Genomic DNA, 115,343 nt, shown 5'->3' with positions numbered 1-115,343 from the left:
TCGTGACCAGAAACAAGGATACATTTGCCTTTCACAGGCTTCACGTTGACAGTGGTTGGCTCTGGGTGACCGAACGTTGCTGTTTCACCATGATCCAGCATTTCCATCACTTTGTAGTTCATAAGACCGATGCGCATTGAGCAGTCTAGCAATTCACCTAGATCTTCAGGGTCAGTACCAAGCCAAGCCATGATTTCGTGGTATTCGGCGAAGATGTCATTGTTGGTTTGCTCAAGTACGCGTGCGTGTTCCATGTACGCTGCAGCACCTTTTAGACCGTATAAGCAAAGCAGACGTAGACCGATAACGTCTTCGTGTACTTGGTCTTTACCACGGTTTACCGCCACTTGTGGAGCAAATGCTAGGATTTCTTCTGCACTGTTTGGCAGCTCGAAGTTCGCAACGTTAGGTACGTTCAATACGACTTCGTCAGCAAGTGTTGCGGCAGACATGACTTGGTCTTTTAGCAGTGTTTTGTATGTCGCTGCTTGAGAAGTTAGCTCAAGGATACGCTCAGGATCGAAGTTTACGTTAGTCAACGTAGAGAAGAATGCTCTTGGAGCCCATTGGTTGATTTCATCATTGATGATGTTGAATTCAAGCGCGCGTGCTGCCCAAAAAGAAACCCCTTGCAGAGTGTAAACCAACACGTCTTGTAGATCGGATACCTCTGAAGTTTTGCCACACATACCTTGTGCGAAAGAACAGCCTTTTACAGCTGGGGTTTGGATTGTCTGTTCACATTGAATACAGAACATATTGGGTTCTCCAGTGATTGTAGTAATAGTCGTTTTGTTTTTCCTTATAGAGCAGAATGCGTGCCAATTTTTATCCTATTGATTTTAAATGATTTTTCCACTTTTCAAGTACATGGTTGATGTGATTGTGACAACGCGAATGATGTGCAAATGACAACGAAAATACAGATGTGATGAGAAAAGCAACGCGCGAGAAACGCTTTAACGGGTGATAGTGGAAGTGCTTGTTAAACAGGAGAAAAGTTAGTGTGGTTTTGTGTAGGCAAGAGACTCCCGATTGCGCTCTTTCGTTGCTTTCGGGAGTGACGCAAAACGGCAACTGAAAACTTGGCAAGTTTAAAGAGTCAGAAGAAAGCAGAGATTAGAGCGGTTTAGTTATTTTGAATGAGGAAGAGGGAATGAAATGCGAGAAACCAGATGGGGCAGTTAGCCAATGTACATTGGTGTTGGGTGTCATTCCGGACGAGTCTAAGCGAGCCATCCGGAATCCCTCTGTTCAAGAGGTAACTTTTTCCTTCTAGAGAAAAGAGCGAAGTAGGGGCTTCTATTTGCTAATGCCGAGCTTTTTACCCATGCGATACAAGTTGCCTCGATCCATTTGTAAAAACTCCGCTGCTTTTGCCCAAATACCGCCAGTTTGGTTTAAAGCGTGTTTAATCAAGTCACGTTGGTAGCTCTCAACTAACTCACGCATTGGTTGACTCTCTTTTGGCAAGTAATGCGATGTGTTTTTTACATCATCCAGTGCCAATGAAGTATCAAAGTGATTGAGCATGATGGTGCTCGCGCCCTGTTGAATGGCATGTAACGCTGCACGCGTTAAAGTGTGCTCAAGCTCTCGAACGTTACCATACCAAGGCAGAGATTCTAGTTGAGTCAGCACCTTAGGGTGAACGTGAAGGTTTGGTGCATTAAATTGCTGACGTACTTTTTCCAACAAATATCCAGCAAGAACCGGAATGTCGCCATCACGTGCACGCAGTGGTGGTACTTTGATTGGGAATACGTTTAAACGATGGAACAGATCCGCACGGAATGTGCCATCTTCCACTTCTTTTTCTAACTGTCGGTTGGTGGCGGCGATGATGCGCACGTTAACCATCAAATGCTGATCGCTACCTACACGTTGCAACTCACCTTGTTGGATAACTCGCAGCAGTTTTGCTTGTAAAATCAATGGCAATTCACCGACTTCATCTAAGAAAATTGTACCGCCATCAGCCAGTTCGAACTTACCTGCACGATGACTATTGGCTCCGGTAAAAGCGCCCTTTACGTGGCCAAACAGTTCGCTCTCCGCCAGACCTTCGGGTAGGGCGGCGCAGTTTACGTAAATCATTGGTTTATCATTACGATGAGATTGAGCATGGACAGAGTGAGCAACAAGCTCTTTACCCGTCCCCGTTTCTCCCGTTACCAATACTGCGTAATCCGACTGAGCAACGGTCGCAATGTTGTTTCGTAATTGATTGATTTGTGGGCTTAAGCCAACCATGTCACCGTGTTGTGAGCGTGCCTGTTGGATCAGGGTTTGCGTGACGCTCTTTTGCTTCTGGTTCTGTGCTTTAAGGGCTTTTAATTGCGCAATGTTACGCAGTGTTGCCGCCGTTAGTGCTGCGAATGTTTCGATTGCGACCGGGTCGATATGGTCAAACGCGCCAACTGCAAGTGCATCCATGGTTAATGCGCCGACAAGCTGCCCCTCAACGTACAAGCTAAAGCCCATGCAGTCATGGACGTCAATGCATTGATCTTCGGTTAACAGTGTTCCATCAAATGGATCGGGCAGGGCGCAGTCGGCATCAAAGCGAACAGGCTCGCGACTATGAATGATGGCATCCAAACGCGGGTGAGCTTTAGGAAAGTAACGGCGACCGAGTACTGAGCTCGACAAACCTTTTACTGCGACTGGCGTTAGGAAGCCATCTTCATCAAAGATAAACAGACAGCTCGCATCGCAAGGGAAGACTTGTGCCACTCCGTCAATCAGGTTTTGGTATTGCTGCTCATGAGAGCGATTTGAGCTCAGATTGAGTGCGATATTGAGAAGTACATGGTCGACAGTAGGAGTCATAACAAGCCCAGAGTTATCTTGAATGGGCTCATGCTAGCAACTTGATGTCATTTGAACATCGAAAGGTGTGAGAGATTGATGTTCCATTGACGACGATCAAGTGACACAACAGAACTGTGATACAAACAAGTGCAACTGATTGAGCTTAAGATCTAGGAATGAGGGATTCAGCCTCCGCAGACAATATTATTCGAAATTGAATTTTTTCCGTTGACCTTAAGTTAACTTGAGCTTTTATCCTCCACCTGTAATTCACGTCAGGAGGACAGGTTATGCATAATAACTACATTAAAGAATTGGCCGTAAAGAGCTACCAAGAGGATCTACAAAAAGAGTATTACCGTGCTAAGCAGCGAACGTGGCATTTTCCGAGTTTTGTCTCTGGAATTGTGGTGACGCTGGTGGTGAGTGGGATGTTTTACTGAGGTGGGAATGAAAAGAGATTCCCGACTGCGGTTTTTCGTCGCAATCAGGAATCTCTCTTGAAGTTTTGTTTACGGCTTCAGTGTATGAAACCCAGAGTAAATACGCGTAAATGTAGTAAACCAACACGCTGCACCAAAGATGTACGCAATGATGGCAAAATGTTGTGGGAACAAACAGAACAGCACGAAGCAACCTATGGTCTCTGTGCCTTCTGTCAGGCCGCTCATGTAGTACAGAGATTTGTGCTTGTAGACAGGGTTATCGATACCGCGTTTACCTGCCATGATCGCAAATGCTAAGAAGCTGCTTCCTGTACCAATAAACGAGAAGATCAAGAACGCGCCCGCGACAGCGTTTTGTTCTGGGTTTGCTAGTACAAAGCCAAATGGAATCAGAGAATAGAACAAGAAGTCTAAGCTTATATCAAGGAAGCCACCCGCATCGGTGATGCCTTGAATCCTCGCTAAAGCACCATCCAATCCATCACAGATTCGATTCAGTAGAATAAACGCTAATGCAAGCGTGTATTGCTCTGCCATCAATGCAGGTAAGGCAAAGCAACCAAGGGCGAAGCCAAACAAGGTGGTTTGGTTAGCTGTCACGCCACATTTATCAATAAGTTTTGCGCTCTGTGCCAATGGCCACTTAATGATTTTGATACTCAGGCTATCAAGCATGGCTTGTCTCCCAAGGCCAGTTCAGGCAGCGACTGCCCTCAGGAATATCATCCTCATCGTGAGTTACCATTAAAGCAGGAATGTTGGCTTGTTGAAGCTGCTCCACAACCCAATTGCGAAATTGCACGCGCAGATCTTTATCGAGCTTGCTGTATGGCTCATCGAGTAGGGCAACTTTCGGTTTTGCCAACAACATGCGAGTGAGAGCAATACGTGCGCGCTGGCCGCCTGAGATTTGATCAGGGAAAGACTCTGCAAGTTTAGTTAGCGAGATGTGCTTTAAAGCCAGCATTGCACGTTCTTTGCGTTCTGCGCCTTTGATTGAATCGGGTAGTGCAAAGGCGAGATTCTCCCACACGGTGAGGTGCGGGAAGAGCAAATCGTCTTGGAACAGAATACCCACCTGACGTTTGTGTGCAGGTAAAGCATCCAGCTTTTCGTTATCGAGCGTGATTGAGCCTGAATAGTCGAACTCGGAAGACAGGTGACCAGCAATCGCATCCAACAAGGTGGATTTTCCGCAGCCGCTTGGGCCCATCAGGGTAACAATTTCACCTTTCTTTACGGTCATGTTGAACGCAGAGAAAAGTGTGTCGCCATTGGTTTTACGGATGGCGAGGTTTTCGAGACAAAGACTCATTCGGTAGTAAACCTTTAATAGACAACCGGCGATACTTGACGTGTAAACGACTAAGTAGAATCGCAAAAGAGAAGAACATTAACGGCAAGAGCGCTTGCCAAATTGCGTAAATCGCGGTGACACGACGGTCGAAGCCACTTGAGAGGGCTACCGCTTCTGTTGTTATTGTGCTGATGCGACCTGCACCCAGCACGAGTGTTGGTAGGTATTGCGCCAAGCTCACACTAATTCCCACTGCCCAAGCAAAGGCAATGGCTGGCAGAAGAATCGGCAACTTCACTTTCAACCAAGCTTGCATTGGTGATTTACCAAGGCTAAGAGCGACACGAGTCAAACCGTTGTCGAAGCTGCGCCAAGGCCCATCCAATGAAAGGTAAACGAATGGGAAAGCGAAGAAGACATGTGCCCAGCACACCCAGAAGAAATACGCATTGCTGTCGAGATACAGAGTGGCGACTTGCATACCAAACAGCACAGAAAGCTGTGGGATCAACATAGGTACAGCGATGATGTACCCCGGCACCTGCCAGCGGTAGCGTAGGCGGTACTCATGAGCAATCAGCGCCAATACAAGTGCAATAGATGCACTGATAACTGCGATCAACATGCTTTGCTCTAGCGTGCCAAGAATGCTTTGCCACTCGTATTCCCAAAAACGTAAGCTATAGCGGCTGGGTAATAAGTCAGGGAAACGCCAACGCTGAGCAAAGCTCCATACCACCATCAAAGGCACCATTAGCAGTGCGAGTAGGGCAATCATAGAGAACAAGGTTTTACCCGGTAAGCGGAAGCCGCCACGGCCGGAGTATTGCCAGCGTTTGAAGCCTTTGGTAACGCTCCATTCGACGAGTCGTGCAAAACCAATCAAGAGGCTCGCAATGGCAAACAGCACCACCGCTCCCGCCGCTGCTCTTGGTAGGAGCGATAAATCAGGATCGTTAAACCACTGCCATACCAACACTGCAAACGTAGGAGGGTTGGTTGGACCGATAATTAGCGCCACATCCACAACGGATAAGCTGTAAGCCAGAACAGCCAACATTGGGAAACGTAGTTTCGCTAACCATTGTGGGAAAACACATTTCCACCACGCTTGCGCGGAACTGTAACCCATCGAATGACTGACTTTTTCAATCTTCTCAACTTTTAGTTGCTGAAGAATAGGAATGCTCATCAACAATAAAAACGGCACTTCTTTAATGGCAAGCATGACGATCAAACCCAGTGCGTGTGGGTCTTTGATCAACAACGCCAGATCATTCACCGTTTGCGCATTTGGATCGTAACCAAACAATTGATTGAGCACACGAACGCCCATGCCTGTTGGTGCGAATAGAAAAGCGAAGCCAATAGCAAACGCGACATGCGGCATTGCAAGAAGAGGGGACAGACTCATTTCAATCTTGCGCCAGAACTTGCTACCCCATGAGGCTTGAAGAATCGCGAAAGTGATCAAACAAGCAAGGTAGCTGCTGAAAATGGCGGAATAGAAAGTCAGTCCAATCGACGTCCACACACCTTCCCAGTCAAACACAGCATAAAAGCCATCCAGTGAAAAGTGGTGCAAACCAATAGGGGGTACATAGCCGAGCGCAGACACCACCACCCCGAGTAGCCCCGGGATGGTCGGTAATATACAAACTGCGATAATAACTAGATACAGCGCTCTTAACATGGGTGTTTATTAATTTCCGTAGCGTTTCAGCCATTCTTTTTCTAACGCTGCTTGCCAGCTTGGATGTGGCTCCGCGATAGATTTGAACTGTTGAGTATTCTTAGCCGTTCCGGTTAGGTACTGGCTGCTTAGCACTGAAGGATCACCCCAGATGTTGATGTCACCTTTGCGAGATTGTGCCTCAGGGCCTAATAAAAAGTTTATAGCAACTTGTGCGCCTGCACTGGCATTTGCGTTCCAAGGAATCGCTAAGAAGTGGATGTTCGATAATGCGCCAGCGTCCATCGCGTATGCTTTGGTGCTTTCTGCTAGGTTGCCGCTTGATTGTGCTGAGAAAACCGCGTTCGGGTTGAACGTGACAGCTAGGTCAATCTGACCATCATCTAGCAGTTGTACGGTTTCTGCTGTTCCTCCTGGGAACTGTTTACCGCCGCGCCATGCAACAGTGTGGAATTCATCTAAGTAAGCCCATAGAGGCTGCGTAACGGTTTTGAATGCTTCATCAGTCACTGGTTTTTGCAGTGCAGGATCTTTGTTACTTAACTCAATGAGTAGAGATTTAATGAAGCTAGTGCCATGGAACTCTGGTGGGCGAGGGTAAGTAAGGCGGTTAGGAAACGCTTTTGCGTAACTTAGCATTTCTGCGTACGAGCTTGGCGGGTTGTTGAGCGTCTTTTCATCGTAGATAAAAACAAGTTGACCGACACCCCATGGCGCTTCAAGGCCATCAGTCGGTTCTGAAAAATCAACATCTACCGGTAGTGTTTTGTCGACATATTGCCAACTTGGTAGACCGTCAACAAAAGGACCAAACAGCAGTTGGTTGTCTTTCATTGATTTAAAATTTTCACCATTAATCCAAACCATATCTACGCTGCCACCGCTGTTCTTCCCTGCGGCTTTTTCTGCGATAAGGCGAGTGGTGGTTTCAGAAATGTCGGTGACTTTTACGTGGTTAAGCGTCACGTTGTAGCGAGATTTAAGCTCTTTGCCTGCCCATTGGATATAGCGGTTGATCTCTTGGCTACCACCCCAAGCATGGAAATAAACAGTCTGACCGTCGGCTTGTTGTTCGATTTTTTGCCATTCTTCGGAGTGAGAAGTGGCATAAGAGGAGGTGGCAAAAGTGGTGGCTAAAATGCCAATGGTGCTAAGTAGCTTTTTCATACGTAATCCGTGTTTCTTTATCTTTGTTTTCATTTTGGAGCTTTGTTCGCCTATGTGATGAAAAACGTCTATTTTCAATACTCAACATAGGGGTATAAACAGGCTGAACGCTCCGTTCCCTCTACATGGATAGTAATCTATCTCGCTTTATTATCAACGCGAATTTGATAATAGTTTCATAGAATTATTCGCCTTGTGAGGTCATACCAATTCACGTCAGTTTTTGGTATTAAAAGTCGCCAAAAGAGGCACAAACTGTGAGCAAATTAGTAAGAATGAAAAGAGTGCAACTCCCGATAAGTCGCACTCTTTTGGCGTCAATAATGGATAGACCGGATTACTTCGCTAATTCTTCCATGTTGATGCCTTTTTTCTTAGCGATGTATTTTGGAATCAGAGACATGCCAAACAGGATAAGACCCGCAACCGCAAACTTCACTAGTAGCATCGCAGACACACCGTTTGTCGCAATATCACCCGCCATGTAAGCGAAGATGAATGCACCTGGTGCCATTGTTAGTAGAGAAACCAGAGCGTAAGTGCCAAGGTTTAGGCTGGTTAGACCGTAAGCGTAGTTCTGTAGGCTGAATGGGAATACAGGTACTAGACGCGTTAGGATCAAGAAGCTTGTGCCGTTTGCTGCTACGCCATCGTCGATTTTCTTGAAGATTGGGTTATCGCCAAACTTCTTCATGATGGTGTTACGAAGCAGGAAGCGCGCTACGATGAATGCCGCCACCGCGCCAAGCGTTGCAGAGAACAGTGCTAAGATACCGCCTTTGATTGGGCCAAATACGATACCCGCTACGATGGTGAACGCACTGCCTGGTAGTAGGAAAACACACGCAAACACGAATGCAGCTACGAATACTGCGTAACCCCAAACGCCAAAACTTGCGATCCAATCTTGTAGGCTCTTGATGTCTGTGATGATTTCAAGGATGCCAGTTTGTTTTGCTGCAAATAAAGCGAGAGCAATAACAGCAACAATAAGAGCAATTTTTACGAATTTCATAAGTTCAACTTCACTTAAACCTAATAATTAAAAAGATGTAGCTACAAAAACGTAGCTACAGAGACACAGTTACACAGACATACACTTGATTAGGCCCGCTTTAGATTTGTAGCGGTTGAACCAAGCTTTCACAGGGCTAGCGAGTACGTTTACTGGCGGCTCATCACCTTGCATGATCACTGGGCCGAACATCAGATCCAGAATGTGCCAAGATTTCGTACCTACACCCATCATGGATGCGCGACAAGCTGAGCAGTAAACCACAACGTAGTCTGTCTCAAACTCTTCTACGCGGCGTTTGATTACGCGTGTTGCGACGTCTGGGTTTGCTGGCACTACCATGCCGCCGAAACCACAACAGCGTGTGTTTTCACGTGTGTGTTCTGGTTCTGAGGTTTTGTAGCCAAGCTCGTTCAAGATCCAGCGGATACCGTCTTGCAGTTCTTTTTCGTAGCGAGTAGAACAAGAGTCGTGAATGGTAAATACCACGTCACTGTTTTTCGCTTTACCGCGTAGCGCTTCTGGCAGACCGATTTCTGGAAGCAGTTTCCACAATGAAACCGGTTTTTGTGTGCCACCAGATTTCTTGATCATGCCGTAGCAGCTTTGGCACGCCACAATGACTTCTTGTGCGTCTAGCTTATCGAAGTCCGCTTGAAGCTGGCCGTAACGCTCTTTGAACTTCTCAGTCTGACCGATAGCAGCAGTTGGTTTACCACAACACTTCTGCACTGCGCCCATGTCTGGGTACACTTCTTTTAAGTAGCTCGCAATTGCTGCTACGCCTTCAGGTGAGTAGGATGGCAAGCTGCATCCTGGCATAAATACTTTATTACTCATTTTGTCGATACCGCTCGTTTTGCCATAGTGAAGATTTTTGAGAAGCCCAGCTTCTGGTGCATGTTGATTGCTTTGTGTCCCGGCATTGGTGATTCACCATTGTTTGCCTTAACAAAGTCCGCACGTGCGCCTAAGAACATTTCCTTCATTGGGAAGTCTTTCGGACATACGATGGTGCACTGGTCACAGGCGTTACATGAGTAAGCCATCAGTGGGTCCATTGACTTGTTGTTCACAAAGTCAGAGAAGATGGTCTTTGGACAGTCACTGAAGTCGTTCATCATGATGCACTCGGTCATACATAGCTTGCAGCTACATTGCAGACAGCGAGAGGCTTCTTGTTTGATTTGTTCTTCAGTAAAGCCTAAATCCACTTGTGCAAAATCTTGCTTACGCTCTTCCGCGTTACGCAATTCACCGTGTAGGCGAGGGGTATCTACCGTACCTTTTGGTAGTGGCACGTCTAGACGAGATGAGTAGCTGTATTCTTGCTCGAAGTCGCGACCTTCAGTCAGTGGGCGAGTCGTTAGGAAACGCTCAACACTCATTGCGGCTTTGCGACCTAATGCCATCGCTTCAATCACGATGTTACCGCCACACGCGTCACCGGCTACGAAGACGTCTTCTAGGCTAGAAGCTAGCGTTTGTTTATCGACAACGTAACGGCCGCCGCGAGTTTGTTCTAGCGCGCCGCCAGTGATGTCAGCCACTACTTGACCCGTAGCGAAAACAACCGTATCCACAGAGATAGTTTTGCTTTCTTCGCTGTACTGAGGTGCAAAGTTGCCTTGCTCGTCAAAGATAGACACTACTTTCTTGATAGTGATGCCGGTTACTTTGCCGTTATCGTGTTCGATAGCAACTGGGCCCCAACCTGCATTGAACTCGACACCTTCTTCTAGCGATTCGTCGATTTCAATTTGGCTTGCAGGTAGGTTCTCTAGGCTCTCAAGCGAACATTGGTAAACGTCGCTTGCACCGATACGCCATGAAGAACGCGCACAGTCCATTGCCACGTCACCACCGCCGATAACCATCACGCGTTTGCCTGCTCGTGGGAACTGGCGAGTTTCAGAAATCTCTTTCAAGTATTCAACCGCAGAGAACACGCCATCGTTATCGTGACCTGGTAGCGGAATGATAGAGCCTACGTGTGCACCGTGAGCCAGAATCACAGCATCGTGTTCGCTACGTAGAGTGTCGAAGCTGATGTCTTTACCAATTTCAACACCGAAACGAGTCGTCACGCCTAGCATTGCTAAGTAGCTGTATTCGAAGTCGATAACGTCGCGTGGTAGACGGTATTCAGGGATACCTACACGCATCATGCCGCCGTATACGTCTAGCTTTTCGTAAATCGTTACTTCGTGGCCTTGACGACGAAGCTCAATAGCCGCTTGCGCGCCAGCAGGGCCTGCACCCACAATCGCAATGTGCTTGTTGGTTAGGGGCGCAATGTTAAGGTCCCAGTGATCTTGGTTATCCAGTTTTTCTGCGACGAAGCGTTTGATGCCAGCAACGCTGATTGGCTGACCGAATTCAGTGTTACGACGACAAGAAGCCTCACAAGGGTGTGCACAGATGCGGCCAAGCGTTTGAGGTAGGAATAGTTTGCTGCGGATCAGATCCAAAGCACCTTGGAAATCACCTTCGCCTGCCATGCGAACGTATTGTTTTACGTCTGTGTGCATTGGACATGCGGTTTGGCATGCCGGATCGGCATCACCCATACAGCCATCGACAATCATTTGCGCGGTGTCGTATAGCTTTTGGCTAAAAATTACATTGTTCATTAAGTGCGGTTTCCGTGTTGATTAGCTCTTGCCGTTGATAACGTTCACTTCAGGATTCTTCTGCTCGTAGTGAGCATGGCTGTACTCGATCCATGAGCCGTCGTAGTTGTAGACGCCTTCTGCACCTAATACTTCAGTAAGAATCATGGTGGTGTGGGCAGAGCGAACACCAGATTGGCAGTAAGCGATCACTTTCTTGCCTTTGATGATGTCGCCGTAAAGGGCTTGCAGTTCTTCTGCTGATTTCAGCGTTGTGTCTTCGTTCAACGCTTTGGTCCAGTTAATGTGAACACTGCTTGGGATAGTGCCCGGACCGTATGCGCCAGACACCGCTACTTCACCGCTAAATTCGTCGTTGCCGCGCGTATCTAGGATCACCCAATCAGGGTTGTTTTGTGCTGCGATAACCATGTCTAGCGTTGCTAGTGTGTTGTTGTTTTGTTTCGTGTTCGGAGCTTTGTATTCAACCGCTGCAACGCTTTGGTTTGCAGAACCTGTTGGGAAACCTGCGCCCATCCAAGCGTTTAAGCCACCGTCTAGGTAACGAACGTCTTGGTGACCAAGGTTATGGATTTGCCAGTAAAGACGTGCAGCATCGTGGTGAGAGCCTGCCGCGTAAACGACGATTGTGCTGTCTGTTGTTGCGCCAAAGCTACCTAAGATGGTCTCCATCTCTTCTGTGCTGTTGCTCATACCGCCGAAATCGTAAACGCCTTCTGCCGCAGAGTAATCGTTACGCCACATAGTGTAAGAACCAGAGATAGGGCTGTCTGGCTTGATAGGGTTTAGCGCGCCGATCACAACCACGTCTTTGTCACTGTCCATCAGTGATTTCAGTTGTTGTGCAGAGATGAAGTGCTCTGGGTGAGCGTATTCAGTGAACTTTTGCTCTTGTGCTGCGGCATCCACTGTCACTGCTTCAGCTGAGAACATCGTATTGTAAGCTGAGTAGCCAACAGCTGCGACAGCCGCCAACACACCCAACGCAATCGTCGATTTTTTCATGAGTTGCTTCCATATTTTAATTTAAAGTTTTCCTGACGAGTCATTTCGCTCGGCAGTTAGAATTTTTTTCAGCTAGGAAGAAGAAGCATGAACTTTGTAATTTTTCATAAGTGTTCATGGTGTATTAACACTCTTAAAGAGTGCATTCGCATCTAGCCCTTTGTTGGTAGGCATTTTGAGGAAATCGATACTTAGGGGGTATTGTGGTTTCCCACAATAATGAATCCGAATTGATCTAAAGCAACAAACTGATAGGGGGATGTGATGGTAAAATGTGCTACAAACAAATTTTCATATTATTTATTAAGTGATTAATAACCATTCTCATAAATTCGTCCGGTTGATACTCCTTGTTTCCCTTTTCTTCTCTTCTTTTAGTTTTTCGGACGAGCAAAAAACACAAAGAATGATTTATGACGTCGGTGTATTAGCACTGCGCGGGCACGCACATGCGCGAGAAGCATGGCAACCGACTTTGGATTGGTTAGAGGCTCAAAATCCCGGTTATAAATTCAACTTACATACTTACGACTTTGACCAACTTGAAGACGCGTTTTTGCACGGTTGGCTCGATTTCATCCTGACCAGTCCGGGGCAGGCGACCAAGCTTGCTCGCGAGTACCCAATCAACTGGTTAGCAACGCAGAAAACTGCCTACAGTAACTTGCCAAACAAATCGATCGCATCTGTTGTGGTGGTGCGTGAAGCTTCACCGTACAAAACGCTACGTGACATCAATAAAGCGAACGTTGCGGCAGTATCAGAAAAAGCGTTTGGTGGATTCTTAGCCCTGCGTTACGAGCTCGATAAATTGGGTTACTTCAACTCTTCTTTTTTCGAAAAGATCCATTTTACTGGCCCGCCGACTGATCAACTGATTTTGGACGTGATCAAGAATGATCTCGATGTTGCCATCGTGCCAGCTTGTACTCTGGAGAACATGGCGAAAGAGGGGCGTATTCAGCTGCATAACCTGCGCGTTCTAAATGAAAAGCGTCCCGCCGATTCTGTTTGTGCGGTGAGTACACCCTTGTATCCAAACTGGACGATGGCAATGACAGAGCGAGCACCTGCGGATGTGGGACAAATGGTAGCGCAAACCTTGTTCGCAATGCCTGAAGAGCACCCTGCAGCGATTGCTGCGAATAATGTGGGATGGATGTTGCCAGCGCCGAGCATCAATGTTGATAAAGTCTACAAGCACTTAGACATGCACCCATTACAAAAATCTTGGGGGCAAAAAGCACAAGAGTGGCTGCATAAGAACCAAGCGATTGCGATGGCCTCTTTGCTGACTCTGTTGCTATTAACTGGTTATCACTTCTGGTTGGAGTGGAAATTCAAACGCAGCCGAGAAGAACTACAAGCAACGATGAACGACTTGCGTCGTAAGAGCTCGATGCTTGAGCATGCCCAGCGAATTACCATTGTTGGTGAGCTAGGGAGTAGCCTTGCGCATGAAATCAATCAACCGCTTGCAGCCATCAAGAATTACAGTCAGGGCGCGAAAGTGCGAATGGAGCGGGGCGCGACAGCAGAAGAAATGTCGCCAATCCTAGATAAAATTCAGCAGCAAGTTACGTCCGCGAGCGATATCATCCAGCGCCTTCGTAGCTTGATAAACAAAACGCCAATTGAAAAGAGCTGGGTAGATTTACCTTTCTTAATCGAAGAAGCGATGAAGCTGGTGGATTACGAATTCCAACGCCATCGTATCCAACTTGGTGTGCTGTACTCCGGTGAACCGCAAAAAGTGTTTGCCGACGTTACCGGTTTGCAGCAAGTCATTCTTAATGTTCTGAACAATGCCAAAGATGCCTGTTTGAGCCATTCACCGAAACGAAAAGATGTGTACGTGGACCTGCACGTCAGTTTTTGTGATGAGATGGTCATCATTGATGTGACCGATAACGGCATTGGTATTGAAGAAGAGAGCACGCCACTTGACCAAGCCTTCTACACCACCAAAGAGAATGGGTTGGGTTTAGGTTTGGCGATTTGTCGTGATGTGCTTGATGCTCACCAAGGCAGCATTCAATTTAGGTCAATTGAGCCAACGGGGTGTCAGGTGAACATTGTATTACCGTATCAGGAGGCTTGTCATGAGTCGTAACCTTTGTCCGCTCTATATCGTTGATGATGAGGAGCCAGTATTGGAGTCCATGGCGTTTATGTTGGAAAGCTATGGTTATGAGGTTGAGACTTTCTCTAGCGGGATGGCGTTTCTCGATAGTGCCGATTTATCATCTCCCGGTTGTGTTTTGCTTGATAGCCGCATGCCAGAGATGCGAGGCCAAGATGTTCACCACTTCATGAACGAGAAGTTCAGTCCAATCAGTGTGATTTACCTAACAGGGCACGGCGACATCCCGATGGCGGTGGATGCACTCAAAGATGGTGCGTTAGATTTCTTCCAAAAGCCCGTTGATGGCAACGCTCTGGTTGTCGCCGTAGACGACGCGATGGCACAGTCGATCAAAAACTGTGAAAAGCTCGGAGCAAAACAAGTTCTACAGAATCTGACTAAGCGCGAAAGGGAAGTGCTTGGCTTAGTGGTGAAAGGAATGAAAAACCAAGAGATGGCGGATTTGTTATGTGTCTCTCTGCGGACGATTGAAGTACACCGTTCCAACGTGATGAAGAAACTCGAAGCGGAAAGCCTTGCTGTACTGATTCGTAAAGTTGGACATTTAATCTAACAAAGCCGTATTTGGTGAACAAAGCGCATAATTGTGGCTAATTGAACCTATCTAGGTCGAAGTAAATACGGTAACTCAATGATAATTAGGGAAAGGTTTGCTCATTTACTATCTGGAAGATAACATCAGTAACCAGAATAAACCTTACTCTTAATTAGAATCCAACTATGTTTGTCGATACCGTTAAAAGCGCTTTCTCTTCATTGAGTGAAAATAAACAGGCTATTGCGAAAGCAACGGCGTTACCCATTCTCCTTTCTTTGATGCTGGATCTTGTACTGAACTCAGCGCAAGGGGATGTCGCTCCTATTCTTGTTCAGATCTTGATGGCTCTTTTATCTGCAATCGTTGCAATCAACGTTCACAGCATCATTTTGAAAGGTCCTCAGTCTGTGCCGCAGTGGGGACGTTTCACGTTTGGAAAAATCGAAATGTGGTTTATCGGCCACTACTTGGCCATGACCGTGGCGGTGGTCGCAGTGGCTGCGATTTTCGCGATGATTAATCTTATCCTTGCAGCTATCGTGCTATTAGCGTTAAGCGTTGTGTGTTGTCGATTAGTCTTGGTTTTTCCTGCCATCGCGATTGGTAAAGGTGTTTCTTTTCCTTACGCGTGGAATCTTACTAAAGGCCATACCTGGTACATGATGAGCGTTGTGGTTATTGTGCCGCTTCTGTTTGGTTTGGCTATGTCTCCACTTGCGTTTTTACAGCTTCCTTTCCTGATGAGTCTTTTAAGCTTCTTCGTCACGATTGTTGGTATTGCCATTCTTTCCAAAGCTTATGAGCAATTAAGTGGCTTTGATGGAGAGGGTTACTCTCAGCAGTCATTCTAAAAACGGTTTTTGCGATAATCCCTTATCCTGTAAGGCATAGAGATGATAAGAACGCTTCCTTTGTGAGGCGTTTTTTTGTGGTTTTCTGTAGGATTATTGACTTCGTTTTGTAAGAATTGATTACAATTTACATTTTTATAGTGATATAAAGCACACTTCTTTTGAGGGGAGCACTCGCTGTTTGTCCTCATTTTTCGGCTCATCAACAGGAAAAGGAAGGTGCTTTTTGCTCATTAGTCCGCCTTAGAACGATCTCTCAGATGCGTTTGCATCACTCCCTTCACCGTGCGCAATGCACCAACTAAGGCAATACGTTTATGAGAGATTTATGTTTAAATTTACAAAAGATACTTGGTTCAACAATATTAAAGGAGATTGTTTATCAGGAGTTGTTGTAGCGCTGGCACTTATACCAGAAGCTATCGCATTCTCTATTATCGCGGGATTAGACCCTAAAGTTGGTCTATACGCCTCGTTTTCAATATGTGTCGTTATTGCGTTCACAGGCTCAAGGTCCGGAATGATTTCCGCGGCGACAGGAGCGATGGCGCTATTAATGACCACCTTAGTCAAAGATCATGGTTTGCAGTATCTGTTAGCGGCTTCTTTCTTCGCTGGCGTACTTCAATTATTGATTGGGTATTTGAGACTAGGGGACCTAATGCGTTTTGTATCCAAGTCGATTATGACGGGATTCGTTAACGCTTTGGCTATCTTGATCTTTATGGCTCAACTGCCTGAACTGACGAATGTTTCTTGGCCAGTTTATGCATTGACTGCATTAGGATTAGCCATTATTTATCTGTTTCCATACTTACCTAAAATCGGAAAAATGCTGCCTTCTCCATTGGTGTGCATTATCTCGGTAACGGTGATTGCGTTGATGTTTGATATCGATATCCGAACGGTTGGAGATATGGGGGATTTACCCGATTCGCTCCCTGTGTTCATGATTCCCGATATTCCCCTTAACTTTGAAACGCTCCAAATTATTTTCCCGTATTCGTTAGCACTCGCCATTGTTGGTGTGCTGGAGTCTCTTATGACGGCATCGATCGTTGATGAGCTCACTGATACGGAAAGCGAAAAGAATGATGAGTGTAAAGGGCAGGGCATTGCGAATATGGTGGCGTCACTGTTTGGTGGCATGGCCGGATGCGCGATGATTGGTCAATCGATGATCAACATTCAATCTGGTGGTAGAACACGTTTGTCTACGCTTTGTGCAGGTGTGTTTTTACTGATTATGGTGGTGTTCTTAGGAGATTACCTTAAGCAAATTCCAATGGCTGCTTTGGTTGCTGTGATGATCATGGTTTCTATCAGTACGTTTTCTTGGCGCTCTCTTGCTGAGATGCGTAAGCACAGTTTACCAACTAACGTGATCATGGTGTCCACCGTCATTGCTGTTGTTGCGACTCATAACCTCGCAATTGGCGTGTTAGTCGGCGTTTTGCTTGCATGTGTGTTTTACGTGAATCAAAGCCGCACCTTAATGAAGGTGTCGGATGAAGTCATCATTGATAATGACCATACGGTTCACAAAGTACACGGCCAGATCTTTTTCGCTTCTGCTTACAGCTTTACTGATATGTTTGATTTCGAGAATGCGACTAAGTACATCACGATAGATTTATCCGATGCGCACTTCTGGGATATTACGGCGATATCTGCATTAGATAAAGCGATCATCAAGTTCCGAAAAGGTGGCTCTATTGTCGCTGTGAGAGGAATGAATGAAGCAACGCTGGATATGATTGATCGCCATGCGATTTATGATGATCCGGAAAAGCTTGCTAAACAAGGTATGGGACACTAGAAACAAAAAAGCAGCCAAAAGGCTGCTTTTTTAGGAACTTATGTATTTAGAGGCGATTGGTTTGCACACTAAGGTTTTAAAACCGCTCTAAAACTCAAGTTATGCTTAGTTTACCCACTCACGCAGTGTGAACGTTAGTTCGTGATCTGCGTTTTTAAGTACTAGACCTTGGTCAGTCAGAGTAACGTCGCTCCAATCAGAAAGCGTTTCAGACATTACTTTTTCAATCTTCATTTGATCGCCTACACACATCATCATGGTCATGCCCATTTTTTCAATGCGTAGTTGGTTGTCTTTCAGTTCAGCTTGACCGAAGAAGTTGTTACAACCTGCGTTGCCATTCGCCGTTAGGTTTTCACCGATTTCTAGACGAGGGGCTTTTTGTTGTTCTTCCAATGCGATGTTTTTGCCATCGATTTGAACCAGCTCCCAGTTATGGTGCTGTAGATCCTGAGCCGTAATTTCTTTCACATTATCACCGTTGCTAGCGCATGCAGTCATTAGAACTGGAAGAGAGATTGCTGCTACTAACGTTTTTAGGCTAAGCTTCATTTTATTGACTCCGTTTTTAGAAAACGTGGTAAGTATAGGTAATAAAACACTGTTTTTGTCAGCATACGGTTATGGTTTCGTATGTTTTTAAACACAGCGTATTTTATAACAGAGATCCCATTCCCGGTATTGAAATTCACAGAAAACTTCGAAATTTCTTACAGTTATTCGACTATAAGCGAATCGGGTCTTGATGAGATAACTAAAGAACGGGTTGAGCATGGAGCAACTGGAGTTTTTTACCGTCCCAAGTCCTTGTGTCGGAGTGTGTACCTCAGACGAAAAGGGCTATTGCAAAGGATGTATGCGTAAAAGAGAAGAGCGGTTTAATTGGCTGAGCTTTACCCCAGCGCAGCAGTTGCACGTGATTAAGTTGTGTCGTCAGCGTTATAGAAGAAAAGTACTGGCAGGGAAGGGGAAAGCAGAACTGCCTAAAGATGATTTGTCACCGCAACAAGATTTGTTCTGATGGTTGGATTTGGTTTTCGCTATCTAATCTGTCTCAGCTATATATCTACTTAGCTACCCATTGATTGTCCAGTTCAACAACTATTCCCGGCCCAGTCTGAGAGGCTCATCCATAAGAGCCGGGAAGTTCCTATCCATTTTCTCGCCCAAAAGAGTGAGCGTTTGGCGTTATTTTAAAGACCATTGGTCGCTTACCCAGCCTCCTGCTTGTTCGTCGAAGTGACTCCCGGCAAAGCGGTGGTTTTGTTCAACCTCTAGTTTACTCGCGGGCATTTCATCCATCAGTCGATGGATATAGTTTGCCATTGGATCAGTACATGATTCGCGCTCTCTACGAGTAACCACTTCTTTAATTAATTGCAGTCTATAGCTGTTGCTGGCTCGTTTCATTTTTGACCTCCAGAACTCGATGGCAGCAGTTTGAACACATTGGCGTTCATATCGCTGCTCATTGGCGTGAGCGTAGAAGCCCATCGCCTTCGTTTGAAGTCAGAGAGACAAATTGTTTGAGAGCAGTGTTTGTAACGCCATTCACGTCTTTCTCAGAATCATTGGCTGCATGAATCGAGAATGACTCCAAAAACTCAGTTAATGAATCTGCATATTTGAAAGACCTTATCAAACATAGAAGCCGCACACAGGGGCGTCAATAACACAAATGAACATTTTTTGAACGATTTGTGAAGGTGGCGTTTTATCAGAGATTTAGCGCCAATAAAAAAACCGGAGCCACTTGGGCTCCGGTTGGTCTTAGAGTCAGTCTGACACGCCTTTGTTTCGATTGTTATGCAACCGAATGGCTGTCAACGTCTAAGTGTAGACAATGTCTAGATAGATTAGCTACCAGAAGCAGGACAACCTTTCACTGGCTGACCGTTGCTGAAGTACTGGATGTTGCCTAGGTTTTTCTTGAAATCATCTGCTGAAATCTGAGGGTTCTTAGCAAAGAACTCACGTAGCACATAAGCATCTGTTAGCTGAGTAGATTCAACATCAATGATCGGGTAGTCATCGCCGCCCGCTGCGCTGAAGCTGATTACAGAGAAGGTGTACGTCGCTGCTGGATCGAAAGCTTTATTGTTGATTTCAGTAATCGTTACGTCACTTTCGTCACAGTTAACAGATAGTTTGATGTTATCCAGTTGAGCGTAAGCACCAGAACCCGCTGACTTAGTTGCAACTACGTCTAGGTACTCTTTCACTTCTGCACCCGTCATGGTCGCTTTAGTTACGAAGTTACCAAAAGGTTGTACCGTTAGTACGTCGCGGTAAGTGATGTCGCCAGTTTGGATTGAATCACGCACACCACCTGAGTTCATTACACCGAAGTCAGCGTTAACTAGCTCATAAGTACGGTACGCTTCACCCAGTAGGTGACCAAGGTTAGTTTGCTCAGAACGAACAACACTACGGTCACCTTCAAGTTTACCGTCAGTTGCTGAGATCACTTCATCTAGCAGGTCTTGACCTTGTTGTTGGTAAGGTAGAAGGATCGATTTCACTGTCGCATCGTGCTTGATGTATTCACCGATAACTTCATCGTTATCATCAAGAAGGTTCACAGGGATCAGAGCGTAGTTCGCTAGGTGAAGTTTGCCATCGTAGTATTCGAAGTCAGCACGACCTACGTATTTACCCCACTCATGCGCTTGCATGATGTAAGTACCGTTTTGTTGATCTGGCGTACAGTCATCACCTGGTTTGAAGTCAGCGTAGTTATTGGTACCTGGCTCCATACATACAGGGTTTTGAGAGTGGCCACCGATGATTGCGTCTAGCTCACCTTCTTCAAGAGAACGTGCAAGTAGAACATCACCAGGTGCTTCGCTGCCGTGTTGACCATCTTGGTAGTGGCCCATGTGAGTTGTAGCGAATACTAGGTCAACTTTTTCGTTTGCTTCGATTTCTGCAAGTACTTTTTGGATTTCAACTTGTGGATCTTCGAAGTAGATATCAGCAACGTTGTCTGGGTTTACCAGTTTCGCCGTGTCTTTTGTTGTAAGACCGATTACCGCTACTTTAAGGCCGTTAATCGTGAATACTTTGTAAGGGGCGAAGTAACGCTCGTCAGTTACTTTACCGTCTGCATCTTTCTTGTAGATGTTCGCTGCTAGCATAGGGAAGTCTGCTAGCTCAGCTTGCATGTCTAGAACATCTAGAGAGTTATCGAATTCGTGGTTACCCACTGCCATTGCATCGTAACCAATCAGGTTCATACCTACGAAGTCTGGTACTGCATCTTGCATATCTGACTCTGGTACACCTGTGTTGATGTCACCACCAGATAGAAGAATACTCTCACCGCCGTTTGCGGCAACTTCTGCACGAATAGACTCGATAAGCGTTTTACGAGCAGCCATGCCGTACTCGCCATCACTGTTGTGCCAGAAACGACCGTGGTTATCGTTAGTGTGTAGAACCGTGAACTTAGTACATGAGTCTGCTGTGTCACAGGTCACTGGAGAGTTGTCGCTGTCTGAGCCACATCCTGCTAGCGCAGCGCCGACCGAAAGTACCAAAAGGGATTTGGAAAACTTCATAAGGGATCCTTTCTTTGTGATTTTGTTATTGTTACGGCGTGCAATATACGGAAATAGTGTGAAACTTTAGTGATCTACTTCTTATTTATAGTTTTGTTGAATAAGGGAAATTACGGCACTGCAAAGCATGTCGATAAATAAACAGAAATCGTATTTAGTAAAGGTTTAATCCATTATTGAATTAAAAGTGTGAGCGGTTTAATTGAATGCATTTTGTTTATGTGAATCAATACGCGTTTTGGTGAGATATAAAGCAAACTTTGGTGATTATTTTGCCAAATTCATGTCTTCTTAATGCCAAAGAAACAAATAGTTATACTTTTCTGTACGCTGTGTTGAGAGGAAGGGATGCTCAAAAAAACAACCGCGCTTGCCGCAGAAATCGATTGCTCATGGCAGAAACTGTTCAACGTGAACGGTAATTTGTACAACGGCTATTCTTATGACCCACATTATTGGCAAAAGTTCTCCGATCTTTGTGCTGTATTTTTATACCAATCTGACGCCTGTACGTATATATCCTGTCCTCCAAGTTTATGGGAACGAATTAAACATTTTCAGACCAATGAGCTGGAGAGAAAATTAAATAACAAGCAATTGTTCTGTGAATACGACGATGTCGACTACTATTTATTTAATGACGATAACGTCAACAAAGACGACGAAGTGATTTCTCTTTCTATTGAGTCTGATCGTGAGTTGCTCGAATCCTTTTTAAGTCGTGAGAGTGAAGAAGATATTTTAAAGGCGGATTTTGACCTCGATAGCCATTTTTTCTATGGCATCTTCGACAACAAAGAACTGGTCGCTGTGCTTGCTTCATACTGTTATCAAGGAAAAGAACCATTCGAGTCTTTGTCCATATTAGTTTCCCCAAATTCGAGAGGGAAAGGTTATGGGAAACGGCTGCTTGGCCACTTAATTAATGAAGTGAAGACTAGGCAGCGCACAATTAGGTATCGAGTAAATATTGAAAATACGATCTCAATAAAGCTGTGCCAATCATTAGGTTTTGAAGCGTACAGCCGTCAGAGGGTGTTTACTCAGGAATAACGAGAAAGGCAAGCAATGGGATATACAGTTAGAAATGCAGTGAGAGACGAAGCGAGTTATATCGCCAAGATACACGTTGATTCCTGGCAAGTTGCTTATAGAGGGTTGATGCCGCAAAGCTACATTGACCAGTTCACCAGAGAGCGTCGAGAACGCATGTGGACGCGAGTGATGACGGAACAACTGGCAAACCTCATCGTTGTCGAAAAACAAAAAGAGATTGTCGGTTTTCTGAGTTATGAACTACCTAATCATTCAAGTGAAGACAAGACGGCGATTGTAACCTGTTGCTATGTATCCCCTTTATATTACGGGCAGGGGGCTGGCAGTGCATTGATTGATGAGTTAGAAACAAGATTGCTCTCAACGCCTGTGATGCAGATTAGCCTTAAGGCGTTAGATACCAATAAACAGGGGCTGAATTTCTATAAGAAGTGCGGTTTTGTACGCTCTGGAGAGGAAGAGGCCGAGGTTATTGATGATATGACGCTAAATGACATCACATTGGTGAAGTATATAGCGCGAACCTAGTGCTTAAGCTCACATTTGTCTGAACTGAAATGCCCAATGCAAAGCTTGGTTGAATAGAGAGTCGTTTATCAGACTCTAAGTGTAGGGGAGATTTACGTTTACCCTAAATAGTAAAACCCCGGAGGTGGTAAGTCTCCGGGGTTTTGAAATTTTTTAGATATCTCGGTTGGTAAGTCCGATAATCTTTATGCAAAAGGTTTGGATTTTATCCGTTAATTCCTTGGTAGGGAATTAGATACGGATGAAGTCCATGTGCTCAACTTTTGGCTTGTAAGCGTGACGTTGAACGTCTTGTGGCTTAACTTTAACTTCAGCGCCGTCGATCACTAGAACGATACCTTCGTAGAACTCAGGCTTGTCCATTTGGTTAACGATGTCGTCGTGGTTAAGAACGATAGCAACTGCTGCTGCTTCACCGCCGTATACAACTGCAGGGAATTTGCCAGCGTGACGTAGGCGGCGGCTCGCACCTTTACCTAGTTCAGTACGTACTACTGCTTCGAATTTCATAGTATTTACTCTCAAATTAGTAAAAAATAAAACTTTACAAACACAATGCGACCTTGTGTTCGTAGTAAAGCTTGAAACAGGAACTGTTCAAGCGAGCGCGGATACTATCATCCTGCTCTACATTCAGCAACCAAAATTGTACCTAAATCACCAAAAAGCCAGTAATTCTTCGTCAAGAAGAGTGTCTGTTTTGTGGTGTCGGCAAAACTTTGTCCGCATTGCGCTGATTTTAACCTATTTGGCTTTTTGTCAGCACTTTTTTATTTGCCTAGGGCTCAATCCTCTTCCCAAGTTAATTCATTCATTAACGACATCTGTTATTCACAAAATGAACGCAAAATGAATGTTGACCTCAGTAACCGTTAAGTCAGTCGGTTCTATTCTCCATCGTACATAAACGGACAACCTCAATGGAGCACATTATGAATCCTATCAGTATCGTGATAATTACCCTCAACGAAGAAAAACGTATTGGTCGACTACTTGAAGACTTAACCAAACAAACTCACCAGAACTTTGAAGTGATCGTGGTGGACTCGAACAGCGAAGATTCGACACGTGAAGTTGCACAAGCTTACGAAAGCTCATTACCAGAACTTACCGTTCATCAAATGGAGACTCGTGGTGTCAGCTTAGGACGCAACACGGGGGCAGAGTTGGCGAAATACGAACGCATTCTTTTCTTGGATGCAGACGTACGTTTGCCAAGCGATTTTCTAAGTCGTGCAATGAGCAAGTTAGAGGACGCTAAGTTAGAAGTTGCTGGTGTTTATATGGGCGCTAAAGACTTACCAATGGCGCACAAGCTAGGCTATGGCATGTTTAATGCGGGTTTGTTTATTACTCAGTACACATTCCCAACAGCGGTAGGTGCTTGCATTTTCTCTACCAAGCGTGTGCACAAAGAGATCAACGGCTTTGATGAGTCTATTACGCTTTGCGAAGATTGTGATTACGTGAAACGCGCTTCAAAAACATGGCGATTCCGCTTTTTACCAATGACGTTCGAATTCGATCCGCGTCGTTTGGAGCAAGATGGTTTCTTTAAAATGGGCATGACCTATTTCAAAGCCAATGTGCGCCGATTCTTCTTTGGGGAAATGCGCAACAACGAAATGGAGTACAAATTCGGTCACTATAAAGATCAACACTCATAATCGTCGGAGGCTGTATGCTGGAAGCGATCAGTCTGTTCTTCGGGGCATTTCTGGATGCGACGATTGGACCTAATCTCTTTGTCCCGGGCGAGCCGTTTCTGCTCGCTGCGGGCTATCAATTACACCAAGGCATCATCTGGGGCGTAATCGCCGTCCTCATTGGTGGTTGGCTTGGTGATCAACTCAGTTACTTTATTGGTAAACGTTCGGGCTCTAAAGCTCAGAGAAAGCTGATTCGTTGGCAAGCTAAGACGAAGCGCCCAATTGCTCGTTGTCGCTTGCTGATGAAAAAGCGTGGTAACGTCATTTTGATCTTTGCTCGTCTACTCGGCCCAGTCGCTTGGGTCGTGCCATTTATGGCGGGTTCAGTGAACGTCAGTTGGAAGCGCTTTACTGTCTGTTCATCAATAGGTTTGATACTCGGTGTTGGGCAATTTGTCGTTGCTGGATACTTGCTTGCTGCAGGTTTACAAACTTGGTTGCCACTGGATTCCCTAAAGTTAATCTTAATCGAACATAAACTTCTTATCGCTTCGGTATTGGTGGCTGTGACATTTACCGTTGTTGCGTGGAAAAAGAATTGGTCACGCAAGTGGCCCAAATCACTGACGGCATTAGTGCTGTGTTTGGTTGCTGCGAATTACGGGCATTTTTTCTATCTTGCTGACGATAATGTTCAGCAAGTCGAGTCCACTGAGATTCAACCAATCGCGTTTAACGATCTTGGTTTTAAAGTGTATCCAGGACGTTCAAATGTATTTGACGCTCAGGCCGTGAATTTGGTCTACGTCGGTGAGTCACCGAGAACCTTAATGCAAGAACTCGGTTGGCTAGAAAATCAAACATTCTCAAGAAACGACATTGAGTTGTCTGATTATGTGAGTTTGTTGAAGCAAAAGCTGCCACCTGTGTCGGATTTGTTTTGGAATGGCAAACCACAAGCGATGGCATTTCAAGAACCCGGAAGCTTACTTAAACGCTCTCATATACGCTGGTGGCAAGCAGGGCACGAGGCAAGCTCAAATCAGTCGGTTTGGGTCGGGGCGATAAGCTATGATGATGGACTCAAATTAGCGCACTATTCCGGTATTGTGACCGTGCTGCATCGGATTGATCCAAACGTAGACAGTGAAAGAGACCGTCTGGCGAATCAAATCGAAATGAGTCATCTAGCCTTAGTAGGGGAATTGCATTCGTTGGCGCAACCTGTCGCAATGGACAATAAACATGACTATTACTCAGATGGGAATGTATTGTTGATCAGCGAGCCTTCACTTGCTTTAAATGTGCTTAATCAGAGCTCAGATACAAAAATGGCACCTAACGATGAAGCATCGATAAGTGCCATTTCAGAGTTATCGCCGGATGTGATTTAAGCTCGACTCTTTTGCAAAATAAGGGTGGCTTTTAAACCGCCCATTTTACTTTCTGAGAGTTCAAGTTGGCCTCGGTAACTGTGTGCCATTTCATTCACGATGTTCAAACCCAAACCAGAACCCGGAGTGGTTTCATCCAGTCGGTAGCCACGCTTAATCACTTGGCATAGTTGTTCAGCAGGAATCCCAGGACCATCGTCTTCAATAACGATATGAATGTTGTCTTTGTCCAAGGTTGAATGAACACGAATGATGCTGTTTGCCCACTTGTAGCCGTTTTCTAGCAAGTTGCCCACCATCTCATCAAGGTCAGTCTTCTCTACTGCCACATTCAGTTCAGAATCGAGCTCGTTAATCAATGTGACATCACGATGTGCATAGACTTTATCAAATGCCATTGAAATGGCATCAACACGCTCAGAAGGGTTTGATTTCACCGAAAGGATGTTCATTGAACCAGCCATTCGAGCACGACCTAAGTGATAGTCGATGTGCTGTTGAATCTGCGTGATTGGCGCGTTCAAGCGATCTTGCTCTTCGGGCTTTAAGGTTTGCACTTCGTTTTTCAAAACCGAAAGCGGTGTTTTCAGCGCGTGAGACAAATTCCCAGCATGGTTACGAGCACGCTCAAGCAGTTCTTGATAATGGAAGAGCAGGGCGTTGAGGTCTGAGATTAACGGCGAAATTTCTTTCGGGTACTCTTCTTCCAAGCCTTTTTTATTGCCGGATTTTAGTTCGGCCAATTCTCTTTGTAACTTGGTCAGCGGGCTTAATGACCACGCGATTTGCAGCAAGATAACGGCGAGTACGCCAGCAAACAGCAATCCCAAGATAATCCAAAGTTGCCCAGTTAAAGATTGAATCGTGCCTTCAATTGGGTCTTCGTCGATACCAATGATGACATCAATAGGGCCATCATAATCAGGAAGGTAAAGGGTCTTTTTCAACGTGATGAGCTTTTCATCGCGCGCGCCAAAAGCATCTTTATCCAATCCTTTGTATTCGATTTTTTTGTCCCACAGAGAGCGAGATCGTTCTAAGCTCGTCTCGGTAGAAGCGCTCCAGTATAAGCCACTGTATGGGCGGCTAAATCTTGGGTCTGAAAGTTGGGTAGGGAGGGTGAGTTTGCCTTTGCTGTCGACTTCAAGTTGGGCGGCGATTTCGTCCATATAAACGTTAAGCTGTGAACGCGTATCGTCCACCATGTAGCTATAAACTTGAGTAGGGATTGTTACGCCAGCAGCAAGGATCATTGCGGTCAGCCAAACGACCGCAGCTAAAACTAAGCGACTCTTGATACTGAGCCGCTTAAGTACATGTATGGAAGGCCTTGCTTTATTCGGCATTCAGTTGATACCCCAAGCCACGAACGGTCTTGATGATTTTCGGTGCGATTTTCTTACGAATACGACCAATGAACACTTCAATGGTGTTTGAGTCGCGGTCGAAATCTTGCTTATAGATGTGCTCGACCAACTCAGTACGGGAAATGACTTTTTCCGGGTTGTGCATGAAGTACGCCACCACTTTGTACTCTAGCGCGGTTAAGCTGACAGCTTGGCCTTGCCATAGAACTTTTGATGAGCGCGTATCTAAGCTTAAATCACCAATCTGCATGACAGGTGATGCGTTACCTGAAGCACGACGCAGTTGAGCGCGGAGACGTGCAGTAAGTTCCACCATTTCAAATGGCTTAGTTAGATAGTCGTCGGCACCTGCATTCAAACCTTCAACACGTTGAGATAGAGTGTCACGCGCACTCAAAATCACCACGGGTGTATTAATGTTTTCGTCTCGAATGCCTTTTAGAACCGTCAAACCATCGAGTTTTGGTAAACCAAGGTCGAGTACGATCGCATCCCATTCTTCAGAAGTAGCGCGATACAAAGCATCGATGCCATCTTGAGAAAGCTCTGGCACCCAGCCATTGTTTTCTAACGTTTCTAAAATCTGTTCGCCTAGGCGAGGCTCATCTTCGACAACAAGTATTTTCATATTCTTTCTTCTTATTATGCTTAGTGACTATTTATGATTGATCAGGTTATGAATGATCAGGTTATTAGTGCACAGTGCTTGCGATTGATTACTGTGGCTTGAGTGCTTTATTAAAGTTACGGCCTTTGATTTCGAGCATTTCCAGCGTTGCTGCGTCGTATTCCACTTTGATTACGCTGTCATTGAACAGGATTTTCAGCTCGTATACCCACTCATCATCGTCTTCTTCAAGTTCTACTTTAATAATACGCCCATACAGATCATTCTCCACTGCTTCATACATATCAGAGAAAGGGCGAATATAGCCTTTCTGAACGGCGCGGTAGACTTCATCCTGATCTTCATCGAACTCGATTCGTGTTCCTGGTTTTTCGACGTCACGAACAATGGCATGACCGTCTTTGTCATCATGATGATCATGGTGAGACGCAAAGCTTGGTGCAGACAATAAAAGCGGTACTAAACCTAGCAGCGCAGGCAGCTTGCGTGGTGTGAAGGATGTAGACATAGCAAAGCCTTTTTCGGAGAGTTAGCAAAATTATATCGGCTCGTACATGAATGGAAAGTGAATACGAAATCGAGTTCAAATTTTTCTACCTTCGTTACGATAAAAAAATAATTTCTGTAATTTAAATGGCTTATAAAGAGATTTAACAGTAATTAGGCACTGGTCGGATTTGCATTTCGCAATATGCCTATAAACAAAAACCTAACAAATGTATATTTTTCGCGCTATACGCTGCTGATATAAATATTACATATAATTGGTCTGGACAAATGATAGGGCATTTTAATTGGATAGCTCGGTGCAGTTCCTAGTGTATGCATGGAGTTCTTAGGGTAGAGAATGCTTCTGTTTAAACTGTCGAAAAATCCTCTGGTCATTTCGTTACTGGTCTATGTTGCCGTCGTTTCTGCGATGAGCTTTTGGGCCATCAATCGCAGTGAAAAAGAGTTCGCTTCCATCGCCAATTATTTGGAGCTCTACAAAAGCACGGCGGTCCTAACTGGATTGAGAATTCAGTCTGACCTAAAACACGATTCTCCAGTCTCCCTTACATTAGAGCATATAAACCAATCGCAACGAGTTAAATCGCTAAACGATGACGAGCTCAATCACAGCGAAAGGATTGCGTTCACCGTATTAGAAGACCTTTATCAGTACAACCGCGAGCTTGCGGAAAGACCCAACGTTCACATTTACTATCGCTCTTACACGGGGCAAAAGCTTATCTTCTCGAAAGCGGGCGACAACCTTGCTATTGAGCCTTCAATGTTCGATCCCGCTTTATGCAGTCAAACTCGCGATTGCACATTGAATATGCACGACTCTGATTTAGCCGACCGAGTTGTCTTTTCTGAAAACTTTAATAACACCGAGACGGGAGAAACGACCTTCAGCATCTCAAGCCCTGTTTATAGTGACGGGAGCATCGTTGGTGATGTTGTCGTTGAGGTTCACGTTAACTATGAGTTTTTGGAAGGGCAGAGCTTATCGACGGAGAAAGTGAACGGGCATTATTACGTCACTATCGGGCATGCAAATTACCCGTTTTATGATCTCGCTGGAGGGCTAATATTGCCGCTTGATAACGTCAGCGTGGTGATCTATCAATTGCCTGTCGTGAAGGTGATCATCGATAACCTTTGGGTGTTGCTAGTGACTTGGGTTTTGGTTCGAACTTATCACCGCCTTTACTCTTCCAATATAAAGCACAGGGATCACTTAGCGCATGCGATTAAAAGTGCCAGTCGGGATGAGCTGACCGAGTTGTACAATCGCAAGGTATTTGAAGATCAGGACTTTGAAGACGCACTTAAAGATGGACACTATTCGGTGATTCTTATCGATGGTAAAAAGTTTAAGCAAATCAATGATACCTATGGACATAAAGCGGGTGACCTAGCGCTTATTCATATCGCAAGAATGATGAAGTCGACCTTTAGGCAGAGTGATTGGTTGATTCGCCTTGGTGGTGATGAGTTTGTGGTTGTTATGCCACATTGCCCGCTGGAGTCTGCAGAGGAGCTTGCTGCCAATTTGCGAGATAGCATCGCTGCACGACCTTTAGTGCGTTATGGCATAGAGGTTGGTGTGACGACGGGGGTGGCTAAAGGAACGAGTGACGAGTCTCTGCTTGATGTGATTGAACTGGCTGATCAAGACATGTATCAGTACAAGGACATTTGAGTCTAAGTCTTAAAGTGAAACAGCGCCGAAGTGGGCGCTGTTTATCATTTTATAGCTGGACGATACTTGAATTTTTACTGCTTGAGTTCGTCTTCGAAGATCTTATCACGAAGCTTCCAGAAACGACCTGATTTACGAGCAATCACAAATTGAGGCAAACGGAAACGATGTTGGTTTGCCACCACTTTCGTTGGTGATGCTTCTTCAAATGGGCGATGTTTGTCGGCAAGGTGAGGGCGCACAAACTGGTCTTTGAAGGTTTGCTTCTGTTTTTTGGTATTCAGTGACCAGAACTCATGCACCAATGCGTTCCCTTCACCTTGATAGGTTTCACCAGAGTATGTCACTTTTAGTTGTGACTTACCGTCACTGGACTTAAACACCGACAAATCCATTTCTGTACATTCGAAGATCAGTGCATCTTTCAGGTTTAATGCTTCTTTGAGTTTTTTGTCTGGATCGACAAGGGTGGCATCGCATTCATGACAAATACGCGCCGCAATGTCGTTATCAGCGCCACATTCCCCGCAGTATTTCGCTCTAAAGCGATAACCACAGTGTTCACGCTCTCCGGTTTCATCATCTTCAAAATATCCTTGGCAGCGACGACCAAAGTGCTCAAGCAAAAAGCCGTTGCTGTCTAACTTTCCCCAGAAGTTGTTATTAAAGCCGCAAGCAGGACAAGGAATGGTGATAATTTCGCTGGTGGAATCGGGCTTAGGGTCGCCCACTTCAGGTTGATATAAGTCATAGCTGTTGCCAGCGTAATCCAGAACTAAACATTCAGATTTGCCTTCCGACAGACGCAAACCACGACCAACAATTTGTTGATACAAACTGACCGACTCGGTTGGGCGCAGAATCGCGATTAAATCCACATGTGGCGCGTCGAAGCCTGTGGTTAAAACGGACACGTTAACCAAGTACTTTATCTCACGATTCTTGAACGACTGAATAATGGCATCGCGCTCAGGTGTTGGCGTGTCACCAATCACTATCGCGGTTTCACCTTTAGGCAGTAATCCATGGATTTCTTGAGCATGGCGAACCGTGGCGGCAAATACCATCACACCTTTACGTTCGTTAGCGTATTGAATGATTTGTTCAACGATTTGCGGCGTCGCACGTTTGGCTTTGTCGATCACCATGTCCATTTCCGCTTCTTTGTATCGACCTGTGTTAGCCGGTTTTAGCTGCGAGAAGTCATAAGACAAGACGGGCGCATCCATCATACGTGCTGGTGTTAAGAAGTTTTCATCCAGCAAGTAACGGATAGGGAGCTCGAAGATACAGTCACGGAAAAAGCGTGATTCTTCAGTGCGAACCTGCCCACGGGTGTGATACTGGTAAATCCAACCCATACTTAAGCGATATGGTGTTGCGGTTAAGCCCAAAACTTTAATGCCCGGGTTAAGCTCTCTCAGGTGAGTAATGACTTTTTGATAGCTACTGGTTTTTTCATCGGGTACACGGTGGCATTCATCAATAACGAGCAAAGAAAACTGGTTCTTGAAGGAGTCCAGATTACGCACCACAGATTGCACCGACGCAAACACCACTTGTTGGTCGGTTTCTTTTCGCCCAAGCCCCGCTGAAAATATTGAGCCTTTCAGTCCATAGCCTTCGTACTTGGCGTGATTCTGTTCCACCAATTCTTTTACGTGAGCAAGTACCAATACTCGACCTTTGGCAAGCCTTGCTAACTCTGCAATGACCAAGCTTTTCCCCGCACCTGTAGGCAGCACAATGACCGCTGGTGTGGAGTGTTTACGAAAATAGTGAATCACCGCTTTTACTGAGTCGGCTTGGTATGGTCGAAGGGTGTACATGAAAATCTGTGAAATTGCTCAACTATTCGAATTAGGATCGCTATAATACCCGACCTTAAACATTAGAGGTATTCATGCGTTTAGATAAATATTTGTGTGATGCACTGGGCGCGACTCGCAAGCAGGCAACGAAGATCATCAAAAGTGGTGAAGTAACGGTTGATGGTGAAGTACAAAAGAGTGGCGCTTTCAAAGTGCCAGAAGGTGGTGTAGTTGAGTGGGAAGGACGCGAAGTCGGTGCTCCGGGCCCTCGTTACATCATGCTGTACAAACCTGCGGACTTTGTGTGTTCACATGAAGATGGGCACAACCCAACTGCATTCGTGTTGCTTGATGAGCCAAAGGTAGAGAACCTTCACTTTGCTGGTCGTCTGGATGTGGACACAACCGGTCTTGTGTTGATCACAGACGACGGTCAGTGGTCGCACCGTATTACGTCACCAAAACACAAATGTGAAAAGACGTACCGTGTATGGCTAGTGGATGCGATTCAACCTGATTATGTTGAGAAGTTTGCTGAAGGTATTGAGCTACGTAACGAACGTGAAGCGACACTGCCAGCACACCTAGAAATCGTCAACGAAGCAGAAAACGAAGTACTTCTGACGATTGTGGAAGGGAAATATCACCAAGTGAAACGCATGTTTGCTGCACTCGGTAATAAAGTAGAGCACTTACATCGTGAGCGTATTGGTTCTATCGTGCTTGATGAAGCATTGGAGCCGGGTGATTACCGATTCTTAACCGAAGAAGAAGTCGAATCAGTTTGGAAGTAATCCATTCTATTCGGAAATAATTGCTGTTCTGGGAAATTGTTTAATTCCCGATAGGAACTAGTGTTTTGGTAGGAAATCGCTCAAAATGAGGGTTCCTACCAAATATGTCTTAGTGTCTGAACAAGACGCACATTCGCCGCTCGTAAACGCAGGCAGAACTGTATTTAATCTGAGAAAAGTCTTTTCTCTTGTTGGTCCTTACTGACGATAAGTACAGACGGTGTTAACGTCACCGCCTCTTCGTTTTAGCTCGGTTATTTTGTCGTTCTGCATACTGATCATGCAGGTTATAGCGTCGAGTTAGTCAAGACCGTCTTGGTATACTTTCGTCTTTTATGATCTTCTCATTAGTAAGGAAACTATGCTCTGTCTCCGTAACTATTACGAATTCAGGGTAGGAGAAGCGTCAATCATCTATCTCAATCAATGTGGAATGTTGATGGGAGGACACAACAAGAGGTAAAGCAATGACAGAAAAAGCCCAAAGTGCTCCCCAGTCACAAATCAGTTTTTTATTGTTCCTTATACTCGGTGCTATTGGTGCGTTGACGCCACTTGCTATCGATATGTATCTGCCGGCGATGCCAACCATCGCAAAAGATCTTGGCGTAACCCCAGGCGCGGTACAAATTACGTTAACGGCTTATACGGCAGGTTTTGCAATAGGTCAGTTAATTCACGGTCCTTTAGCAGACAGCTACGGTCGCCGACCAGTACTCATTTTAGGTGTGCTCTTTTTTGGTTTGGCAGCGGTAGTCAGTGCAACCACTAACGGTATCGATGCGCTAACTTATGTGCGCACTGCACAAGGTTTTGCTGGCGCAGCCGCAGCTGTGATTATCCAAGCGGTTGTGCGTGATATGTTTGACCGTGAAGATTTCGCGCGTGCAATGTCATTCGTCACTTTGGTGATCACGATTGCGCCTTTAGTTGCGCCGATGATTGGTGGTCACCTTGCTATCTGGTTCGGTTGGCGCTCGATCTTCTGGGTGCTTGCTATTTTTGCTGTTGTGGTGATTTTGCTGGTTCTATGGATGATCCCAGAAACGCTGAAACCAGAAAATCGTCAGCCGCTAAGATTCAGAACGACGATTCGCAACTATGCGCGTCTGTGTTCTAACCCTGAGGCATTAGGTTTAATGCTTTCTGGTGCGTTTTCGTTCTCGGGTATGTTTGCATTCCTGACAGCGGGTTCGTTTGTTTATATTGATTTATATGGTGTTCGACCTGACCAATTCGGTTACCTATTTGGTTTGAACATCATTGCGATGATCATCATGACCAGCCTTAACGGTCGTTTGGTGAAGAAAGTTGGTTCACACGCCATGCTTCGCTTTGGTTTAACGATTCAGTTGATTGCAGGTATTGGTCTGTTTGTTGGCTGGATGCTTGATCTCGGTTTATGGGGAATCGTGCCATTCGTTGTGTTGTTTATCGGTACTTTGTCTACGATTGGTAGTAACTCGATGGCGTTGCTGCTTAGCGGCTACCCAACAATGGCGGGTACAGCATCTTCGCTTGCGGGTACACTGCGCTTCGGTACGGGCTCATTGATTGGTGCACTCGTTGCTGCAATGCCGGGTGGCGTGTCGTGGCCGATGATCATCGTTATGTTTGCTTGTTCAGTGCTGTCTGCACTGTTTTATTGGACTTTAGGAAGAAAGGCGTAATGTCTAATTACACCAAAGAAATTCAAAACTTAGTTAACGCTGCTCTGGCGGATTTAGACCAGGAGCATCGCTCAGGTAAATTGGCGAATGCGCCAGTAGCTAATAACCATTACTTAGTTCGTTGGGTAACCAAGGCGCTGAAATCACAACGTTTTGGTCGCACTGTGGGTGATGACTTAACGCGTTGGCAAAAAGCTGGTCGCTCAAAAGGTAATGATGCGGGTTTGCTATTCATCTTCAAACGCATCTCTGGCTTTTACGCGCAGTTTTTCCCAGAAGGTGAAGAGCCTAAAGTGATCAAAGATTCTGACATTGAAGCGTTTCTTGATGCGATGGAGCAAGCGGGTTGGGAAGTGTCTACGTCTGAGCAACTGGTTGGCTGTGGCAAAGTGCAAATCTTCACGGAAGGTCAGAATTCTCTGGCGCTGTGTGCCGACCAGTGCGAAAGCTGTTTTGATGGTGAGCTACTCGTTAAACCAATGAGTTGGTTTGTTCGTGGCAACCACGCTGAGTTTGTCGAAAAAGCATCACAAGCGGGTTATATGGTTCATAAAGTGACCGACTACAAATCCATGGTGAAATACCACGGTGAATACCTGATCTTCCCTGCGAACGAAGGCAATCAACTGGCAGAGATCCCGCTGTCATTTAAAGCAGACTAGACCGTATTTAGCATTTCAATAAGTAACCGAGCTTCACCTTGAGGTGAATTAAGAACGTTACTTATCGGAGATTGCGGTGCTTTAAAGCGTACATACTGTGGTGTGTGCGCTTTTTTGTTTTTGAGGACCTGACATTCACTTCTATCAAGCGATTAAACAAACTTATGGCTGTGATCGTAGAAGTTCATGATCCGCTTCAGTGCCCAATCTCGATATCGGTCGGATTCAATTAAAATGTCATGCCTTGCATGAGGAATGCTTAAAAGCCTTGAACTGGCACAATGCTCATTGAATAAATCTTGGGCAGGCAGGGACACAACGTTATCAGCCTCTGGTTGCACGATTAAAATCGGCGTTTTAATGTCTTTGGCTTGAGCTAAACAATTTTTACCCGCAGCAACGGCTTCGCTAATCCACTTAGGGCTAACACCACCGAGTCTCAAGTTGGGGTGGTTGCTCAACAAATCACTGTAGGCTTTAAAGCGATTAGGGCTACTTGTATGGTCATTACCTTCAAAGGTTTTGGTCACAAATGCCGTTTGGGTAGGGGCGAAATTCGGTGTTTTCTGAAGTTGACTGATGAGTTTAATGGTGGCCGTTTGAATGCCGCCAACCACTTTGGGTAATTTGATACCAAACATTGGGCTTGTTAGGGCGCACGCTTTAACGTTGTGATCATAACTCGCGAGGTATTGAGTTGCGACAGCACCTCCCATCGAGTGGGCGAGCATCATAACTTCGTCTTTATGTTGGCTCTCTACAACCTCTTCAAGAAACTGAGCTAAGTCTTCAACATAATGCTCAAATTGGTCCACGTGCCCAAGTTCGCTGTGTTCTGCCAAGCGTTGCGACTCTCCCTGACCTCGATGATCAAAGGAATAGATATTGAAGTATTGGCTGAGTTCGTAAATGACTTCTTTGTACTTCCAAAACGATTCATTTCGCCCCTGAACAATGACTAACGTTCTTGTATGATTTTGAGGGTTCACGTTAATCCAAGCGATATCATTATTCATCGCGCCTTTGAAGTAACCGCTCTTTCTGCTTTGCCATACATCATCTATTTGTTGGTGATAATTATGGTTATGGTGACTCAACTCCGAGGTAATGGGGTGATAGCGTTTATAGGGTTTGTGAGGAATATTAAGTTTTCTTCCTATGCTGGTCACAAACAAGCGGCCCAGTTGAGCTCCGTGCAAATAATCCGCATCGAGTTGTTTTTTCGTACTCTCCACAACCGAAGATTGTAAGTTCCGTGCCGGAGAGATTTCGTAAATGTTGACATCATCAGGAGGAGAGGCAAGAAAGCGTCGAGTTTGTCGATAAGTTTCTTCGTGTTTGAGCAAAATAGCCGACAGTTCACTCATCGTTTTGGATGGCGCGCGTTTTAGCACGGCTTCTATTAAAGGATGATGTTCGTCAAAGTCGATGGGCATTGTTCGGATCACGACGATGTGTTTGTAACCTCGACGATAAGCTTCTTCAACCGGGATTGGAGCAGAAACACCGCCGTCTAACCAACGTGCGCCATTAAACACAACGGGCTTTTTGTGCAGAGCGGGAATAGCACAAGATGCTCTAAGTACATCCTTCCAATTATCAACGGTGACATCAAAACATTCTGTCGTTAGGTTTCGTGCGTGTGTCGCGACGGCTACGACTTGCTTTGTTTTGAGTAAATCAGAACCTTTTTCCCAATTTAACGGGATGCTTATCTCGGCATTGTCTACTAAAAAATCTAAGTCAAATCCTTCCCCATTGAGCAAGTATTTCGTGAGCTTAAAGAACTCAGGGCGTCGTGTTGTTTCTGTGATGATTTTGTAGGCATGCCCTTGATGCCCACAGATGTACGAGGCGAGGTTGAGAGAGCCAGCAGAAGTACCAATCAGCAAGTCAAAAGGATTGAAATCAGCATGTAGGAAGGCATCTAACACGCCTGCAGTAAAAATGCCTCGCTGACCGCCTCCCTCTGTCACCAACGCGATCTTATCGACGTGTTGCTGACGAAGCATAAAGTTATCGTGGTGTTTACTGCTAATGATGTATCTATTGCCCATTGTGATTCCAAAATCTGCTTAACGTTATAGTCACTAAGTTCAGAACAAAGCCGGTCTAAATAAGGTATGAGCCAAGAATAATATGGGGATTGCACTGAAATAAATTCAATTAAATTTACCGGGTGTTAATCAATATAGAACCTTTTCAATAGCACTCTCAAACCGTCTTTATCTGCTTTGTTTGAAAGTGCTATGAGCGGCTAAGTGCAATGGGGCGTTATTCGTGCTCTAGATGTTCTGCTTCTTTGGCGATCGCTTTTACCATACCTTTGAAGATGAATAGGTGTGCTGGCATCATCGCAAACCAATAAAGCAAACCGGGGAAGCCTTGCGGATGCCACCATGCGGTGATATCGAATTCGCGCTCTTCGCCATCGTCTTTTATTGTTATTTCTAAACGACCAAGTCCCGGACCTTTCATACCGAAAAACAGTGAAAGGAACTGGTTCTCCTCGCAGCGAATAACCTTCCATGAATCAATGAAATCACCCACCTTGAGCTCTGGCCCCGGTGGCGAAACTCGAATGGGTTTTCCTCCACCAAAGAAGATATCGAGCCACTCTCGGGTGCGCCAAAGGATGTTGGCAAAGTAATAGCCTTTTTCAGGGCTCCCGATCTTTTGTGCGACCTTCCAAAGTGATTCTGCCGAGGCTTTTGTCTTAATGCTGGCTCCTGCCTGTTTTGGATAATACCCGTAGCCCGGTTGCCAACGTTTGAGTGCTGCTGGTTCAAACCCCCATACGTTACTGCGCACAAAAGTTCCTTCCGTAGCGATGGTGTCCGCTACGGATTGCTCATAGCTGATTAGCTCTTGTGGAAATCGTTCGTGAATGGCTTTGGTATCAGCAATGTAATCGTGCTCCAAACCAGCAAGCAACGCTTTACCAATACTTGCAGGAACTGACGTCACAATGGCTAACCAATACGACGCCATTTTGGGTGTTAGCAGTGGGGTTGACCAAAGTCGGTAAGGTTTTTTTGTGATTTTACAAATGACTTCAAATTGCTCGCGATAACTTAATGTGTCCGGCCCACCAACTTCATAGATTTCACTTTCTGTTGGTTTGGTTTCTGTCAGTTTAAGCAAGTAGTGATTGAGGTTGGGTAGGGCGATTGGGTTAGCTTTGGAATCGACCCACTTAGGCGCAATCAGAATTGGCAGGTTGTAGACGAAGTCACGCATGATCTCGAATGCCGCAGACCCCGGCCCAATAATCACGCCTGCGCGAAGTTCGGTAACAGGAACGCCAGCTTGACGAATGATCTTCCCCGTCGCTTTGCGTGCTGCTAAGTGTTGAGAGTTGCCTGTTTGGGGCTGAATCGCACTCAAGTAAATAACGTGTTCTACGCGACTTTTCTCAAGTGCGTTTTTGAAGTTCTCTGCGAGGTTTAATTCGTACTCAACAAAGTCGTGACCTTGCGCCATACCGTGAACAAGGAAGAACACCAAATCAAAATCATTCACGACTTCGAGCGTCGCTTCTGCATCTGCGAGGTCTAAATAAGTGAGAGTGAGATTAGGGTGTGGTTGAGTTCGAGATTCTAAATAGTCTATATGACGCGCTGCTGCTGTGACAATGTAACCTTTGTCAAGCAGCTGTGGAAGAAGCTGTGAGCCAATGTATCCGGAAGCCCCAAGTACCAACACCTTTTTCATTCTGAGTCCTTTTTATTGCTGGTGGATTAGTCACCACTGGGTATAATCATGAGACACTTTTCTCGTTCTATCAATAAGTTGTCGTCGGAGCGTGCATGACTTTTTTCTCACAACTGGTTACTCATGCCGATAAGTCGTTTTTACGTCGACTATTTGCCATCGCATTACCCATCACTTTACAGAGCATGATGTTCTCCAGCCGAAGCTTGGTGGATGTACTGATGCTCGGTCAATTGGGCGAGGCGGAAATTGCTGCGGTCGGCGTTGCAGCAAGAGCGACATTCGTTACGACCATCATGCTCCTTGGCGTAACAACCGGCGGCGCGTTGTTAACAGCGCAGTACTGGGGAGCGGGAAACAAAGTAGGTGTAAGGCAAAGTACATCGCTGACGTGGATGATTTCCATGGTATTCGCTGCCCTTACGGTAGTGTTATTCGTTTTGTTCCCAGAACCCATCATGCGCTTGACGACAGATTCGGAAGAGGTGATTCGTCTTGGTGCTGATTATCTCGTTATTTCATCGGTTAGCATGTTTGCTGTTGCTTGTGTCGCAAGTATGGCGGTGGGTCTGCGCGCTATGCATCAACCGGGGCTAAGTACGTTTTTTAGCGGTATCGGCATTCTGTCCAACATCTTCCTTAACTGGGTGCTTATTTTTGGGCAATTTGGCTTTCCTGCTATGGGTATTAAAGGGGCTGCGATTGCCACCGTCATTAGTGGTGCTATTGAAGTAACCTGTTTATTCAGTTACCTGTGGTTTAAAAAGCACATTATTGCTTTTGGTTTGGATGACATTCGTGCCAGCTTAGTGTTGGATAAAATCACCCGTTTCTTAAAACTTTCCCTTCCGACAACATTTAACTTCCTAGCATGGGCGGGCGGCTTGTTTGCTTATCACGCGATTATGGGACAAGCAGGCGTGCAGGGCTTAGCGGCATTGTCAGTAATGACGCCAGTAGAGTCGATTGCTCTTGCTATGATGATCGGTTCATCTAACGCTGCTGCGGTATTGGTGGGTAATCAATTGGGCGCAAAGAACTTTGGTCCGGTTTACTACCAAGCGTGGGCAACCGTAATTCTCAATGTGTTGATTGCCGTCGTTGTCGCGATTTTACTTCTGCTCTCAAACCAACTTATTCTCGATGCCTTTAGTGCTCTGACGCCAGAAACGCGCCACCTAGCTGAACAGTTTATGGTGATTCTTGCTGTCGGGGTGGTACTTCGTTCTGTTCCTATGATGGCTATTGTCGGTGTGCTTCGCGCAGGTGGGGATGTGAAGTTCTGTTTGTACCAAGATCTGATCGCGCAATGGGTAATAAGTATTCCATTAGCTGCCTTTGGTGCTATCTATTTAGGCTTTGAGCCGCAATGGGTTTATTTGCTGTTTTTGACCGAAGAAGTGGTGAAGTGGGGGACATGCCTACACCGCATGGCGAGCAAGAAATGGATGAAAAATTTGATCGATGCTTAGGAAGGGTCGCGAGACAAGTTGCATTTGTACTCTGATAGTGTGATCAACTATTCAAAATACTTCCTACCAACAGGATTTTAGTGTAGATTCTGATTCCAATTTTTAAACACCATTTGAGCGGCATAATCAATGTTAAAACTGTCAGACCTATGTAAAGGCTATGTAGACGGGGGAGAGTTTCATCCCGTACTACAAGGGGCAGAATTAACATTACAACAAGGTGAACAAGTCGCATTAATGGGTGAAAGTGGATCGGGGAAAAGTACGCTCCTTAACCTTATCGCAGGTCTTGATACTGCCGATTCGGGCGAGATCCAATACCCAAGCTTTGCAATGCATAGCGCACCTGAACACCTTAGAACACTCTACCGCCGCAACAACATTGGTAATATCTTCCAGCAGTTCAACCTACTTCCCACCTTGAATATCGCTGACAACATCCGTTTCTGCCGCCAATTAAAAGGCTTACCAGAAGACAAAGGCTTGTGGCGTCAAATTCTTTCTGCTCTCGATCTTATGCCGCTTTTAGGTCGTTACCCTGAAGAAGTGTCTGGTGGTCAGCAACAACGTGCAGCTATTGCTCGAGCTTTGTATATGGAGCCGAAAATCCTGCTTGCCGATGAGCCGACAGGTAGCTTGGATGAGCGCAATGCTGAAGCGGTAATGCGCCTGCTAACCAGCCTTGCGCGTCAATTAGAGTGTACGCTGCTGTTGGTTACGCACAGTGAGAAAGTCGCAGAGCACATGGAAGGTAGAATTCGTCTTCAAGGAGGACAGCTGCATGTTATGGCCCGTAGTTAAGGCACTACTCGGTCATTACCGTCGCTATCCACTTCAAATTATTCTTGTTTGGCTTGGTTTAACCTTAGGTGTATCACTCCTTGTTGGTGTGACATCGATTAACCAACACGCTAAACAGAGCTACGAAACCGGTGAGAAACTCTTTTCAAACCCTTTGCCTTACCGTATTCGTACCAAGCATTCAGCTAATAAAATCCCGCAGGGCTTTTACATTCAACTTCGACGTGCTGGTTTTAATCAGTGCGCGCCATTCGATGTTCTTCATCTCGATACCAAAGCCGACTTGAGCCTTATGTTGGTTGGGGTAGATCCTGTTGCGTTACTGCCTTTGCAGCAAGGAAAGTCGCTAAAAGACCTTCCTATGCTGACTTTGATGACGCCGCCTTACCCAATTTTAGTGAGCCAAGACTTAGCGTCTCACATGTCATGGAATGATGGCGATTTTATCACTCTCAATGATGGCAGCAGATTAGGGCCGTTGAAAGTCGACAGCGACAACTTACTTTCAGGCACGCGCTTAGTGACGGACATTTCGCTTCTTCGAATGTTAAAGCGCAGCTCTGGCTTGTCCGCGATTGCTTGTGGCGAAATGCCAGAAGAGAAGGTAGTAGCGCTGAAAAATATGCTGCCAAATGGCATGACGCTGGTACGTAATAGCCGCTCAGAATTGGAATCTTTGACGAAAGCATTCCACATGAACCTGACAGCAATGGGCATGCTATCGTTCCTAGTTGGCTTGTTCATCTTCTACCAAGCGATGTCTTTGTCTTTCATTCAACGTCAACGTTTGGTGGGGATTCTTCGTCAAACTGGTGTGAATGGTATGCAGTTGGCACAAGCTTTGATGTTGGAGCTGACCATACTTGTTCTTGTCGCTTGGGCATGTGGTAACTTCTTCGGTTTGATTCTCGCAAACGAGCTTATTCCTGCCGTTTCATCAAGCTTGAGTGATTTATACGATGCCAACGTAGGACTGACGATTGGTTGGTCTTGGGAGTCCAGTCTATACAGTTTGGCTATGTCGGCCTTAGGTGCCTTGATTTCCTGTCTGTGGCCGTTGATCCGCTTATTAAAATCACAACCTATTCGCTTATCTTCTCGCTTGTCCCTCATGCGTTTTGCTGGGCGTGAGTTCTCTTGGCAAGCTTTCGCAGCTTGTGGGTTCTGTGTGGCTGCCGTTGCGGTTTATCAGGCACCAAAAACGCAAGAGTCAGGTTTTGCGATTATCGCACTAATGTTGATCAGCGTGGCGTTGTTTATGCCGTTCTTGATGTGGCACATGTTCCAAAGCTTCTCTTATTCATTACGATGGGTTCGTGTGCGTTGGTTCTTTGCTGACGCGGCGGCAAGTATGAGTTACCGAGGCGTAGCGACCATGGCGTTTATGCTTGCACTGGCTGCAAACATTGGTGTTGAAACCATGGTGGGTAGCTTCCGAGATACAACAGACAAATGGTTGAGCCAACGCTTAGCGGCCGATCTCTATATTTATCCAACCAACAATTCTGCTGCACGTATGAGTTCTTGGTTAAAAGAGCAGCCAGAGGTTGATTCGGTTTGGTGGCGTTGGGAAAAAGACGTCCCGACTGAACGTGGTGCCTTGCAGGTTGTGAGTACAGGCTCTTCCGAGGGCGAGTTGGACTCTCTAACCGTGAAACTTGGTGTGCCTAACTATTGGTATCATTTACATCACTCTAAGAGTTTGATGGTAAGTGAATCCATGGCTTTGAAGCTCGACATTCGCCCTGGTGATTACATAGACCTGCAACCTCCGTTAGGGGGAGGGTGGCAAGTCGTTGGTGTCTACTACGACTATGGTAACCCATACAATCAAGTCATGATGTCGCATCGAAATTGGCTGTATGCGTTCGCAGGCTCTGGCAACGTTGGGCTTGGCGTCTTGCTCGAAGACAACGTGAATGGCGAAGGCCTAAAGCGTCGACTAGAAAACGTATTCCGTCTGTCGCAAGATCGAGTGTTTGACAATAACAATATCTATAACCAAGCCATGCGCGTGTTTGACCATACCTTTGCAATCGCGGGTACGTTGGGCAACATTACGTTGATTATTGCTGTGTTTGGTTTGTTCTTTGCGACGCTAGCGGGTGAGCTTTCTCGTCAACGACATTTCTCTTTGTTACGGTGTATGGGCGTTTCAGGTAAAGAACTCGTCTTATTAGGTGGTTTACAGTTGTTCGCCTTCGGTATGATTTCTGCGATTATCGCGGTTCCACTGGGCTTAGCGTTGGCGCACTTGATTGTCGATATCATCATTAAGCAGTCCTTCGGCTGGTCGTTAGAGCTTCAAACCATTCCTTGGGAATACGTTCAGACGATTGCTTGGGCGATGTTGGCTATCATGATCGCAGGGGCACTGCCTGTGATAAGAATGATCAAGAGTACGCCGATGAAATCGTTAAGGGATGCGCTGTAATGAAAAAGATGACTCCAAAAAAGACGTTTTCTATTTCTGCGCTGGTGTTTATTGTGTTCATCGCATTAGCGGGTGTGACTTTGTATGTTACGCATTGGGCAGAAGCGACGGCAACAGAACAAAGTGAAATCAGCGATGTTCTAAAACGCGAGAGCAAAACCATCTTTGAGCCGGTGCTACCCGATCAACATGTTTCACTGCCGCAGGATTTTCGTTTCCACCCTGACTATCAACATGAATGGTGGAACTACTTTGCCAAAGTTCAAGACAAGAACGGCAAAGTATATAACGTTCAATGGAGCTACTTCCGAGTTGCTACGGACGAACGCGATACTCGTGGTTGGCAGAACCCACAATTGTTTATCTCCCATATCGTTGTGAGCTCTGGCTCTCATGTGTGGAAAGAGCAGAGAGTTGCACGAGGCGGCATTGGACAGGCTGGTATGACGAATCGACCGTTCCGCTTGTGGATTGATAACTGGAACTGGCGAGCACTAGGCTCTACTCCATTTCCGGGTAACCTAGACGTATCGACCGACACGTTTGCGCTTGATTTGAACACCACAACCAATGGCCCATTTGTAGTAAATGGTGATCAGGGCTTCCAAGTTAAACACGCACTTCAATCTATTGCTTCTTTCAGCTTCAGTGCGCCGTTCCTTAATGTAAAAGGTACACTGACCTTAAATGGTCGTGAAATCCCAGTCTCTGGCTCTGGATGGACGCAGAAAGAGTGGGGAAGCGGTCTCATTGGGGAAGGGCAGCAAGGTTGGGATTGGTTTGTATTTAATCTTGATGATGGCCGCGCATTGACAGTAAGCCGCTATCGACACAATGGGCAGGTGCCTCACCTATTTGGCACACTATCAACACGTTCTGGCAAGGTGATTAACCTTACTGAAAAAGATTTAACCATGACGCCACTACAGGTGACCAACTTGTCTAATGGACGACGTTTACCGCTGCAGTGGATCATTAATGTCCCCGAGCAGAAGATTAATTTGACGACGAGGATCATAAAATCGGACATGTGGCTGCCCTTTGTGATTCCATATTGGGAAGGCCCGATACTCGCATCGGGGTCCAATGAAGCCTGGGGATTTATGCAACTCACCGGTTACTAGGATACGAAAAAAGCCATCCAGAAGGGTGGCTTTTTTGTTAATGAAACACGCAGTTTTCGACGCAAAACCGCACGTTAATCACGAAAATTCATCAGATATTATACTAACTTAATAGTAGTCTATGTTAATAGATTGAGCTTATAAGGAGATAGGCAGGTCTTGTAAATAATTATGTTCTTGTTGAAAAATACGATGTTTCGTAAATGAAACATCGGAAAAATCGAAGTTTAAACTCTAAACAAGCGATTATTCTAAAATTTTCAGCAGCTATACACTCTCATCATTCTTTGTTAATCGTTTATTAAGATAATAAATATAAGGGCGAAATCATGAACGATGTCATTCGTGACTTTTTCAAAATGGAATCCGCTGGTGGTATTCTTCTTGTAATTGCTGCGGCAATTGCGATGACCATTGCTAACACCCCACTTGGCGAAACTTATCAAGCTATGCTGCATACTTATGTATTTGGTATGTCAGTTTCTCACTGGATTAACGATGGCCTGATGGCTGTGTTCTTCCTACTAATCGGTCTTGAAGTAAAGCGTGAGCTACTTGAAGGCGCACTAAAATCGAAAGAAACCGCAATCTTCCCTGCTATTGCAGCGGTAGGCGGTATGTTGGCTCCGGCACTTGTTTATGTTGCATTCAACGCCGGTGACCCAGAGGCGATTTCTGGTTGGGCAATCCCAGCTGCAACAGACATTGCTTTTGCTCTAGGTATCATGGCGCTTCTTGGTAAGCGTGTGCCAATTAGCCTGAAGGTTTTCCTACTGGCATTGGCTATTATCGATGACCTTGGTGTTGTTGTTATCATCGCGCTTTTCTACACAGGCGATCTATCGACAATGGCATTAGTGGTTGGCTTTATCATGACGGGCGTGCTCTTTATGCTGAACGCGAAAAACGTCACCAAGTTAACGCCGTATATGATAGTTGGTGCGATCCTTTGGTTTGCCGTACTGAAATCTGGTGTACACGCAACACTAGCAGGTGTAGTAATCGGTTTTGCTATCCCACTTAAAGGTAAGAAGGGCGAGCACTCTCCACTGAAACACATGGAGCACGCACTGCACCCATACGTAGCATTCGGTATCTTGCCTCTGTTTGCCTTCGCAAACGCTGGTATCTCACTAGAAGGCGTATCGATGTCCGGTCTGACTTCTATGCTACCTCTAGGTATTGCGCTGGGTCTGTTGGTTGGTAAGCCACTTGGTATCTTCACATTCAGCTGGGCTGCGGTGAAAATGGGTATTGCTAAGTTGCCAGAGGGCGTGAACTTTATGCACATCTTCGCTGTATCGGTCCTGTGTGGTATCGGCTTCACGATGTCGATCTTCATCTCATCACTGGCATTCGGTAACGTAAGTCCTGAGTTCGATACTTATGCTCGACTAGGTATCTTGATGGGCTCAACAACAGCAGCAGTGCTAGGTTATGCGCTATTGCACTTCTCTCTACCTAAGAAAGCGGCAGAAGAAGTAGCGGTAGAAAAAGCGTAAGAAAAGACGATTACACTTTAAAAGCCTCCCAAATCGGGAGGCTTTTTTGTATCCAGAAGAAAGTCATTTGACAAAACCTCAAACGACAGACGAAAAAAAGCCCAGACGAAAAAGTGTCTGGGCGGATACAAACATAGGAGTTAATAAGAAAAAGCAGCAATGTAGCAACTAGATAGAAACAAGTTTGACGGCCAGTAAAACTTTAAATGCCCTAGTTGTTACAGTAATTCAGACCGGAACAATTCCAAACAGTTCCATTTTTTTTAGAAGTTTTTTTCATAAAACAAGAACCGCTTTAAATTCATCTCGTTAACTGCACACTTTCTTAGTCTGGTCAGACCAATGAGTGAAAATGTGATGTTAATCATTTGTTAATCTCAAGTTTCGGGAGTATATTTTCAAACAGTTGTTTAATACGAGTGATTGAAATGGCCCCGAGAAGTACAACAAAAGAAAAAATACTCGATGTAGCAGAAGGACTATTTGCAGAATACGGCTTCAATGACACATCACTGAGAACCATTACTGGCAAGGCGAACGTGAACCTAGCTTCGGTCAACTACCACTTTGGCGACAAGAAAACGCTTGTAAGGGCAGTACTAGACAGATACTTAGAGGCGCTAATGCCGAGCATCAAAACGTCTTTGATCGAGTTAAACACACGCGACGATTACAACATGGATGAAGTGTTTGAATCGCTACGTTTACCTTTGCGTGCACTGAATGACGTGAGACCGAACGGCACAGCATTGTTTATGTTGCTGATTGGTCGAGGATACACCGATGTACAAGGCCATTTACGCTGGTTTATCAGTACAAGATATGAAGAAGTGTTGAACCTGTTTATGTTCTCCATCATGAAGGCAAACCCTGAAATGAGCGAAGAACAACTTTTCTGGAGATTGCATTTCACACTTGGCACTTGTGTTTTCACTATGGCATCGAGCCAAGCGTTAACCGAGATTGCAGAAAGTAAATTTGAAAAAGAGGTGGACGTGAAGTCCGTCGTTGACCTACTGATTCCTTACTTATCGGCCGGTATGTCCGCTAAGTAAAAAACATTAAATCAATAAAAAAGATAAGTGAAAGCCGCGAGCGGTGACGTGAACAAAAGGATCTGAACTATGAGCTCTCTACGAAGAAAATGGATTAGTGACCCAGCATTCAAAATGTTTAAGAAAGTATTGCCTCCATTGTCGAGCACTGAAAAAGAAGCAATGGAAGCGGGTAGCGTTTGGTGGGATGCAGAGTTGTTCTCTGGCAAGCCTAACTTTACAACGTTACATCATTATCCGAAGCCTGCATTGTCTTCTGAAGAGCAAGCTTTCATGGATAATGAACTTGAAACACTGCTTGAAATGCTTAATGACCAACAAATTGTGAAAGATGATCGAGATCTTCCGCCAGAGGTTTGGGATTTCTTACGCAAAGAGCGTTTCTTTTCACTGATCATTTCAAAAGAGTATGGTGGACGTGAGTTCTCTGCTCTGGCTAACTCAACCATCGTATCTCGCATTGCAACGCGAAGCATCAGTGCGGCTGTGTCTGTGATGGTACCCAACTCTCTTGGCCCAGGTGAGCTGCTTTCTCACTACGGTACTCAAGAACAGAAAGATTACTGGCTGCCACGTCTAGCGGATGGTACTGATATCCCTTGTTTCGCATTGACTGGCCCTGAAGCTGGCTCAGATGCGGGCGGCATTCCTGACCAAGGCGTGGTGTGTTACGGCATGCACGAGGGTGAAGAAGTCCTTGGTATCCGTGTTAGTTGGAACAAGCGTTACATCACTCTAGCTCCCGTAGCAACCGTACTTGGCTTGGCGTTCAAGCTTCAAGACCCTGATGGTCTGCTTGGCGACAAGAAAGATGTGGGTATCACCTGTGCATTGATTCCTGCCGATCATGAAGGCGTGGAGATTGGTGAGCGTCACGACCCGCTAGGTTCTGCGTTTATGAACGGTCCTACTCGCGGTAACGACGTGTTCATTCCTATGGAATGGCTGATTGGTGGTTCAGAATACGCAGGTAAAGGCTGGCGTATGCTGGTTGAGTGTCTATCGGCCGGTCGCGGTATTTCCCTTCCTGCATTAGGTACCGCGATTGGTCACCTTACTACGCGCACTACAGGCGCTTATGCATACGTTCGTAAGCAGTTTGGTATGTCGATTGGTAAGTTTGAAGGTGTGGCAGAAGCAATGGGCCGTATTGGCGGTTTAACTTACCTGCTTGAGGCAACACGTACGCTGACGACGACTTCTCTGGATATGAAAGAGAAACCGGGTATCGTGACCGCAATTGCCAAATACCACATGACAGAAATGGCTCGTACTATCCTGAACGATTCTTTCGATATTCACGCGGGTCGAGCGATTCAAGATGGCCCTATGAACTACCTAGCGAAACACTATCTAGGTATTCCAGTCGCGATTACGGTTGAAGGGGCAAACATCCTAACTCGTAACCTAATGATCTTCGGTCAAGGTGCGACACGTTGTCATCCATACGTGTTGAAAGAGATGGAAGCTGCTGCGAACCCAGATTCGAAAGAAGGCGCAAAAGAGTTTGATGATCTACTGTTCAAACACATCAAACACGCAATGGGTAATACCTTTGGCGCGTTGGGTGCGGCACTGACCGGTTCTCGCTTCGTGAAAGCGCACATGAGTGGCCCTACACAGCAATACTACAAAGACATCACTCGCCTAAGTCGCGCACTGGCAGTGAGTGCAGACTTTGCAATGCTAACGTTGGGCGGTGACCTGAAACGTAAAGAGATGATCTCTGCACGTCTTGGTGATGGTTTGAGCTATCTATACATGGCGTCAGCGGCGCTTAAGAAATACGAAGATGAAGGCCGCCAACAAGGTGATTTGAACTTTGTACACTATGCCGTTCAGCATTGTTTGTACAACGCTTCGAAGTCGCTAAATGAAGCGTACTCAAACTTCCCTGTGAAATACGTGGGTGGCGTTCTAAAAGGCTTGTTGTTCCCATTAGGTAATCACTTCAAAGCACCAAGTGACGAGCTGTGTGTGAGCCTAGCAGAAGCAATGATGACGCCAGGAGCACAACGTGACCGCATGACGAGCTTGTGTTACATAGGTAAAGCAGAGGACGACAGTGTTGGTCTGATGGAGCGAGCGTTCTTAGCGATGTACGATGTGAAACCTCTAGAGCGTAAACTGATGAAAGCGGCGAAAGATGGCAAAGTAGCTCGTAAAGGCCTACTGCATGACCGTCTACAGCAAGCGTTTGAAGCAGAGGTACTGACAGAGCAAGAAATCGATCAAATCATGGCGGCAGATAAGTTGCGCTACAAAGCGATTCAAGTCGACCACTTTAGCCACGATTTCTCAGAAGTTCGTACCAATGTGACAACCAAGAAATCGCATTTGAACTCAGCAGCATGAAGCGCGTGAGTACAAAATGAGAGAAGCACCTCAATTGAGGTGCTTTTTTATGTTTAAGGCTTTTACTTTTCGGCTGAGTGCTCCAACCACTTGCATTTTCGCAGCATTTTTACAGAAATTAGGTGCGAAGTAGGGCTGAACCTTTTATCCTAGCAACGTTTTTTAAAGGAAGTTGAATATGATCATCAAACCTAGAATTCGTGGATTTATCTGTACTACTACGCACCCAGTGGGTTGTGAAGCTAACGTAAAAGAACAAATTGCTTACACTAAAGCACAAGGCCCAATTAAAAACGCACCAAAACGCGTTCTTGTTGTGGGTGCATCAAGTGGCTACGGCCTATCTTCTCGTATCGCTGCGGCATTTGGTGGCGGCGCTTCAACTATCGGTGTTTTCTTCGAAAAAGAAGGCACAGAGAAGAAGCCAGGTACAGCAGGTTTTTACAACTCTGTTGCATTTGAAAAGCTAGCTCGTGAAGAGGGTCTATACGCGAAAAGCCTAAACGGTGACGCGTTCTCAAATGAAGCAAAACAGAAAACAATCGATCTGATCAAAGAAGACCTTGGTCAGGTAGATATGGTGGTTTACTCACTGGCTTCTCCAGTTCGTAAAATGCCAGAAACGGGCGAACTGATCCGTTCAGCACTTAAGCCTATCGGTGAAACTTACACGTCGACGGCGGTTGATACCAACAAAGACGTCATCATCGAAGCAAGCGTAGAGCCTGCAACTGAGCAAGAAATCCAAGACACAGTAACCGTAATGGGCGGTGAAGACTGGGAACTATGGATTAACGCACTATCAGAAGCTGGCGTTCTAGCAGATGGTTGTAAAACAGTGGCATACAGCTACATCGGTACTGAGCTAACTTGGCCGATCTACTGGGATGGTGCTCTAGGTAAAGCGAAAATGGACCTAGACCGCGCAGCTGCAGCACTTAACGAGAAACTGTCTACAACTGGTGGTAGCGCAAACGTAGCGGTACTTAAGTCTGTTGTGACTCAAGCAAGTTCTGCAATTCCTGTAATGCCTCTATACATCGCTATGGTATTCAAGAAAATGCGTGAAGAAGGCGTACACGAAGGTTGTATGGAGCAGATCTTCCGTATGTTCAGCCAACGTCTATACAAAGAAGACGGCAGCGCAGCAGAAGTAGATGAAGTGAACCGTCTACGTCTGGATGACTGGGAACTACGTGAAGATATCCAACAACACTGCCGTGACCTATGGCCACAAATCACTTCTGAAAACCTAAAAGAACTGACTGACTACGTTGAGTACAAAGAAGAGTTCTTGAAGCTATTTGGCTTCGGTGTTGACGGTGTGGATTACGAAGCAGACGTGAACCCAGCAGTAGAAACAGATTTTACTCAAATCTAATCGTTTCTAACGGAATTAAAAAAGGCGCTCAATGAGCGCCTTTTTTGTGTCTTGAATCTCTGTGTTAAATAAGGAGCGCTGCATAAGCTGTTCTGCAACGCCCGCTTAAAGTGATTAACTCAGAATAATCAGAATAGTACCAGCTAGGGTCATCAAGATATTGGCAATCGCGTACGTACCTGCGTAGCCAAGTGCTGGAATCGTCGACTTCGCGTATTCGTTCACTACGTCCATTGCTGGTGCACATGTACGAGCACCGATGATGGCACCAAAGAGTAGGGCACGGTTCATCTTAAGCACGTAAGCGCCAACTAGGTACGCAAGAACGACAGGCACAACGCTGACGATAAACGCCAAACCGATGATCTGCGGGCCCACTTGAGTTAAGTGTTCGAACATCTTGCCACCAGCGCTTAAGCCGATGCCGACCATAAAGAACATCAAACCTAAGTCTTTGACCATGTTCAATGCCCCTTGCGGTACATAACCGAAAGTAGGGTGGTTCGCTCGTAGGAAGCCCAACGTGATGCCTGAAAGCAATAGGCCAACGGCGTTGCCTAAGCTGAATGACACCTGACCAAACGTCATGGTCACCAAACCAAACATAATGCCTAGAATAAAGAAGCTACAGAACGCAAGTAAGTCTGCCATTTGGCTGTGGATCGAGATGAAACCGATTTTTTCAGCAAGACCATGAACACGGCTTTTCTCACCACTTACTTGGAGCACGTCACCTTTGGCCAAAACGATGTCTAAATCCATAGGCATCTCAATTTGAGCACGCACTACGCGGTTCAAGAAACAGCCGAATTCAGATAGGTTCAAATCAGACAAGCGCTTACCTGCAATCGCATCACTTTTAACCACGATCTCTTCTTCGACAATTCGAAGGTCAAGTAGGTTGCGATCGAATACTTCTTTACCGTTCCGGAAACTTGGGTCGAGACGTGCGTGGCTGTCTGGGAAGCCTACTAGTGCGATTTCGTCACCTTCTTGCAGGATTGCGTCACCGTCTGGATGGGCCAAAATCCCGTTACGACGAATACGTTCGATGTAACAACCTGTCTGGCGGTAAATACCCAATTCTCGAAGGTTCTTACCATCTGTCCAATCAATAAGCTCAGGACCAACGCGGTATGCACGGATGATCGGCAAGTAAACCTTACGTTGACTAGAGTTGCCTAGACCACGTTCTTGTGCAATTTGCTGAGCTGAATCCGATAGGTTCTGCTTTTGCAGTTTTGGCAGCAGTTTGGCGAACATAATCATACTGATCAAACCCACCAGATAAGCCATCGCATAACCCACCGATAGATTTTCTAATACCAAAGAAAAATCCATGTTACGTGGAATGGTTGCAAGGCCAGAGTTCAGCGCATCTTGTGCACCAACCAGAACAGGCGTCGCGGTAAGGGCACCTGCCATCATACCGGCAGACAAACCAAAATCGAGTCCCATATAATGGCTGCAGAAATAGGTAAGACCTACCGCAGAAACGAGTACGGTCATACTTAAAATAAAGTAATGCTTACCGTCTCGGAAAAATATGCCGAAGAAGTTTGGGCCGGCTTCGATACCCACACAATAGATAAACAGCATAAAGCCGATGGTCAGTGCTTCTGCATTAAAAGAAAAGCCAAGATGGCCCATTACGAGAGACGTAATGAGAACGCCAATGGAATTACCTAACTGCAGCTTTCCAAAGCGAATTTTACCAATGGCAAGACCAATTGCTAATACGACGAAGATTAGAAGAATGGGGTTTTGTTCAAGAAGGTGTACGACGTCTATGTTCACAGCGTGGCTCGGTAAGGTGTGTGCCAAATAAAAATTAAGAATTTCGAATTGTAACTAAATATAGCAAAAAGATAAGTGAAATTTTTTAGGTTTTACTATTACTTGACGTAGGGGAGTAACAATTTGAATACATAATAAAAAAGCCGCTAATAGCGGCTTTTTAAAAATTCAATTATTCGAATTACTCGTCGAATAGACCTAGGTGCTCTTTTGCGTAAGCTTCAAAGTCATCACAACCACCGATGTGTGTTTGGTCGATGAAGATTTGAGGAACAGTTTCTACTGGCTTACCAACTGTTTTCTCTAGGTCAGCTTTAGAAATACCTTCAGCGTGGATGTCTACGTAACGGTAGTTGAAGTCATCACGTTTTGCTTTAAGTGTCTCTGCGTGCTCTTTTGCGCGAACACAGAATGGGCAAGCTGGGCGACCAAAGATAACTACGAACATAATCTTATTTCTCCTAAAATCTATTCTTGTTGAAAGCACAACTAGACGTCATGTCGGTACATGCTTTCGTTTGTTGGGATAACTATGCCCGATCCAGATACGGAAATAAAGCAGCATTTACCTCTTGGCTCGATAGGTGAAATCTATCGTATAAAAACTAAACACGCACTAAGCTTAATGCCAAGAAAAGTCACTTTTGGGGATGATTCTTAACCGCAAAATCGCGGCGGTTAAGTATGTGAAGTGACGCATAAAAACACACTTTTTGAAGGGTTAATGGCGGCAAGGTGCACTCGGTCAACTTTTTTTTGCTGAAAGCATAGCACTCTAGTGTGAGTTGTTGTTTGGGGAGGAAGTGTATGTTTCAGTTTATGACTGCGACACGGATTATCTTCGGCGAGGGAGCGCTCCAATCTTCGCTGTCTGTAATCAATCAATTTGGCTATAGCGTTTTACTGGTCACTGGTAAAGACACGCAACGAGCCACACCTATCATTAATTATCTAAAAGCGCAGAACATGCGTTATCAACACGTCGCCATCAATGGCGAACCCAATATCACCATGGTGGAAGAAACTGCAGTGCTTGGGCGCAAGTTTCAACCAGACATGGTCATTGCGATTGGCGGGGGCAGTGTCATTGATATGGGCAAAGCACTTGCCGCGATCATTCCTAACCAAGGTGATGTCTATGATTACGTCGAAGTGGTTGGGCGAAACGTACCTTTAAAAACCAAACCGATTCATTTTATTGCGATTCCTACCACGGCAAGCACCGGCTCTGAGGTAACCAGAAACGCCGTACTTAAATCCGGGCAAGACCAAGTGAAGGTCAGTTTAAGAAGTCCGGAAATGCTTGCTGATGTAGCGATAGTCGATCCAACGTTAACCTATGGCACTGACCAATATACCTCTGGTCGCGGAGCAATGGATGCCTTCACGCATTTGATGGAAGCATACGTATGTGGTGATCCAAACCCTCTCACCGATATGGTGTGTGAAGAGGGATTACGTCGATTAAGTCGTTCGGTCATTGCGGGCTGTAAACAGGATAATCATAAGGCCAGAGCAGACCTTTCTTTTGCGGCACTTTTAGGCGGGATGGCCATCACCAACGCTAAACTTGGTGCGGCGCACGGATTAGCCTCTGCACTAGGTGGCAAGCTCGATGCCCCACACAGTGTGATTACCGCGCGTTTGGCTCCTCATGTTATGCAAGAAAACATCAATGCCGCAAAAAGAGCAGGGCGGAGTGATGTGATAAGCCGTTACAAGCGATTGGCACAACTTGTCACGGAAAGAACCAATGCCAACGAACATGACGGCGTACTTTGGGTGAGAATGGTGCTGGATAAGCTTGAGCTACCTCAGCTTGGCAAATTTGGTGTGTGTCAGACGTCGTTCGAGCAAGTCGCTGATGATGCGCTAAAGTCAGTTGCCATCAAAGGTAATCCATTACCGCTTACGCAAGATCGTTTGGTGTACATTCTTCGCCAAGTTTGTGATTGCAGTGATGCCTGCATGGGCGAGAGTGAAGGTAGCCAACATGTCAGCTCAGTAGAGGTGTTGGAGTCACGTTCCGATCTTTCGGATGTGAATCAATAGAAATACGATCAACCAGATACGAAAAGGGGAGCTATTTAGCTCCCCTTTCTATTTTTTATTACTGACTAAGTCGATTCGTTAGTATTGACTTAGCTTGTCGTAGCGGCTGTCTTTCAGCGCGTCTTTTACTCGCTTCAAGTTCTCACGGAAACCAGTACCGCGGCGCAGCGTAAAGCCTGTCGCTAGCACATCGATGACCGTCATTTGCACCACACGACTTGCCATTGGCATGTATACGTCTGTGTCTTCTGGTACATCTAGCGTGATAGCCAGTGAACTCGCTTTCTCTAGCGGTGAGTCTTTTGCTGTGATGGCAATAACCGTCGCGCCGTTTTCACGAGCAAGGTTTGCAATCTCAACTTGGCTCTTAGTGCGACCTGTGTGAGAAATCAAAACGATAACGTCATTGTCACTACAGTTGATGCAGCTCATGCGTTGCATCACGATATCTTCGAAACAAGTAATTGGAATATTGAAGCGAATAAACTTGTTTTGAGCGTCACGTGCAACAGCAGAAGAAGCACCTAGACCGAAGAATGAGATGCGCTTAGCTTGAGTCAGAAGATCAACCGCACGGTTAACTTGCATCGAATCAAGACTGTTTTTCGCTACGTCTAAACACGCCATTGTCGATTCGAAAATCTTGTGCGTGTAAGCATCCGGACCATCGTCTTCTTCGACATTACGGTTTACGTAAGGCGTACCATTGGCAAGGCTTTGCGCAAGGTGAAGTTTAAAATCTGGGAAACCTTTAGTATCCAGACGACGACAGAAACGGTTAACAGTAGGCTCACTCACGTCAGCCATTTTAGCTAACGTTGCAATGCTTGAATGAATTGCAGTTTGTGGAGACGCCATAATTACTTCCGCAACTTTGCGCTCTGACTTACTGAAATTCTCCAGATTTTTTTGAATTTTTTCTAATGTATTCATAGTGTTCACGAGGGTATAGAGAACAACTCGCTGGCTCTGTTAACGTATGGAAACCCAAGGGGCTTCTCGGTCTAGAGGGGCGTTAACGAAAACCACCAGCGCCATAAATTCAGTATAAACCCGATCCTTTATCTGGCTAAAACAAATACCGTTACTATTTCGTGAGAATTTGACAAGCCTCAAACAAAATGTTGTAAAAACTACAGAATTGAAGGCGGGATCGTTGGTTTGTTGCTCTAGTGGCACAATAATGATGTCTGAGTTACACCAAAAAGAAAGAAATTTTCACTTTGATGTAACTCACATTGGCGCCTAAGAATTGAGAATGTCGTCGACAGTTTCTTCAATCTTAGCCATCAAGCTCGGTGCTTGCTGAGCAATTTCTCTTTGCTCACTCAAAACCGCGCTCAAGATATCATTGGTGGTTAATGGGTTAGCAAGAACGACGCGGAATACAATGGTGTTCATGCGTTGCCATTGGTCTGGATTCAGTCGAGTACGAGAGACAAACGACTTACCAGTTTCACGCTGACGTTTCTGAATAAACTGAGTGAGTTGGTTGATTAGCTCATTAAGTTTTTCTTTCTGAACGCCTTGTGCTTTGTCTAATGCCGCGCGCATATTGGTTGGCAGATAGCGGTAAGTTAACAAACAAAGTTCAGGCTCAGACACCAATTCGAAGTCTTCTTGTTGGTTAATCAGATCAGCGAAGTAACGTGCTTTCTCAATACTTTGGTCGATCAGAAGCTCGTAACCTGGGCGACTGATAATGTGCATTGCTGCGTAAACCAACATTGCCATACCAGAGCGAGAACCCTCAAGCGTATGACTGCCTAAGTCTTTAGAACCTTTACGCAAGATGTACTGTGCATGATGCTCGATAGACTTCATCGCATCTGGATCTTTAAACAGAACCATGCCTGCGCCCATCGGAATGTAAAGCTGTTTGTGAGCATCGATCGTTACAGAGTCGGCAAGTTCAACGCCACCAAGTAGGTGACGATGATTGTTCGACATCAGAGTCGCGCCGCCCCAAGCTGCATCCACGTGGAAGTGGCAGTTGTGCTCAGCACATACTTCTGCAATTTGAGGTAGTGGGTCAACGCTGCCAGTCTCTGTTGTACCTGCAACACCAACCACAGCGATAGGCTTGATGTTTTGTGATTCGAGCTCGGCGATTTTTGCTTTTAGGTCGTCAACAATGATGCGGTTGTTGGCGTCTGTTTTGACGGCAACTAGGCCCTCTTGACCAAGGCCAAGAACGTCTGCAGCTTTCTTCAGTGAGTAGTGACCTCGTTCAGAAACCAAAATTGCTAACCCTTCGTAGCCATAATGTTTCATGGCTTTGAACAGACCTTCTTTTTCTACACCTTTGAATGCGCCATCAGCCTTCAGTGCTTTATTGCGAGCAACCCAAAGCGCAGTGATGTTAGCGATGGTGCCGCCGGAGCAAAATGCACCGAGAGAGTGTTTCGCGCTGTGCATCCATTTACGGTAGAACTTATCGTCCTGACCATAGATAAGGCGATGCAACATACCAAGAACTTGACGCTCAAGCGGTGTGAAAGCTTTTGATGTTTCGATTTTCACCAAGTTTTGGTTCAAGGCAATCATGATCTTCGACAGCGGCATTAAGAAATACGGCAGAGCAGAAGTCATGTGACCAATAAAGCTTGGTGCAGAGGTGTGAACCGAGTGAGATACCAAGGTATCTAGCAGGTGCTCGGTATGGTCTGACACGAACTCAGGTTGCTCAGGAATCTGAGCAGAAGAAAAGTCTTTCTCAATTTCACGTAAAGGCTTTTCTTCTGCCACGATGTGTTCACGAAGAAATTGATTCAAGTTCTGCGAAAGACTTTCATCAATTTTAGTCAACGTTGAATCTGGACCTTCAGGGATAGTGAAGATCTTTAACAAGCTCTCGAAGCTAACGTCAGCGGTTTTTTGTTCCTTAACCATAGCAAAGAATCTTTGTAGTTATTTTGGTAATGCGAGCGGCACAATCTAAACCAAAACGGGCGCAAAGTCCCGTTTTAATTATTGAAACCCATATTGCTGAAATGAAATTCTAGGGTGGGATTTATTCACATTTCTGCTTCTCAATCTTAGCAATTGATTGATTATACTTGTTAAGCGCAGGATCGATCTGTTTTGGGTGGCTCAATAAGTCAGCAAATGCAGAGCGTAGGTCGTAGTTCTTTGGATGGTTTGCAGATTGACGATCGCTGAAGGTTTTCTTCGCCGCTTCCCCTAAGGCATCACTGCGTGTCGCCAGTTGCTTCACATCATGTTGTTCTAGCTTCAACCATGCCTCAACCGGTTGCTCTGTTGCTACTCGGCTTGGATCGTTTTCTAGAAAGTAATGTACTGCTTCACGGTTGAGTTCGAAGTGGTGTTTACGGCCTTCTAAGAACCATTGGCTAACTTCGTTTAAGTCAGGGTATTGAGTCACAGTTAGGTCTACGAGGTCTTGATACCACTGTAGGGAAGCATCAATGTAGCCATCGTATTTAGTTGCAAGACATTGCTGATCAGCAGCAAAAGTAAAAGTTGAGCTTGTAGCGAGGAGCGCCGCAACGACAAAGCGTTTCATTATTATTCCTTTTGGTTGTATTCCCTTTGTAACCCCAATAGACATATGCCTTGCCTGTCACTGATTACCGATCCAAGAGTTAAAAATTAAAGGGCTCGATAACAAAGCGGTGAACCAGAAAATTCTCTTCGAATTGAGCATTTTGAGGTTACTTGGGTATTTGAATTTTTGCCGTATTGTAATGGATGTTAATGAATATTCCTGAGATCTAGCTAGCAAGAGACACAAAGAAAAGCATCATAACTGGCACTAATAAGCTCAAGATAAAGCCACTAACAATGGCAACAGGCACACATCGAACACCGCCCGTGGTTTGAATGACGGGCAGGGTAAAGTCCATCGCTGTCGCGCCAGCGTAGCCAATTGCTGTTGATGGATAACCGCGAATAAGCAGCGGAATGGCAATCAAAGCGACCAATTCTCGCATCAGCTCAATTAAGAAAGAAGCGCCGCCAAAGATAGGGCCAAAGGCGTCACCCATCAAAATGCCAGCCAGTGAGTACCAACCAAAACCGGAAGACATTGCCAAAGCTTGATAAAGAGGAAGATCCAAAATCATTGCAGCAATCACACCGCCAAGCATACACGTTGCAATGATCACTGTCGCAATCGCCATGCCTTGCTTGTTGAGTAGGATTTGTCTAAGCGTCAAACCACTATTGCGCAGCTGAATACCGATAAAGAAAAGCAAAAGGAATAAAATCCACTCGCTCGCTGTATCTACCCAAGACAAGCCAATAGGAAGAATCAAGCCAGCGATTAGGCCGCCACCAACAACGACGACAAGCTTGATTGACTCTAAGGCCATTGATGAAAGAGGGAGCTTCTTTTGATTCTGATCGGTTTGCAAAGGAAGCAGTTTATCGACCAAAGGTAAAGCGAGTAGGTTGCAGGCTCCCAAGCATACAAAGAAGGTGCCCGCGTATAGAAGGATTGTTTGTAGATTGCTACCTAAATTATCCAGCGCAGCCAAACTCAAGCCCATCAGGGAAAGAATGACGTAAATAAGGTATGACGTCGATTTATTGATCTTCTCCAATACTGACGCGCGAGAAACTGGAATTAAATAACCCACCACGAGTGGGGCGAAGATAAATAGCATCCCTGAGAACATAAAGCCCAATGATTCCTTTCTGGATAAAGAACAACAGAGCCACGAATCAACGTATCAGAATACTATCTGACGCTTATCGTGGCTTGGTTTGAAGCTGTTAAGATTAAAGACCGCTTGCGCTGAGTACTTCTTTAATTTCACTTTGGAAGTCAGTATCACTCATATTACTGAGATCGTACAAGACTTCTGCACCTGTTAAATTAAATTCTACTTCGTGATCTTCAATGCGTTCATCTTGATTGCGGAACATTAATAGATGGTTTGCGATACGAGCAATATCTAAATAGCTTACTTCAGGGCGAGCAGATTCGAACTTCTCATTCGAGGAGACTTCGCGGAAATCATTATCAAAGCCCCATTTTTCTAGCACTAATTTACTCGTAGCAGAACAGCGGGTTTGGAATATTTGTAGCGCGATATCGGCATCAAGGTAATTGCCGCGATCGAGATAGAGGTGGTACTCATTGATTAGGCAGAATAAGCCAATGTCGGCCAACAAGCCAACCAGTAGTGCCTTTTCTTGCTCCAGATGCCCATAGGTCGCCGGCTCATGCTTACGAAACTCTTGAACCACTAACACCATGGTTGCGCCAAGCTCACGTGAAACCGCCGCACTTTTCACCAAGATGCTATTACACTCTTTGGTCAGATTTACAGAGTGCTTCAACTGTTCAATAGCTTGTGCGGTGACGATATCCCTCACTCGCAGAATCCCAAGGCGTGAAACCGCCGTCGTTAGATCATTGCATGTAATGTTGCGACGATTAAAGATGACAGAGTTTGCCACGCGAACAACAACTGCAGCCAAACCTGGATCTTCCAGTAAGGCATTTGCTACATCTGCAATGGTCGTGTGTTCTTCAGTGCAAAGTTGTTGGATCTTGAGGACGACATCTGGGATGGGAGGAAGGGAAATTTTACCAGTAGAAATCGATTGTTCTACCAGCTGAGCGAACTCAGATTCGAGTGCCTTTATGAGCTTATCTTTATTATTAGGTAGCCAAAAAAATGATAAATGTTCCATTATGACGCTGTGCTTGAGAGCTTTCGTACAGTGTACCCTCACAGTATGTTAGTTATCAATTAAATACCTAATTCGCTCTCGCAATTGCCGTATTAATCACCATGATGCTTATTTTTTGGCACTTACTGCGTCAAAAAAACATCGGATGAAGATAAGTAACTGTGAAACTAATCACGTATGTTGAATTTGTAGTTTGGCATCTGTGACATAGATCCTAACTTATTTTTCAACGTTAAGTATGATTAAGACAGTTGGTGAGCGCAATTCACAAAAATATCGCCAACATAACGACAATTTTTAATCGCTATAAGCTGCTGTTCAATCTGGTGACATCGCTAATCGGGGTAATTTATTCCAATTAAAGAGGTCAATGGACATGACAGACCAAGCTTTTTTTAACTATGTAAGCAATTTTAGTGAGTACCAAAAACGTTCAATGTTTGGTGGTATTGGTTTATTCAGCAATGACGCAATGTTCGCGTTGGTAAGTAACGACTGTTGTTATTTACGCGGCGGAAATGGGTTGGATGATGAGTTTACTCAACTAAACTGCGAAAAGTATAAGCACGTCAAAAAACAAACGACGGCAACCGTAAACTATTACGACGTAACAGATCTGTTTGATTCAAGCTTTGATGGACTTGACGAACTGTTACAAAAATCAATTGAATGTTCTATTAAGGAACGCAAATACCAAAAGTCTTCCGCCAGTAGACGTTTGCGTGATCTGCCAAATATGCAGTTAACGTTAGAACGTATGGTAAAGAAAGCCGGTATTGATGATGTCGACACATTTTTAGAACTTGGACCGGTAGAAGTGTTCAACAAAGTCAGAGTTGCTTACGGCAGTGACGTTGACGTGAAACTTCTATGGAAGTTTGCTGGTGCGATCGATGGTATCCACTGGAAATTGATCCAAGAGCCACGCAAAAAGCAATTGCTAGCGATGTGCGAGTAAGGCGCTTTAGTTTCACGATGATTGACTCGTTTAGGATGAAGTTAGCGAGTCATAAAAGGTGAGTGTTGAAAGCGACAAAAGGAAGTTGATGCTTTTAGCCACTTCATTCGAGTTAGTCATTGCTACAAATCAGTTATCAGAAAAGAAAAACCGAGGCAGATGCCTCGGTTTTTTTATTTGTGCTTCTAGGGCTGTTCAATCAAGGGATTGATTAGAACTTGAAGCGAGTAGTGAACATCACTTGGTCACCGTAGAAGTCGTTAATGCGCGCTTCTGCACCTAGAGAGAATAGCTCTGTAGAGTGGAAACGAGCGTAAACAGAACCAATCCAATCGTCATCGTTATCGATAGATACGTAGCCTGCTTTACCACCCACTTCTAGTTGTGGGCCAAGCCATTGGCGTACACCAAGGTTCAGTTCCATACCAACGTCTGTGCTGCTTGAGTTTGATGGTTGTACAACACGCATTAGCATTGCACCCGTTAGGTCAGCCCAGTTGTTTAGTGGAGAGTGGAAACCAAAACCCGCTGCTGAATCGAAATCGCCATCGAATTCAGAATCGATGCGAGCAATCACGTGTGCATTTGGGTGGATTGATTTGCTGAAACCAGCACCGAATGTTACTGGACTTGCACCAATGCGAGCTTCCATGTAGTCGTAGCTAAAGTTGCTCATTGTTGCTGGAGCGTTGTAGTCGTTCGCAGCTAGAGCTTGGCTAGATGCCAGCAAAAGGGCAGCGGCTAATAGTGTTTTACGCATAACTAACGATAAACCTTGTCTTATAGTTCCATGGATCCAAGTAACCACTTGAACCGTAATCTGATTTGTTCGACATCATAATAAAAACCAAGGGCGACGACCAACAAAAAAGTGTCGATGTTTTGTCAAATGAGTCAATTGTGCCAAGTTAATAGCAAAAAACGCGCCATGTTGAGGTGACGTGGCGCGTTTTTGTGTTCAAAGAATTATTCGCCGAAGCTTGCTCGTCTATCTGCCATGGCGTTAAGAATCGCTTCTGCGTCTAAAATAGAAGTCCAGGATAGAAGGTTATCATCATTTTCTATCATAAAAGCAGTCAGTTGCGAGATAATTGCTTCTCTTAATTCTTCACCTTTCCAAGGTTTAGCAATGTAGTAATCAAGACTTGCGTGGTTAACTGCTTCTACCGTGTCTTCAAGCCCTGCTTGTCCGGTAAGGAGTACTTTTCGAGCGGATTTAGTGTCACCATTTTGACTGAGCTCGATTAAGAAGCTGATGCCTGTCTGTTCTGGCATGATGTGGTCACACAGAATTAAGGCGAGCTGAATACCATCTTCCGCCATTTCTTCAATCACTTGTTTGGCTTCCGTTACGGATTCCGCGCCTTCGACCACAAAGTTATCTTCAAATGGGATCAAATCCTGAAGGACACTATCCAAGACTTCTCTTTCATCATCCACACATAAAATCAGATATTTAGTCATGCTTCATCTCCTTCTTGAGTGATAGGTAACCAGACGGTCATGCAAGTGAAATGGTTGAGCTCAGATTCCACTTCTATCCAGCCTTTATGGCCCGCCATGATTTGTTGGCAGATAGAAAGTCCGATTCCTAAACCGAAATTACCTTCTTTCTTAGTTGTAAAGTTGAGTTCAAAAATGGCTTTTTGTTGTGATTCTGGAATGCCGCATCCGTTATCTTTGAATGAGATGACGGCATAAGTTTGACTGTCTTTCTCGACCAATCTCGACTGAATCACCAATTCCCCTTTGTCTGGGAAAGCATCAATCGCGTTGGAGATAAGATTGGTCCACACTTGTTGTAGCGCAATTGGCTGACAAAGGGTGTTTGGTAGCTCAGCATAATCGGTCGTGACCTTGTGCATTTTGAGTTTGTTTTCAAAGATCACCAACGTATCTTCTATGCCTTCATGCAGATCCGCATAATGCAAAATCTCATCATCAGAGCGGGCGTAGCCCTTCAAGCTTTTCACCATGTCAGCAATCCGAGCGGCGCATACATTTATTGAGCGCAGAGAGGCTCCAACTTGATGATACTGCTCTAGGGTTCCCAAGGTGTGCAAGGATTCGGTTTTTTGACGATTGAGCTGCGCTATCAAGGTTTGGTCAGATTCGATTCCGAGATTAACGACTTTCTTAGCGAGCGCTCTGTCGGGTAGGTCTGTGCTTAGTTGTTTCACTCGTTCCCGTAGCTCGGACGTAGAAGCGGGTTTGACGCGTTGGGCTTTGGTCAGTAAGGCAACGCCTTTTTCTTGAATGTCATGGCTAGGAAGCTCTTTAAGCAGATTCTCTAATGTCAGTGTCAGGTTTTCTACACCGCGCAAAATTGCCGCAATAGGGTTGTTCAGCTCATGAGCGACCCCAGCGACAAGCTGGCCAAGCATTGCCATCTTTTCACGCTCGATTAATTGCTGGTGGGCGGATTCTAATGACTCTAAGGTTTTTTGCAGTTGTAGCTTGGTATTAATGCTGCGCTGCAAACGTCGGTTGAAATGGCGTAACAACAAGTTGGTAAACAAAGGCAGTAAATTTGAATCGCTCTGCATTACCTTCCGAAAGACTTTTCTATCTAGCTTGATCACTTCAGTTTTGGTGAGTGTTAAGGCTGTCGAGAAGGAACTTTCTCCAGTAACAAACGACATGCCGCCAACAATGTTACCTTTCGAATGTCGAACCACTTCGCGCTGCATACCAAGCTCATCGCGTTTGTAGAGTGCTACTTCACCACTGGTAATAAACCACAAGAAACTGTTTGGTTCGCCTTCTACCGTGAGCAAGTGTTCTGGTGAGTAGGTACGGCAAGCTTTGGTATCGTCATTTTGTTCAAAGAAATGTTGCAGAGCACTGATGACTTGTTCTGCCAGTTCTCCGTCGGAAAGGGCGTGATAGTCGTTTAGGAAACCAGCTTGGTAGTTACTCATCTGATTTTCGATGTGCGCACGAAGCAACTTGTGCTGGTCGAGAATTTGACTGTAGCTGAGTAAGTCTTCTCTGTCGTAACGAAGAATAAATTGGGTGAGCTCTTTCTGTGCTGTATTGAAAAGAACCTTGTCAGGGAGTGGCTTAGTTAAGCAATGGTCGAGTCTACCTTCGTTAACGGCGGTTAAAATGGCTTCAATATCCGAAGAGCAGCTGATCAGTATTTTGCGCGCTTGTTCAGTATGAGGCTTGCGATCCAAGCCAATGAGGAAATCGACGCCGTTAAAATGTGCGTGATGACTGGCAATAACGAGTGCAACTTTTTGCTCTCTTTCTTCGAGATATTCGAGAGCGCTCTGTGCTTCTTCTATCGATTCCACAGAGAGAATATCAAACTTACTTGAGAAGGCTGACAACTCCAATCGAAACTGTTCGGCACTGATTGGATTGTTGTCGAGGCACAATACAGCGTAACGGTTCACAGCGGTTTGAGCTCCGGTTAAAACTTGGCACTAACAACATATCAATTAAATGTAAGAATGGGTGGGAGCTGGGTATTATTCTCGATTAATGAACTAAAATAACCATCAATAGTCTGATATATCTCAATGTTTTATCCGCTTTGGGTTTGGGTTAGACTGAGCACAAATACTCAATAAGTGACGTTATGGAAAATCTAAAAAAAATCGGTGCCATTGGTGGCGCTATTTCTCTTGCGCTATGTTGGCCGCTAGCGGTTGGTCAGATTGGTCAAACTATCATTGAAGATGGCATCGCCAACATGAACGATGAAATGGTCAAAGGTGAAATCGTGGAATATGACCGCGGTTACCTGTCTTCAGTCGTTCTGACGCGTTACACCGTTGTCGACCCAGAAATCAAAGCGCAGCTTGAGCGCGATGGTCTTCCGACAGCATTTGATGTAACCAGTGACGTGACTCATGGTTTAACAAGCCTAAGTGCTGACTCTAAATTGGTGGATGCTGACTTCTTGCCACTGACGATGCACAGCAAAACCCAGTTGAACGGCAACACCGATTTTACGTTGGATCTTGCTAGCTGGAATTACCAGAATGATGCTCAAGGTATGCACCTTTCTTCAAGCCCTGCTCAAGTGAAAGGTAATGTAACGGTACTGGGTGATTTGAACTACCAAGTGTCGATTCCTTCGGTACAAATTGATTTTGAAAATGGCGAAGAGATTCACCTAACAGAGCTAAAAGGTGAAGGCAAAGGTAAGCAAGCAAAAGGTTACTGGCTTGGTGAGCAGTCTTTCTCACTACAAAAGTTAGATATCGTGGATGCGCAACTTGCTCCTATGTTCCTGATTGAGAACGCAAGCTACAGCGGCAATACCTCTCTGAACGAAGCGGGCGATAAGCTGAGCACGAAACTGGTGCTGGATGCGAAGCAAATGCGTTTAACAGATGGCACAGACGTTGATAACTTTAAGTTGGATTTTGCTATTGGCGATGTAGACAGCAAATCCTTTGATGAAATCATGTCAATTTACCAAAGCTCGCCAATGCTGGATGAGCAAGAAGTTCAAAAACTATTGCCACACATTGATACGTTGTTTAGCAAAGGCTTCAACCTATCTGTGAATGAATTGTCTTTGGCATTTGGTGAAGGTAAGTTCCGTAATGAATGGCAATTGTCTGTGCCTCAAGGTACTGACCACATCACTCAAGACCCAATGAAGTTGATGACGGCGACAAATGGTTCTCTAAACACCTACTTCTCGGATGAACTCGTGGATCTTTACCCATTCATTCAAGAAAGTGTGGATGAGCTGATGGTGATGGAGCTTATCCAGAAAAAAGACAAAGGTTATGAACTAAAAGCGCAAATTTCTGATGGGAAATTGAAGTTCGAAAACGGACAAGAGTTTCCTTTAATCGCACTGCTTATGCCAGCCTTGATGCAATAGAGAAGTTTACAAAGTAAGTTTTTAGCTTTTTCAGTTTAAAAAGAGGTCGTAAGACCTCTTTTGTTGTTTTTATCCCTGCCAAAACGTGATATTAATTTCGTAATCTTTACTTAGCAGGAGCAATGAGCATCATGGAACAAAATACGGACAACGTATTTAACTTCAGTGCAGGGCCAGCAGGTCTGCCAAAAGCAGTCATGCAGCAAGCACAAAAGGAGCTAATCAACTGGCAAGGTCTTGGTACTTCAGTGATGGAAATCAGTCACCGAAGCAAAGAGTTCATCAAGGTTGCAGAAGAAGCAGAGCAAGACCTTCGTGATCTTCTGAACATCCCAGACAACTACAAAGTACTGTTTTGCCAAGGTGGTGCTCGTGCTCAATTTGCCGCTGTTCCACTTAACCTTTTAGGCGGTGCGGAAACTGCGACTTATATTGATGGCGGTTACTGGGCAGAAAGCGCAGTAGCAGAAGCGAAAAAGTACTGTGAACCAGACGTCTTCAATGCAAAGACGGTTATCGACGGCAAAGCAGCTGTATTGCCAGCGGCAGAATGGAAAATTTCTCCTGACGCGGCTTACGTGCATTTCTGCCCGAACGAAACCATTGATGGTATCGAAATCAACGATATGCCAGTGACGGACAAACCAATCGTTGCTGATATGTCTTCAACTATTCTTTCTCGTGAAATCGACGTCTCGAAATACGGTGTGATTTACGCGGGTGCGCAGAAGAATATTGGTCCTTCAGGTATCGCTATTGCGATCGTTCGTGATGATCTGCTTGGTCTAGCGAAAGAAGTACTACCAAGCATTTTGGATTACAAAGTGTTGGCAGAGAAAGAGTCAATGTTCAACACGCCACCGACGTTTGCTTGGTACCTATCTGGCCTCGTATTCAAGTGGTTGAAAGCGCAAGGCGGCGTAAAAGCGATTGAACAGGTAAACCGTGATAAAGCCGCGCTGCTTTACGATTACATTGACCAATCAGACTTCTACCGCAATGGTGTGCATTCTGCGAACCGTTCTCTAATGAACGTACCATTCCAACTTGCTAAGCCTGAGCTAGACGGAACGTTCTTAGAATTAGCAGACGCGAAAGGTCTGAAAGCGCTAAAAGGTCACCGCGCAGTTGGCGGTATGCGTGCCTCTATCTACAACGCGATGCCACTAGAAGGTGTACAGGCCCTTGTCGACTTTATGCGAGAGTTCGAGCAAGAATACGCTTAATCGCGACCTGTGATACAATCCTTAAAAGCGTCGCATTAGCGGCGCTTTTTACTTTCTGCAGAATCGTGATTTTCTAATGGAAGCACACGCACATTTCCAAATGGCGATTTTGAACAACCATCCGCTGTTCGCTATCTTTGTAACATCATCAATTTTCGAGAAATCTAGTGAGAAACCTCTGTCTGACATTTCTGCTGTGCTTATCTTCCTTTGTAAATGCACAAGAGATCCAAGTGTGGAGCGGTATTGAGTACTCAACCGTTGCTGAGATCCAAGAGCGTTTTGAGGCAGAGACGGGTAACAAGCTAGCGATTCGTGAGTTTGACGTAAACAACATTCGCTCAGAGCTGTTATTAGCGAAACAGACAGGGATTACGGTACCTGATGTGATTTGGGTGCCTTCAGATTTTCTAGGGCTACACGATTATTTCGATTTGGCTAAAATCCCTTCGAGCTGGATTGATGAAAAGAGTATTGAGCCAAAAGCGCTAGAGTTGGTCTCGGTTGATGGAGCCATTTATGGCGTGCCTCTTGGATTGGGCAATCACCTTGTGTTGTACGTGAACACAAAGCTAACCAAAGATCTTGAACCGACGTGGGAAGAGTTGCTCGAAGAAGCTGAGCAGGGAAGAACGACGCTCGCGATGCAATATCCGAATATGTATTTTTTGATGTCGTTTGTCCCAATGTTTTCTGACCATCGTTCTAAACCGGTTACAGACATTGACGTTGGTGCTTTGGCTGCTGCGCTGAAGTTCTATGGTGAGCTTCCTGTCGTGGGCGTTTTAAAAGGCGAATACGGCCAAGATCAGGCACGACAGCAGTTTATCGATGGTGAAGTGGCGTACTTAATTGATGGTGACTGGGCGTTAGGGGAGCTCAAACAACACTTTTCAAAAGAGCTGAAAATCAGCGGCTTGCCGACTTACAACAACCATCACATGCATTCGTTAAGTGGTGGCAAAGTGCTGGCGTTTAATGCTGAAGCAATGGCAAACCCAGACAAGCGCCAAGCCATGCGAACCCTAGCGACGATTGTACAGAAACCTGAATTCATCGAAGACGTTATCATCAACCAGAATCTGATTTCGACCAACCGCTCAATCAATCGCAAATGGTACGACGCAGACAGCACTTACTATAGCGATCTCTATACCCAATTGAACCCGGCTTATGTTATGCCGAGTACTGTCGAAATGGCGGTCACATGGGAAGCGTTGATTCGTGGCTACAAACGCTTCCGCGCAGGCATGCCTGCTGAATCCGCAGCTGAGTTTGTGGTGGATTTCATCAAAAAGCACTCTCAGCATATCCATAAACGTAGGAAGTCATCATGATAAGTTTACGCAACATCCTAACTTTGATTGTGGTGCTAGGCTCTTTGCTTCCTGCTTATTGGGTCGGAACCAGTATGATCGAAAAACACCAAGAAGATCTGCTGGTGGAGAAAGAGATCAAGCTTGTTAATACCAATCAAGGTATTAAGAAAACAGTGACGGAAGATCTGACGTTCGTCGCGAACTTAACACGTTGGTATTCCAAAGACCGTTTGTTGGTTCAAGGAATGGATAACGTGCTGTATTCAAGCATCATCTGGCAGATGATCGAAACGTTTGAAGAATTGGCCGTTAACGTCAGTACCACCTATATCATCGACAAAAACTGGCAGCCAATGTACGAAAGTAATGGCTCCGTTTACCACTTAGAAACCAGCAAACTGCTTAACAAAATACGCGCCGCTAGCGATGTTTATAAGCAGGGTAAAATGTTCCACACCACTTACTTTGATGAAGGGTTAGTCTTGGAGGGGGGGCAAAGTGGTATTGCCTTCGTTAGTCCGCTTTTGCCGTATACGCTGTTGCCTGGATCAGAGTACGAGCCGCAAGGTTATTTGGTGGTGCTGGTTTCGTACCAAGATTTGATTCGTATCTCTCAACCTTTTCTCTATGCGCAAGAGAGCGTGAACTTCCACTATGGTGACATCAACAAGCTAAAGACGGATAACTCTCGCCATGTGAGTGAGATAGAGGTGAACAACAGTAACTTTGTTGAGCCGCTTGAAGTCACTATGGTGCACACTGTTTCTGACGCTGTGCGTAACCAAGACCTTATGCGCTCGAAGCAACAGCTACTCAATATTATCATCGCGACGCTAATCGTGACTCTTTGCTTTGCGATTGTGGCAAGCCGTTGGTTGACTCAACCCATCAGGAAGATGGAGCGGGTGGTACGTAGCTTTAAAAACAACAAGCGTCCGGATCTTCAACCCAAGCAGTTCCAATTTAAAGAGTTTAGGCAATTGATGAGATTGCTCGACTCGTTGTGGCTTCAATTGACCAATCACATGGATGAATTGGAGATAAGAAACCAGGCGCTGCGAAAGGCAAACCTGCAAGTTCAAGAAACCAACGCACAGTTAGCGAATTTTAACCAAGAGCTAGAGCATCGCGTTGATGAACAAACGGCAGAGTTACGTGCGAACTTGACCCGAGAAGAAGCGCACCAAGCTAAATTGATGACCTTGATTAACTTCACCACCAGCCACGCGGGAGTGGGGTATCACGCGATTCCGGAAGTGATCAATTCAGGTTTGATCAAGCTATTCCCTGATTCAGACATGCGCTTTAGCTTTGAGAAACCGGACTGTGAACGAGTTAAAACGATGCGCTCATCAACGGGTTCTGAGTTGGGTTACTTCGACTACGGCACTTATTCGATGAACGAAGAGGAAGGCATCCTTCTAGAGCTCTTCAAGAAGCAGCTCTACTCTTGGCTTGAATTGGAAGAGTTTGCTCGTCGAGATAAATTATCCAAAAGCTTTAACCGAAAAGCGTTTGATGAAGACTATGAGTATGCGCGCCAGTCTGTTGCTCAGGGGCGTTGGCGTAGGATGTCGATTCTTATCATCGATATTAACGGATTGAAGACGTTGAATGATACCTACGGGCACGATCGTGGTGATATGTTGATTGCCAAATCCACCCAACTGATTAAGACGGTACTTCAAGGTAAGCACGCCCTGTATCGAATTGGTGGCGATGAGTTTGCGGTGATCGCACAAGATATGAATGCCGCAGCATTAGATGAACTGATTTCGGCTTTAGAAGCATCTCAGCAAGACAAATGGATAGAGCTATCAGGGCAAAACCGTCACCCAGTTCAATTCTCTGTTGGCGGCGCATCGAGTGAGTCAGTAGCGCTGGAAAATCTGTTCTCCATCGCAGATGAGGCCATGTACGAGAAAAAACGCGCCTTCTATCAAAAATAAACCGCTATTGGAGTAGGGCATAGAGAGCCGAGCCTATTAATCTAGCGTTACTCGCCTGAATACAAAAAGCCCTTGCTGTTTCTGCTGCAAGGGCTTTTTATTTGAGTATGGTGATGCTGCGATTTTTGCGCCTGAGCCCGAGTTATTGCTTTGGGAGCTCTTTACATCATGTACCTCTACTTTAAATGCAGGGTTAACGGCTTTGCGACTGCAATAGATTCAATCGGTGAAGCGTCATCAAGTGGGTAAGAAATGCTAGAGCTAATAATGCCAGCATTGTAAAGGCAGTACACAAGATCCAATTTGATGTTGTTCTGCTCTAATTCCACACCTGTAAATACTGAACCGCAATCCGAGATCTCGGTAAGGTTCACCGCCTTTTGCAACGATATTTTTAGTAGACGATCTTCTGCGTCGTAGCTAAACGCTCTTACTGCAAAATCATCAATGTCGATAATGGACTGATTTTCCTCGTCAGTATCAAGAAAAATTGGATTTACTTTGTCCCTGTATCGGATTGAGAGCGTTCCGTGCAAATCAAATGGGTAGCGAATCTTTTTCATGCGTTTCACCTGTGAATAAACGTATAGCACCTTAACGGTTCATCTTAACGACTATGAATCTTGATAAGATAGCATTTACAAATTGATACATACCCCTATTGCTAAGTATGGGGATATTCAAGGAGTTGCGTTTGTTTTTTGTACGATACGCTGTCGATTGAGAAGTGATACCTAATGAGTTCTCAACGCGGATATGCACGGATTAAATGCTCTAACTTAATCAATCCTAAGCATATTATAAAAAGCTAAACTGTTATCTGCCTACGTAATGCAGCAAATAGGATTTAGAATGGAAACCAATAAGTCAGAGCGTTCAGTTTTTGGTTCAAGTTTCAGGCTCTAGTTTCTTAGCTCAAGTTTCTTAATAATGCGCTCTGGGTACGTTACCGTTGAACTCGTTGATGGCCGTATGCGTGATGTAAGGTCGAAAACTAAATGCGGGTGATGTGGATAATAAAAAGGCCAATCACAACAGGTTAGGAGGGAGAGTCTGCTGTTATTGACCTTTTGATGAACAGTATCGTTCAAGCACAGAGCGGGGCAGCTGAATGCCGAAACTTTCGTTCTTTGTCGCTAATTAACAAATGCAGTCAGGGTGTTCCGTACAGGTGTCACACTGGCGGTGAGTGCAAACGCCGCAACAAGTGAGCAAGTAGAGAAACTCGGGCTGCGTGAACAGTTCACTGGTTTCAATATACATGATCGCTCTGGTGTAACGCTTAGACCCGACTTTAATCGCACCAACTGGGTTTTCACCTTCGTAAGCGGCGACACTAAAGCCCATTTTGAGCATAACATCGACCGAACTCTTGAGTGTGACACTCGCGTAATAGTGATGAATATGCGCATTTTGAGCCAAAAAGGTAAATTCAGTGTGTAACTGCCTTCGGAAAACACGTTCATTCTTCGAGTGTTGACTGATGGCGTAGTAAGAATATACCCCTTTATCTTTCAGCGGTTTGGTGAGTCTTAGGTCAATGACATCGATCGGTAAGCGGTTCTTCTTCACTCGATCAATTTCATTCTCTAACGTTGGCTCGGTAAAAAACATGCCAATGTTATGTCCTACTAACTCCCCCCGAGAAAGGTACTTGTAAGCAATTGCGCGGCCATCCTTTTGGTATTCCACCAAATCGATAGTAGCCAAGTTGTGCTTAATGTTGAGCGACTTCAATTGATTGTGGAAGTTGTTCAAACTGTGAATGAACTCTTGTTCATTACTTTGGCTGAGCTCTTCCTCTTCAATATTATTGTGCTCTACCGGACATGGAGTATTGTAATCAATCCCCGAGATGATCGACATCGCGTCCTGGTAGCGTTGCTTCAACGACAGTTCAAATTGCTCAACTTCATCCTTTAAAGATGAGTCTAATCCCAAACTGCACAGATAAGGCAGCAAGTTGTTTTCAAACGCTCGTAGGACTCTTACTCGACGGCTTAAGCTTGGTTGAGTAATGCCCCGTTCCCATCGACTGAAAGTGACACAGTCTATATTAGCTAAATCACCACCTAATAGATTTAACCTTATCGATGCTTGCTCCTGAGTTAACCCTAATGTGGTTCTTATTGCTTTTAGATAACTCCCGAACACTTTACTTTCCCCCATAGGTTTAAAACATGTCCATAGCTAATTCTTATTTTTCGTTTAAGTTATGTGCATGACATTCCTCTGCCAAATATGTCAATTGTTGGAAATGTTATTCCATTTACTTACGACCCTTTAAAATTGACTTGGCTTATAGGAGGTTGAAAATGCATTAATATTTATGTTGTGTTTGATCATAAATATCATGCAAATCATATTGTGTTTGTTATTAAATTGAGAAGGCATTGTGCTTATTAAGTCGATTGAAGATGCCTAGTGATGGCCAATACTGTCCTAAAATAGATGAAAATAGCCTTGTAATTACAGTCTTTTTTAGTACTTGGTCACGTAGGTTGATGAAATTTATACAATTATACGTTCGGTAAATCATTTTTTACTGTTATCTTAAAAATGAGAAAGGTTCACGGGAAAGAACATATTTCATATGAGTATATTAGATGTAAATATAAGGCCCTTTCTTCACTGAATTTATTATTTATCGATTAGTGCCAATGCACTAATAGGCGCCGTAAGTGAATTTACGGCGCTTAATATATTTCAGGAAAGCCTTATTTAGCGTTTTGCAGTATTTGCTTGGTGTTGATGGAGTAGATATATCATTGAAGGCTGTGCAAGAAGTACGGCTGTATCCACTTTTAGTAAGCATTTGCGATAAGACGTTTTGCCTATGGTTACCGACCCCGCTTTGTCTGGCGTATCATAAGCGACTTTCTCAGCCCCCAAGCTCACTAAATAATCGGTAAACTGATTATCGAATGCGTAATAGTACAACTCAGTGATATTGGAACGTCCTGCCAAGTAATCCACCAACGTAGGATGAAGGATCATAAAGACTTGTTCGCTGGCGGCATATCGGCTCAAGCAACATAGTGCCATGCCGCGGTTTTCTGAGTAAGGGCGAGCTTGGCTAAACGGCAAGGTTTGGCTTGGGTTATGAAAGTGCGCGTCCAAATCTTCAATCCGGAAAAGGAAGGAAATCGAATGCCCGCGCACTTTGTTCGTCTCGCTGTCTTTATAGACTTTGGCGATTAACTTATCTTCATTGTGCATCGCCACATAATCGAGATCGAACATCCCAGGGTAATGCGCGTCTGAATTGAGAAAGAAGTTTTTTAAGCGAGCCAGATCGGCATCAACATGCTCAGTGAAAAGCGTCTCTTCAATGATCTCGACTTCTTTACTTGGCTTTAGTTCTTCGTATCCCGATGTTAGGAGCATTGCTCGTTGCGAGTGAAAGCGGTCGTATAAGATGTCATCGAGCATGGTGCCATTTTCTGGAGATGGAATGGACAGCAAAAATGGCTTTAAGTCCAATGCGAGTTCGCGAAGTACTCGGATCGCTTTAACCGCGTTTGGTGATGTCGTGTTTCTTTCCCATCGACTGATCGTTACAGAGTCGATAGAGGCAAACTCTGGGTTTGCGAGGTTGAGCTTTGTGGCAAGTTCCCTTTGCGTCAAGTTGAGCTGATTTCTCAACTGTTTTAAATAGTCTCCAAACATACACTTACCTTGTTTTTATTATGGAAAGGAAGCCAAAACTAATTGGCTTCTTACACTAGGGTAGTTGATTATTGAGGATATTGTTTTTTGAGAAGGAGAAGCAACTCAGGGCGTGTCAGCCAAATCGCACTGTCGAGTTTAAGTAAACAGCGCATGTACTTTTCTGCACCGATTTTGACGATGCCTTGTTCGCTCGGTGCGTCGAAAGCCACTTTTTCGGCGCCGATCCCAATCATATAGTCTGCCGTGAGTTTATCGATGGCATAGTAGTAAAGGTCTTGAACATTTGCGTGAGTCGCGAGGTAGTCAATACCGGTTTGATGGTCAATCCAAAAGGTAGGCTCATCAGAGCAAAAATGGGTTAACGTACAGATTGCCATCTTTTTGTTGCTTGAATAGGCTTTGGTCTTTTTTATCGGGATCTTAAGAAACGGCGAACAATAATAGTCTTCTAAATCGTCGGCATGGAAGAAGAAAGACAGCGAATGCCCCAGCAATCGTCCAGATAGCTTATCGAGATACTTCTTGCCGTAAATCTTATGATCTTGCTGATATTGGTACAGGTCGACGTCAAACAAGGTGTCGTGCTCAATGCCAATTCCACTCAAGAAGTTCTTCAAACCCGCTTCGTATTTTTCCCCTCTGGATTCAAACAGTGGTGCCTCAAGCACATTACATGCTTCAACCTCTTGGTTTGATTGATACGAAGTATTCATCAAGACATCTTTAGGAGAATGGTAACGCTCTTTCAGATAGTGATTAATCTGAGTCTTATCCTCATCAATCTCGATGGAGAGAAGGTAGGGCCTTAGATCGTTGGTAAGAGTTCTGAGTACTTTAACCGCTTTAACCGGATTTGGTGCGGTAGTATTGCGTTCCCAACGACTGACCGTTACAGAGTCGATAGAGGCGAACTCTGGGTCTGCTAAGTTAAGTTTTACCGCAAGTTCCTTTTGCGTAAGATTTCCCTCGATCCTAAGTTGTTTCAGGTAATCCCCGAACATACATTGCCCTCATAATAACTTGAATCGTGTTTCTTACACGTGCCTACATTAATTGTAGAAACTATTTTTATGCTAGGCAGTGTCGCGTTCAATCATGTCAATAATATGTCTGGATTTGGTTATATCCTGTTCATCTATATAAGAAAGAAGTGACACTTATTAATAATTATTCGCGTTTTAGAAGCTCAATTATCTCTGGTCTGGATAACCAGATAGCGCTATCAACTCGGTATAAGCAGCGTTTAAAAGATTGATTGCCAATTTTTACAATGCCGTTTTCATCGGGTGTATCAAAAGCAATTTTCTCTGCATCTAAGCTATTCATATAATTGACTGACCAGTGGTCAACAGCATAAAAGTACATATCATGAATGTTAGCGTGTGAGGCAACGTATTTCGCACCAAATGCACTGTTTTGCCAAAATACAGATTCAATCGACGAATAACGCGAGATGGTACAAACCGCCATGGCTCGGCTGGTGGAATAAGGGCGAGCTTGCTGCAATGGCACTGGATAAAATGGCGATGAGAAATACTGATGTAATTCGTTAGCATCAAATAAAAACGAGATACTATGGCCCAGAATTTCTTTACTTTCTTCATCCGTGTATTTGCGAGCGACCATTTTGTTATCTAGCTGATATTGGTACAAATCGATATCGAATAGCGCTTTGTTATCGAGCGACAAACTATTGAAAAAGTGTTTTAGGCTAGTTAGGTAATCATCCTGATCGCTTTCTAACAGCTGACTTTCCGTAATCGCATTGCATTTCGATTGTGTGTCATAAGAGCTGCTCATTAATGTTGCCCAAGGCGACTTAAATCGATATTCAACAATCTCTTCGAATATGCCTTTTCCTGACTCAGATGGCAGCGTGATGAGAAAGGGCATTAAGTCGGTGGTGAGTACTCTCAGGATCCTGATGGCTTTTACCGTCGTTGGAGCCGTCGTTCCTCTTTCCCAGCGGCTAATCGTTACTGGGTCAATCGAGGCGAAATCTGTGCTCGCGAGGTTCAGTTTGGTCGCGAGTTCTTTTTGTGTCAGTCCAATCTCTTCCCTGAGTTGTTTTAAGTATTCCCCGAACATCAATTTCCTCGCATTTTTTGTTCTGTAATAGGTTATTGATTGCTCTGTCATTATAGGAGTCGCATAGCAAAGCTCAAGCAAACCCATTTTTCGATGCCTACTATTGTGTATTACGTTCCCTTAATCTTTATATTAGAGATCTATTGTTAACGGTAAGACCCATGAAAAATTCAACGAGGGAGGATGAATGTAAAACGGTCTTTGCGGATATTCGTAAAGGCGCTTTCTATCCCATCTTTCAACCAATCTATGGATTGCAGCACGGCCACAAAATTGGTGCTGAAGTGCTGACGCGATGGAATACGCCAAGATGTATCGAAAAATCTTTCCGTTGTATCGAGGAAGAAGGGTACGCCAATTTTTTTACTAAACGATTATTCAAAAAGCTTTCAACGTGTTTGGATGAGCTTCCTGAATCGATTGGCTTCATTTCTGTAAATATTCCACCTTCTTACCTTTCCAGTCTGTCTTTTTTTGCCGATGTGTTGCCCTTATTGAATGCGTGTAAGCGTATGGGAAGCACGTTATGGCTTGAGCTGACAGAGCAGACGCAGTATCCAACAGAGATGTGCGATAAGTTGATGTTTAAGATCAACCTACAGTTGTGCCAAAACTTGGGAGTGAAAATTGCGCTGGACGATTTTGGTCGAGACAATCATAAAAATGAATCCATCATTCGGTACGTATCGCCAGATGTGGTGAAGCTCGATCGAAGCTTACTCAGAAGGCAAGGCATTCAATATGAGAAGTTCTGGCAACGTTTGGCGTCTTGGAAGCACCAATACAAATTTGATTTGGTTGCCGAAGGGATTGAAACATCCGATGAACTGAACTTCATGCAAAGTTTGGATGTGAGCTATGCGCAGGGTTATTACCTTCATAGACCAACTGTGGTAGCCGATTTTTGCCCTAAATTATGTGAGCATAAACCGGGCGGTTCAGCGCCCACAGCGTTGTGGGCTTAAAGGTCAGATGTTTCCAACTTGTTGATTTAGCCACGCAATAAAAAGCTCAAGCTTTCGAGAATGTTTTTCGTTAGCCGTAACGACATAATATTTCTGTTTGCATTGCAGAGTTTGGTTTCTAAAAGGGGTGATCAGTTCGCCGGATTTAAGTCGTTTTTCCACCAGCGATAATCGACCGATAGCAACCCCCGCATTGTGCATAGCAGCACTGACGGCTAAATCGGATCGGTCGAATGAAATGCTTGGAATAGCGTCAATGTCTGTTATGCCATTTTGCTTTGCCCACAGTGTCCATTCATCGTGATGGGAGTTGTAATCCCATGCTTGGTTGTCGTGAAGTAGGGTGGCGTTTACCAAATTCGCTGGCTTTTCAAATAGGTTAAATTGTTCTGCATATGTTTGAGTACAGACCGGGATTATCTCTTCGCTCATCAATTCTTTCGACCACAACTTTTCTGGCATTTGCTCATCGAAATAGATCGCGGCATCGATGCCATAACCTTGGAAATTGACGTTCTCATTGCCAGTAAGAATATTCAGCTCGATGGAAGGGTGCTTTTGCTTAAATAGGTACAATCTAGGCACAAGCCAACATTGTGCAAAAGAAGGGCGGGAGTAAATCGTCAGCTCTCCGGAGACTTCGCCATTTCTGACTTCCATGACCTCTTGGTTTAACTCGTTGAGCGTTCTGTTCAAGGCGAGATAAATACGTTCTCCTTCTTCGGTGAGCGTGATTTTTCGGTGAGAGCGGGTAAACAAGGCAATGCCAAGTTCTTCTTCTAGCTTGTTGATACGGTGAGAGATGGCGCTGGGCGTCATGGAGAGTTCTTCTGCTGCAAGAGAAAATGAACAGTGTCGTGCTGCCACTTCAAAAGTATGAAGCTTGGAAAGTTGAAAACTATTGATGCGTTGGTTCTTGGCGAAAATATTATCTCTGGTGTACATGTGCGTTATTGAGTCGAACTTGATAGAACACATAATAACGGCGTTGTTATAGTTGGATTCACCTATTGGTCGAAAAATTCACTAAACGTCGTATAAATCACGCTTTTGTTTAAGTTTACTTCATCTAAAGGTGAGTTTTGATCGTTTGTCAGGGCTATGGATTCCTCGTTTAATTGCAGTCAATTAAAACAACAACATAGGTCTGAACATGGAATCCAACCTTTGGGTCATTACTACCCTCATAACGAGTATCTTAATGATCGTTTTTGCGATCGTTAAGTTTAAACTCCATCCTTTTTTAGCGCTGTTACTCGCCAGTTTTTACGTTGGTGGGATGATGGGCATGCAACCTTTAGAGATGGTCAGTGCTATCGAAAGTGGCATTGGCGGCACTCTTGGTTTTCTTGCTGTCGTGATTGGTTTAGGCACCATACTTGGCAAGATGATGGAAGTGTCTGGGGCGGCTGAGCGAATTGGGCTTACCCTACAAAAGATTCGCTGGCTATCACCTGAAGTCATTATGGTGTTAATCGGCCTTGTTTGCGGAATTACTCTATTCGTGGAAGTTGGAGTAGTGCTGTTAATTCCACTGGCTTTTTCGATTGCGAAAAAAACCAATACCTCACTTTTAAATCTCGCCATTCCGCTTTGTACCGCCTTGATGGCAGTGCACTGTATTGTTCCTCCACACCCTGCCGCATTGTTTGTGACCAATGAGCTTGGTGCTGATATCGGTTCTGTGATTTTCTATGGCTTACTCATAGGTTTGGTTGCGTCTTTAGTTGGCGGTCCGTTGTTCTTGAAGATGATGGGTGCTCGTCTACCTTTCAAAACCGTACCTGAAGAGTTCACCTCATTAGAAGTGAAAGATGAATCACAATTACCATCTTTGGGGGCGACGCTATTCACCGTGATGTTACCTATTGCGCTGATGCTGTTAAAAACGGCGGCAGAACTCAATATGGAACATGGCAGTGCGCTGTACACCACTTTGGAGTTTATCGGTAACCCAATTACAGCAATGTTTATCGCCGCTTTTGTTGCTTATTACATGTTAGGTATTAAGCAGAACATGGGCATGAGTGTACTGCTTGAGAAAACGGAAGGTGCATTTTCTTCGATTGCCAACATCTTGCTGATTATTGGCGCTGGTGGTGCATTCAACGGCGTATTAAAGGGCAGTGGTTTGGCGGATGTATTGGCACAGTTACTTTCTAATCTCGATATGCATCCGATCCTTCTTGCATGGCTTGTCGCGATTATTCTGCATGCGGCAGTGGGCTCTGCCACCGTTGCCATGATGGGCGCGACGGCAATTGTGGCTCCATTACTCCCACTTTATCCGAACGTAAGTCCAGAAATCATTACTCTGGCTATAGGCTCTGGCGCAATTGGTTGTACGATAGTGACCGATTCGCTCTTTTGGTTGGTGAAGCAATATTGCGGAGCCACGATGACAGAAATCTTCAAGTACTACACGACAGCGACATTCATTGCCTCTTTTGTTGCATTAGCAGGCACATTCCTTCTGTCGTACATGATCTAATAAAGGTAAACAATAATGACTACGCATAACGTAAACGCACTAGTAGCAGAATTCCCTTTGGTTGAGCGACTCATTGGGTTAGAAGAGGTGGTTTGGTTCAACCCAAATATCACCACACTTGAAGAAGGTCTACCGTACGTTGGCTTAGGTGCTGCCAACATCAAAGACGCGAGTGAACGACTAAAACGCTTTGCTCCTTACTTAATAAAAGCTTTCCCTGAAACGGCGGCCTCTAATGGAATCATTGAATCAAGCGTGGTCGATATCGACAAGATGAAGTCGTGTTTGGAAACGCAATACGATACTCAAATCCTTGGGCGTTTGATGCTTAAAAAAGACAGCCATTTGCCCATCTCAGGATCAATAAAGGCGCGTGGTGGCATCTATGAAGTGTTAACACATGCAGAGAAGTTGGCGATTCAAGCTGGGCTTCTGAGTGAAAGTGATGATTACAGCAAATTGGCGAGTGAAGAGCTTCGTCAGTTCTTTCAGCAATACAGCATTGCCGTAGGTTCTACCGGAAATCTGGGCATGTCTATCGGCATCATGAGTGCAAAACTCGGCTTCTCTGTATCGGTTCATATGTCGGCAGATGCGAGAGAGTGGAAGAAAAACAAACTGCGTTCTCACGGCGTAAACGTGGTGGAGTACGAGCAAGATTACGGTGTTGCTGTAGAGCAGGGACGCAAAGAAGCGGAAAAAGATCCAACTTGCTTCTTCATTGATGATGAAAACTCTCAAACCTTGTTCTTAGGTTATTCCGTTGCAGGTGAACGCTTAAAGCAACAGTTTGATGAGATGGGTATTGTCGTTGATTCGAACCACCCTCTGTTTGTTTACCTACCTTGTGGGGTGGGCGGTGGTCCTGGCGGCGTGGCGTTCGGCTTGAAGATGGCTTTTGGTGACGATGTGCATTGTATCTTCGCGGAGCCGACACACTCTCCGTGTATGCTGCTTGGCGTGCACACTGGTTTGCATGATGGTATTGCAGTACAAGATCTTGGTATTGATAACATCACTGCAGCTGACGGTTTAGCGGTAGGTCGTGCGTCTGGTTTTGTTGGCCGAGCGATGGAAAGACTGCTTGATGGTTACTACACCATGACGGATGAGCGCATGTATCACCATCTAGGCGAGTTAAGTGAGCTGGAAGATATTCGTTTAGAACCATCAGCGTTAGCGGGCATGATTGGTGCGGTGCATGTTTCTAACGATAGGGATTACCAAGAGAGAATGCAGTTTACTGAAGAGATGTTAAGCAACGCGACTCACTTAGTTTGGGCGACCGGTGGCGGTATGGTACCGGAAGAGGAAATGTCGGCTTATCTGGCCAAGTCAGGTCGTTAACGAATTTTGCACTTGTTATGGGAACAGCGAGAGCAAAAGAAAAGGGCTCATCAATTGATGAGCCCTTTGTCTATTTGAATCCCAGTATTACAGAGATTGTAATAGCTGGTGGTAACGACCTTTTTCTGCAAGCAGTGCTTGGTGGTTACCTTGTTCGATGATCTCGCCTTGTTCCATCAAACAGATGTTATCCATGCTTTCCAGCTCAATCAAACGGTGAGTAATGAATACGACCGTTTTATTGGTGAAGTGTTGCTTGAACAGTTCCATCACTGTTTGTTCAGTGCGCTTGTCTAGACCCTCAGTTGGTTCATCAAGCAGCAGGATAGGAGCGTCACGCAATAGCGCGCGAGCAATACCGATGCGACGCTTCTCACCACCAGACAGTTGACGACCGCCGTCACCTAGCCAAGCATCCAGTCCTGGTTCGTCTAACAGATTCGCCAAGTCTACTTTAGTCAGAATATCAGCCAACTGTTCATCCGTTGCTTCTGGAGCCGCAAGCAATAGGTTGTCACGCAGTGTGCCATTAAGCACATCCACACGTTGACTAACTACTGTGATCGCAGCGCGCAAATCGGATTCGCTCCAATCTTGCAGAGGCGCACCACCAATGCTCACTTGACCTTGGTTTACATCCCAGTAGCGACACAGCAATTGAATAAGCGTCGATTTACCTGAACCAGTTTGACCAACAATCGCCGTTTTTGAGCCCAGTGGCAGTGACAGTGTTAGGTCTTTCAGTACTTTTTGCTGGCCATCAGGGTAAGTGAAATCAACCTTGTCGAACTCAATATTTAACGGTTTATCGCCTTCACGCTTCGATGTTTCTGGGAAGACAACGTCTGGTTCAGCTAGCGTGATTTCGTTTAATCGACGTGCGGACGTCAATGTTTGACCTAGGTATTGGAAGGCACCAGCAATTGGCATCAGAATTTCAAAGCTTGCCATGGTTGCAAATGCGAACAGTGCAATCCAAGGATCTGGAGCACGACCGCCGACACCATCCGCAGCAAACCAAAGCATTGCAACAAGGGTTAAGCCGTTAGCGAGCATCAACAAGCCAGATGCCATACCAGTGAGGTTTGCGTTAACAAACTGGTTGGATAGCAGCTGTTTTTGCTTTTCTAGAATCACGTTACGGTAACGCTCTTCTGCACCAAACAGGCTTAGTTCGCTGTAACCTTGTAGCCAGTCCAGTGTTGCTACACGCAGTTGTGCTTTGTTTTGAGTCAGGTGTTCGCCGTTATGTTTGCCTAGTTTGTAGAACAATACCGGCCACACCAACAGCATTACCGTTAGGATACCGCCAAGCAGTAGCGCAAGGTGCCAGTCAAAGAAGGCAAGTACTGCAGTTAGCGATAAGATACCGAAGATGCCAACAATCACAGGGCTAACAAGACGCAAGTACACGTGATCCATCGCGTCTACGTCTGCCACTAGGCGGTTTAGCAGATCAGCATCACGCAGAGTTGAAACGCGACCAGGGATCAGCGGCGCAAGCTTCTTGAAGAAGAAGATACGCAGATCCGTCAGTAGTTTGAATGTTGCATTGTGGCTAACTACACGCTCGCCCCAACGACCCGCAGTACGTGCCATCGCAGCGCCACGAACGCCGGCGCCCGGAAGCATGTAGTTGAAGGTTTCACGAGCAATAGTCAAACCCGCGACGGCAGCCGCAGAGATAAACCAACCGGATAAGGTGAGTAGGCCAATAGAAGCAGCCAACGTCAGAAACGCCAGAAGCATGCCGAGTGACAAACCAAACCAGTGCTTTTTATACAGTTTTAGATAAGGGAGTAAATCACGCATCTAAGTTCCCCTTGTCTGATTCACGTTGAGCTAGGTTGGCAGCCAACATTTCTTTAAATAAACCATCTTGCGATGCCAACGTTGCGTAATCGCCACGTTGAACGATTTGACCCTCTTGCATAACCAGAATCTGGGAGACATTCTGCAGCGGCGCGAGTTGGTGGGTGATCACCAAGTTAGTGGTGGATTCGGTGTATTTACCGATGCCTTCCATAACCAATTTCTCGCTTCGAGCATCCAAACTTGCAGTTGGTTCATCAAGTAGCCAGAAACGGCCGTTTTGTAACATCGCACGAGCAAGAGCAAGACGCTGTGCCTGACCAACAGACAAACCGCCAGAGCGATCAGAGATTTGGTAATCCAGACCGTGCATTTCAACAAATTCTGCAGCGTGGGAGTCACTCAGTACAGAGTGGATTTGCTGGTCTTGAATATCTTGCTTACCTAGAGTGACGTTGTCACGAATGCTGCCGTGCAAAAGCATTGGGTTTTGACCAATCCAGCTGATGGTTTCGCGCCATGTCGCCAAATCCAACTCGGAAAGTTCACAGCCGTTAATCTTTAAGCTGCCTTTGTATGGCATAAAACCAAGGATGGTATTTACTAAGCTGGTTTTACCTGCACCACTTGGGCCAACCAGTGCGGTGCTTTGATTCGCTTCTAGCGAGAAGGATAAGGGCCCAGCAAGTTGTTTACCTTCGGGGCTGAAGATAACAAGGTCTTGAGCTTCGATATGAATCGCTGCGTTTTGCTCTACAGCCTTGTTGCCGTCTTTTACTTGGTCTACATCTAGCTCTAGAAATTCAACAATGCTTTCTGCTGCGCCAACTGCTTGTTGCTTGGCATGGTAGAAGGTACCAAGGTCACGCAATGGCTGATAAAACTCAGGCGCAAGGATCAGAATAAACAGGCCTGCGAACAGTGTTACACCTGTGCCGTAGTAACCGAAGTTGAGCTCTCCGATATAGCTAAAGCCAAAGTAAACTGCCGTAATCGCAATTGAGATAGAAGTGAAGAACTCAAGAACCGCTGAAGATAGGAATGCAATCTTCAATACATCCATAGTGCGAGTACGGAAAACTTCAGATGCACCTTTTAACGTCTCGGTTTCTGATTGAGTACGGTCGAACAAACGGATGGTTGTCATTGCTTGCAAACGGTCATAAAAGTGACCAGATAAACGTTGCAGCGCTTTGAAGTTCTTACGGTTTGCGTCAGCGGCTTTCATACCCACCAATGCCATAAACATTGGAACTAATGGTGCAGTAATCAGGAAAATTAAACCGGCTGCCCAGTTAATTGGAAAAACCACTACTAGGATGATGAAAGGCACCAAAACAGACAACGACATTTGCGGAAGGTAGCGAGAGAAGAAGTCTTGCATGTCTTCTACTTGCTCTAGAATCAACGTTGCCCAGCTACCTGCTGGCTTGCCTTTGATATAAGCAGGACCAAGTTGGTGAACTTTATCGAGAATCAGTTGGCGGATGTAAACGCGGATCTGTTCGCCGCAACGATATCCAGCGATTTCGCGTCCCCAAGTACAAGCTGCGCGACCGATAACAGTGACACCAAGTCCGACGAAGTACCAAACGAGCTCGGATTTATCGACTTGTTCAATAATGAGTTGGTGGAGAATGGAGGCGAGCAGGGCTGCTTGAGCCAATAAAAACACGCTTGATAGTACGCCTAGGCCTATCGCAACCATCAGCCAGCGCTTGGCCAACTTACTCTGTTGCTTAAGCCACTTATTCAAGCTGCTTTGCTTTTTCTTATCCATCGTGAAGGCTTAATGATAATTGTTTTAATGAGGCGGTAGTATACAAAAGAAAACCCAGCGGGAATACCGCTGGGCTTTAAGGATATGACACAAATGTGAAAAGTTATTTGTCAGTAAGTGCGTCTAAGAAGCGTTCTGCATCTAAAGCTGCCATACAGCCAGTACCTGCAGAGGTGATTGCTTGACGGTAGTTATGATCCATCACGTCGCCTGCAGCAAACACACCTTCGATGCTGGTTTGCGTTGCGTTACCTTCAAGACCAGATTGAACGAGGATGTAACCATCTTTCATATCGACTTGGCCTTCGAAGATTTGCGTGTTTGGTTGGTGACCGATTGCGATGAATGCACCCATGACATCGATATCTTCTGTCGCACCGCTGTTCACGTCTTTAATGCGAACACCTGTTACACCCATGTCGTCGCCTAGCACTTCATCTAGAGTACGGTCAGTGTGAAGAACGATATTGCCGCTTTCAACTTTATCCATCAGACGTTTTACAAGGATCTTCTCAGCGCGGAATGAATCACGGCGGTGGATTAGATGCACTTCTGATGCAATGTTTGATAGGTAAAGCGCTTCTTCAACAGCAGTGTTACCACCGCCCACAACCGCTACTTTCTGATTGCGGTAGAAGAAACCATCACAAGTTGCACAAGCTGAAACGCCGCGGCCTTTAAATGCTTCTTCAGATTCAAGACCTAGGTATTTCGCTGATGCGCCAGTAGAGATGATCAACGCATCACAAGTGTACTCACCAGAGTCACCTTTCAGACGGAATGGACGTTGAGACAGATCCACTTCGTTGATGTGATCGAACACGATTTCTGTTTCGAATCGTTCTGCGTGCTCTTTCATGCGTTCCATCAAACCTGGGCCAGTAAGACCTTCTGCATCACCAGGCCAGTTTTCTACTTCAGTTGTGGTCGTTAGCTGACCACCTTGCTGCATTCCCGTTACTAGCACAGGGTTTAAGTTAGCACGCGCTGCGTATACTGCTGCGGTGTAACCTGCTGGGCCAGAACCAAGAATTAATAATTTACAGTGTTTTACGTCGCTCATTATGGCTCCATAGAGGGCTGAACATTTCTCCCGATTGTATGGAAATTCTTAGTGCTTTAAAAGCATAAACGAAAGGAGCGGATCGAATTATTGGTTATAGGTTAGAACTTGCTGATGTTTATGGAGAGGCGTTCCAGACTAGAATAAAATTCTGTTTATAGTAGAGAGTTCTAGTTTCAAATACTGCGCAAGCTCCATTCTGAATGTTTAAACTGCTGTTGATATTAATTGCAGTGCTAAGTGTCGTTTTTTCTTTTTTGTTGAAGCTATCAACGTCAAATTCTGGTAATTGCAGAATATTTGCGTATCCTAAGATGTAAATTAAATGTTAATTCAAACAAGCTAAATGTGCCTCATTAAAGGAGCCAATGATGTTACATTCACGAGAGAACACCCTACATCTAACTCAGCTCAGCATGGCAGCGATTGAGCAACTTTCTCCTTCCTTCGAAGGTCTACCTCGTACGGAACACGCCGACGGTCAATATCGTCTTCGTCGTTACTCCGTGGTTGGGTTTGAAAACGGTCAGGTGGTCGATTTAAACAAAAACAGCTTTGTACAATCTTCTGATATCAACCGTTTCCAAGGTGATGTGATTCGCCAGTTTGAGCCGATTGAAAAAGGGATTCTTTCCAGTGAAGGTTTCCGTGAAATGTGTGAGTTGTTCGTTAACGCAAACCACTTACCAGACGGTCAGGAAATCGAGATCCATCAAATTCGAATTACCGCGATTTACGATGAAACCCAAGTTGCACCGGAAGGGGTACACCAAGATGGTTTTGACCACATCGCGCTAGTAGGCGTAGGGCGTCACAACATCATGGGTGGCGACATCATGCTTTACAGCAGCCACAACCAAGCGCCTTTTTTCCGTAAAGTATTGGAAAATGGCGAAGTGGCAATGCTGGCAGACAGCAAACTATGGCACAACGCGGTGCCAATTCGCTCAGTGATTAATGACCAAGAAGGTCATATGGATGTATTTGTACTGACAGCGACGGACAAACGAAATGAACTTCAATCTTAATCAGATCCGAGAACAATTCCCCGCACTGGCGCAATACCACAATGATCGCCCAGTGACCTTTTTTGATGGACCAGGTGGGTCACAAGTGCCGCAGTCGGTACTCGATAGCATGGTGAGTTACCTTGGACGATTCAATTCGAACCTCGGCGGGCATTATTTCTCAAGCCAAGCGACGGTTGATGTAATGCAATCGGCTCGCGAATCGGCACAAGCTCTGCTAAACGCCCCGTCCTCTGGCAATATCGTGTTTGGCGCGAATATGACCTCGCTGACATTCCAGCTAAGTCGCGCTATTAGTCGAGATTGGAAAGAGGGCGATGAGATCATTGTTTCAGCCCTAGACCATTACTCTAACGTATCGAGTTGGCAACAAGCAGCAGAAGACAAAGGCGCTGTGGTTCACCAAGTCAGAATTAATGAAGAAGATTGCACGCTAGATCTTGCGCATCTTCAGAGCTTGTTGAATGAGAAAACGCGTTTAGTGGCGGTGACTTACGCATCGAACACTACAGGTTCGATCGTCGATATGCACCAAGTGGTCAAAATGGCACACAGTATCGGCGCTCAAGTTTATGTGGATGCCGTTCATTACGCGCCGCACCATTTAGTCGATGTGCAAGCATTAGGATGTGATTTCTTGGCGTGTTCAGCGTACAAGTTTTTTGGACCACATGTAGGAATTGCGTACGTAGCAGACCAGTGGTTACACAGTGTTAAGCCCTACAAAGTTGAACCTGCAACCAACATTGGACCGGGACGCTTCGAAACCGGAACACAGAGCTTTGAAGGCTTGGCAGGCGTCACAGCTGCGGTTGAATACCTAGCCCAGTTTGGTGATGAAGAAGCATCACTTCGTCAGCGTCTAGAGCAAAGCTATGCGTTATACAGCCAACATGAGCAGCAATTGAGCGAGCATTTCTTGCAGCGTTTAGGGGCGCTGGACGGCGTGAACTTGTTTGGTATTAACAATGAAAGCAATCAACTGAGAACGCCAACTTTCGCGCTCACTTTTGATAAATACGCTCCAGAGTTCATCGCGAAGACGTTGGGCGAGCACAATATCTGTGTCTGGAATGGACACTTCTATGCGCTAGGACTCGTTCGTCAGTTAGGCCTAGAAGAGTCGGGCGGCGTGGTGCGCATCGGTTGTATGCACTACAACACGACGGCAGAAATCGATATGTTGTTTGATGTGTTAGAAAACATCCTCGACGCGTAAGAATCGAAGACGCCACAAACTAAAAGCTCGAGCACTTGGCTCGAGCTTTTTCGTTTCTTTTGTCCAACTAACCGAGAACTTATTCGCTCACTTCAACTTCGTAAGAGGTGAACTTACGCACGTTGATCACGCCAGTATCAAAGATCAGGTATTGGCCTTTAATGCCTTGCAATGTACCCGTTACAACTGGGTTTTTATCGAAGTTGTGTGAGGTGATTTTAGTTGGATGCTGCTGAACAGGGTAGCTTAGAGAAGTGATGTTTTCACTTAACACTTCAATTGCGTCATCACCATACTGTTGTTTAATTTCAGCGATTTTGTCTTCCACTAATGGCAGTAGTTCTGCAAAGCGATCTTGCAGTTCAATTGGGTCGCCATCGCCTTTCAGCAGCGTTCGCCAGTTTGTCTTATCAGCAATATGTTTCGCTAATTCGATTTCAACCAAGCCAGAGATATGACGAGTCTTTACTTTGAAGATAGGAAGACCTTGTGTCGCACCTTGGTCTATCCAACGCGTTGGAATTTGGGTATGACGCGTGATGCCCACTTTCAAACTTGACGTGTTAGATAGGTAAACGAAGTGGTCCACCATGCAGTTCTCTTCACCCCATTGTGGTTCGCGACAGGTGCCTTGTTCGTGGTGACAAGTTTCTGGCTTCATGATGCACATGTCGCAACTCGCCAACTTCTTCATACATACAAAGCAGTGGCCTTGAGAGTAGCTCTTCTTGGTTTTCTTACCGCAAGAACAACAGTAGATGTTGCCAGTGTGAGTTAGGGTGAGGGTTTTACCAAGAAATGGGCTCAAATCCACTTCTTCGTCACCCACAGGCAGACGGTAGCTTACTGCACCATCCAGAGAAGCACGCATTTTGTTTAGCGTGCCTGTAGCAATTATTGACATGACATTACTCATTATTGTGTTTTTGCACAGTATATACCGAAGCGGTCTCGATATGCAGAGGTAAGCAAACAAGTCTGTGGTTTTGTGTTCTCTTTGGTGTCTTTTTAATCAAGGCGATGTTGATTGACGTGAGATGCTTCGCACAAATGCTCAAGTGAGAAAAATCCTACATACCTGAAGCAAGATCACGCTTCTTAAATGAGTAATATGTATCGAGAGTGAGAATGTGAGTCAAAAATCACTTTTTAACTTGATAAATAACTTTATTTGAAATGTGAAATAACTTTCAGTACATTTGCTTAATATAAACAGAACGATAGTCAGTAACTAGGTTAGTCACGATGAAGTGGATACACAGATTAATTTTTGCATTATCGATATGCACCATCAGTTTAGTGGCGTTATACAGTTTGCTTGGTGATACCCGTAAGCTAGAAGTCACGCCGGATCAATTTAATATTCATGTCACAAGCGATGCCATTGCTGGTGGTCTGAGTGAATCTGACATTACTTATCAAAACCACAGTTTGGTTCTCAACTGTGACCTAAAAGAAAGTAAGTACGCGTGGCCTTATTGCGGTATCTCCGTTTACACCGATGTGAAGCAAGCGACTAAAGGTTTGGATCTTTCCAGTTACCATACCGTTCGTCTTAAAATTCGTTATGAAACAGCGGGAGAGGGGCAAAGCCCAAGCAAAAACTTGCGCCTTTACCTGCGTAACTTCAATTCGGCCTATTCAGATCCGAATGACGAATACACCATCAAATATAATGGCATGCAGTTTTCCCCTTCAGACTTTAGCGAAGTTATCGAGATACCAATAGAAAACCTCCAAGTAATGACGTGGTGGTTGAATGACAACGATGTTGCGATTGAGCACTCTGCGCCTGAGTTTGCCAATATTACTCGTATTGATTTGGCTACCGGAGCGGGGGCGGCACTCGGTAAACATAAGATCGTTATCGACAAGATAGAGTTTGAAGGTGCGTATGTTCAGCAATCCACACTATTGTTCGCGTTGTTGTTCTCTTGGATGGCACTTGGCTTGGCTTTCTCACTGCATGAAATGCGCAAGAACAAAATCGCGTATAACAAAGCACGCAAGCGTCATCGCCATTTAGAAAAAGTGAACAGTACACTGCGTGCCCAGAACTATGAATTTGCAGAACTGGCACATCGCGATGCGCTAACTGGAGCAATGAACCGACATGCGGTACAGAACTGGTTGGAGCAACAGGCTCGACAAGTTCGTTGGGGGCATGATTCCTTCTCTATCCTTTACATGGACTTGGATAAATTCAAACGTGTAAATGACAAGTATGGTCATCAAATGGGTGACGATATTCTGCGGGAGTTTGTCATGGTGATCGCTAGCTCTATCCAACCAGATGATCGTTTGGTTCGCTGGGGTGGGGAAGAGTTCGTCGTGTTCTGCCCAAATACCGATATTGAGCAAGCCGTGAAGAAAGCCGAAGTCGTGCGCCAGAACGTTGAAAAACACCTCTGGGTTCATGGTGAATCGCTAACGTGCAGTATTGGTGTCGCTCAAATGCAAAACGAACGAGTCTCTGAGACCATGGCTCGTGCAGATGAAGTGTTGTATTTGGCTAAGCGGAATGGTCGAAACCGAATAGAAGTGAATTACGGCATGCAGAAGAAGTCGGATATCGCTTCTTAACTGAGGCTTCATAGCTAAGACTTCATAACTAAGGTTTCATAACCTGAGCTTCATAACTCAAGCTTCCTAAGTGCCGCGCTCACCATTGGCGTGGAAAAGAAAAAAGGTGGCCGACCGACCACCAAAAGGGAAACTGCTGAACATGACTAGGGGGTAGTAGTTAGGTATTCAATTTGATTACCGAGAACAGCAGTTGTAGTGCTAGTTTTGATAAGAGAGCTGCGTTTGGGCGCAGCTCTTTTTTATTTGAGCAATGTTTACCAGAACAACCAAGCGAATAGAGTCAGCGCGCCGATACATGCAACGTTCAGTACCATACCGATTCGCATCATCTCTTTCTGTTTGATATGGCCCGTCGCAAATACAATCGCGTTAGGTGGCGTTGCTACTGGCAGCATGAAGGCACAAGATGCTGCTACAGCAATCAGTGCTGATAAAATGACTGGCGATAGACCAAGCGCTTCTGCAATGGTGGCAAATACTGGCACCAATAACGCCGCACTTGCGGTGTTACTTGCAAACTCTGTTAGGAAAACAACAAACGCAACCACAGATAGAATCGTAAGTAGGACACCAGCTTGCTCAAGGAAACCAGCTAGACCGTTAGCCAAGAAGACACTTGTGCCTGTCGCTTTTAGTACGTTACTTAGACAGATACCGCCACCAAACAGGATCAAAACACCCCAGTCAGTTGTTTTTTCAATGTCTTTCCACTCTACTGCGCGAGATGCTCCAAGTAATAGAATCGCACCAATCGCCACCAAAGTATCGAACTTCGCGAAGCCGCCCAGCATGGCGTTAATTGGTTTGCTGAAAATCCAGAATGTCACTGTTAATAGGAAAATCGCTAAGGTGATCTTCTTGCCGTTTGTCCACTCAACTGGTTGGTGGTCAAGTTCGAACGTGTGGCTTAAATCTGGCTTTGTCATGGTGTAAAGTACCAAGATCGCGATAGGCATGAGAATCAAAGAAATTGGTAAACCCAGTTCCATCCACTCTGTAAAGTTCAAACCGACTTCTGCAGCTGCGATAGCATTCGGTGGGCTACCTACTAGCGTTGCGATACCGCCAATCGACGCACTGTAAGCAATACCAAGTAATACAAACAGGTAAGTGCTGTGGCTCTTCTTCGCGTCTAGTTTGGTCATTACGCCAAGAACCAATGGCAACATCATCGCTGTCGTTGCGGTGTTTGAGATCCACATTGATAGACCTGCGCTCACACCAAACAGCATGAAGACCGCGACAGACATCTTACCGCGTGCAATCAGTAGTACTTTGTCTGCGATCGCTTGGTCAAGCTTTTGCTTGTGTAGAGCTGCAGCCAATGCGAAACCACCCAAGAACAAGAAAATGATCGAGTTAGAGAAGTTGTTTAGTGCTGCTTGAGTATTGAATATGCCCAAGAATACCGCGAGTAGCGGGATTAGTAGGGCAGTGATGCTTACGTGAATGGCTTCCGTTAACCAAAGTACGGCAACGAAAATCAAAATACATAAGCCGGTTACGACTTGAGGCTCAAACGGTAGGGTGTTGAACAAAATAGCGAACAGCAGGACATTAGACGTCAATATCATGCTGTTGCGTGTGAAGAACCAATTCTTCAGTGTCACAGCGAGTGCGGTCATGGGTTGTGCTCCTTTTGCATTGCCTTAGTGTTGGTTTTTTATGGCAAAGTAACTGACTTGTAGTTATTTATTGATTAAATGTTACTTCGGATGCGAAAGGGTGTTTTGCCTGAATCGACGGCAGAATAAGAAAGTGTGAGGTTGGGAATTGGAAATGGGTAGAAAGCTACCCATTTACTTTTAATGAATTGTTACCGGTGTGTAATGCAGAGCGAGAATATTGAAAGCAGCAACACTTTGGCCGACTTAATGAACCGGAATGTTACGTTCGTTTTCGATGATTTCTTGCTTTTCTTCCACTGTATCTTCGACCGCAACGATTGGCTCTTGAGGGCCAAGGAAGCGCGGTTGCGTATTCATGATGTACAAGTCCAAAAACGCTTTCACACGAGCCATAAGTTCACGCGTTCGCATGTTGATCTTCTGCTTGCTTGCAGTTGGCCCAGCTACGGCCAAACACTGCGCATCAATATTGTAAGCGTCAGCAATAAACAGCGCGCGTTCACAATGGAATCGTTGAGTGACAATCAAAAAACGCTCAGAGGCGAATATCTTTTTGGCACGAACGATTGAGTCCAGAGTTCGGAATCCCGCATAGTCCAGATGAATAACTTCTTCTGGCACGCCCGCTTTGAGTAGATCACGTTTCATCGTCCAAGGTTCATTGTAAGAGCGATGTGCGTTGTCTCCACTCAACAAAAACTGCTTCACTTTTCCTTGTTTGTACAGTTCGATAGCGGCGTTGATTCTGTGGGTGTAGTAAGTATTGAGGATCTTCCCAATGTATTTACTGGTGCCGAGAACGACCGCGACTTCATGCTTAGGCACTTGCTCGTAGTCGGTAAAGATTTCTTCTTGTGCTTGGAGCACGACCCAACGGTCAATGGCAATAATCGTGACGAAAAGACCGAGTAAAGAGATCGACAAAACCAAAGCCAGACGCTTCCATGAGAACTTGAGCTTCCACTTTGACTTTATGCGAGAAAACAGCAAAACGTTCGATGTCCTTATTTCAATGTGTATCCCTCATCATATCTGATAGAAATGAAAAGAGAGAAGCCCATTTATGCCAAAATATGGTTAGGATGAGAAAAAAGAGCATAAAAAACAAAAGCCCTCGGAGTGCGAGGGCTAATAATTATACAAAACGTCTTAAAGCTTAGAATGCTGTGCGTTTGTAACGACGGTAAACCGGTTGCCAGAATGCTTGGTCAATTGCGTCATTTAGCGCTTCATCAGTGATTTCTAGCGCGACACCTTGCTCAATCGCTTTCTTCGCAACAGCGAATGCAATCTTCTTCGATACCAAATGAATTTCTTCTAGTGGTGGAAGCAGAGCACCGTTACCGTTGATCGCTAATGGTGAGCATGTCGCCAATGCGCGGCTTGATTCCATCAACATTTCGTCTGTTACGCGCTTCGCATTTACCGCAAGTACACCTAAACCAATACCAGGGAAGATGTAGCTGTTGTTACATTGCGCGATAGGGTAAGTGTTGCCTTCATGAACCACTGGCTCAAATGGGCTACCTGTCGCAACTAACGCTTCACCGTTTGTCCAACGAATGATGTCATTTGGTGTCGCTTCTACGCGGCTTGTTGGGTTCGAAAGTGGGAACACAATCGGGCGCGCGCAGTGCTTGTGCATCTCTTTGATCACTTCTTCACTGAAGAGACCAGGGGCACCAGATACACCAATTAGCACGGTTGGCTTCGCATTGTGCATCACATCAAGAAGTGAGAAGCCATTTCCTTCATTTTCCCACTTCTTCGTGTTGTCGAACTTCTGAACCAAGCGCTGTTGGAAATCAAGAAGGTTAGGCATGCCTTCTTGCAACAGACCCCAACGGTCAACCATGTAAACTTGCGAACGTGCTTTCTTATCAGAGATTCCTTCCGATACCATTTGCGCGATGATCGCTTCAGCAATACCACAACCAGCAGAACCAGCACCCAAGAAAGTAATACGTTGATCAGACAGCTTAGTACCTGCCGCTTTACATGCTGCCAGTAGAGAACCTACTGTAACTGCCGCCGTACCTTGAATGTCATCGTTGAAACAACAGATGCGATCTTTGTAGCGCTCTAGAAGTGGCATTGCGTTTTTCTGTGCAAAGTCTTCGAACTGGATCAGGGCATCTGGCCAACGGCGTTGTACTGCTTGGATAAACTCTTCAACAAACGCATCGTAATCAGGACCAGTGATACGAGGGTGACGCCAACCCATGTACATTGGGTCTGCAAGACGTTGCGGGTTGTTGGTACCCACATCAAGTACGATTGGTAGTGTGTAAGCTGGGCTGATACCGCCACACGCTGTGTACAGAGAAAGCTTACCGATTGGAATACCCATGCCGCCGATACCTTGGTCACCCAAGCCCAAGATACGTTCGCCATCAGTGACCACGATAACTTTAACGTTGTGGTTTGCTGCGTTGTTTAGCAGGTCATCGATACGGTCACGGTTCGGGTAAGAGATGAACAGACCACGGCCACGACGGTAGATGTTTGAGAAGTTCTCACACGCTGCACCAACGGTTGGTGTGTAGATGATCGGCATCATCTCAGAAATGTGGTTTTGAACTAGGCGGTAGAATAGCGTTTCGTTCGTATCTTGGATGTTGCGCAGGTAAATGTGCTTGTCCATGTCACTTTCAAAGCTTTTGTACTGTTGGTACGCACGCTCTACTTGCTCTTGGATGGTTTCGGTCGTCTCTGGTAGAAGACCTTCCAAGTTGAATGAACTACGTTCTTCTCCGGAGAACGCACTGCCCTTGTTCAAAAGAGGGGTCGCTAAAAGAGCCGGACCCGCATATGGGATATAGAGTGGGCGCTTGTCGTTGTTCATTGGGTGCCTTAAATGTAGGGTTGAAGGATGCGTGCAAAATTCTAACGGGTTCACTATTTAGTTGTAAACATTCGTTGATGCACATCAACGTAATGTCGCAAAAAAATCCAATTCCCGACGAAAATATCGTCACTGAAACATTAATACTGTCATTAAATGGCCAGAAACGATTCCTAAAGCAGGAATTTCTCACTCAGGTATAATGCCTCGCAATCCATTATCACGTTCTTATCTTTTATGTCTCAATTACCTATCGATAGCTTACAAGCGGAATTTGACCAACTCGTGAATCACCATCATTTGGTGGTTGAGGCCGAAACCGGCTCAGGTAAATCCACGCGATTGCCACTTTGGGCTGCCAATCACGGTCGAGTATTGGTGATTGAACCACGCCGAATCGCTTGTACGTCATTAGCTGAATTTCTTGCCGAGCAATCTGGTCAACCTTTAGGAAAACAGGTTGGTTACGCGATAAAGCTTCACGCTCACTATGATGAAAATACTAAAGTCGTGTTCGTGACGCCCGGTGTTGCGCTGCGTTGGTTCGCGGAAGACAAACTGGCTAGCTTCGATATCGTGATGGTGGACGAATTTCATGAACGCCGCTGGGACATTGATCTCCTTACCGCGATTTTAAAGCAAGAAAAACAGCACCGTCTGATTGTCACGTCAGCCACTTTAGAAGGCGAAAAACTGGCGAGCTATCTGGATGCCAAGCGCCTGCGATCAGAAGGTCGTTGTTTCCCTGTCACCGTGACTCATCGCTCAATGGACAGCCGTTATTTGCCGAACAAGAAAGGTTGTGAGAATGATGTTGTGCGCACAGTAAAAGAAGCACTCGAAGATGAAGAGGGCGATATTCTCGTTTTCTTACCGGGTCGAAAAGAGATCACTCAATGCGCGCAAATGCTGCAAAGTATTGATGATGTGATGGTCGTGAAGCTGCATGCATCGGTGAGTGATGAAGAGCGCCATCGTGCGTTGACGGTACAAAAGCAACGTAAAGTGGTGTTGGCAACCAACGTTGCAGAAACCTCTCTGACCATTCCAAACATCCGCGTGGTCATCGATAGTGGTTTGGAACGCAGAACCGTGCAACGAAATGGACGGACAGCCCTGACGTTAACCAACATCTCCAAATCCAGCGCGGCGCAGCGAATGGGTCGAGCAGGCCGTGTTGCTGAAGGGGCGTGTATTCGCTTGTTTGGTGAGCATGCACCGTTGGAGCTGGTGACGCCGCCTGAATTGCATCGTGAAGAACTCGTAGAACCAATGCTCGCTGCGGCTTGTTGTGGATACAGACTTTCCGAACTTGCCTTCCTCGATTCTGTACCTGAAAAGTCACTTAACTCAGCACTCCAAACCCTGCAAAGGATGGAAGCGATAGACGAGCAAGGTGACATCACCGAGCACGGTAAAAAAGTTTACCCACTACCAATTGATGCCTTATTTGCGGACTTAGTGACTCGCATCCAAACCAAATCAGAAAGAGAAGCAATGATCGACTTAGCGGCAGCGCTTTCTGTGCCCGCTCAGTTGTATCAATTGCAAGGTGGGGAATCGGTCGAAGCATTAGCACAAGAAGAACCATTTGGCTGCGATGCCTCGCTGATGATTCGCTTGGTGCGAGGGGAACAACTTCCCGGCATTAATCTCGACGCAAGCGTGCTTGAGGAAGCGCAAGGTTTAGCAAAGCAAATGCGAGAAGTGTTTGAATTGCCTGAGCTTGAAGTCGCATCGCGATACAAACGTGATGAATTGACCAAAGCCATTGCCACGTTACATCCAGAGCTCGTATTTGTGCGCCGAGAACGACGTCGTGACGCGCTAGGCAATGGTTTGATGGAAATGATGGTTGGGCGTAATAGCCGTTTTCCGGAAAAAAGTGAAGCCGCTTTGGTGCTAGATAGCCACAGCGTACCCGGACGAGGTGTAAAACAGACGCTCAATCTTGCCTCCGTAATGCTACCTGTTTCCCTCAATCTGCTGCGAGAATTAGAGCTTGGTGAGTGGCAACAAGGCGAAACCAATTATGAGGAAGAAGCCCCACGCGCGACCATGCATTTGATCTATGCAGGACGAACCATTTGTACCGAATATCAAGCGCTTGAAGGCGGAGTTGCCGTCCAATCTATTGTTGAGATGATTGAAGGCGAAACGCTATTACCGGGTTTTGCTCCATTGAGAAAACAGCAAATTCAGCACTGGAAGATCTATAACGCGCTTGGGTTAAATCCTGAGTCTATTGAAAAAAAGGAACTTGACGGTTTATCTTTCGCTACTTGGTTAGTCGAGCAGCTGGAAACGCTTGGCGTAGAAAGTGTGGAAGATATCGAGCTGTTTGAAGCTGATGACATCCCATTCGAAGGTATTCCAGACTGGGAATATCAAGACTTTGCTGAGCAGTTCCCGTTAAAGTTGATCTTGGCGGAACTGAAACTCGATGTGGAGTACTTTGTGTCTCGTAAACTGGTTCATGTCATTTACACCGAAGGCAGCCGAAAAGGTGACCCGAAACGTTGGGAGCTACCTCGCTGGGCTGGTTGGAAAGTGCAGTACAAAAAAGCCAGTCGTGTACTTGATGTAAAATAAGGATATTTATAAGCCGGAACGATAATTGCTTTAATCCGTTTCCCTTGCAGTTTATGACCTGATTACTAGGTGATAAGGAATGAATTTGCCGCTCCGATTGAGCGGCGTGAAGGAAAACGATGAAGTATAAAGCGATTCCACTATTGTTATGTCCGGTACTAGCGTACGGCAAAAGCATCACACACATCTCAACATACGAAGACAACTACGTTCTGGGGACCTACACCACAGACATTAATCAAGACGCCTACAACGAGCTAGGTTCAGATATGGACTCACTTCAGCAGTTTGAAGTGAAGTTTCAAATCTCGGCTTCTATCCCATTCTACCGATTCAGTTCCGGTACGGCTTTGATGGGGTCTTACACGCAAAAGTCTCTCTGGCAACTTGCTAACTCTGACATTTCTTCTCCGTTCAGAGAGACCAATTACAAACCTCAAGTGTTTCTTGCGCATCAATCAAACATGCTGTTATTCAACCATTTAGAGGTGGGGTACAAGCATGAGTCAAATGGCCAATCAAGTAAGCTATCTCGTAGTTGGGATCGCCTTTATATCGCAGCAGAGCGTTTTTCTGGTCCTGTTGAATACGGTGCGCACGCTTGGTGGGTGGTCACCACCGAAAATGATGACATGGAAAACTATTATGCCCCGTATGAACTGTGGGCAAAGGTCTACACTGGCGCTGGTGTGTTTAATACCCGAGGCTTCTATAACTTTGCCGATGATAAAGGTGGCGTAGAATTGGGGTACACCTTGTACTTCAATGACATCTTAGGTTTGTACGTTCAGGGCTACCACGGCTATGGTGAAACCTTGATTGATTACGACCATTCACAAACGCGTGTTGGGCTTGGGATCAGGTTGGTTAACTTATAACGCTGATCTGCTTGTATCCCTTGTTGCCGCTTAGTTTTAGTTTGGTGTTTAAAATATTAATCAATTGGATGCTTATATATGGCGAAGCTGTACATCATTTGTTACAAAGCTGGTTTTAATATTTCCTTTTGAGGTTAAATTAGGGCATAAAAGACCATTGTTTTATATCCTATTGCTATATCAAAATAATTGAACGATATTTTGTATATCTCATTTCAGAGTGTCGAGGCATAGGATGGAGCAACAAGGAAAGACATGCATTGAATTCGACTACACAAGCTTCCTAGGGGCAACGGGAAGTAAGAAGTGGACCTTCTTGGAGGCATTCGCCACCATCGCTCCCATTTTTGGCCTGATGTGGAAACAGAACATCGCGGAGTTAAGCCAACCAGAGGATCGCCTTTGGGATGCAGCCTTAAAATCGATGTCTTCTCGTCAGAGCGATGAATCCAATCTAGTGATGTTGGTGAAGCTAGCAAAACATGAAGGGATCCATGAATTACGTGTAGTTATGCCTTATTCGTTAGACTCAAAACAAATAGAGTACATTGAATCTCGAAGTAAACTAAAAGTAGAAACTGCAGAGCAAGATGTGCTTAATTTGAAGCTCTAACACCCAAGGAACATTTCCCCCAAACACAAAAGCGACCTGCAACGGTCGCTTTTTTTATGTTTGTTTTGTTGATTCTATAAATTGCTTTTCAATTTGTTGGAACTGTGATGAATATAGAGTATTTACACTTAAAGTAACAAAAAATTAACATCAAGAAATGCAATTGTCATAACTAGCTTCTAACTTAATGTTTTTTAGAGTAATTAGCCAAACGACCCCAATGCCTAAATTGGCTCGTTACTCAGCGCAGGAAAACGCGCATCGATAAAAACACAATAACAAAGGAAGTTACTATGTCATTGTCTCGCAGAGACTTTATAAAAGTCGTCTCTTCAGGAGCTGTTGCTACCACGCTGACCGCTTGTGGGAGTGAGGATAACAATACCGCAAATGCTGCCTCATTCGAGCATGGCGTCGCCAGCGGTGACCCAACTCAAACTCAAGTGATCATCTGGACACGCGTGACTACGCAGGCGAGTTATGTCGATGTCTCTTGGCAGGTGTCTGCAACGCAAGACTTTTCTAGCATCGAGCAAAGTGGCACTTTTACCACAGATACCAGTCGCGATTTTACGGTTAAGGTCGATGTGAAAAACCTTAATCCAAGCTCCCAGTACTACTACCGATTCATGGTGGGAGAGAATACGAGCATCGTTGGTATGACACAGACCTTACCGGAAGGCAGCGTGACCAAAGCGTCTATGGCAGTCGTGTCTTGCGCAAATTATCCGGCGGGGTATTTCAACGTCTACAAAGAGATTCTTTCACAGCATCAAAAGGAAGCGTTTGATGTGGTTTTACATCTCGGTGATTACATTTATGAATACGGCGCTGGTGGTTATGCGAGCGAAGATGCAGCTGCGCTAGGTCGTGAGCCGAGTAAAGGCACAGAATGCATTACGTTAGATGATTATCGAAAGCGCTATGCACAATACCGCCAAGATGAAGATCTGCAAGCTCTACATGCGGCGTTACCAATGATCGCGGTTTGGGATGACCACGAGTTAGCTAATGATGCATGGAAAGAGGGAGCGGAAAACCATCAAGACAATGAAGGCAGCTTTAATGACAGACGCGCCGCGGCAGCAGCAGCTTGGACTGAATGGCTCCCTGTGCGAGAAAACACCTTCTCAAACATGCTGATTTATCGTCAGTTTGCCTTTGGTGACTTAATCAATTTAATGATGCTCGACACTCGTTTGGTAGGCCGCGACCAACCTTTGGATTATTTCTCTCTCACCGAACCAACAATGGAAGCGATTGGTAGCCTAGTCGCTCAGTCACGCAGTACCGAACGAGAACTGCTTGGTACAGAGCAGTTAGCGTGGTTGATGAATGCGTTTAATAGCCAGAATGCAAAGTGGAATGTGCTTGGACAGCAAGTGCTGATGTCACGCATGGAGCTTCCGAGCTCGGTAATGTTGGCGATGTTCCAGCTCTTTACCGCAAGCGATGATCAGAAGATGGACGCATTATTGGCAGTGAACAATGCAATCGCCGGTTATCTTGCCGATCCAAATTCAGACACGATTAAGCTGCCGTATAACCTCGATGCTTGGGATGGTTATTACGTCGAACGTGAGCGCGTTTATGAAATTGCTAAAGCAAGCTCAGGCAACTTTGTATGTTTGGCGGGCGATACACATAATGCATGGACTAGTGAGTTGAAGGATATATCGAACAATCCTATTGGCGTTGAATTCGCGACAAGCTCGGTCAGTTCGCCGGGCTTGGAAGAATATTTAGCGTTGGAGCCGGTTGCGATTGCTCAGATGGAATATTCACTGCCGAATTTAGTCTCTGAGCTGCAATGGACAGACATTAAGCAACGCGGTTTCATGCGTGTGACCTTTACGCCAGAGAAAGCGCAATCAACGTGGTACATGCTTTCCAGCATTAAAGACAAAAACTATCAAGTGACAACCAAGTCGGCATCCACAACGGATGGTCTGACGCTCGATATAGAGTAGGGCAGCTAACGAATACGTTCTAGACGACCGCGCTTGAAATAAGAAAGTCCGCACGTGGCGGACTTTCTTGTTGTTTAATCTAGTAATTCAGCATAGAAGCTGGCTTTAGTCGATTAGACCGTATTCTTTGCTCAAGATTTCGATGATCTCTGCTTTTGGATTATCGCTCAACTTGATTGGTTGCCCTGTAATTTTTTCTGCAATGCCGATATACGTGCGAGAGATATCCATCAAAGACTCCACTGGCAGGTCGTTATCACGAGCAAGGGCTTCACGCTCTGGCATGCGTTCTTTGTTAAGCAGAATATCAGGATCAGGGAAGTGGTTTAGCAAGAACTGACGGAAACCTTCTTTCGAGTTCTCAACGATGTTACCTGCTTGGTATTCTTTCGTATCCCAAATACGTGACGAATCAGGCGTACCGACTTCATCCATGTAAATTAGCTTTTCGTTACCGGCAGCGTCGTGCACGTAACCAAATTCAAACTTAGTATCTACGAACGTTTGGTCAACGGCTTCAAGCGCATTGCTGATCACGTTAAAGCCTTCTTTCAATAGCTTTTCGTACTGTGCAATGTCTTCTGCACTTGAGAAGTTGAAAGCTTCATAGTTATCCACGATGTTTTGGCGAGTGATGTTCACGTCATCCGCCTCAGGTACGCCTGGAATACCTTTCAAGATACCTTTGGTTGAAGGTGTCATTAGCAATTCAGGTAGCGCTTTATCTTTCTCAAGACCTTCAGGAAGCTGAATGCCACAGAATTCACGCTCGCCATTTGCGTAAGCGCGCCACATAGAACCTGTGATGTACTTACGGCAGATTGCTTCAATCTTAACTGGCTTCGCTTTTTGTACGATCCAAACGAATGGGTGAGGGATGTCCAAGATATGACTATCAGCAAGGCCGTTGTCTTTGAACAATTTGAACCAGTGGTTAGAGATCGCGTTGAGTGCAGCGCCTTTACCCGGAACGCCTTTGAGTCCACCTTCGCCATGCCAGATACAGTCGAATGCAGAGATACGGTCACTGATCACCATGATAGCCAGTGGGGCATCAGGGGCGACATCGTATCCTTTTTCTTTGATCAGTCGTGCGCTGTCTTCTTCAGTTAACCAGTAAACAGAGCGAACTTTTCCGCTGTGAACAGGCTTGTGGGTGCGAATTGGCAGGTCGTCATTGACGGCAAGTACTTGATTAGCAAGGCTCATTGCGACATTCCTATCATCTTAATCAAACGTCATAAAGAGAAGATATCCAGCGAAAAAAGCACGCTGAATAAATCGAATGATGGCATCATACCAGAACTATTTTAACTCGCCAGAGAAAAAGCAAACGTTTGCCTTAATTTGTTAAAGCACAAAAAAAGCCCCCTTAAAAGGAGGCGAGATGCAGGATGGATAACGTCGATCTTGTTAGTGGTACTTGTTCACTCTGCCTTCGACGAAAAAGACTTCACACTGATAACGTTGAGCAATATCGCGAAGCATTGATTGATTCATTAGGGCAATCTTGTTCGATGCGACGACAGCGCTAGCGTTACCAGACTGAATAGCTTTAATCACGATTTCCACTTCAGAAAGCTGTTGAGACGGCTTCATCTGAATGATGTTTTGACAGCGAATGTTGGAAGCAGCAAGTTGCTCAAAATCAGGACGAGGGCACTCAGCGGTAAACAGAATCCATTGCTGTTGTTGAGACAATACTGCCAACTTAGAAAGAAGTTGGTCAGACACATCCATAGGTTGTGTTGCTTGTGCCAATACGTTGTAGCGAGAGTATGTATGAGATTGAGTTTGTAACTGCATCTTACTGTTCCTTTATACATGCTGTATGTGTATACAGTAGTTTGTTTTTGATGCCTGATCAACCGATTTTTATGAGTGGAGTTGAAAAACTTTCCCGCACTTATGACCTGCTTTTTGTCTAAGTTATTGAAATTAAGGTGTAAAGTTTGGATTTTGATATGTTTGATAAACATGGTGAAATGTGAAGTCACCTGCATTCCGGAGCTGTATATACAGGTGATTACTACTGTATATACAGTAATTTCGGCTTAGCTATACAGTGGTTTTAACCGGTTTATACAGTGCTTTTTCGTGATGGCACACAGTAGTGTTAGTGCTTTTGAGGGAGAAGAAAGGAAGAGAAAACAAAAAGGCAGAGGCTGAACGTTCAAGAAAGCGCTTTGCTTTTACAGACAACGATAAAAAGCAGGCTGCGAATACGCAGCCTGAAAATACAAGGATCGATGTTTAATAATGGTTAGAATTCGGTTTTTGCACGTGCGATTTCTGTTTCAAATTGGCCAATGTTGCCAGCCCTTACAAGCTGAACCATAGTTTGATACATGGCGCGAATTTGTTCGATGTTACCTGAATTGGCGCGAGAGCATAAACTGCCAAGGTCGGAGTTTGCTAACCGCAATAATCGACTTTTGTTAGGGCCAGAGACTTTTCTTTTAATTGTATTTTTCAAAACCATCAACTCGCCAGTTGCAACGGCTTCAGGAGGCTGGCTAGCAATAATTGCTTCCGCTTCATCTGTGTACATATGGTCACCTGTTTTTTGTTTGAGCGACAAAACTATACTCCAGATGTATCGTGGGTTTGACCCGCTGACAGGGAAAACCATCAACATCACTATGAAATAAGTGACACTGTTTTTAATAGGTCAATTAATAGCCAATTTGAGAGTGTGAGAACCACCAGAGGACTAGAGAATGTGATTGCGGAGTGTTTTGGTTGTGAGGGCTTCACGTTCTAATGAAGGATCAAAAAAGCGCCTTGTGATAAGGCGCCCTTGAAAATCAGTTCCGTTGATTTGTTCTATTTAGCTTGCTCGTTGTTCCAAACGCTCGCGCATTTGCAATTCGCCTTGGTTGAATAGGCGGACATCGATTTTCGCGATGTCGTAGCAAGAGCTGCATGAACGATGGTATTTACCATCTACGTAATCATGACGAGTTACAAAGCTAGGTTTTTTACACCAGTCACAGGTGCCTTCTTCAGTGAACATTGATTTTCTCCCCACCTACATAAATTTGAGTCGCTAGGTGTTATTTTTCACCCGGCATTATGGCATATAAAAGATGGTCAAGTTAAATGTCTGTTAATTTGTTTGAGAGGGAGATCGATTGCGAGCCTTTATTTTCTAGGATGAAAAGCTCGCGAGATAAAGGTGTGTGGCTAAGTTTTACTCTTTTGTAACATTTTGTGAAATGGTTTTAAACGCCTGATTTAAAAGCTTCATCTCTTCTTCACTTCCCCTAGAATCAGGATGGTAGAGTTTAGATAATTGTCTGTAGCGCAACTTCACTGCTTTACTGTCTGGAATGGTTTGCGGGGTATAGCCAAACATTGCACAAGCGACGAGAAGTTTTTGGTTCTCAGATTGACCTTTTATCTTCTTGAACTCTTTAAATACTTTTTCGAGTTGGCGCTTAAGTTGTTTATTGGCGAACTGAAGTTCTTTCACTTGTGTCTCTAATTGCAGAGAGCGTGACACTTCATTCGCTGCAGTGGCTTTGGCCTTTTGTGTGTGCCTGCGGTAACCGAATGCACCGCCACCAAGAAGCAAAGCAAAGCCCAGAGCGCCAGAGGCATACCAAACGTTGGTGTTTTCAGCTTTCTTTGCTTGTTGAATTTCAATGGTCTCTTTCTGTTCTTCGTCAGTGGCTTGCTTATCCAACTCTACAATCTCAGAAACTTGTTTGGCCCTGAGTTGATTGAAGCGATCTTCCAAAAACTGGTTATAGGCTTCTTCTGCCTGAGGGTTTTTAAGTGCAGACAGTTGATACCAAGCTTCGACGAGATTAGAGTTCGATACTTCCGCTTGATGGTGTTGGACAAAATCGGCCAACAAAAAACCACGGTCGGTAGGATCGTTTAACGCAACAGAAGTGAACCAATAAATCGCTTGGGTGAAGTCTGTGTTGCCAGTTAAACCGCGAGCGTAATCTTCTGCTAATTGTTTTTGAGCGGGTAAGTAACCTTGATGTGCTGCTTGTTCTAGCCAATAACGTGCGTCAGTGGGTGATTCTGGATTGGGGTTTAACGCCAGTTGCTGCGCAAGGTCGAATTGGGCTTCAGGTTGTGTCGGGTTCTGAGAAGCAAATGCAGTGCTCGTAAGGCAGGCACTTAAAGCAAAGGTAAGGGCAGTGGTTCTGAAAGACATTGGGTATGTCAGGTCTAGCGAACAACGCTAGACCTGCTCCGGTAATAATTGTTATTACCGATATGGTGCAACCAAATTACTTCAGTGGCAAGATCTGGATTTCAACACGACGGTTGCAGGCACGACCTTCAGAAGTTTGGTTTGAGCAAATTGGGTTACGCTCACCGTAGCCACGTGCGATTGCGCGACCTGGTGCAACGTTTTGTGATACTAGGTACTGACGTACCGATTCAGCACGACGCTCTGATAGCGTTTGGTTGTAAGAATCGCTACCTGTGCTGTCTGTGTAACCATCGATCACAAGGCTTGTGTCTGGGTATTCAACTAGGATACGAGCCACACCACGAAGTGTGTTGTGGATGCTTGCGTCTAGTTGGTAAGAGCTTGAAGAGAAGCCAATGCCGTTTTCCATGCGAAGAAGCAGTTGGTTTTCGCCAACACGTTCAACTTGTACGCCAGAGTTTAATAGAGCACGACGCAGTTCCGCTTCTTGTTGGTCGAAGTAGTAACCAACACCAGCGCCTGTAGCACCACCAGCTGCTGCACCAATCAATGCGTGTTTACGACGTTCTTTAGCGTCGTCACCAGTCGCAAGACCAATTGCTGCACCCGCAATCGCACCGATAAGCGCACCTTGCGTAGTTGAGTTAGTTTCGTATTCACCTGTAGTTGCGTTTTGGCGTTGTGTTGCTTGACAGCCAGTAAGAGCCAGCACTAGCGCAAGTGCAATAGACATCTTTTTCAAGGGAAAATCTCCGTATAAGCCGAGGCGCAAGTGCGCCTCATAATGGGATGTGAATTATGGAATAGAAGGTATTGATATTTGTTATGCGAACGTCAGATTGATAGAAGCTTTGTAAGCTTTTTCTTATAGTTGGCGATGTTGTAATCAGTTCCAGAGTTATTTAGAAGGGTTATCCAACATTTTTCTCGCTTGCTCTCCGCCAACACCTCGGTTAACGGACACTTTGCGGCCTTTTTTTAAGCCGACTTCGTAATCTGCAGTGATGTTCTTCATCGCTTCCTTGAGTTGTTTCTTGAACGTCTCACGGTCGATGTTTTTAAATTCTTTATCAATGTAGTTATTGATTTTGTTTGCGGATTCTTCGTCTGGTGAGATCACAGGAAGCTTTTCGAGCGCGCCCTCTACCCAACCAGAAACAAACGAGTTAACACGACGCGTTACTTCCATTGAAGAAGTGCCTGAACCCGCGAAACTATTGCGGAACTGTCCGGTGCTCTCGTTCATCTCACGATAGATAATATCAAAGGCAAAAGCCGCAAAAATCGCGCGGTCTGCTTCACCGATAAACTCTACTCGTTTAAGCCCTTTATGGTTCAGAAGAACCGCCTCAACACCGAACTTAGTATTGATGCCGCGAATCACGCGCAATATCGTCGAGCTAATGCTTGCTGGCAAGAGGTGTGAAGACTGAGTCTTACCCATCTTGATAAACTCAATATCGTCCTTATCCAAGCCATATTTCAGCATGAGACGATGCGCCATCTTGATAGCGTTCGCCGCTTCATTTACGTTGGCGGAGTTGCCCAGTTCTAAACACTTGGCGATTTTTTTCAGAGCTTTTTGTTTATCCATCGACGACCAGTACCGAGAACTGAAAATTTAGGAAGTCGGATATATTACCTTTTTTGATGGAAAAACGGAATAACGATGGAGAGGGAAAACTGTGCTGCAAAAAGAAAGCCCCTTATGGAAAGAGGCTTTGAGAGAGGTCGTTGTTTGACAATATTACAGACCAAGTTGGTCTAGCAGATCGTCCGCATCACTTTTTGAGCTTGCTGATTCTGCTGCTTTTTTGTCAGCCATACTTTTGCGAGTGGCTTCTAAAATATCGTCCGGGCTTTCATCTTCAGCCACTTCAAACTCTTCAAGTTGGATAAACTCGGTCTTGTCCATCGCAAGTTCTAGGTAGAAGATATTATTGTTCTCTGTAGAGAAGGTGACTCGGCGCGCTTGAGGACGGTCTAGATTGGTATCAACTTGCAGGATCACCTGTTTGTTGAGCGAAAGCATTTTTGGTTGGTTCTGCGTGATGTTGGTCTGAAGCTCTTTACGAATCTTATTCGTGAAGTCGCCAACCAATTGGTTCATAAGCTCACCAAGCACATCGCCCACTTCATCTGAAGTGTGTGAGATCGCTAACTCTTCCTCAGGCATGCCCATATTACGCATGTAGTTGGTGTAAATCTCTAAGGCCGCTTTTGCTGTAAAGTTAATTACAACAAGGCCAGTGAAGCCTCCATCAAACAATACAAAACAACCAAAATCCGGCTTGAGGCTGGTTTTGTTGATCTTTTGCACCATGGCAGAGTAGTTAACTTGAGAAGAGGTTGCTGAAGTAAGTACGCCAGAAACCGACTGGCAAAGTTTTAGAAGGATATCTTCAGTGGTTACAACTTTATTTTTTTTCATCCTGAAAGCTCATATTGAAAGGCTATTTCTTTTTCAATGTAAGGCATCAAGCGTTATAAAATAAAGCATAAGTTTAATTCTTGTATTGAGATTCTGATTTGAACGCCTTTTTAAATGTTGTAAAGTGACGTAATTCAAAGAAAACAACCTCATTCATACCTCTAACTCGCCAGTGGTTTTTTTGGTCGTTGATGGTGAGAATGATTAAAAATTAGATAACCCGCAGCTGATTGGATCAGCGCAGTAGGGGCAGGAAGCAAATGTTACCAAGATTACACTCGCAAACGGATGTCGATCCTCTTGTTCTTAGTTTTCTCAAAGAGCTTGAGCACTCCGGGTTCACTGGCGATATCGAAAGCCAATACTCTAGCCGTCTCGCAGTAGCCACCGACAACAGTGTCTACCAGCAACTTCCTCAGGCTGTTGTTCATCCTAAAACCACCCAAGACGTTTCCCTCATCGGTAAACTCAGCAACAAAGAAAAATACGAGCGTATTACCTTTTCTCCTCGTGGTGGCGGTACGGGTACGAATGGTCAATCTTTAACGAAGGGCATAGTGGTTGATTTGTCTCGCCACATGAACCAAGTTCTAGAAGTGAATGAAGAAGAAGGTTGGGTTCGTGTTCAAACGGGTGTGGTCAAAGACCAACTGAATGATGCTGTTCGCCCGTATGGTTATTTCTTTTCGCCTGATTTATCGACCAGCAACCGTGCTACGATTGGTGGGATGATCAACACCGATGCGTCCGGTCAAGGCTCGCTTAAGTACGGTAAAACCTCTGACCACGTTCTTTCTCTTCAAGCGGTTTTTGCTGATGGTTCGATTTTGGAATCAGACCTTTCTCATGGCTTGCCAAACGAAGGGGAATTTGCCGATACGGCGATGCGTGTGACGGAGTCGGTATGTCGTGACAAGCGCCAGCAAATTAACGATAAGTTTCCACCGTTAAACCGCTTCTTAACTGGCTATGACCTTAAAAACGCATTTGACGAAGAGGCAGACAGCTTTGATATCACTCGTGTTTTGTGCGGAGCTGAGGGCTCATTGGCATTCATCACCGAAGCGAAGCTCAACCTAACCCGCATTCCTAAAGCGCGAACTCTGGTTAACGTTAAATACAACAGTTTTGATTCGGCTCTGCGCAACGCGCCATTTATGGTGGAAGCAAAAGCGTTGTCCGTTGAGACCGTGGATTCAAAAGTTCTGAACTTGGCGAAGCAAGACATTGTTTGGCACACCGTCAGCGACTTGATTACCGACGTACCTGATAAAGAGATGCTTGGCATTAACATGGTCGAATACGCTGGTCAGGATGAAGAGGAGGTGGCTTCTCAAGTCGCGTTCCTAACGGCCAAGCTCGATACCATGCTAGAAACGGAAGAAGCGGGCATCATTGGCTATCAAGTATGCAGTGATGTAGCGAGTATCGGCCGTATCTACAACATGCGCAAAAAAGCCGTGGGGTTGTTAGGCGCAGCAAAAGGGCGTGCTAAACCTGTGGCGTTTGCCGAGGACACTTGTGTTCCGCCAGAAAACTTAGCGGACTTTATCGTTGAATTTCGTGACTTGCTAGACGCAAAATCACTTAACTACGGCATGTTCGGCCACGTAGATGCTGGTGTTCTCCATGTTCGACCGGCATTGGATCTGTGCGATCCTCATCAGGAAGCCTTGATGCATGAAATCTCGGATGAAGTGGTTAAGCTAGTGGCAAAATACGGCGGCTTAATGTGGGGTGAGCACGGTAAAGGTTTCCGCTCTGAGTATGGCCCTGAGTTCTTTGGTGAAGAACTCTTTACTGAATTGCGCCGAGTGAAAGCCGCTTTTGACCCACACAACAAAATGAACCCAGGCAAGATCTGTACGCCGCTGAATAGCGATGCTGAGCTTGTGAAAGTGACTGACACCAAACGCGGCTACTTCGATCGTCAGATTGACGTACAGGTACGTGATAGCTTCAAGCAAGCGATGGAGTGTAACGGTAACGGGCTGTGTTTTAACTACGACACCAGCTCACCTATGTGTCCTTCAATGAAAGTCACTGCAGACCGCCGTCATTCGCCGAAAGGGCGTGCAGGTTTAGTTCGTGAGTGGCTACGCCAGTTGACTGAGCAGGGCATTGATATTCTCGACTTAGAGAAGCAGACGCTGGAAAACAAAACGTCCATCAAAGCCATGATCGACCGTGTGCGTCATTCGATTAACCGTCGTCACGAATATGACTTCTCCCACGAAGTGTATGAAGCGATGAATGGTTGTTTGGCGTGTAAAGCGTGTGCGAGCCAGTGCCCGATTAAAGTGGATGTACCTAGTTTCCGCTCTCGCTTTCTCAATATTTACCACTCTCGTTACCAACGCCCAGCAAAAGACTATTTGGTATCGAACATTGAATCCATGTTGCCATTGATGGCCAAAGCGCCAAGTGTCGTGAATAGTGTGCTCAAGCAATCTTGGGTGCAAAGTCTAACGGCTTCGACGGTGGGTTATGTTGATGCTCCGTTATTGTCTGTACCGACTTTGAAAGAGCGAGTCGAGACGTTAACCACGGCTTATGACCTACAAGCACTAAGTGGCTTATCAAGTGAAGACAAACAAAAGCATGTGCTGATTGTTCAAGACCCTTTCACCAGCTACTACGATGCAGAGGTGGTGGAAGACTTCATCAAACTGGTTAAGAAGTTAGGTATGAATCCGGTTCTTCTGCCATTTAAGCCAAACGGCAAAGCGCAGCACATCAAAGGTTTCTTACGTCAGTTTAAGAACACTGCGCAAGATACCGCGAAGTTCTTGGAGATGGTCGCGGACTTAGATATCCCATTGGTGGGAGTCGATCCTGCGTTGGTACTGTGTTACCGCGACGAGTATGCTGAAGTATTGGGTAGCAAGCGTGGTCAGTTTGATGTGCTGACTGCACATGAGTGGCTTCATCCAAGACTGGACGATTTCGATGCTCTTGAGTCTAAAGAGCAAGCACCTTGGTATCTGTTCGCTCATTGTACTGAGAAAACCAAATTGCCAAATGCAGAGAAAGAGTGGGGAGCTATCTTCGCTCATTTTGGTGCGGTGTTGAACACTGTGCCTGTAGGCTGCTGTGGCATGGCAGGGACCTTTGGCCATGAAGTCGATAAGCTATCGATGTCGCGTGACATTTATGATCTGAGCTGGAAGCCGAACTTGGACAAACTTGACAACGAGCGTTGCTTGATTACGGGGTACTCCTGCCGAAGCCAAGTCAAACGCTTTGAAGGGGTAAAACCTAAGCACCCAGTTCAAGCTTTGCTAACATTGATATAATGCTTTACGAAAGCCCAGTCTAACTGGGCTTTTTATCATTTAAGAACCGTTACTGACGATGACAACGTTTTATTCTCATAAGGATATGAAGATTGAAAAAGCTTGAGCTTAAAGTGCCACCTGTCGCTCTATTTTTGTTGATGGTATTGCTGATGTACTGGCTGAAAGACGTCGTGCCAGAAATGAAAATTACCGTACCGTTTGTTGAGTTTGTTACTGCTGGGCTTGTTTTGATAGCAGGGTTTGTGGGCATTGCTGGTGTTTACGAGTTTCGTAAAGCCAAGACGACAGTAAACCCAGTGAAACCAGAAACCGCGTCGCTGGTGGTCGATACAGGCGTATTCGCTTACACACGCAATCCAATGTATGTAGCGCTTTTGCTTGTCATTATCGCTATTGGTCTGTGGTGGCAACATCTCAGTGTTATTTTGTGCGGTGTATTGTTTGTCGCGTACATGAATCGCTACCAAATTAAGCCAGAAGAACGCGCTTTGGAAAGACTATTCGGTGAGGATTACCTAGATTATAAGAACCAAGTCCGTCGCTGGATTTGATGAATAAACAAACCGCAGATAAAAAGAAAGCCCAGCATATTTGCTGGGCTTTCTATTGAATTTCTTTTTTGGAAAGAGCGGCAGGGTTTGTCTGCTGGAGCGTTGCTTCCGAAGACTAAGCTGCCTTAGCGAACTTTGCTAAGAAGGCATCCTTACGCTCGTTAAAGCGTTGTACCAAATCGTCAACTGCATCTTGGTCGTATGGTTTAAGGCCACTTGCCACCATACGTTTGATGCCTTTACCTACGACTTCACCGTCTTGTTTGAATGCAAAGTTTAACGTTACAACACCACGTTTTCCTTCCACATCAAACGTTGCGCCTGTGAAATCAACTTCTGGATGAGTCAGGTCTAGGCGACAGAACTCAACTTCCATGCTTTCGTAAATCACCAGTGGACGTTGGCAGTTGATCATCATTTGTTTCTCTTCCATTAGAGGAACCATGATGTGAGGGAAGTTCATGCCAGAGAATTGAACGTAGTTAGTCACCACGTGTTCAATAAATGCCGGATCTTGGTTTGTTTCGCCTTCACGAGACATGTGTAGGTATTCTTTACCTGCTTCATCGACCACGGCGCTTTCTTTTTCACACTTATTTTCGATGTGAAGCGCAACGCCGTCATTCACCATTCCAGAGAAATCGAAACGCATCTTTTGGCTCACGCCTTCTTTGCTCAGCAATACTGCAAAAAGCAGATCTCCTGGAACACAAAAGCGTTTGTTGTCTTCATCGTGAATAGGGTTGTAATCACCAGCTACGCGTTTTGCGAAGTGACTTGCTTGTTCACGAGTGAACTGAAATTGGTGATTAGTGTTTGAAAAATAAGGTGTTAGAAACATAATTTTTACGTAGTAACCAAAACTGTCAGGGATTATATGCGAATATCTGCGTAGCAATGGTCCATCCAGTGAAAACTTCACTGTATCTTAACAATGAAACGATAACGCAGCGGAATAAAGCACCAAAAAGAGCGCTTTTGTTATGCATTATTCAGTATGGCCATAAATCCGCGATTTACCATATTATTGAGGGACTTGATGCGTATAAATACAATAAAGGCTCCAATAAGGAGCCTTTAGAGTCATTAGCGCGATAGATTAATGCACGCTTGGTAGTAAGCTTTCTGGCATCAATGCGTTATGCAAAGCAAGCTTGAGCAGGGCATTGGCTTGCTCGATATCTGGCGCGAAGTAGCGGTCTTTATCGTAGAACGATACTTTTTCGCGCAGCATTTGCTTGGCAATTTCGATACGCTCAGAAGATTTGTTTGGCGCACGGAAATCCAACCCTTGCGCGGCAGATAAGTATTCAACCGCCAAAATACCACGCGTATTTTCTCCCATCTCTTTCAAACGACGAGCAGCGAAAGTCGCCATTGATACGTGATCTTCTTGGTTTGCAGATGTAGGTAAGCTATCGACAGAAGCAGGGTGAGCCAGTGTTTTGTTTTCACTCGCTAGTGCTGCCGACGTCACCTGCGCAATCATAAAGCCTGAGTTTACGCCGCCATTGTCGACCAAGAATGGAGGAAGCTTAGACAGAGCACTATCAATAAGCAGTGCCATACGACGCTCTGACAAGCTACCAATCTCTGCAATCGCAAGTGCAAGGTTATCTGCCGCCATAGCAACGGGCTCAGCATGGAAGTTACCACCAGAGATGATGTCATCGTCTTCTGCAAACACAAGTGGGTTATCTGACACAGAGTTCGCCTCTACTTGCAGAGTGTCTGCCGCATTGCGAATTTGCTGTAAACAAGCACCCATAACTTGAGGCTGACAGCGCAGGGAGTAAGGGTCTTGAACCTTCTCACAATTGGTATGGGATTCACCAATCTCACTGGTCGCTTCTAATAGGTGTCGATACGCTAACGCCGCATCCATTTGGCTACGATGGCCTCGGACTCGGTGGATACGAGGATCGAACGGACGACGGCTGCCCAATGCCGCTTCTACCGACATCGCGCCACAAACGGTCGCAGATGAGAACAGGTCCTCGGCAATGAACAAACCTTCGAGTGCAAACGCCGTTGATGCTTGAGTACCGTTAAGCAGTGCAAGACCTTCTTTCGGTGCGAGTGTGATTGGCTCTAGACCAGCAATTTGCAGTGCTTCTAGACCAGAAATGACTTTGCCATTGTGACGTGCTTGGCCTTCACCAAGAAGCACCGTACTCATGTGAGCAAGCGGCGATAGGTCACCCGATGCACCGACAGAGCCTTTTTGAGGCACGCATGGATATACTTGTGCGTTCACAAGGTCAATCAGCATGTTGATGACTTTCAAACGTAAGCCTGAGAATCCACGCGCAAGGCTATTGATTTTCAGCACCATCATCAAACGAACAGTCTCATCTGACATAAATTTGCCGATGCCCGCAGCATGAGAAAGCACAATACTGCGTTGCAGCGTTTCTAGATCTTCCGGCGCAATACGAGTGTTTGCAAGTAGACCGAAACCCGTATTGATGCCATAAACGGTGCGATCTTCTGCAATCACTCGGTCGACAACTTGAGTGCTTTCCTCAATCGCCGGAATGGCTTCTGGATCTAGAGTAAGGTTGACAGGCGAGCGGCTCACCTGACGCAGTTCGTTTAAGCTAATATGGCCTGGCTTTAGCGTTAAATTGAGCATGTCTTTCATCCTTACTTCAGCTTTTTCAGTTCTTCATTGAGCATTGGCAAATCCAGTTTTTGCTCAGCTGCACATTGTTTTGCGATGTCATATCCCGCATCGGCATGACGCATAACCCCCGTCGCTGGGTCATTGTGAAGAACACGAGCAATACGCTCAGACGCATCATCACTACCGTCACAACAAATCACCATACCTGAGTGTTGAGAGAAGCCCATACCAACGCCGCCACCATGGTGAAGTGATACCCAAGTTGCACCACCTGCTGTGTTCAATAGGGCGTTAAGTAATGGCCAATCTGATACGGCATCAGAGCCATCCATCATACCTTCGGTTTCACGGTTCGGGCTGGCTACCGAGCCAGAGTCTAAGTGATCACGGCCAATAACGACCGGTGCTTTCAGTTCACCGTTTTTCACCATTTCATTAAAGGCTTGACCAAGGCGCTCGCGGTCTTTCAGACCTACCCAACAGATACGTGCAGGCAAACCTTGGAACTGAATGCGTTCACGTGCCATGTCTAGCCAGTTGTGTAGGTGAGGGTTATCTGGAATCAGCTCTTTAACTTTTTGGTCGGTTTTGTAGATGTCCTCTGGGTCGCCAGACAACGCTGCCCAACGGAATGGCCCAATACCTTCACAGAATAAAGGACGAATGTAAGCCGGTACGAAACCTGGGAAATCAAACGCGTTTTCGACGCCTTCTTCCAGAGCCATTTGACGGATGTTGTTACCGTAATCCAGTGTTGCAGCACCGCGGTTTTGCAGCTCTAGCATGGCTTGAACTTGTACAGCCATTGATTGTTTCGCCGCTTTCACTACGCCGGCTTCGTCTTGCAAGCGCATTTCTGCTGCATGAGACATGCTCCAACCTTGAGGTAAGTAGCCGTTCAGTGGATCGTGTGCAGAGGTTTGGTCTGTTACTACATCTGGTGTGATGTTACGTTCCACAAGCTCTGGGAAGATGTCTGCTGCGTTACCTAGTAGACCGACAGAAATAGGCGTGTCGGACTCTTTGATCATCGCCAGCGCTTCATCCAGCGATGTAGCTTTCTTGTCGACGTAGCCTGTGCGCAGACGGTAATCGATACGTGATTCGTCACACTCAACAGCAATCATTGAGAAACCTGCCATTGTGCCAGCTAGAGGTTGAGCGCCGCCCATACCGCCAAGGCCGCCAGTTAAAATCCAACGACCTTTCGCGTCGCCGTTAAAGTGCTTTTTAGCTACTGAGACAAACGTCTCGTAAGTGCCTTGAACAATGCCTTGTGAACCGATGTAAATCCAG

At 45.3% G+C, this 115,343-nt stretch carries 94 protein-coding genes (2 of these 94 cut by a window edge); 40 read left to right on the top strand and 54 right to left on the bottom strand.

All coding sequences use genetic code 11. The features are described 5' to 3' along the window. Positions 1–758, bottom strand: partial view of a hydroxylamine reductase gene (gene hcp / locus A9237_RS01995; RefSeq protein WP_078607450.1) — the beginning only. It extends 904 nt beyond the left edge of the window; the window shows 758 of its 1,662 coding nt (coding positions 1–758); it begins with the start codon at positions 756–758; the stop codon falls past the left edge of the window. A gap of 544 nt (positions 759–1,302) precedes the next feature. Further along, on the bottom strand, positions 1,303–2,832 hold the full coding sequence (norR, locus tag A9237_RS01990; protein WP_078607448.1) for a nitric oxide reductase transcriptional regulator NorR: 1,530 nt from the start codon (positions 2,830–2,832) through the stop codon (positions 1,303–1,305). A 272-nt stretch (positions 2,833–3,104) separates the two neighbouring features. Between norR and A9237_RS27310 the strand changes: the two genes are divergently transcribed. Continuing rightward, positions 3,105–3,257, top strand: a complete 153-nt coding sequence (locus tag A9237_RS27310) for a hypothetical protein (protein ID WP_163000592.1) — start codon at positions 3,105–3,107, stop codon at positions 3,255–3,257. A 69-nt stretch (positions 3,258–3,326) separates the two neighbouring features. Here A9237_RS27310 and A9237_RS01985 read toward each other — a convergent pair whose 3' ends face one another. From A9237_RS01985 to A9237_RS01950, 8 genes are all read right to left on the bottom strand, one after another. Further along, a complete protein-coding gene (locus A9237_RS01985) occupies positions 3,327–3,935 on the bottom strand; it encodes a CDP-alcohol phosphatidyltransferase family protein (protein WP_005442311.1) in 609 nt (202 codons plus the stop codon). Beyond that, positions 3,928–4,575, bottom strand: a complete 648-nt coding sequence (locus tag A9237_RS01980) for an ATP-binding cassette domain-containing protein (RefSeq protein WP_078607446.1) — start codon at positions 4,573–4,575, stop codon at positions 3,928–3,930. The genes A9237_RS01985 and A9237_RS01980 overlap by 8 nt, the downstream gene beginning before the upstream one ends. Beyond that, positions 4,541–6,250, bottom strand: coding sequence for an ABC transporter permease (locus A9237_RS01975; RefSeq protein WP_078607444.1), 1,710 nt, complete (start codon positions 6,248–6,250; stop codon positions 4,541–4,543). The genes A9237_RS01980 and A9237_RS01975 overlap by 35 nt, the downstream gene beginning before the upstream one ends. Before the next feature lie 9 nt (positions 6,251–6,259). Beyond that, on the bottom strand, positions 6,260–7,417 hold the full coding sequence (locus tag A9237_RS01970) for an ABC transporter substrate-binding protein (protein ID WP_078607442.1): 1,158 nt from the start codon (positions 7,415–7,417) through the stop codon (positions 6,260–6,262). A 337-nt stretch (positions 7,418–7,754) separates the two neighbouring features. Beyond that, positions 7,755–8,432 (bottom strand): TVP38/TMEM64 family protein, encoded by a 678-nt coding sequence (locus tag A9237_RS01965; protein ID WP_005442307.1) that lies wholly within the window; start codon positions 8,430–8,432, stop codon positions 7,755–7,757. Positions 8,433–8,501: 69 nt separating this feature from the next. After that, complete coding sequence (locus tag A9237_RS01960; RefSeq protein ID WP_005442306.1) at positions 8,502–9,272, bottom strand: heterodisulfide reductase-related iron-sulfur binding cluster; 771 nt, start codon at positions 9,270–9,272, stop codon at positions 8,502–8,504. Then, a complete protein-coding gene (locus tag A9237_RS01955) occupies positions 9,269–11,065 on the bottom strand; it encodes an FAD-dependent oxidoreductase (RefSeq protein ID WP_078607439.1) in 1,797 nt (598 codons plus the stop codon). The genes A9237_RS01960 and A9237_RS01955 overlap by 4 nt, the downstream gene beginning before the upstream one ends. 21 nt (positions 11,066–11,086) lie before the next feature. Further along, positions 11,087–12,070, bottom strand: coding sequence for a sulfurtransferase (locus tag A9237_RS01950; protein ID WP_078607437.1), 984 nt, complete (start codon positions 12,068–12,070; stop codon positions 11,087–11,089). Positions 12,071–12,377: 307 nt separating this feature from the next. Here A9237_RS01950 and A9237_RS01945 point away from each other — a divergent pair, with 307 nt between their 5' ends. The 4 genes from A9237_RS01945 (at position 12,378) to A9237_RS01930 (ending at position 17,424) form a co-directional block, all read left to right on the top strand. Further along, positions 12,378–14,183, top strand: coding sequence for a sensor histidine kinase (locus tag A9237_RS01945; protein ID WP_078607435.1), 1,806 nt, complete (start codon positions 12,378–12,380; stop codon positions 14,181–14,183). Continuing rightward, positions 14,173–14,769, top strand: coding sequence for a response regulator transcription factor (locus A9237_RS01940; RefSeq protein ID WP_078607433.1), 597 nt, complete (start codon positions 14,173–14,175; stop codon positions 14,767–14,769). Before A9237_RS01945 ends, A9237_RS01940 begins: the two co-directional genes overlap by 11 nt. Positions 14,770–14,936: 167 nt before the next feature. Further along, positions 14,937–15,605, top strand: a complete 669-nt coding sequence (locus A9237_RS01935) for a hypothetical protein (RefSeq protein ID WP_078607431.1) — start codon at positions 14,937–14,939, stop codon at positions 15,603–15,605. Positions 15,606–15,933: 328 nt separating this feature from the next. Beyond that, a complete protein-coding gene (locus tag A9237_RS01930) occupies positions 15,934–17,424 on the top strand; it encodes a SulP family inorganic anion transporter (RefSeq protein ID WP_078607429.1) in 1,491 nt (496 codons plus the stop codon). 105 nt (positions 17,425–17,529) lie between these two features. On the opposite strand, the gene A9237_RS01925 is transcribed toward A9237_RS01930, so the two are convergent. Continuing rightward, the gene (locus A9237_RS01925) at positions 17,530–17,976 is read right to left on the bottom strand and encodes an META domain-containing protein (protein ID WP_020194913.1); all 447 of its coding nucleotides are present in this window, start codon (positions 17,974–17,976) and stop codon (positions 17,530–17,532) included. Positions 17,977–18,196: 220 nt separating this feature from the next. On the opposite strand from A9237_RS01925, the gene A9237_RS01920 reads away from it, so the two are divergent. Beyond that, a complete protein-coding gene (locus tag A9237_RS01920; RefSeq protein ID WP_020194912.1) occupies positions 18,197–18,445 on the top strand; it encodes a DUF1289 domain-containing protein in 249 nt (82 codons plus the stop codon). Positions 18,446–18,612: 167 nt separating this feature from the next. Here A9237_RS01920 and A9237_RS01915 read toward each other — a convergent pair whose 3' ends face one another. Both A9237_RS01915 and ushA read right to left on the bottom strand, forming a co-directional pair. Then, positions 18,613–18,834: a hypothetical protein gene (locus tag A9237_RS01915; protein WP_009705808.1), complete on the bottom strand. Its 222-nt coding sequence runs from the start codon at positions 18,832–18,834 to the stop codon at positions 18,613–18,615. A gap of 446 nt (positions 18,835–19,280) precedes the next feature. Next, positions 19,281–20,984, bottom strand: coding sequence for a bifunctional UDP-sugar hydrolase/5'-nucleotidase UshA (gene ushA, locus A9237_RS01910; protein WP_054822706.1), 1,704 nt, complete (start codon positions 20,982–20,984; stop codon positions 19,281–19,283). Positions 20,985–21,332: 348 nt separating this feature from the next. On the opposite strand from ushA, the gene A9237_RS01905 reads away from it, so the two are divergent. Both A9237_RS01905 and A9237_RS01900 read left to right on the top strand, forming a co-directional pair. Beyond that, positions 21,333–22,037: a GNAT family N-acetyltransferase gene (locus A9237_RS01905; RefSeq protein WP_009705811.1), complete on the top strand. Its 705-nt coding sequence runs from the start codon at positions 21,333–21,335 to the stop codon at positions 22,035–22,037. A gap of 15 nt (positions 22,038–22,052) precedes the next feature. Beyond that, positions 22,053–22,568, top strand: a complete 516-nt coding sequence (locus A9237_RS01900) for a GNAT family N-acetyltransferase (protein WP_078607427.1) — start codon at positions 22,053–22,055, stop codon at positions 22,566–22,568. A 231-nt stretch (positions 22,569–22,799) separates the two neighbouring features. Here the strand turns inward: A9237_RS01900 and rplY are convergent, their stop codons facing one another. Next, a complete protein-coding gene (rplY, locus tag A9237_RS01895; protein ID WP_005442281.1) occupies positions 22,800–23,078 on the bottom strand; it encodes a 50S ribosomal protein L25 in 279 nt (92 codons plus the stop codon). Positions 23,079–23,500: 422 nt separating this feature from the next. On the opposite strand from rplY, the gene A9237_RS01890 reads away from it, so the two are divergent. Beyond that, a complete protein-coding gene (locus A9237_RS01890) occupies positions 23,501–24,235 on the top strand; it encodes a glycosyltransferase family 2 protein (RefSeq protein ID WP_078607425.1) in 735 nt (244 codons plus the stop codon). 14 nt (positions 24,236–24,249) lie between these two features. After that, positions 24,250–25,611: an LssY C-terminal domain-containing protein gene (locus A9237_RS01885; RefSeq protein ID WP_078607423.1), complete on the top strand. Its 1,362-nt coding sequence runs from the start codon at positions 24,250–24,252 to the stop codon at positions 25,609–25,611. Here the strand turns inward: A9237_RS01885 and A9237_RS01880 are convergent. From A9237_RS01880 to A9237_RS01870, 3 genes are all read right to left on the bottom strand, one after another. Beyond that, entirely contained in the window at positions 25,608–26,957 is a 1,350-nt protein-coding gene (locus tag A9237_RS01880) for an ATP-binding protein (RefSeq protein WP_005442275.1), read from the bottom strand. The genes A9237_RS01885 and A9237_RS01880 overlap by 4 nt on opposite strands. Beyond that, entirely contained in the window at positions 26,947–27,606 is a 660-nt protein-coding gene (locus A9237_RS01875; protein WP_005442273.1) for a response regulator transcription factor, read from the bottom strand. Before A9237_RS01875 ends, A9237_RS01880 begins: the two co-directional genes overlap by 11 nt. Positions 27,607–27,694: 88 nt before the next feature. Next, a complete protein-coding gene (locus A9237_RS01870) occupies positions 27,695–28,114 on the bottom strand; it encodes a PepSY domain-containing protein (RefSeq protein ID WP_078607421.1) in 420 nt (139 codons plus the stop codon). Between the two features lie 339 nt (positions 28,115–28,453). Here A9237_RS01870 and A9237_RS01865 point away from each other — a divergent pair, with 339 nt between their 5' ends. Continuing rightward, entirely contained in the window at positions 28,454–29,797 is a 1,344-nt protein-coding gene (locus tag A9237_RS01865; RefSeq protein ID WP_078607419.1) for a GGDEF domain-containing protein, read from the top strand. 74 nt (positions 29,798–29,871) lie between these two features. On the opposite strand, the gene radD is transcribed toward A9237_RS01865, so the two are convergent. Further along, on the bottom strand, positions 29,872–31,626 hold the full coding sequence (radD, locus tag A9237_RS01860) for a DNA repair helicase RadD (protein ID WP_078607417.1): 1,755 nt from the start codon (positions 31,624–31,626) through the stop codon (positions 29,872–29,874). A gap of 74 nt (positions 31,627–31,700) precedes the next feature. Here radD and rsuA point away from each other — a divergent pair, with 74 nt between their 5' ends. The 3 genes from rsuA (at position 31,701) to A9237_RS01845 (ending at position 34,734) form a co-directional block, all read left to right on the top strand. Next, positions 31,701–32,402, top strand: a complete 702-nt coding sequence (rsuA, locus tag A9237_RS01855) for a 16S rRNA pseudouridine(516) synthase RsuA (RefSeq protein ID WP_009705818.1) — start codon at positions 31,701–31,703, stop codon at positions 32,400–32,402. A gap of 467 nt (positions 32,403–32,869) precedes the next feature. Beyond that, positions 32,870–34,072, top strand: a complete 1,203-nt coding sequence (locus A9237_RS01850; protein ID WP_078607414.1) for a Bcr/CflA family multidrug efflux MFS transporter — start codon at positions 32,870–32,872, stop codon at positions 34,070–34,072. Continuing rightward, positions 34,072–34,734, top strand: a complete 663-nt coding sequence (locus A9237_RS01845) for a DUF2913 family protein (RefSeq protein ID WP_005442263.1) — start codon at positions 34,072–34,074, stop codon at positions 34,732–34,734. The genes A9237_RS01850 and A9237_RS01845 overlap by 1 nt, the downstream gene beginning before the upstream one ends. A gap of 152 nt (positions 34,735–34,886) precedes the next feature. Here A9237_RS01845 and A9237_RS01840 read toward each other — a convergent pair whose 3' ends face one another. Together A9237_RS01840 and A9237_RS01835 are read right to left on the bottom strand one after the other, a co-directional pair. Continuing rightward, positions 34,887–36,791 carry an alpha/beta fold hydrolase gene (locus A9237_RS01840; protein ID WP_078607412.1) on the bottom strand — a complete coding sequence of 635 codons (1,905 nt, stop codon included), beginning with the start codon at positions 36,789–36,791 and terminating at the stop codon, positions 34,887–34,889. Between the two features lie 217 nt (positions 36,792–37,008). Further along, positions 37,009–38,448, bottom strand: a complete 1,440-nt coding sequence (locus tag A9237_RS01835; protein ID WP_078607410.1) for a DUF2867 domain-containing protein — start codon at positions 38,446–38,448, stop codon at positions 37,009–37,011. A gap of 95 nt (positions 38,449–38,543) precedes the next feature. On the opposite strand from A9237_RS01835, the gene A9237_RS01830 reads away from it, so the two are divergent. The 8 genes from A9237_RS01830 to fabV all read left to right on the top strand — a co-directional run bounded on the left by A9237_RS01830 (position 38,544) and on the right by fabV (position 50,572). Then, positions 38,544–39,920 carry an MATE family efflux transporter gene (locus tag A9237_RS01830; protein ID WP_039842568.1) on the top strand — a complete coding sequence of 459 codons (1,377 nt, stop codon included), beginning with the start codon at positions 38,544–38,546 and terminating at the stop codon, positions 39,918–39,920. Between the two features lie 129 nt (positions 39,921–40,049). Continuing rightward, entirely contained in the window at positions 40,050–40,721 is a 672-nt protein-coding gene (locus A9237_RS01825; protein ID WP_005428554.1) for an ABC transporter ATP-binding protein, read from the top strand. Beyond that, on the top strand, positions 40,702–43,155 hold the full coding sequence (locus A9237_RS01820) for an ABC transporter permease (RefSeq protein ID WP_009705823.1): 2,454 nt from the start codon (positions 40,702–40,704) through the stop codon (positions 43,153–43,155). The genes A9237_RS01825 and A9237_RS01820 overlap by 20 nt, the downstream gene beginning before the upstream one ends. After that, entirely contained in the window at positions 43,155–44,279 is a 1,125-nt protein-coding gene (locus A9237_RS01815; RefSeq protein WP_078607408.1) for a lipocalin-like domain-containing protein, read from the top strand. Before A9237_RS01820 ends, A9237_RS01815 begins: the two co-directional genes overlap by 1 nt. Before the next feature lie 329 nt (positions 44,280–44,608). Continuing rightward, complete coding sequence (nhaA, locus tag A9237_RS01810; protein WP_009705825.1) at positions 44,609–45,781, top strand: Na+/H+ antiporter NhaA; 1,173 nt, start codon at positions 44,609–44,611, stop codon at positions 45,779–45,781. 428 nt (positions 45,782–46,209) lie between these two features. After that, the gene (psrA, locus tag A9237_RS01805; RefSeq protein ID WP_009705826.1) at positions 46,210–46,836 is read left to right on the top strand and encodes a TetR family transcriptional repressor PsrA; all 627 of its coding nucleotides are present in this window, start codon (positions 46,210–46,212) and stop codon (positions 46,834–46,836) included. Between the two features lie 69 nt (positions 46,837–46,905). Next, a complete protein-coding gene (locus A9237_RS01800) occupies positions 46,906–49,191 on the top strand; it encodes an acyl-CoA dehydrogenase (protein WP_005442252.1) in 2,286 nt (761 codons plus the stop codon). A 178-nt stretch (positions 49,192–49,369) separates the two neighbouring features. Next, on the top strand, positions 49,370–50,572 hold the full coding sequence (gene fabV / locus A9237_RS01795; RefSeq protein ID WP_009705827.1) for an enoyl-ACP reductase FabV: 1,203 nt from the start codon (positions 49,370–49,372) through the stop codon (positions 50,570–50,572). A gap of 114 nt (positions 50,573–50,686) precedes the next feature. On the opposite strand, the gene A9237_RS01790 is transcribed toward fabV, so the two are convergent. Together A9237_RS01790 and A9237_RS01785 are read right to left on the bottom strand one after the other, a co-directional pair. After that, positions 50,687–52,369 carry an aspartate:alanine antiporter gene (locus A9237_RS01790; RefSeq protein ID WP_005442250.1) on the bottom strand — a complete coding sequence of 561 codons (1,683 nt, stop codon included), beginning with the start codon at positions 52,367–52,369 and terminating at the stop codon, positions 50,687–50,689. A gap of 181 nt (positions 52,370–52,550) precedes the next feature. Further along, entirely contained in the window at positions 52,551–52,817 is a 267-nt protein-coding gene (locus A9237_RS01785; RefSeq protein WP_005428550.1) for a GrxA family glutaredoxin, read from the bottom strand. 359 nt (positions 52,818–53,176) lie between these two features. Between A9237_RS01785 and A9237_RS01780 the strand changes: the two genes are divergently transcribed. After that, positions 53,177–54,421, top strand: a complete 1,245-nt coding sequence (locus A9237_RS01780; protein ID WP_005442249.1) for an iron-containing alcohol dehydrogenase — start codon at positions 53,177–53,179, stop codon at positions 54,419–54,421. Between the two features lie 78 nt (positions 54,422–54,499). On the opposite strand, the gene A9237_RS01775 is transcribed toward A9237_RS01780, so the two are convergent. The 5 genes from A9237_RS01775 to A9237_RS01755 form a co-directional block, all read right to left on the bottom strand. After that, on the bottom strand, positions 54,500–55,354 hold the full coding sequence (locus A9237_RS01775; protein ID WP_005442248.1) for a MurR/RpiR family transcriptional regulator: 855 nt from the start codon (positions 55,352–55,354) through the stop codon (positions 54,500–54,502). A gap of 312 nt (positions 55,355–55,666) precedes the next feature. Continuing rightward, positions 55,667–57,313, bottom strand: a complete 1,647-nt coding sequence (panP, locus tag A9237_RS01770; protein ID WP_009705831.1) for a pyridoxal-dependent aspartate 1-decarboxylase PanP — start codon at positions 57,311–57,313, stop codon at positions 55,667–55,669. A 121-nt stretch (positions 57,314–57,434) separates the two neighbouring features. After that, positions 57,435–57,947 carry a hypothetical protein gene (locus A9237_RS01765; protein WP_078607405.1) on the bottom strand — a complete coding sequence of 171 codons (513 nt, stop codon included), beginning with the start codon at positions 57,945–57,947 and terminating at the stop codon, positions 57,435–57,437. Positions 57,948–58,155: 208 nt separating this feature from the next. After that, positions 58,156–59,061, bottom strand: coding sequence for a LysO family transporter (locus A9237_RS01760; protein ID WP_078607402.1), 906 nt, complete (start codon positions 59,059–59,061; stop codon positions 58,156–58,158). A gap of 103 nt (positions 59,062–59,164) precedes the next feature. Continuing rightward, entirely contained in the window at positions 59,165–60,085 is a 921-nt protein-coding gene (locus tag A9237_RS01755) for an HDOD domain-containing protein (protein ID WP_009705833.1), read from the bottom strand. 370 nt (positions 60,086–60,455) lie between these two features. On the opposite strand from A9237_RS01755, the gene A9237_RS01750 reads away from it, so the two are divergent. Further along, positions 60,456–61,043, top strand: a complete 588-nt coding sequence (locus A9237_RS01750; protein WP_009705834.1) for a TfoX/Sxy family DNA transformation protein — start codon at positions 60,456–60,458, stop codon at positions 61,041–61,043. Positions 61,044–61,254: 211 nt separating this feature from the next. Here A9237_RS01750 and A9237_RS01745 read toward each other — a convergent pair whose 3' ends face one another. The 3 genes from A9237_RS01745 to A9237_RS01735 form a co-directional block, all read right to left on the bottom strand. Next, positions 61,255–61,803, bottom strand: a complete 549-nt coding sequence (locus A9237_RS01745; RefSeq protein ID WP_005442235.1) for a hypothetical protein — start codon at positions 61,801–61,803, stop codon at positions 61,255–61,257. Between the two features lie 206 nt (positions 61,804–62,009). After that, positions 62,010–62,507 (bottom strand): response regulator, encoded by a 498-nt coding sequence (locus tag A9237_RS01740; protein WP_038894816.1) that lies wholly within the window; start codon positions 62,505–62,507, stop codon positions 62,010–62,012. Further along, a complete protein-coding gene (locus tag A9237_RS01735) occupies positions 62,504–64,444 on the bottom strand; it encodes an ATP-binding protein (RefSeq protein WP_078607400.1) in 1,941 nt (646 codons plus the stop codon). The genes A9237_RS01740 and A9237_RS01735 overlap by 4 nt, the downstream gene beginning before the upstream one ends. 185 nt (positions 64,445–64,629) lie before the next feature. Between A9237_RS01735 and A9237_RS01730 the strand changes: the two genes are divergently transcribed. The 4 genes from A9237_RS01730 (at position 64,630) to A9237_RS01715 (ending at position 70,386) form a co-directional block, all read left to right on the top strand. Next, the gene (locus tag A9237_RS01730) at positions 64,630–65,892 is read left to right on the top strand and encodes a DUF945 family protein (protein ID WP_020194890.1); all 1,263 of its coding nucleotides are present in this window, start codon (positions 64,630–64,632) and stop codon (positions 65,890–65,892) included. Between the two features lie 131 nt (positions 65,893–66,023). Further along, the gene (gene serC / locus A9237_RS01725) at positions 66,024–67,118 is read left to right on the top strand and encodes a 3-phosphoserine/phosphohydroxythreonine transaminase (RefSeq protein WP_078608695.1); all 1,095 of its coding nucleotides are present in this window, start codon (positions 66,024–66,026) and stop codon (positions 67,116–67,118) included. A 233-nt stretch (positions 67,119–67,351) separates the two neighbouring features. Next, positions 67,352–68,455: a sugar ABC transporter substrate-binding protein gene (locus A9237_RS01720; protein WP_041055397.1), complete on the top strand. Its 1,104-nt coding sequence runs from the start codon at positions 67,352–67,354 to the stop codon at positions 68,453–68,455. Continuing rightward, positions 68,452–70,386 carry a GGDEF domain-containing protein gene (locus A9237_RS01715; RefSeq protein ID WP_078607398.1) on the top strand — a complete coding sequence of 645 codons (1,935 nt, stop codon included), beginning with the start codon at positions 68,452–68,454 and terminating at the stop codon, positions 70,384–70,386. The genes A9237_RS01720 and A9237_RS01715 overlap by 4 nt, the downstream gene beginning before the upstream one ends. Before the next feature lie 176 nt (positions 70,387–70,562). Here the strand turns inward: A9237_RS01715 and A9237_RS01710 are convergent, their stop codons facing one another. The 5 genes from A9237_RS01710 to A9237_RS01690 form a co-directional block, all read right to left on the bottom strand. Next, entirely contained in the window at positions 70,563–70,949 is a 387-nt protein-coding gene (locus tag A9237_RS01710) for a hypothetical protein (protein ID WP_039985123.1), read from the bottom strand. Between the two features lie 577 nt (positions 70,950–71,526). Beyond that, positions 71,527–72,540 (bottom strand): helix-turn-helix domain-containing protein, encoded by a 1,014-nt coding sequence (locus tag A9237_RS01705; protein WP_027726588.1) that lies wholly within the window; start codon positions 72,538–72,540, stop codon positions 71,527–71,529. 567 nt (positions 72,541–73,107) lie between these two features. Continuing rightward, entirely contained in the window at positions 73,108–74,055 is a 948-nt protein-coding gene (locus A9237_RS01700) for a helix-turn-helix domain-containing protein (RefSeq protein WP_078607395.1), read from the bottom strand. A gap of 68 nt (positions 74,056–74,123) precedes the next feature. Next, positions 74,124–75,059, bottom strand: coding sequence for a helix-turn-helix domain-containing protein (locus A9237_RS01695; protein WP_020194884.1), 936 nt, complete (start codon positions 75,057–75,059; stop codon positions 74,124–74,126). A 166-nt stretch (positions 75,060–75,225) separates the two neighbouring features. Further along, the gene (locus tag A9237_RS01690; protein ID WP_041055410.1) at positions 75,226–76,146 is read right to left on the bottom strand and encodes a helix-turn-helix domain-containing protein; all 921 of its coding nucleotides are present in this window, start codon (positions 76,144–76,146) and stop codon (positions 75,226–75,228) included. Positions 76,147–76,307: 161 nt separating this feature from the next. Between A9237_RS01690 and A9237_RS01685 the strand changes: the two genes are divergently transcribed. Beyond that, positions 76,308–77,111 carry an EAL domain-containing protein gene (locus tag A9237_RS01685; protein WP_078607393.1) on the top strand — a complete coding sequence of 268 codons (804 nt, stop codon included), beginning with the start codon at positions 76,308–76,310 and terminating at the stop codon, positions 77,109–77,111. Positions 77,112–77,114: 3 nt separating this feature from the next. Here the strand turns inward: A9237_RS01685 and dsdC are convergent, their stop codons facing one another. Beyond that, the gene (gene dsdC, locus A9237_RS01680; RefSeq protein ID WP_078608694.1) at positions 77,115–78,056 is read right to left on the bottom strand and encodes a DNA-binding transcriptional regulator DsdC; all 942 of its coding nucleotides are present in this window, start codon (positions 78,054–78,056) and stop codon (positions 77,115–77,117) included. A gap of 256 nt (positions 78,057–78,312) precedes the next feature. Between dsdC and dsdX the strand changes: the two genes are divergently transcribed. Both dsdX and A9237_RS01670 read left to right on the top strand, forming a co-directional pair. Then, on the top strand, positions 78,313–79,602 hold the full coding sequence (dsdX, locus tag A9237_RS01675) for a D-serine transporter DsdX (protein ID WP_009698114.1): 1,290 nt from the start codon (positions 78,313–78,315) through the stop codon (positions 79,600–79,602). A 15-nt stretch (positions 79,603–79,617) separates the two neighbouring features. Further along, positions 79,618–80,949, top strand: coding sequence for a D-serine ammonia-lyase (locus A9237_RS01670; RefSeq protein ID WP_078607391.1), 1,332 nt, complete (start codon positions 79,618–79,620; stop codon positions 80,947–80,949). Between the two features lie 87 nt (positions 80,950–81,036). Here the strand turns inward: A9237_RS01670 and cydC are convergent, their stop codons facing one another. From cydC to trxB, 3 genes are all read right to left on the bottom strand, one after another. Next, positions 81,037–82,761 (bottom strand): heme ABC transporter ATP-binding protein/permease CydC, encoded by a 1,725-nt coding sequence (cydC, locus tag A9237_RS01665; protein WP_078607389.1) that lies wholly within the window; start codon positions 82,759–82,761, stop codon positions 81,037–81,039. After that, positions 82,754–84,541 carry a heme ABC transporter permease/ATP-binding protein CydD gene (gene cydD, locus A9237_RS01660; RefSeq protein WP_078607387.1) on the bottom strand — a complete coding sequence of 596 codons (1,788 nt, stop codon included), beginning with the start codon at positions 84,539–84,541 and terminating at the stop codon, positions 82,754–82,756. The genes cydC and cydD overlap by 8 nt, the downstream gene beginning before the upstream one ends. Positions 84,542–84,644: 103 nt before the next feature. Beyond that, on the bottom strand, positions 84,645–85,604 hold the full coding sequence (gene trxB, locus A9237_RS01655) for a thioredoxin-disulfide reductase (protein WP_009705851.1): 960 nt from the start codon (positions 85,602–85,604) through the stop codon (positions 84,645–84,647). A gap of 371 nt (positions 85,605–85,975) precedes the next feature. Between trxB and A9237_RS01650 the strand changes: the two genes are divergently transcribed. Together A9237_RS01650 and A9237_RS01645 are read left to right on the top strand one after the other, a co-directional pair. Then, complete coding sequence (locus A9237_RS01650) at positions 85,976–86,632, top strand: 2OG-Fe dioxygenase family protein (protein ID WP_009705852.1); 657 nt, start codon at positions 85,976–85,978, stop codon at positions 86,630–86,632. After that, complete coding sequence (locus A9237_RS01645) at positions 86,616–87,851, top strand: cysteine desulfurase-like protein (RefSeq protein WP_078607385.1); 1,236 nt, start codon at positions 86,616–86,618, stop codon at positions 87,849–87,851. The genes A9237_RS01650 and A9237_RS01645 overlap by 17 nt, the downstream gene beginning before the upstream one ends. Before the next feature lie 79 nt (positions 87,852–87,930). Here A9237_RS01645 and A9237_RS01640 read toward each other — a convergent pair whose 3' ends face one another. Next, on the bottom strand, positions 87,931–88,755 hold the full coding sequence (locus tag A9237_RS01640; RefSeq protein WP_078607383.1) for a DUF2797 domain-containing protein: 825 nt from the start codon (positions 88,753–88,755) through the stop codon (positions 87,931–87,933). A gap of 341 nt (positions 88,756–89,096) precedes the next feature. Between A9237_RS01640 and A9237_RS01635 the strand changes: the two genes are divergently transcribed. After that, entirely contained in the window at positions 89,097–90,434 is a 1,338-nt protein-coding gene (locus A9237_RS01635; RefSeq protein WP_005443285.1) for a GGDEF domain-containing protein, read from the top strand. Positions 90,435–90,691: 257 nt separating this feature from the next. On the opposite strand, the gene A9237_RS01630 is transcribed toward A9237_RS01635, so the two are convergent. From A9237_RS01630 to A9237_RS01620, 3 genes are all read right to left on the bottom strand, one after another. After that, positions 90,692–92,062: an SLC13 family permease gene (locus A9237_RS01630; protein WP_078607381.1), complete on the bottom strand. Its 1,371-nt coding sequence runs from the start codon at positions 92,060–92,062 to the stop codon at positions 90,692–90,694. Between the two features lie 246 nt (positions 92,063–92,308). After that, positions 92,309–93,055, bottom strand: coding sequence for a SanA/YdcF family protein (locus A9237_RS01625; RefSeq protein ID WP_005443283.1), 747 nt, complete (start codon positions 93,053–93,055; stop codon positions 92,309–92,311). Positions 93,056–93,221: 166 nt separating this feature from the next. Continuing rightward, positions 93,222–94,910 (bottom strand): NAD-dependent malic enzyme, encoded by a 1,689-nt coding sequence (locus A9237_RS01620; protein WP_009705856.1) that lies wholly within the window; start codon positions 94,908–94,910, stop codon positions 93,222–93,224. Between the two features lie 237 nt (positions 94,911–95,147). Between A9237_RS01620 and A9237_RS01615 the strand changes: the two genes are divergently transcribed. The 4 genes from A9237_RS01615 to A9237_RS01600 all read left to right on the top strand — a co-directional run bounded on the left by A9237_RS01615 (position 95,148) and on the right by A9237_RS01600 (position 100,963). Further along, entirely contained in the window at positions 95,148–97,502 is a 2,355-nt protein-coding gene (locus A9237_RS01615) for a helicase-related protein (RefSeq protein WP_078607379.1), read from the top strand. Between the two features lie 119 nt (positions 97,503–97,621). Next, complete coding sequence (locus tag A9237_RS01610; protein ID WP_005443280.1) at positions 97,622–98,380, top strand: phospholipase A; 759 nt, start codon at positions 97,622–97,624, stop codon at positions 98,378–98,380. A gap of 235 nt (positions 98,381–98,615) precedes the next feature. Then, entirely contained in the window at positions 98,616–98,993 is a 378-nt protein-coding gene (locus A9237_RS01605; protein WP_005443279.1) for a hypothetical protein, read from the top strand. A gap of 293 nt (positions 98,994–99,286) precedes the next feature. Next, positions 99,287–100,963: an alkaline phosphatase D family protein gene (locus A9237_RS01600; protein ID WP_078607377.1), complete on the top strand. Its 1,677-nt coding sequence runs from the start codon at positions 99,287–99,289 to the stop codon at positions 100,961–100,963. 105 nt (positions 100,964–101,068) lie between these two features. Here A9237_RS01600 and A9237_RS01595 read toward each other — a convergent pair whose 3' ends face one another. The 8 genes from A9237_RS01595 to A9237_RS01560 form a co-directional block, all read right to left on the bottom strand. After that, positions 101,069–102,172 (bottom strand): phosphoribosylaminoimidazolesuccinocarboxamide synthase, encoded by a 1,104-nt coding sequence (locus tag A9237_RS01595; protein WP_078607375.1) that lies wholly within the window; start codon positions 102,170–102,172, stop codon positions 101,069–101,071. Positions 102,173–102,376: 204 nt separating this feature from the next. Then, the gene (locus A9237_RS01590) at positions 102,377–102,769 is read right to left on the bottom strand and encodes a SulA-like leucine-rich domain-containing protein (protein WP_005443276.1); all 393 of its coding nucleotides are present in this window, start codon (positions 102,767–102,769) and stop codon (positions 102,377–102,379) included. 457 nt (positions 102,770–103,226) lie between these two features. Next, a complete protein-coding gene (locus A9237_RS01585) occupies positions 103,227–103,514 on the bottom strand; it encodes a hypothetical protein (protein ID WP_078607373.1) in 288 nt (95 codons plus the stop codon). Positions 103,515–103,793: 279 nt separating this feature from the next. Next, positions 103,794–103,979, bottom strand: a complete 186-nt coding sequence (locus tag A9237_RS01580) for a hypothetical protein (RefSeq protein WP_009705862.1) — start codon at positions 103,977–103,979, stop codon at positions 103,794–103,796. 177 nt (positions 103,980–104,156) lie between these two features. Next, positions 104,157–105,137, bottom strand: a complete 981-nt coding sequence (locus A9237_RS01575) for a J domain-containing protein (RefSeq protein ID WP_078607371.1) — start codon at positions 105,135–105,137, stop codon at positions 104,157–104,159. 76 nt (positions 105,138–105,213) lie between these two features. Further along, positions 105,214–105,882 (bottom strand): YiaD family glycine zipper/OmpA-like lipoprotein, encoded by a 669-nt coding sequence (locus tag A9237_RS01570; protein WP_009705864.1) that lies wholly within the window; start codon positions 105,880–105,882, stop codon positions 105,214–105,216. A gap of 156 nt (positions 105,883–106,038) precedes the next feature. Next, on the bottom strand, positions 106,039–106,734 hold the full coding sequence (locus A9237_RS01565; RefSeq protein ID WP_005443269.1) for a DUF2786 domain-containing protein: 696 nt from the start codon (positions 106,732–106,734) through the stop codon (positions 106,039–106,041). 153 nt (positions 106,735–106,887) lie between these two features. Further along, complete coding sequence (locus A9237_RS01560; RefSeq protein WP_009705865.1) at positions 106,888–107,571, bottom strand: DUF3334 family protein; 684 nt, start codon at positions 107,569–107,571, stop codon at positions 106,888–106,890. A 260-nt stretch (positions 107,572–107,831) separates the two neighbouring features. On the opposite strand from A9237_RS01560, the gene ydiJ reads away from it, so the two are divergent. Together ydiJ and A9237_RS01550 are read left to right on the top strand one after the other, a co-directional pair. After that, on the top strand, positions 107,832–110,867 hold the full coding sequence (gene ydiJ, locus A9237_RS01555; protein WP_078607369.1) for a D-2-hydroxyglutarate dehydrogenase YdiJ: 3,036 nt from the start codon (positions 107,832–107,834) through the stop codon (positions 110,865–110,867). Between the two features lie 92 nt (positions 110,868–110,959). Continuing rightward, positions 110,960–111,421, top strand: coding sequence for a methyltransferase family protein (locus tag A9237_RS01550; RefSeq protein WP_033006935.1), 462 nt, complete (start codon positions 110,960–110,962; stop codon positions 111,419–111,421). A 115-nt stretch (positions 111,422–111,536) separates the two neighbouring features. Here the strand turns inward: A9237_RS01550 and A9237_RS01545 are convergent, their stop codons facing one another. The 3 genes from A9237_RS01545 to hutU form a co-directional block, all read right to left on the bottom strand. Then, positions 111,537–112,262 carry a DUF3581 domain-containing protein gene (locus A9237_RS01545; protein WP_009705868.1) on the bottom strand — a complete coding sequence of 242 codons (726 nt, stop codon included), beginning with the start codon at positions 112,260–112,262 and terminating at the stop codon, positions 111,537–111,539. A gap of 258 nt (positions 112,263–112,520) precedes the next feature. Next, a complete protein-coding gene (gene hutH / locus A9237_RS01535; RefSeq protein WP_078608693.1) occupies positions 112,521–114,056 on the bottom strand; it encodes a histidine ammonia-lyase in 1,536 nt (511 codons plus the stop codon). Positions 114,057–114,067: 11 nt separating this feature from the next. Beyond that, a protein-coding gene (gene hutU / locus A9237_RS01530) for a urocanate hydratase (protein ID WP_020194865.1) crosses the window boundary here: on the bottom strand, positions 114,068–115,343 show its 3' portion. Its footprint extends 422 nt past the window's final position; only the last 1,276 of its 1,698 coding nucleotides appear in the window; its start codon lies beyond the right edge, outside the window; it ends in the stop codon at positions 114,068–114,070.

This window comes from Vibrio owensii (assembly GCF_002021755.1).
Lineage (GTDB): Bacteria > Pseudomonadota > Gammaproteobacteria > Enterobacterales > Vibrionaceae > Vibrio > Vibrio owensii.
Note: the sequence above shows the minus strand (reverse complement) of the source record. Positions and strands in the feature narration are given on the sequence as shown.

Coding starts and splice junctions, on each gene's coding strand:
- A9237_RS01700 (WP_078607395.1), bottom strand. CDS start 74,055: ATGTTTGGAGACTATTTAAAACAGTTGAGAAATCAGCTCAACTTGACG.
- A9237_RS01965 (WP_005442307.1), bottom strand. CDS start 8,432: ATGAAATTCGTAAAAATTGCTCTTATTGTTGCTGTTATTGCTCTCGCT.
- A9237_RS01595 (WP_078607375.1), bottom strand. CDS start 102,172: ATGAGCCTTGCTAATCAAGTACTTGCCGTCAATGACGACCTGCCAATT.
- A9237_RS01815 (WP_078607408.1), top strand. CDS start 43,155: ATGAAAAAGATGACTCCAAAAAAGACGTTTTCTATTTCTGCGCTGGTG.
- A9237_RS01955 (WP_078607439.1), bottom strand. CDS start 11,065: ATGAACAATGTAATTTTTAGCCAAAAGCTATACGACACCGCGCAAATG.
- A9237_RS01600 (WP_078607377.1), top strand. CDS start 99,287: ATGTCATTGTCTCGCAGAGACTTTATAAAAGTCGTCTCTTCAGGAGCT.
- A9237_RS01640 (WP_078607383.1), bottom strand. CDS start 88,755: ATGTCAATAATTGCTACAGGCACGCTAAACAAAATGCGTGCTTCTCTG.
- A9237_RS01865 (WP_078607419.1), top strand. CDS start 28,454: ATGCTTCTGTTTAAACTGTCGAAAAATCCTCTGGTCATTTCGTTACTG.
- A9237_RS01880 (WP_005442275.1), bottom strand. CDS start 26,957: ATGCCGAATAAAGCAAGGCCTTCCATACATGTACTTAAGCGGCTCAGT.
- A9237_RS01980 (WP_078607446.1), bottom strand. CDS start 4,575: ATGAGTCTTTGTCTCGAAAACCTCGCCATCCGTAAAACCAATGGCGAC.
- A9237_RS01670 (WP_078607391.1), top strand. CDS start 79,618: ATGACTACGCATAACGTAAACGCACTAGTAGCAGAATTCCCTTTGGTT.
- A9237_RS01630 (WP_078607381.1), bottom strand. CDS start 92,062: ATGACCGCACTCGCTGTGACACTGAAGAATTGGTTCTTCACACGCAAC.
- A9237_RS01920 (WP_020194912.1), top strand. CDS start 18,197: ATGGAGCAACTGGAGTTTTTTACCGTCCCAAGTCCTTGTGTCGGAGTG.
- A9237_RS01575 (WP_078607371.1), bottom strand. CDS start 105,137: ATGTCTTTCAGAACCACTGCCCTTACCTTTGCTTTAAGTGCCTGCCTT.
- A9237_RS01775 (WP_005442248.1), bottom strand. CDS start 55,354: ATGAATACATTAGAAAAAATTCAAAAAAATCTGGAGAATTTCAGTAAG.
- A9237_RS01835 (WP_078607410.1), bottom strand. CDS start 38,448: ATGAAAAAGGTGTTGGTACTTGGGGCTTCCGGATACATTGGCTCACAG.
- A9237_RS01635 (WP_005443285.1), top strand. CDS start 89,097: ATGAAGTGGATACACAGATTAATTTTTGCATTATCGATATGCACCATC.
- A9237_RS01785 (WP_005428550.1), bottom strand. CDS start 52,817: ATGTTCGTAGTTATCTTTGGTCGCCCAGCTTGCCCATTCTGTGTTCGC.
- A9237_RS01760 (WP_078607402.1), bottom strand. CDS start 59,061: ATGTTCTCAGGGATGCTATTTATCTTCGCCCCACTCGTGGTGGGTTAT.
- A9237_RS01690 (WP_041055410.1), bottom strand. CDS start 76,146: ATGTTCGGGGAATACTTAAAACAACTCAGGGAAGAGATTGGACTGACA.
- A9237_RS01590 (WP_005443276.1), bottom strand. CDS start 102,769: ATGCAGTTACAAACTCAATCTCATACATACTCTCGCTACAACGTATTG.
- A9237_RS01780 (WP_005442249.1), top strand. CDS start 53,177: ATGTTTCAGTTTATGACTGCGACACGGATTATCTTCGGCGAGGGAGCG.
- A9237_RS01605 (WP_005443279.1), top strand. CDS start 98,616: ATGGAGCAACAAGGAAAGACATGCATTGAATTCGACTACACAAGCTTC.
- A9237_RS01915 (WP_009705808.1), bottom strand. CDS start 18,834: ATGAAACGAGCCAGCAACAGCTATAGACTGCAATTAATTAAAGAAGTG.
- A9237_RS01820 (WP_009705823.1), top strand. CDS start 40,702: ATGTTATGGCCCGTAGTTAAGGCACTACTCGGTCATTACCGTCGCTAT.
- serC (WP_078608695.1), top strand. CDS start 66,024: ATGGAACAAAATACGGACAACGTATTTAACTTCAGTGCAGGGCCAGCA.
- A9237_RS01845 (WP_005442263.1), top strand. CDS start 34,072: ATGTCTAATTACACCAAAGAAATTCAAAACTTAGTTAACGCTGCTCTG.
- radD (WP_078607417.1), bottom strand. CDS start 31,626: ATGTACACCCTTCGACCATACCAAGCCGACTCAGTAAAAGCGGTGATT.
- A9237_RS01830 (WP_039842568.1), top strand. CDS start 38,544: ATGACTTTTTTCTCACAACTGGTTACTCATGCCGATAAGTCGTTTTTA.
- A9237_RS01715 (WP_078607398.1), top strand. CDS start 68,452: ATGATAAGTTTACGCAACATCCTAACTTTGATTGTGGTGCTAGGCTCT.
- A9237_RS01975 (WP_078607444.1), bottom strand. CDS start 6,250: ATGTTAAGAGCGCTGTATCTAGTTATTATCGCAGTTTGTATATTACCG.
- A9237_RS01875 (WP_005442273.1), bottom strand. CDS start 27,606: ATGAAAATACTTGTTGTCGAAGATGAGCCTCGCCTAGGCGAACAGATT.
- cydD (WP_078607387.1), bottom strand. CDS start 84,541: ATGGATAAGAAAAAGCAAAGCAGCTTGAATAAGTGGCTTAAGCAACAG.
- panP (WP_009705831.1), bottom strand. CDS start 57,313: ATGGTTAAGGAACAAAAAACCGCTGACGTTAGCTTCGAGAGCTTGTTA.
- trxB (WP_009705851.1), bottom strand. CDS start 85,604: ATGAGCGACGTAAAACACTGTAAATTATTAATTCTTGGTTCTGGCCCA.
- A9237_RS27310 (WP_163000592.1), top strand. CDS start 3,105: ATGCATAATAACTACATTAAAGAATTGGCCGTAAAGAGCTACCAAGAG.
- A9237_RS01905 (WP_009705811.1), top strand. CDS start 21,333: ATGCTCAAAAAAACAACCGCGCTTGCCGCAGAAATCGATTGCTCATGG.
- A9237_RS01900 (WP_078607427.1), top strand. CDS start 22,053: ATGGGATATACAGTTAGAAATGCAGTGAGAGACGAAGCGAGTTATATC.
- rsuA (WP_009705818.1), top strand. CDS start 31,701: ATGCGTTTAGATAAATATTTGTGTGATGCACTGGGCGCGACTCGCAAG.
- A9237_RS01940 (WP_078607433.1), top strand. CDS start 14,173: ATGAGTCGTAACCTTTGTCCGCTCTATATCGTTGATGATGAGGAGCCA.
- A9237_RS01585 (WP_078607373.1), bottom strand. CDS start 103,514: ATGTACACAGATGAAGCGGAAGCAATTATTGCTAGCCAGCCTCCTGAA.
- A9237_RS01565 (WP_005443269.1), bottom strand. CDS start 106,734: ATGGATAAACAAAAAGCTCTGAAAAAAATCGCCAAGTGTTTAGAACTG.
- A9237_RS01560 (WP_009705865.1), bottom strand. CDS start 107,571: ATGAAAAAAAATAAAGTTGTAACCACTGAAGATATCCTTCTAAAACTT.
- A9237_RS01610 (WP_005443280.1), top strand. CDS start 97,622: ATGAAGTATAAAGCGATTCCACTATTGTTATGTCCGGTACTAGCGTAC.
- A9237_RS01890 (WP_078607425.1), top strand. CDS start 23,501: ATGAATCCTATCAGTATCGTGATAATTACCCTCAACGAAGAAAAACGT.
- A9237_RS01930 (WP_078607429.1), top strand. CDS start 15,934: ATGTTTAAATTTACAAAAGATACTTGGTTCAACAATATTAAAGGAGAT.
- A9237_RS01885 (WP_078607423.1), top strand. CDS start 24,250: ATGCTGGAAGCGATCAGTCTGTTCTTCGGGGCATTTCTGGATGCGACG.
- A9237_RS01850 (WP_078607414.1), top strand. CDS start 32,870: ATGACAGAAAAAGCCCAAAGTGCTCCCCAGTCACAAATCAGTTTTTTA.
- A9237_RS01750 (WP_009705834.1), top strand. CDS start 60,456: ATGGACATGACAGACCAAGCTTTTTTTAACTATGTAAGCAATTTTAGT.
- A9237_RS01800 (WP_005442252.1), top strand. CDS start 46,906: ATGAGCTCTCTACGAAGAAAATGGATTAGTGACCCAGCATTCAAAATG.
- ushA (WP_054822706.1), bottom strand. CDS start 20,984: ATGAAGTTTTCCAAATCCCTTTTGGTACTTTCGGTCGGCGCTGCGCTA.
- psrA (WP_009705826.1), top strand. CDS start 46,210: ATGGCCCCGAGAAGTACAACAAAAGAAAAAATACTCGATGTAGCAGAA.
- A9237_RS01580 (WP_009705862.1), bottom strand. CDS start 103,979: ATGTTCACTGAAGAAGGCACCTGTGACTGGTGTAAAAAACCTAGCTTT.
- ydiJ (WP_078607369.1), top strand. CDS start 107,832: ATGTTACCAAGATTACACTCGCAAACGGATGTCGATCCTCTTGTTCTT.
- A9237_RS01695 (WP_020194884.1), bottom strand. CDS start 75,059: ATGTTCGGGGATTACCTGAAACAACTTAGGATCGAGGGAAATCTTACG.
- A9237_RS01615 (WP_078607379.1), top strand. CDS start 95,148: ATGTCTCAATTACCTATCGATAGCTTACAAGCGGAATTTGACCAACTC.
- A9237_RS01970 (WP_078607442.1), bottom strand. CDS start 7,417: ATGAAAAAGCTACTTAGCACCATTGGCATTTTAGCCACCACTTTTGCC.
- A9237_RS01730 (WP_020194890.1), top strand. CDS start 64,630: ATGGAAAATCTAAAAAAAATCGGTGCCATTGGTGGCGCTATTTCTCTT.
- A9237_RS01840 (WP_078607412.1), bottom strand. CDS start 36,791: ATGGGCAATAGATACATCATTAGCAGTAAACACCACGATAACTTTATG.
- A9237_RS01755 (WP_009705833.1), bottom strand. CDS start 60,085: ATGGAACATTTATCATTTTTTTGGCTACCTAATAATAAAGATAAGCTC.
- cydC (WP_078607389.1), bottom strand. CDS start 82,761: ATGCGTGATTTACTCCCTTATCTAAAACTGTATAAAAAGCACTGGTTT.
- A9237_RS01935 (WP_078607431.1), top strand. CDS start 14,937: ATGTTTGTCGATACCGTTAAAAGCGCTTTCTCTTCATTGAGTGAAAAT.
- A9237_RS01710 (WP_039985123.1), bottom strand. CDS start 70,949: ATGAAAAAGATTCGCTACCCATTTGATTTGCACGGAACGCTCTCAATC.
- A9237_RS01825 (WP_005428554.1), top strand. CDS start 40,050: ATGTTAAAACTGTCAGACCTATGTAAAGGCTATGTAGACGGGGGAGAG.
- nhaA (WP_009705825.1), top strand. CDS start 44,609: ATGAACGATGTCATTCGTGACTTTTTCAAAATGGAATCCGCTGGTGGT.
- A9237_RS01745 (WP_005442235.1), bottom strand. CDS start 61,803: ATGCGTAAAACACTATTAGCCGCTGCCCTTTTGCTGGCATCTAGCCAA.
- dsdX (WP_009698114.1), top strand. CDS start 78,313: ATGATCGTTTTTGCGATCGTTAAGTTTAAACTCCATCCTTTTTTAGCG.
- A9237_RS01870 (WP_078607421.1), bottom strand. CDS start 28,114: ATGTCTACATCCTTCACACCACGCAAGCTGCCTGCGCTGCTAGGTTTA.
- A9237_RS01985 (WP_005442311.1), bottom strand. CDS start 3,935: ATGCTTGATAGCCTGAGTATCAAAATCATTAAGTGGCCATTGGCACAG.
- A9237_RS01740 (WP_038894816.1), bottom strand. CDS start 62,507: ATGACTAAATATCTGATTTTATGTGTGGATGATGAAAGAGAAGTCTTG.
- rplY (WP_005442281.1), bottom strand. CDS start 23,078: ATGAAATTCGAAGCAGTAGTACGTACTGAACTAGGTAAAGGTGCGAGC.
- A9237_RS01650 (WP_009705852.1), top strand. CDS start 85,976: ATGTTACATTCACGAGAGAACACCCTACATCTAACTCAGCTCAGCATG.
- norR (WP_078607448.1), bottom strand. CDS start 2,832: ATGACTCCTACTGTCGACCATGTACTTCTCAATATCGCACTCAATCTG.
- A9237_RS01960 (WP_005442306.1), bottom strand. CDS start 9,272: ATGAGTAATAAAGTATTTATGCCAGGATGCAGCTTGCCATCCTACTCA.
- A9237_RS01765 (WP_078607405.1), bottom strand. CDS start 57,947: ATGAAACGCTTTGTCGTTGCGGCGCTCCTCGCTACAAGCTCAACTTTT.
- A9237_RS01925 (WP_020194913.1), bottom strand. CDS start 17,976: ATGAAGCTTAGCCTAAAAACGTTAGTAGCAGCAATCTCTCTTCCAGTT.
- A9237_RS01685 (WP_078607393.1), top strand. CDS start 76,308: ATGAAAAATTCAACGAGGGAGGATGAATGTAAAACGGTCTTTGCGGAT.
- hutH (WP_078608693.1), bottom strand. CDS start 114,056: ATGCTCAATTTAACGCTAAAGCCAGGCCATATTAGCTTAAACGAACTG.
- A9237_RS01545 (WP_009705868.1), bottom strand. CDS start 112,262: ATGTTTCTAACACCTTATTTTTCAAACACTAATCACCAATTTCAGTTC.
- A9237_RS01645 (WP_078607385.1), top strand. CDS start 86,616: ATGAACTTCAATCTTAATCAGATCCGAGAACAATTCCCCGCACTGGCG.
- fabV (WP_009705827.1), top strand. CDS start 49,370: ATGATCATCAAACCTAGAATTCGTGGATTTATCTGTACTACTACGCAC.
- A9237_RS01950 (WP_078607437.1), bottom strand. CDS start 12,070: ATGAAAAAATCGACGATTGCGTTGGGTGTGTTGGCGGCTGTCGCAGCT.
- A9237_RS01620 (WP_009705856.1), bottom strand. CDS start 94,910: ATGAACAACGACAAGCGCCCACTCTATATCCCATATGCGGGTCCGGCT.
- dsdC (WP_078608694.1), bottom strand. CDS start 78,056: ATGTACACCAGAGATAATATTTTCGCCAAGAACCAACGCATCAATAGT.